Genomic DNA, 115343 nt, shown 5'->3' on the forward strand with positions numbered 1-115343 from the left:
GCTCGAGCGCGTTCAGCCGCTGCTCGGCCTGGCGCAACCGGCGCTGCGCGTCGTTCATCCGCTGCTCGGCCTCGGCGCGGGCCTGCTCGGACTGGTTCAGCGCGGCGACCAGGCGGCCGAGGTGGGCGTCGACCTGGCCACGGTCGTATCCACGCAGGACAACCGTGAAGTCGTGCTGAGAATTGGCGGTCTCGAAGAACGCGAGATTTTGGTCCTGCTGCTGGGGCATTGCGCCATCCTTGCGAACCCCCCTGAGGCATGCAAGGGGGAGGGGCCCTAAGAAATAGCCCCCTAAGATCAGCTTCGTCCACCGGTCGAGGGTGTCCGCCCGCCGTTCGGCCGGGCGGGGTCCGGCCGCGCGTGCAGCCCCTCACCTGCTGTGTCACGGTTTGACCGTGGATCATCCCATCGTTGCGGCCGACGATGTGGACGATCCTGCCAGGCCAGGCGGGTGCGGCGGGGACGTTTCACTCGGTCGGCGTACAAATCAGGCAGGTTGCACCAATTCCACCAGCACGCCGCCGGCGTCCTTGGGGTGCACGAAGTTGATCAGCGAGCCGCCGGTGCCCCGCCGGGGGTTGTCGTAGAGCAACCGCAGGCCGCGCGCTCGCAGAGCCTCGCTGCTCGCCCGCACGTCGCGCACGGTGTACGCCAGCTGCTGGAGCCCGGGGCCGCCGCGATCGAGGAACTTGGCGATCGCCGAGTCGGGCCGGGCGGGCGCCAGCAGTTGCAGGCGTGGCGCGGCCGGATCGTCGCCGACGGCCAGCATCGCCTCGCGTACGCCCTGTTCCTCGTTGGTCTCCTGATGGACGCAGCGCAGACCGAACGTCTCGGCGTAGAAGGCCACAGCCTCGTCCAAGTCGGGCACGGCCACGCCGACGTGGTCGATGCGCAACAATCCGACGAGGGGAAGATCCGTCATACCGGATAGTGTGTCACCCTAACCATCGTTCAGTCGGCGGAGGATCAGTGGGCACCTCGGTAATCGTCAGCGGCGCTCGTACACCCATGGGTCGTCTTCTCGGCAACCTCAAGAACGTGCCGGCCACCGTGCTCGGCGGCCACGCCATCGCGGGCGCGCTGGAGCGGGGCGGCGTGCGGCCCGACCAGGTGCAGTACGTGATCATGGGCCAGGTGCTGCAGGCCGGCGCCGGGCAGATCGCGGCGCGGCAGGCGGCCGTGGCGGCGGGCATCCCGATGACCACCCCGGCCGTGACCGTCAACAAGGTGTGCCTCTCCGGGCTCGACGCGATCGCGCTGGCCGACCAGCTGATCCGGGCCGGCGAGTTCGACATCGTGGTGGCCGGCGGCATGGAGTCGATGACCGGCGCGCCCCACCTGCTGATGAACCACCGCCAGGGCAGCAAGTACGGCGACGTGCTGGTCCGCGACCACATGGCGGTCGACGGGCTGATGGACCCCTGGGACGGCGTCTCGATGGGCGAGTCGACCGAGCGCAGCGGCTCCGAGCTGGGCATCACCCGGGCCGAGCAGGACGCGTTCGCCGCCCTCAGCCACCAGCGCGCGGCCGCGGCGCAACGCGAGGGCCGGCTGGGCGAAGAGATCGTGCCGATCAAGGTCGGGCTGCGCGAGACCGACAAGGTCGTCGACACCGATGAGGGCGTACGCCCGGACGCCACCGCCGAGACCCTGGGCCAGCTCCGGCCCGCCTTCACCAAGGACGGCACGATCACGGCCGGCAGCGCGTCCCCGATCTCCGACGGCGCCGCCGCGGTCGTGGTGATGAGCCGGGCCAAGGCCGAGGAGTTGGGCCTGACCTGGCTGGCCGAGATCGAGGCGCACGGCAACGTGGCCGGGCCCGACTCGTCACTGCAGTCCCAGCCGGCCAACGCCATCCGGCACGCCCTGGGCAAGGCCGGGCTGACCGTGGCCGACCTCGACCTGATCGAGATGAACGAGGCGTTCGCCCAGGTCGTCCTCCAGTCGATGCGCGAGCTCAAGGTCGACGAGGACCGGGTCAACGTGAACGGCGGCGCGATCGCGCTGGGCCACCCGATCGGCATGTCCGGGGCCCGGCTGGTCCTCACGCTGGCCTACGAGCTGCGGCGACGCGGCGGCGGCCGGGGCGCGGCGGCCCTGTGCGGTGGCGGCGGCCAGGGCGACGCGCTGATAATTTCCGTTCCGTGAGCCTTTCTCTACCGGAACTGGTCGCGCGAGCCCGCGACGGCGACGCTCGGTCCGTCGCCCGCCTGATCAGTCTCGTCGAGAACGGTTCGCCTCAGTTGCCGGCCGTCGCGGCGGCCTTCGCCGCTGACACGGGGAAGGCTCAGGTCGTCGGGCTCACCGGCTCGCCCGGGGTGGGCAAGTCGACGACCACGAACGAGCTGGTCCGGTCCTTGCGGGCCGCGGGCAAGCGGGTCGCGGTGCTGGCCGTCGACCCGGCCAGCCCGTTCTCCGGCGGCGCGATCCTCGGCGACCGGATCCGCATGCAGGAACACACGTCCGACCCCGGCGTCTACATCCGCTCGATGTCGACCCGCGGCCAGCTCGGCGGCCTCGCCGCGGCCACGCCCCAGGCGGTGCGGGTGCTGGAGGGCGCCGGCTGCGAGGTGATCCTGGTCGAGACGGTCGGCGTGGGCCAGGCCGAGGTCGAGATCGCCCAGCTCGCCGACACCACGCTGGTGCTGCTGGCGCCCGGGATGGGCGACGCGATCCAGGCGGTCAAGGCCGGCATCCTGGAGATCGCCGACGTCTTCGTGATCAACAAGGCCGACCGGCCGGGCGCCGACAACACCTACCGCGACATCCAGGGGATGCTGGCTCTCGGCGAGCGGGCCGCGGGCGACTGGCGGCCCCAGGTGGTGCGCGCGGTGGCGATCAAGCGCGACGGCATCGACGACGTGGTGGCCGCGATCGACAAGCACCGCCAGTGGCTCACCGACTCGGGCACGCTCGGCGAGCGGCGGGAGCGGCGGGCCGCCGTCGAGGTCGAGGCGATCGCGCTGGGCACGCTGCGTGCGCGGATGGGCTCACTTCGGGTGGGTACGCCGCTGAGCGCGCTGGCGGCCCGGGTGGCGGCGGGCTCCCTCGATCCGTACGCGGCCGCCGAGGAACTACTGAAAGCGCTCTAACGTCTCCTGGATCATCGTCCGGTCCCAGGTCAGCGTGCCGTCGGCCAGATCGTCGATCAGCCCGCGCAGCCAGCCGATCTCCGCCCGCAACATCGCCGCGCGGTATTCGTCCTCGATCAGGAAGAGCCGCGGCAGCCCCGGCGGCGCCTGCTCCTCGATCGTGGCCAGCTTCGCCGCCTGGGCCGCGGCCCGGGCGGCCAGGAGCTCGCGGACCTTCTCCGGCCCGAGGATGGCCAGGAGGGCCAGCGCGACCGGGAACTCCGGGAACTCCCGGGCCGGCGCCGGCAGCCGGCCGGCCACCCAGCGGTGCAGCTCGTCCCGCCCGGCGGTGGTGATCTCGTAGGTGGTGCGTTCCGGCCGCCCGCCATCCCGCGCGGTGCCCGCCGGCCGGGCCAGGCCGTCCCGGACCAGCCGGTCGAGCGCCTGGTAGACGCTGTTGCGCTGGGCCACGTTGACCAGCTGGTCCTGCCCGCGCTCCTTGATCATCTGCTGCATCCGGTAGGGGTGCATCGACTCCTCGAGCAGCAGCGCCAGCAGCACGATCGCCAGGGGCGAGTGCCTTATCGCTCGATCAGCCATGCGACAGAGCCTAGGGGTTGATTCAGGGTTGTCTGCCATAGTCATGGCGTGCATAGTTAACCCATGACTAAAGCGATTGTTGCCGGCGCCGGCTACGCGGGGACCGCCACCGCCCTGGCGCTGCACCGCCTCGGCTGGGAAGTCGAGATCCACGAGGCCCGGGCCGAGGGCGCGGCCGAGCTCGGAGCGTTTGTCACGGTCGCCGTCAACGGCATCGCGGCCCTGCGTACGCTCGGTATCGACCCATCCGTGGCCCTGGCCGGCGGTTTTCCCACCCCGACCTGTGTGCTCTGGAACGGGGCCGGTCGCCGGCTGGCCCAGGCGCCGCTCGGCGGACCGACCGCCGACGGGCTGGTCACCACCACGATCCGGCGGGCCGACCTCTACCTCACGCTGCGCCGGGCGGCGCTCGACGCGGGCGTCCCGATCCACTACTCGAGCCGGGTGACCGAGGTGGCGCACGACGCCGACCTGCTCGTCGGGGCGGACGGCATCAACTCCCAGGTACGCCGCAACCTCGATCCCGCCCAGCCGCACTATCTCGGCCTGCTCAACGCCGGTGGCTTCACCGAGGGGCCGGTCGGCGCGGACTTCGACCCCACGCCCGGCCTGGTGCACATGACCTTCGGGCGGCGGTGCTTCTTCGGCTGGAGCGTGGCGCCGGACGGGTCGGTGTGGTGGTTCGCCAACCCCGGTTCGCGTACGCCTCACCATGGCTCTTTCCCCGGCTGGCGGGAGCATCTGATCGACCTGCTCTCGGCCGATTCCGGTCCCGCCGCGGCGATCGTCCGGGCCACGCCGGAGGCGCTCGGGCCGTGGAACACGTACGACCTGCCGAAGGTGCGGACCTGGCGCTCGGACAACGTCGTGCTGGTCGGCGACGCCGCACACGCCGCGTCACCGTCGTCGGGGCAGGGCGCGTCGATGGCCTTCGAGGACGCGGTGGTGCTGGGGCAGGCGCTGGCGTCCTCGCCTTCCGTGCCGGCCGGGCTGGCGTGCTACGAGGAGATCCGGCGGCCCCGGGTGCAGAAGGTCGTTCAAGCAGGCCGGCGCAACGGCAGCGGCAAGGCGGCGGGGCCGGTGGGCGCGGCCATCCGCGACGCGATGATGCCGGCGATGATGCGGATGCTCTACCGCAAGGGCAACCCGCAAGCCTGGATCCTCGATCACCGAGTGTGACCGTCCCACATGGCGGAACCGGTTCCGCACCTTAGGGGAAGCTTAAGTCGGTCGATACCTCATTGACCGTTCGGGCGGGGCGAGGGAACTGTTAACCAACCTTTCGGTTCCCCTTTTCCCCGCTCGAAAGGACCCCCTCGTGTCCCCTCACAGACTCCTCGCCGGCGCCCTGCTCAGCGTCGTCGTGGCCGGCCTCGGTGTGGTGGCCGGCACCACCGGGGCGCTCGCCGCCTCCTCCGGAACCCTGGTCAGCACGGCCAACAACAAGTGCCTCGACGTCACCGGCGGCTCCACCGCCAACGGCAACCAGCCCCAGATGTGGGACTGCGTCAGTGGGAGCGCCAACCAGACCTGGACCTTCGCCGACAACGGATCCGTGCAGGCCCGGGGCAAGTGCCTGGACGTCGCGAACAACTCGACCGTGAACGGCGCCGTCGTACACCTCTGGGACTGTTTCGACACCGTCGCCACCCAGAAGTGGACGCTGACCGCGAGCCACGACCTGGTCAACGTCGCCGCGAACAAGTGCCTCGACATCAAGGACAACAACCTCGCCAACGGAGCCAAGGTGCAGCTGTGGGACTGCGGCGGCGGCGCCAACCAGAAGTGGACCTTCGCCGGCGCCGGCACCCCGCCGCCGACCGACCCCACCGCCCCGGACCTCGGGCCCAACGTCACCATCTTCGACCCGTCGATGTCCTCGTCGACCATCCAGAACAAGCTCACCCAGGTCTTCAACCAGCAGGTGGAGAACCAGTTCGGCACCCAGCGGTACGCGCTGCTGTTCAAGCCGGGCAGCTACAACGTCGACGCCAACGTCGGCTTCTTCACCCAGGTCGCCGGCCTCGGCCACACCCCCGACCAGACCAACATCAACGGCCATGTGCACGTCGAGGCCGACTGGTGGCACGACGGCTCGCAGAACGCCACCCAGAACTTCTGGCGCTCGGCCGAGGGCCTGGCCGTGACCCCCGCCGACGGGCAGGACCGCTGGGCCGTCTCGCAGGCCGCGCCGTACCGCCGGATGCACCTGCGGGGCCGGCTGGCGCTGTCCGACGGCGGCTGGTCGTCCGGTGGCTTCATGGCCGACACCAAGGTGGACGGTCAGATCGACAACGGCTCGCAGCAGCAGTTCATCTTCCGCAACTCGTCGATGGCGGGCTACGTGAACAAGAACTGGAACGCGGTCTTCGTCGGTGACCAGGGCGCCCCCGGCAACACCTTCCCCGACCCCAAGTACACCAACGTGGCCCAGTCGCCGGTCATCGCCGAGAAGCCGTACCTCTACATCGACAGCGCCGGGGCGTACCAGGTCTTCGTGCCCTCGCTCCGCACCAACGCGGTCGGCACCAGCTGGGCGAACGGCAACCCGGCGGGCTCCTCGCTGCCGATCTCGTCGTTCGCCATCGTCAAGCCCGGCGACACCGCGGCGACGATCAACGCGGCCCTCGCGGCCGGCCAGAACCTGCTCGTCACGCCCGGCGTCTACCACCTCAACCAGACGCTCAACGTGACCCGCCCCAACACCGTCATCCTCGGCCTCGGCCTGGCCACCTTCATGCCCGACAACGGCGTCGACGCCATGCACATCGCCGACGTCGACGGGGTCCGGCTGGCCGGGGTGCTGTTCGACGCCAACACCACCAACTCGAACATCCTGCTCCAGGTCGGCCCGCCCGGCTCCACTCTTTCGCACGCCACCAACCCGACCGTTCTCTCGGACGTGTTCATCCGGGTCGGCGGCGCGGTGGCCGGCAAGGCCACGATCAGCATGCAGATCAACAGCAACAACGTGATCGGCGACCACGCCTGGATCTGGCGGGCCGACCACGGCATCAACAACAACGTGGTCGGCTGGAACGTCAACCCCGGCCGCAACGGCCTGATCGTCAACGGCAACGACGTGACCTTCTACGGCCTGTTCGTCGAGCACTTCCAGCAGTACCAGACCATCTGGAACGGTGACCGCGGCCGCACGTACTTCTACCAGAACGAGATGCCGTACGACCCGCCGAACCAGGCCGCCTACATGAACGGCAGCGCGCAGGGCTGGGCGGCGTACAAGGTCGCCGACTCGGTCACCACCCACGAGGCGTGGGGCCTGGGCAGCTACTGCTTCTTCAACGTCAACTCGTCGGTCGTCAACGCCCGGGCCTTCGAGACCCCGGCCAAGCCCGGCATCCGCTTCCGCAACATGATCACGGTGTCCCTGGGTGGCACCGGCACGATCTCCCACGTGATCAACAACCTGGGCGCCGCGGCCCGGGCCGGTCACACCGAGGAGCCCCTGGTCTCCGGCCCCTGATCCGCCCCGGCCCGGTCGCCTCGTGCGACCGGGCCGGTTGCATGTCCCCGGTTCAGGGGGTACTGATGCTCCGGTGAAGAGGATCGCGCTCGCGCTGTTAGCCGGTGGACTGGCGCTCACCGCGTGTTCGTCACCGTCATCCTCGTCATCTTCCTCAGTTGTGCCTTCCGCCGGGACCTCGCTGGCCGAAACCACCGTTCGCGCTCCTGCGGGCACCGATGCCGCGCCGTTCGACCAGGCCCGCCGGCTCCAGGCCCCGCCCGGCTGGACGGTGACCGTCTGGGCGCGGGTCGAGGGCGCGCGCCTGCTGGCCTGGACCCCCGACCGGCGGCTGCTCGTCTCACGACCCAAACTCGGCGACGTGGTCGCCCTGGCACCCGGGAACGGCGACGCCGCACCAACCGCCAGCACCCTGGTCACCGGCCTGAACCAGCCCCACGGCCTGGCCTTCCACGGCGACACGCTCTACCTGGCCGAGAGCGACCAGGTCGACGCCTACACCTACGCGGCCGGAAAGGTGTCCGGCCGCCGCGTCGTCATCGACGGCCTGCCCGACGCCAAGAGCCCCGAACTCGGCGGCCAGTACGCGCACGCGCTGAAGAGCGTCACCGTCGGCCAGGACGGCGCGCTCTACGTCTCGGTCGGCTCGACCGGCAACATCTCGGCCGAGGACCGCGACGCCACCCCCGAACGCGCCACCATCCTCCGGGCCCCCGCCGGCGGGGGCCGGCCCACCGTGTTCGCCCGGGGCGTCCGCAACGGCACCGGCCTGGCCGTCGACCCCGACGGCGCGGTGTGGACCGCGGTCAACAACCGGGACAACATCGGCTACCCGCACCAGGGCGACAATCAGGGCAAGGTCATCCCCGCGTACGTCAACGACCACCCGCTCGAGCCCCTGGCCCGGCTCCAGCAGGGACGTGATCTCGGCTGGCCGTACTGCAACCCCGACCCCGACGTGAAGCCGGGCCAGGAGAACTCGCCGCTCAGCTACACGGCCCGACCCTTTGTGCGGGACATTCAGACCAATGCGGATGGCGCCAAACTCGACTGTGCGACGTTGCCTCCGGTCGAGCAGGGCATGGGGGCGCATTCGGCTCCGCTGGGTCTGAGTTTCGCGGTGTCGCCCGGGCTGGGCGGCGCGTACGGGGCTGGCGCGCTGGTTGGCGTACACGGCTCGTGGAACCGCAACCCGCCTCGCCCGCCTGAGGTCTCGTTCTTCGCCTGGCGTGATGGAACGCTGGGGCCTCAGCAGACGTTGCTGACCGGGTTTCAGGTGGCGGACGGGTCGCGCTGGGGGCGGCCGGTGATGGCTGTGCAGGGGCCTGACCGGGCTCTTTACGTGAGCGACGACCTGGCCGGCGCTGTTTATCGCGTCACCGCGCCGTAAGGCTTCCGGTCGCGCCGGGCCGTGGCCCTGCTGCCGGCGCTGCTGACCGCGGCGTTGCCTCAGGTCGCCACCCATCACCTGACCGAGGAACGTCTCCAGCGCACCATCTTCTCGGCCGCCCGCGCGTCCTCGGTGGAGGGCCCGGCCGTCGTCGCCGTGCGGGACGCGCTGCGCCACGCCGCGCTGGCGGCCGCCGCCGACCGTGACGACGTCGAGGTCATCCCGCGTTCCTGAGGAGGAAGGTCACCCAGCCGACGTACGGGCGCCACCCGCCGGCGATCGACTCGAGGCGGGCCAGCGGCGGCTCGGGGCCGAGGTCGTAGAGGTCGCCCATGATGTGGTGCAGCTGGGGCGTCTCGCGGGGGAACAGGTCGACGGTGCCGGCGCCGCGGATCAGGGTCAGTTCGGCCGAGAACGGGCCGATGCCGGGGAGTTTCTTGAGATGCGCGAGCGCCTCGTCGACGGTCATCGAGCGGAGCAGGTCCACGTCGAGGTCGCCGGCCGCGGCCGCCTCGCCCAGGGCGCGCAGGTTCTCCACCTTGCGGATCGTCATGCCCGGCATCGGCTCGAGCGTGGCCAGCCGCTCGGGCGTCGGGAACGAGAAGGACACGTGGTCGCCGAAGTCGACCCGGTCGCCCAGGTCCTCGGCCAGGCGGCGGCGCAGGGTCGCGCCCTGGCTGCGCGAGATGCGGTGGGTCAGCAGGGCCCAGGCCGCCGCTTCGTACGCGCTGCCGAACAGCACCGGCCGCAGCCCGGGGAACTGGCGCTGCAGGTCGCCGACCACCTCGTCGCGTTCGCCGACGGCGCCGAAGCCGCGGCCGTCCACGTCCAGTGACAGGATCCGGCTCACCTGGCCGGCGATGTCGGCCGGTGCGAGACCGCCCGGGTTGGACACCACGTGCCCGGTCAGGTCGTCGCCGATCCACACGCCGACCGTCGACCACGTACCGTCGGCGGGGAACACCAGCTCCACCCGGGGCGCGCCGTCGAAGGCCGGGAACGACTCCTGGAAGCGCGCGGCCTCGGCCAGCGAGAACGGCCCCTGCGCCGACAGCTGAAAGTTCATCCCCGCATCAAATCACCTAGGGTCTGTCCTGCCGATCAACCGGGGCCCCGCCTCGCTCTCGGCTGATCGGCAGGACAGAACCTAACCGATCGTTCAGTTCCTGCCCTTAGGATGTGGCTCATGGACGCAGCGGACATCGTCGCCGGTCGGGAGCGCTGGCAGCGGCGCTACGACGCGGCTCGGAAACGGGACGCCGACTTCACCACGCTTTCCGGTCTGAATGTCGACCCGGTGTACGGCCCGCGTGGTGATCACCCGGGCTTCGACCGGATCGGCTGGCCGGGCGAGTTCCCGTACACCCGGGGCCTCTATCCCACCGGCTATCGCGGCCGGACCTGGACCATCCGCCAGTTCGCGGGCTTCGGCAACGCGCGCCAGACCAACGAGCGCTACAAGATGATCCTGGCCGCGGGCGGCGGCGGGCTGAGCGTGGCCTTCGACATGCCGACGCTGATGGGCCGCGACTCCGACGAGCCGCAGTCGCTGGGCGAGGTCGGGCACTGCGGCGTGGCGATCGACTCGGCCGCCGACATGGACGTCCTCTTCGACGGCATCAAGCTGGAGGACGTCACCACGAGCATGACGATCTCGGGGCCGGCCGTCCCGGTCTTCGTGATGTACCTGGTGGCCGCCGAGCGGCAGGGCGCCACGCTGCGGAACCTCGACGGCACCCTGCAGACCGACATCTTCAAGGAGTACATCGCGCAGAAGGAGTGGCTGTTCCCGCCCGAGCCACACCTGCGCCTGATCGGCGACCTGATGGAATACTGCGCGGCCGAGATCCCGCGCTACAAGCCGCTGTCGGTGAGCGGCTACCACATCCGCGAGGCCGGCTCGACCGCCGCGCAAGAGCTCGCCTACACCCTCGCCGACGGTTTCGGGTACGTCGAACTGGGCCTCAGCCGCGGGCTGGACGTCAACACGTTCGCGCCCGGCCTGTCGTTCTTCTTCGACGCGCACATCGACTTCTTCGAGGAGATCGCCAAGTTCCGGGCGGCCCGGCGGATCTGGGCCCGCCACCTGCGTGACGACTACGGCGCGACCAGCGAGAAGGCGCTGTGGCTGAAGTTCCACACCCAGACGGCGGGGGTCAGCCTCACCGCCCAGCAGCCGGTCAACAACGTGGTGCGCACCGCGGTCGAGGCGCTGGCCGCGATCCTCGGCGGCACCAACTCGCTGCACACCAACGCGCTCGACGAGACGCTCGCACTGCCCACCGACGAGTCGGCCGAGATCGCGCTGCGTACCCAACAGGTGCTTTTGGAGGAGACCGGCGTGGTCAACGTCGCCGACCCCCTCGGCGGCAGCTGGTACCTCGAGGAGCTGACCGACCGGATCGAGGCCGAGGCGGAGGAGATCTTCACCCGCATCCGCGAGCTGGGCGACGACGGCAGCATGACCGCGGGCATCCTGCGCGGCATCGAGGACGGCTGGTTCACCGCCAACATCGCCGAGGCGGCGTTCGTCTACCAGCAGGCCCTGGAGAAGGGTGACAAGCGGATCGTCGGGGTCAACGCCCACACCAGCACCGTCGCGAGCGAGCTGGAGATCCTGCGGGTCTCACACGAGGTCGAGGTGGTGCAACGGCGCGAGCTGGCCGATCGCAAGAACAACCGCGATGGGGTACGCCTCCGTCAGGCGCTCGATCGCCTGGTCGAGGCCAGCCGTTCCGACGAGAACATGATCCCGCCGATGCTGGAGGCGGCCCGGGCCGAAGCCACCCTCGGCGAGATCTGCGGCGCCCTCAAGGACGAATGGGGCATCTATCGCGAGCCCGCCCGCTTCTGACCGCCCAGAGGTGTTGCCTATAGGTGCGCAGAGCTGCTCTGCGCACCTATGGGCACCACCGGCCGGGGTCGCCGATGTGACGTCGGATATCACCTGCCCGGCGGCGCGGCCGACAAACTGCTCTGCGTGCGAGACTAGGGAACCATGAGCGACCCACGGAGCACTCCGTCGATCTTCACCCGCGGCGCGGTCGATCTCAGCGCGCTGCGCCCCGCTCCGGCCCGCCCGGCCCCGTCCGGTCCGCCCGCCGCCGCCCCGCCGGCGGCCGACGGCGCACCCCAGGCCCCGCCCGCCGCGATCGGCGCCGCCGTCATCGAGGTGACCGAGGCCAACTTCCAGACCGAGGTGCTCGAGCGTTCCCTAAGTACCCCGGTGCTGCTCGACTTCTGGGCCGACTGGTGCGAGCCGTGCAAGCAGCTGTCGCCGGTGCTCGAGAAGCTGGCGGCCGAGGGCGGCGGTGCCTGGGTGCTCGGCAAGGTCGACGTCGACGCCAACCCGCGGCTGGCCCAGGCGCTGCGTGTGCAGGGCATCCCGATGGTGGTGGCGGTGGTCGGCGGCCAGCTCGTCGAGGGCTTCACCGGGGTGCTGCCCGAGGCCCAGGTCCGGCAGTACGTCGACGCGGTCCTCAAGGCCGGTGGCGTGGCCGTGACCCCGGCCGAAGACCCGCGTCTCGACGCCGCCGACGACGCGCTGATGACCGGCGACCTCGATGAGGCCGAGGCGGCGTACAAGAAAATCCTGGCCGAGACCCCGCAAGATCACGCCGCCGAGTCCGGCCTGGCCCAGGTCGAGCTGTACCGCCGGATCCAGGGCGTGGACGCCGCCACGGCGATGGCCAAGGCCGAGGCCGACCCCGACGGCCTCGCGGCGCAACAGCTGGCCGCCGACATCGAGGTGCTCAGCGGGCAGGCGCCGGAGGCCTACCAGCGCCTGGTCGCCCTGGTCAAGCGCACCAGCGGCGACGAGCGCGACGAGGTCCGCAAACATCTGCTGTCGCTGTTCACGGTGGCCGGACCGGACGACCCGGCGGTGTCCGAGGCTCGCCGCGCCCTGGCCCGCGCCCTGTTCTGAAGAAGAATGGCCTAGGAAGGGGAGGGCCCCGCATGCGCCGTATCGCCATCCTCGACGCACCGTCCAATCTCGGTCTGCGCCCGCCGACCGTGACGTCGGTGCCGGGGTGCGCCAAGGCGCCCGGGGCCCTGCGTGACCACGGCCTGCTCGATCGGCTGCACGCCCGGGACGCCGGCTGCCTCACGCCGCCGCGCTACGACCCGGGCGACTGGCGCCCTGGTGACGGGGTGTGCCACGCCGAGCAGATCAATGCATACTCCCGCCGCCTGGCCGACCGGATCGCCGACATCCTCGATGCCGGCGAGTTCCCGGTGGTCCTCGGGGGCGACTGCTCGATCGTGATCGGTTCCGGTCTGGCCATGCACCGGCTCGGCGCCGAGATCGGCGGGCGCATCGGCCTGGTCTTCGTCGACGGCCACTCCGACTTCCGTCACCCCGGCAACGCGTCCTACGTGGGCGCGGCCGCCGGCGAAGACCTGGCCCTGGTCACCGGCCGCGGCCAGCCCGACCTGGCGGCCATCGAGGGCCGGCGCCCCTACTACCGCGACATCGACGTGGTGGTCATGGGCATCCGCGCCCAGGACGAGTACCGCCTCGACCTCCAGGCCGCCGGCATCGTCACCCGCCCGGTCCCCGCCCTGCGGGCCGAGGGCGCCGCCCGCAGCGCCCAGTGGGCCCGCGACCAGCTGGTCGACTGCGCCGGCTACTGGGTCCACGTGGACATGGACGTCCTCGACCCGGCCGTGATGCCCGCGGTCGACGCGCCGTCACCCGGTGGCATCGCCTTTCCCGAGCTCGAGCTGCTGCTGGCCGGCCTGGTCGACACGCCCGACTGCCTCGGCGTGGAGATCACCGTCTTCGACCCCGACTACGACCACGACGGCTCGTACGCCGCGGAGATCGTCTCGACCCTCGTCGCCGGCTTGTCGCCCCTGCGGACGGCCCCGGCCCGCCCCGACCTCGACGCCGCCCGCCAAGACCTGGCCGAGCCTCCCGCAACCGACCCGGTGACCGAGTCCGCCGCCTGGGCCGCCGAACGCTCCGCCACCAACCCGGCCACCACCGTGGCGCCCGCCAACCTCACCACGGACCTGGTGGTCGCCGACGTCGCCACCGGCCCGGCTACGACGAACGTGGTCGCCGACCCGGTCGCGACAGACGTAGACCGCGACCCGGTCCCGTCCAGCCTGCCCAACGACGCCGTCGCGGCGGACGTGATCGACGACCCGGTGACGACCGACCTGGCCGACGACCCGGTGACGGCGGACGTGGTGGCCGACCCGGTGACGACCGACCTGGCCGACGACCCGGTGACGGCGGACGTGGTGGCCGACCCGGTGACGACCGACCTGGTCGACGACTCGGTGTCGACCGATCTGGCCGACGACTCGAGTGTGGCCGACCTCGTCGACGGGTCGGCTGTGTCCGACGTCGCCGATCGGACCGCTTCCGTGGAGCCCTCGACCGACCCCGGCCAGGGGGAGAACGACGAGGACGACGCCGACCAGGACGACGCCGACCAGGACCTCGGAGACGAGGATCCGCTCGAGACTTCGGAGGAGCCGACGCCGGTCGAGTCCACCGACGAGGCCGAACCGACCGACGAGGCCGAGCTGAGTGAGCCTGCGGCCGAGGCCGAACCCATCGAGGCTGGCGCGGACTCCGAGCTGATCGAGGCGGCCGACGAGGCCGTCCCTGCGGGGCCTGCCACGGCGGCCGAGCTCGCAGACCTGGCCGACCAGTGGGGCGACGAGGTCAAGGCCGAGACAACCGACAACACCGTCAAAACCGACTCACCGAACGAGCCGATCAAGACCGAGACGGACGACACCGTCGCGGCTGATACGGACGACACCCTCGCAGCTGAGCCGGAAGACATTATCGAGGCTGAGGCCGGTGCCGCCGAGCCGGACACAGACCCCGCAGCCGAGGACGAGCCCCGCGCCGAGGACGAGTCGCAGGAGGACGAGCCTGAGCTGGAGCCCGCCGCCAAGCTCAACGGCAGGGGCCGGGGCGACGCCGCGCCGGGCCGGCCGATCGTGCCGCGCCCGTTGGGGTCCGCGCCGCTGCTCGACTCCGAGCCGTTGCCGGCCACCCGCCCCGGGATGCTGCGTCCGCGGCCGCCGGAGGACAGCGGCTTCAGCCTGCCCGTCCAGCGCCCGGCCTTCGATCTCGGCTCCGGGGAACCGGCCGACATCGCCTAGCGCCGCCGCGGTGCCTATGTGCGCTCAGAGCAGCTCTGAGCGCATATAGGCAACAGGGAGCGAGCGGTCAGGCGTTCAGGGCGGTCAGGCGTTCAGGGCGGTCAGGCGTTCAGTGCGGTCAGGAAGCGGGACGCGACCGGCACGGCGGCCTCGGCGCCGGCGCCGCCCTTCTGGACCATCACCGCGAACGCGATGTCGCCCTGCCAGCCGACGAACCAGGAGTGCGTGTCGGTCGAGCCGGCCGCGAACTCGGCCGAGCCCGTCTTGCCGTACACCGGCTTGCCCTTGATGCTCTTCAGCGCCTTGCCGGTGCCGGACGTCACCACCTCGCGCATCATCGCCCGCAGCGGGTCGACGGCGGCCTTGTCGAGCGCGGAACCCTCGGCCGCGGGCTTGGGCGGAGCGGGGTCGAGCACCAGCTTGGGCTGCACGAACTTGCCGCGCGCGACCGACGCCGTGGCGCCGGCCATGGCGAGCGGGCTGACCGCGGTCTGACCCTGGCCGAAGCTGGCCTGGGCGAGCTCGGCCGGACTGTCGGCGGGGGACGGCTTGCCGCTGGACGCGGGCACGCCCAGGTCCCATTCGGCGCCCAGGCCGAGGGAGGCCGCCGCGGTCTTGAGACCGTCCGCGCCGAGTTTGGGCGCGAGGTTCACGAACGCGGTGTTGCACGACTTGGCGAAGTCGGTGTGGAACGGGACCTTGCCCAGCGCCATGTCGTTCGCGTTCTTGAACGTCTTGCCGCCGACCGCGATGCTCTTCGGGCAGTCGGCGGTGGCGTCGGGGGTGACCGCCTTCTTCTGGAGCAGGCCGAGCGCCGAGACCATCTTGAACGTCGAGCCGGGCGGCACCTTGCCGGTGAGCGCCACGTTGTCACTGCCGCCGTCGGGGCCGTTGCTGACCGCGAGGACCGCCGAGTCGCTGATGCGTACGGCGACCAGGGCGCTGGGCTGCTTCTCGGCCGCGGTGGCCTGGTCGGCGGCGGTCTGGGTGCGTACGTCGATGGTGGTCTTGACCGGCGTGCCGGGCACCGGTTTCGTGCTGTAGACCTGGGCCGGGTCTTCGCCGCCGCGCCGGATCACCACGGACAGGCCGGCGGTGCCGCGCAGCTTCACGTCGTACCTCTGCTGGAGCCCGCCGTGTCCCACCTTCTCACCCTGGGTGAGGGTGTTCTGACTGCGGTCGATGTCCTCGGCGGTGGCCAGGTCGACGGTGCCGAGCAGGGCGCGGGCGAACATGCGGCTCGGCGCCAGCTCGCGCTGCTCCTCGGGGAACGTGGTGCCGGGCAGCGAGCGTACCTGGGACCTGATCTTGAGGTAGTCCTCGCGCCGGACCGTGATGATGTCGACGCGGCTGTTCTCCGGCGCCTTCTTGATGCGGGCGGGGAGGTCCTTGAGGGTCAGCGTGACGTTGATCTTCTTCAGGGCCGCGGTGAGCCCGGCGGTCAGCGCGCGCACGTCGGTGACCTTGACCGGGTCGAGGGCGATGGTGACCACCGGCCGCGGTGTCACGATCGGCTTGCCGGCCCCGTCGAGGATGGTGGCCCGCTCGGCGGCGACCCGGCGCAACGCGAGCTTGTCCCCGCCGACCAGGTCTTTCTGCACGATCGAGGGCTCCCAGATGACCCGCCAGCCGTCGCTGTTGCGCTTGGTCAACCGGACCGTGCTCGGGTACGACCAGAGCACGCCCCCGGGGAGCGTCCAGTCGATCTTGATCGCGCTGGTCGCGATCTCGCCGGTCTCCTTGGTGTCGCCCGACCGGCTGACCACCAACGAGTTGACCGGCAGCTCACCGGCCAGCCCGGTGAGCTCGGTGGTGACGTCGGCCGCCTTCATCGGCGCCCCGGCCGCCGTGACAAAGCCCACCTTTGACATGTCGCCCGATCTCCAGCCGGCCAGGAAGTCGTCGAGCGTGTCGCCCGGGCCGTCGGATCCGCAGGCAGCGGCGCCGCCACCGAGCATCACGAGGCCGATGAGGGCCGCGAGGCCACGCCGCATCGTTTTTCCTTCCGAGGGGTACAAGACGTCGAGAAACTTAGCGAACGGTAATCACATCTCGGCCGCAAGACTGTCCTGCGGTGGGTGATCTGTATCAAATTCCTTCCCGGATCGGCACTTTCGCGACCTTGGCGTGACCGACGCCCCGGACTCCGGTCGGAGCCACGTCGTAGGCTGTGCGGGACGTGTTTAGCCCACAGAGCCGTGGGCTGAGGGGAGTGCCAGGCATGGCCGTCGCCGACGAGGCAGCAACCGATTCCGACCCTGAGATCGACTTCGTACCGGGTCCCGGGCTGGCTGTGACGGGCCGGCTCGGCACATCCGAGGACAGCGAGCTCGAGGAACCGTTGCCGAATGCCGAGCGGCTGGTGGCCGAGGCGGTGGCGCTGTCCGGCGCCGACCACGTGTCGGCGTCCCTGGTCGATCGCTTCTGGCGGTTCGCGCCCGACGAGGAACTGGTCGGGTTCACCGCCGACGAGATGCATGCCGCCGCGCTGCAACACCGCGAACTGGCCGCCTCCCGGCTGCCCGGCGAGCTGAAGCTCGACATCAGCCCGCCCGGCCGCGAGGAGCCGCGGACGGTGGTGTCGATCGTCACCGACGACATGCCGTTCCTGGTCGACTCGGTCATCGCGCTGCTCACCGCCCACCAGCTCGAGGTGCACCTGCTGGTTCACCCGCTGATCGTGGTGCGCCGCGAGCCGCTGGGCGCGTTGTCCCAGGTGGAGGCCGAGGTCGAGCCCGACGACGCGATCGACGGCGACCTGGTCGAGAGCTGGATCCGGATCGAGATCGACCCGGTGCGGGACCCGGCCGCCCGCGAGCAGCTGCACAACGAGGTGCGGCGGGTGCTCACCGACGTCCGGGACGCGGTCGAAGACTGGCCGAAGATGCGCCAGCGGGCCCTGGTGATCGCCGACGAGCTGGCCGCCGCGCGTGGTTCCGAGCACAAGCTGCCGGTGCCCGACAAGGACGTCACCGACTCGGTCGAGCTGCTCAAGTGGCTGGCCGCCGACCACTTCACGTTCCTCGGCTACCGCGAATACGTCCTGCGCGACGACGTCCTGCACACCGTCGAGGGCAGCGGCCTGGGCATTCTGCGCGGCCCGGGCACGCCGCGGGCGTTGTCGTCGATGACCCCCGAGGCCTATCAGCGCGCGCTCGAGCGCCGCCTGCTGGTGATCACCAAGGCGAACTCGCGGGCCACCGTGCACCGGTCGTCCTACCTCGACTACATCGGCGTCAAGGTCTTCGACGAGAACGGTGTGGTGGTCGGCGAGCGTCGCTTCCTCGGCCTGTTCTCCAGCTCGGCCTACCGCACCAGCGTCCGTGAGCTGCCGGTGGTCCGCCGCAAGGTGGGCGAGGTCCTCGACCGCTCCGGCCTGTCCCCGCGCGGGCACAGCGGGAAAGACCTGCTCCAGATCCTCGAGACCTACCCGCGCGACGAGCTCTTCCAGATCAAGACCGACGATTTGTACGAGGCGGTGATCGGCGTCCTGCGGATGGCCGGCCGCCGCCAGCTGCGGCTGTTCCTGCGCCGGGACGGCTACGGCCGGTTCATCTCGTGCCTGGTCTACCTGCCCCGCGACCGGTTCACCACCCAGAACCGGCTCTGCATGCAAGAGATCCTGCTGCGCGAGCTGAACGGCATCGGGGTCGACTACACCACCCGGGTGACCGAGCGGATGCTCGCCCGGGTGCATTTTGTCGTCCGCACCGACCCGGCCGACCCGCCCGGCCAGGTCGACCCGAACGCGCTGGCCGAGCTGCTGGCCGACGCCACCCGCATCTGGGACGACGACTTCTCCCTGGTGCTTGAGCGCAAGCTCGGCGAGGAGCCGGCCAAAGACCTGTTCGCGCGGTACGCGACAGCGTTCCCGGACAGCTACAAGGACGGTCACACGCCGTACGAGGCGGTGCAGGACCTGGCCAAGCTGGAGCTGCTCGAGGAGCCCGGCCAGCTCGAGATGCACCTCTACCGCAAGCGGCGGCTGGGCACGACCGGCGAGCCCGAGCCCGACGACCACGACGTGCGGTTCAAGGTCTATCGGTACGGCGAGCCGATGATGCTGTCGGCCGTGCTGCCGGTGCTGCACTCGCTCGGCGTCGAGGTGGTCGACGAGCGGCCGTACGAGGTGCGCCGGCCCGACGGCACGGTGTACCTGTACGACTTCGGGCTGCAGCCGCCGACCGAACACCGTGACCTCTCCGAGGTGCGTCCCCAGGTCGAGAACGCGTTCGCCGCCACCTGGCGTGGCGAGGCCGAGGTGGACGGGTTCAACGAGCTGGTGCTGCGCTGCGGTCTGACCTGGCGGCAGGCGGTCGTGCTCCGGGCGTACGCGAAATATCAGCGGCAGACCGGAACCCTCTTCTCCCAGCGTTACGTCGAGTCGACCTTCGTGGCCTATCCCGAGATCGCGCGCCTGCTGGTGCGGCTTTTCGAGACCCGGTTCTCGCCGCAGCTGGTGGTCGGCGAGCAGGAACGAACCCGGCTCTCCGGCGAGCTGGCCGAGCAGGTCACCGAGCTGCTCGACGGGGTCGAGAGCCTCGATCAAGATCGCATCCTGCGGTCGTACCTGACGATGATCCAGGCGACCCTGCGCACCAGCTTTTTCCAGCGCGGCCCCGATCAGCGACCCAAGTCCTACATCGCGTTCAAGCTCGATCCCCAGGCGATCCCGGGCCTGCCACAGCCCCGCCCGAAGTACGAGATCTTCGTCTACTCGCCTCGGTTCGAGGGCGTCCACCTGCGGTTCGGTGCGGTGGCCCGGGGCGGCCTGCGCTGGTCCGACCGCCGGGAAGACTTCCGCACCGAGATCCTCGGCCTGGTCAAGGCCCAGATGGTCAAGAACGCGGTGATCGTGCCGGTCGGCGCCAAGGGCGGCTTCGTGCTGAAGCAGAAGCCGGGCGATCGAGACGAGGCGGTGGCCTGCTACCGCCGGTTCATCACCGCCCTGCTCGACGTCACCGACAACATCCAGTCCGGCAAGATCGTGCCGCCGCGTGAGGTGGTCCGGCACGACGCCGACGACCCCTACCTGGTCGTGGCGGCCGACAAGGGCACGGCCACGTTCTCCGACATCGCCAACGAGATCTCGGTCGGCAAGGACTTCTGGATGGGCGACGCGTTCGCCTCCGGCGGCTCGGCCGGCTACGACCACAAGAAGATGGGCATCACCGCCCGCGGCGCGTGGGAGTCGGTCAAGAAACACTTCCGCGACATGGGTACGGACACGCAGACGCAAGACTTCACCGTGGTCGGCGTGGGCGACATGTCCGGTGACGTGTTCGGCAACGGGATGCTGCTGTCCGAACACATCCGGCTGGTGGCCGCCTTCGACCACCGGCACATCTTCCTCGACCCCGACCCGGACGCCGCCACCTCGTTCGCCGAGCGGCAGCGGCTGTTCGACCTGCCCCGGTCGAGCTGGTCCGACTACGACACCTCGACGGTCAGCGAGGGCGGTGGGGTCTATCCGCGTGCGGCCAAGTCGATCCCGATCTCGCCGCAGGTGCGGGCCGCGCTCGACCTGGGCGAGGTGACCGCGATGAGCCCGGCCGAGCTGATGCGCGCGATCCTGCTGGCCCCGGTCGACCTGCTGTGGAACGGCGGCATCGGCACGTACGTGAAGGCGGCCGCCGAGACGCACGCCGACGTCGGCGACAAGGCCAACGACCCGATCCGGGTCAACGGCCGCGACCTGCGGGCCCGGGTGGTCGGTGAGGGCGGCAACCTGGGCCTCACCCAGCGGGGCCGGATCGAGTTCGCCCGTAACGGCGGCCGGATCTTCACCGATTTCATCGACAACACGGCCGGGGTCGACTGCTCCGACCACGAGGTGAACATCAAGATCCTGCTCGGCGGCGCGGTCGCCGACGGCGAGATGACCCTGCCCGAGCGCGACGAGCTGCTGGCCACGATGACCGACGAGGTCGCCGCGCTGGTCCTGCGGGACAACTACGAGCAGGCGATGGCGCTCAGCAACGCCACCTCGCAGGCCCACTCGCTGCTGCCGGTGCACCGGCGGATGCTCACCGACATGGAACGCTCCGGTCACCTCAACCGCGAGCTGGAGGCGCTGCCCACCGACGACGAGCTCGCCGTACGGCACGAGGCGGGCGACGGCCTCACCGCACCGGAGTTCGCCGTGCTCCTGGCGTACGTGAAGATCGGTCTTGAACGTGAGGTTCTGGCCGACAGCCTGGTCGACGAGCCGTGGACGAACCAGGTCCTGGCCCACTACTTCCCGACGCCGCTGCGGGAGCGGTTCGCCGGCCGCATGGCCGGACACCGGCTGCGCCGCGAGATCATCGCGACCGTCCTGGTCAACGAGGTGGTCAACCGCGGCGGGACGTCGTTCGTGTTCCGCGCGATGGAAGAGAGCGGGGCGTCCGCGGCCGACGTGGTCCGCGCCTACATGGTGGTCCGCGAGGTGTACGGCCTGAACGACATTTGGCACGCGACCGAGCAGCTCGACCACCAGGTGCCGACGACGGCCCAGGTCAAGGTCTATCTGGAGTCGCGGCGGCTGCTCGACCGCGCCACCCGCTGGCTGGTCAGCAACCGGCGCTCGCCGATCGACGTGTCGGGCGAGATCGAGCGGCTCGGCCCGGGCGTCGGTGTCCTGCTCGGGGCGCTGTCCGACGTGCTGGTCGGCAACGAGCGCGAGTCGCTGGACAACCACGTCGCCCGCATCACCGGCCTGGGCGTCCCGGCCGATCTCGCCGAGCGGGTCGCGCACGTGGTCTACGGCTTCGGGTTCTTCGACATCCTGGAGACGGCGAAGGGCACCGAGCGTGACCTGATCGAGGTGGCGAAGGTGTACTTCGTGATCTCCGAGCGGTTCCAGATCGACGCGCTGCTGTCGCACATCTCCAAGCTGCCGCGCAACGACCGCTGGCAGACGCTGGCCCGAATGGCGCTGCGCTACGACCTGTACGCCGCGCTGGCCGGGCTGACCGCCGAGGTGTTGCAGTCGACATCGGGCGAGGCGACGCCGGAAGATCGGGTCTCCGAGTGGGAACACGAGAACGCGGCCTCGATCGCCCGGGCCGGCAACGCGATGGGCAACGTCGAGGACACGCCGGCCGACCTGGCGGCGCTGTCCGTGCTGCTGCGCCAGATCCGCACCTTGGTCAAGACCTCGGCGGCGCGGTGAGCTTGTAGGTAGGTACGGGTACCCCCTTGGGGTATGGTGGGTCGCATGGAGCGGCTCATCGAGCTCAACGTGGGTGGGATGACGTGCGCGGCGTGCGCCAATCGCATCGAGAAGAAGCTCAACCGGCTGGACGGGGTCACCGCGACGGTGAACTACGCCACCGAGAAGGCGCGGGCGCGCGTCCCGGAGTCCATCTCGGAAGACGACCTGATCGCGGTGGTGGAGAAGACCGGATATACCGCCTTCATCGACTCTCCGGCTGCCCCGCCGGCCGCGGCTGACCCGCTGCGTACCCGGCTGATCCTGTCGGTCCTGCTCAGCGTGCCGGTGATCGTGCTGGCCATGGTCCCGGCCTGGCAGTTCGACTACTGGCAGTGGCTGTCGCTGACCCTCGCCGCGCCGGTCGTCGCGTACGGTGGCTGGCCCTTCCACCGGGCCATGGCGGTGAACCTGCGGCACGGCGCGGCGACCATGGACACGCTGGTGTCGCTCGGGACGCTGGCCGCCTTCGGCTGGTCGGTGTGGGCGCTGTTCGTCGGCGACGCCGGGATGCCCGGGATGACCCACCCGTTCTCGCTGACCGCCCGCGGCGGCGACGCCATCTACCTGGAGGCGGCCGCCGGCGTGACCACGTTCCTGCTGGCCGGCCGCTACCTGGAGGCGCGGGCGAAGCGGCGGGCGGGCGACGCGCTGCGGTCGCTGCTGTCCCTCGGCGCCAAGACGGTGACGGTGGTGCGCGCCTCGGTGTCCACCGAGATCCCGATCGACCAGCTGTTGGTCGGTGACACGTTCGTGGTGCGGCCGGGCGAGAAGGTCGCCACCGACGGCGTGGTCGTGGACGGCGCCTCCGCCCTCGACCTCAGCCTGATCACCGGCGAGTCGGTGCCGGTCGAGGTGCGCGCCGGCGACCCGGTGATCGGCGCCACCGTGAACGCCGGCGGGCGCCTCCTGGTGCGGGCGACCCGGGTCGGGGCGGACACCCAGCTGGCCCAGATGGCCCGCCTGGTCGAGGCGGCCCAGGACGGCAAGGCGGCCGTGCAGCGCCTGGCCGACCGGATCGCGGCGGTATTCGTGCCGGTGGTGCTGGCGCTGGCGGCCGGGACGCTCGGCTACTGGCTGGGCACGGGCGGGGGCGTCACCGGCGCCTTCACCGCGGCGGTGGCCGTACTGATCATCGCCTGCCCTTGTGCTCTCGGCCTGGCCACGCCGACGGCCCTGCTCGTGGGGACGGGCCGCGGCGCCCAGCTGGGCATCCTGATCCGCGGCGTGACGGCCCTCGAGTCGACCCGCCACGTCGACACGATCCTGCTCGACAAGACCGGCACGGTCACGACCGGCGTGATGTCGGTGGTCGAGGTACTGCCCGCGGCTGTTCCGCCAGCGCTTCCGGCGGCACTTTCCCCAGGGCTTCCGGGGGCACTTCCCGCGGCGCTTCCGGCGGCGCTTCCCGCGGCGCTTCCGGCGGCGCTTCCCGCGGCCGACGTGCCCTCGCCGGCGGCGGCGCTTTCGGCGGCGGACCTGCTTCGGCTGGCCGGGGCGGTCGAGGCGGCGTCGGAGCATCCGCTCGGCCGGGCGATTGCCGCCGCCGCGGAGGCCGAGGGTCCGCTCCCGCCGGTGAAAGACTTCCAGGCGACGGCCGGGGTAGGAGTCCGCGGCACGGTCGAAGGCCGGACCGTCGAGGTCCGCCGAGCCGCCTCCGCCGGACGCGACGGCACGGACGAGCCGCCGGCGCGCGTGGCGACCTGGGTCGACGTGGTGGTGGACGGCCGCGTCGAGGGTCGGATCGCGCTCGCCGACGCGGTGCGGCCGACCAGCGCCGCCGCCATCCGCGGTCTGCGCGACCTCGGACTGGACCCGATCCTGCTGACCGGCGACGCCGAGCCGGTGGCGAAGGCGGTCGCCGCCGAGGTAGGCATCGAGCGGGTGATCGCCGGAGTCATGCCGGCGGGCAAGGTCGGGGCGGTCAGCGAACTGCAGGCGCGGGGCCGCTCGGTGGCCATGGTCGGCGACGGCGTGAACGACGCGGCCGCCCTGGCCCAGGCCGACCTGGGCCTGGCCATGGGTGCCGGCACCGACGTGGCGATCGAGGCGTCCGACCTGACCCTGGTCCGAGGCGACCTGACCGCGGCGGTCGACGCGGTCCGCCTCTCCCGCCGCACCCTGAACACCATCCGAGGCAACCTCTTCTGGGCCTTCGCCTACAACGTGGCCGCCATCCCGCTGGCCGCCGCCGGGCTGCTCAACCCCATGATCGCCGGCGCCGCGATGGCCCTGAGCTCGATCTTCGTGGTCCTCAACAGCCTCCGGCTACGAACGTTCAAAGCCGCCTGACCCCTGCGGCGCCGCCGCGCCCGAGGCGGTTCCGCGGCATCCGGAGTAGTGCCCCCATCCAAGGGTCCGCGGACGGCTGGCGAGTGCGCCAGGCTGGGTGACCGAGCATCCCCAACAAAGCCTCAAAAAGGAAAAATGAGGTCGCCGCGCCGCCACCTCCCCCACCCCGGCACTGGGTGGGCCGGAAAGGTAGCGCGGACTTGTGACGGGACCGAGAACTATCCACAGGGCCGGGGAAGAAAAGCGACGAGCCGGGCACTCAGCGATCGCTCCCGAGATCGACCGTGTGCCCGGCTCGCCCTGTTGTCACAGCCCGATTCGAACTGGTCCCGAAGTTCGAATCCGGCTGCGACGTCCCCAGATCCACCTGCCGACATGACGCTACGTGGCGGTAACTACGCGGCGGAAGATCCATCTGCGCAAACCATCCGTTCGGCCAGGCCGAATCCCCCAAGAGGGTAGCTCTCAGTAATTGCAGAGCGATGACCGAGAGTGATCAGTCGCGACGGAGGGAATCGATCAGGGTCAGGATCTGGCGCAGGGCCGGGCGCAGGACGCGCAGGCGGGACAGGGCCACCAGGCGGTCGATCAGGGGCACCGCGCCGTCGATCAGGCGGCGGGTGCGGCGCTGGCCGGGGGACTGGTCGTAGACCCAGAACAGCACCACGCCCATCCACCCCAGCCAGAGCAGCTCGGGCAGCTCCCGCCGCAGCTCGGGGTCGAGCTTGGCCGACGAACCCTCGACCACGTCACGGAACACGTCGATCGCCGCCTCCCGGGCCGGCGACGACTCCCGTGAGAACGGGCTCAGCGGGGACGTGGGCTCGGCCGCCGTCTTGAAGAACGTGGCGGCGAACGAGTGGTACGGCGCGTTCACGTCGATGCCGGCGTGCATCGTCGCGCGCAGCCGGGCGGCGAAATCGCGCTCCGACGACAGGACCGGCGCCACGGCCGCCCGGATCGACGACTGGCTGCGGTCGTAGAACCCCTGGATCAGGTGTTCCTTGGAGTCGAAGTAGTAGTACGCGTTGCCGACCGCGACGCCGGCCTCCTTGGCGATGGCACGCATCGTCGTCTCGGCGTACCCACGCTCGCGGAACAGCCTGAGCGCCGTCTCCAGGATCAGTTGCCGAGTCTGCTCGCCCCGCGCACGACTCCGGCGGGGCGGTGCGTCATCGGCAGGTGTCGTCACACACGTCACCGTAGTCCGCCCCACGAGTCTGGCGTCGGACGGCGCTCGCCGCCCGGATGAACTTGCGCGCCGCGGGCAGCAGCGCCGGCGTGCCCAGCCGCTCGGCCATCCCGCGGTAGTCGGCCAGCGTCCACAGGCAGGCCAGCCACGCGCCGTCATCGGCGTACACCTCACCCTGGTCGCTGATCACGGTCAGATCGCGCAGGGTCGCGGTGTGGTCCAGGCCGGGAAAGCGGGCCCGGGCCTCGGCGGAGCCGGCGGCGACAAACGCGAGGGGTACGAGCTGAGCACGGCTCTCGAGCCACCGATGGGCGGTACGGCAGATCGGGCAGCCCTCGTCGTACAGCACCGTGAAGAAACCGATCCGGCCGGCCCCGTGACCGGCCGGATCGGGCGACACCGTCATGCGGGGGCCGGGGGAGGGACGGCGGGGTGGCTCGGCCAGGTTCCGCCGGCGGCCGGATTCGGCGGCTGCTGCGGGTGACCGGGGAGGCGGCCGATCGGCGGCAGGGGCGGCTGCTGCTGTTGCTGGCGCAGGCGGCCCCGGCGGTAGCGGTTGAGGAAGAAGACGTTGAAGAAGTGCAGGACGCCCAGGACGAGCAGCACCAGGCCGATCTTCCAGCTCAGGGTCTCGAGTGCCTTGGCGGCGTTGGGGATGGTCGAGGTGGAGGTCATCGCCACGGCCACGTAACCCAGGTTGAGCAGGTAGAAGCCCATCACCAGGAGCTGATTCACCGCCCGGGCCAGTTTGCTGTCCTGGAAGACGTCTTCCAGGAAGACCATGCCGTTTCTGGACAGCGTGGTGGCTACCCAGACGGTCAGGCCGACGCTGATCGCCAGGTAGGCGAGGTACATCCAGACCTTGTGGTCCATGCTCTTCTTCTCCCTTGAACGTGTTCAACTACATCCTGGACCCATTGTTGAACGTGTTCAAGTGTGGGGGTGGTCACGAACCCGCGGTGGGCACGCTTCGGTGGGTTAGCGCAGGCCCAGAGCCTCGGCTGCGGCCTGGCTGTTGGCCTGGGAGGCGCCGTGGGTGGTGATGAAAGCTGAGGCGCCCTGCGGGCGCCAGGGGGAAGGCCAGCCCATTTCGACCACGGCTACGCGGTGCGTTTTGATCAGGGTCTCGATCAGGGATCTGGCCTCGGGGCTCTGGTGGATTCGGCGGCCGGCGACTATCACCGGGCGATCCTCGGGAGCCCAGGAAGGGTCGATCTCTGAAGGGGGCGCAACGAAGAGCAGCCGGTGATGGGCCAGGGGGGCCAGGCCCCAGGGGACGTTGCCCTCGGCTATGGAATGCGGGGCGTCCAGTTGGATCACGGTGGCGTTGGCCAGGCGTGTCGTGTCGCCCTCGATGTGGATGGCTTGGCGGGCCGCTTCCAGGCCGATGGTGGGGTTGTGCGGTGCGGGGAGTGGCGGGCGGTTGGCCCAGTTGGCCAGGGCTGCTGTGCGGGTGGCGGCGTCTTCCAGGCGGGCTGTTGGCAAGGTGCCGTCAGCTACTGCCTGAGCTATCTCTTCCAGGACGTGGTCGATCAGCTCGGGCGAGACGCGGGCGCCCAGGCACAGAAGGTCGGCGCCGGCCGTGAGGGCTCTTACCGCTGCGGCGCCTACGCTGCCGGCGGCCAGGACGGCGGCGGCCATCTCCAAGGCGTCGGTGATGATCGCGCCTTGGAAGGCCAGTTCCTGGCGGAGCAGGGTTTGGAGGATTGCCGGACTGAACGTGGCGGGGGCGTCGCCGGTCAGCGAAGGGATGCGGATGTGGGCGGTCATGACGGCCTGGGTTCCGGCCTCGATGGCTGCGCGGAAGGGCGGCAGGTCTCTCGTGGCCAGGGTCGCGCGGTCAGCGGCGATTGTCGGCAGTGAGGTGTGCGAGTCGGCTGTGGTGGAGCCGTGGCCGGGGAAGTGTTTGGCGCACGCGGCTACGCCGGTGGATTGGAGACCCCTGACCGCGGCGGCGGTGTGGCGGGCTGTCAGGTGGGGGTCGGCGCTGAAGGCTCGGGTGCCGATCGCGGGGTTGTGGGTGGTGGTGTTGACGTCGGCGGTAGGGGCGAGGTTGAGGTTGACGCCGACGGTGGTCAGATCGGTGCCTACTGATTGGTAGATGTCGTGGGTCAGCCGGGTGTCGTCGATTGCGCCTAGGGCGGTGTTCCCGGGATATGGACTGCCGGTCGCGGCGGCGAGGCGGGTCACGTCGCCGGCTTCCTCGTCTATCGCTACCAGGACATCGGGTCGTACGGACCGCAATTCCGCGGTGAGACTGGACAACTGAACCGGTTTGGTTATGTTACTCGCGAACAGCGTTTGCCCCGCCAGGCCATCGCTGAGGAGCCGCAGTGACCATCCGGGCGCGGCCGGGCCGGGAAAAGCGGCCAGCAGCGTCCGAAGGGCGAGACGACGGAGCCCGGAGTCGATCGACATGCTGTCCCCTTCCGCGAACAGACCGGGGAATCCCCGGTTCACGCGATTGCTCGATGCCCATTCGCATCCTCGCTGCATATCCTCGCCTGGGTGACCGGCCGCGGCTCCGGATGGTCATCCGTTCAATATGATAGGAAAGAAACCTAAATGGCAGGGGATACCATTATGGCCGCTACGCGTCTCCCGGGTACGCCCCGGTTGTTGCGGGCACTCAACGACCGCGCGGCGCTGGAGCTGCTGCTGACCCGCGGGCCGCTGACCAGGGCCCAGCTCGGTGAGATGACCGGCCTCAGCAAGGTCACCGCGTCCCAGTTGGTGGAACGGCTGGAGGAGCGCGGGCTGGTCCGGCGGGTGGGTGAGCAGGCCGGTGGCCGCGGCCCGAACGCGCAGCTGTACGCGGTCACGCCGGGCAGCGCCCACGTGATCGGCGTCGAGGTCGGTCCCGACCAGGTGATCGCGGCCTGCGCCGACATCACCGGCTCGATCAGCGGCCGGGTCGAACAGTCCACCAAGGACACCGACGACCCGGTCGGCGTGGTGCACAGCGCGGTGGTGCAGGCGGCCGGGCGGGCCGGCGCCGACATGTCGTCGGTACGCCGGGTCGTGCTGGGCACGCCGGGTCTGGTCGACCCGCGTTCCGGCGAGATCTCGTTCGCGTACGACCTGCCGCGCTGGCACCGCGGCCTGCTCGACGACCTCCGTCGCGACCTCAGCACCACGGTCGTGTTCGGCAACGACGTGAACATGGCCGCGGTGGCCGAGGCGACCGCCGGCGGCGCGGCCGAGGGCGTACGCGACTTCGTGCTCATCTGGGCCGGCCGCGGCGTCGGTCTGGCCACCATGATCAACGGCAAGCTGCACCAGGGCGCGACCGGCGCCGCGGGCGAGATCGGCTGGCTGCCGGTGCCCGGCGCCGAGGTCCCGCGCAACGTGGCCCGGCGCGGCGTGCGGGGCGCGTTCCAGGCGCTGGTCGGGGCGGACGCGGCCAAGGCGATCGGCAAGCAGCACGGCTTCCGTGGCGCCGAAGGGGCCGACGTGGTGCGGGCGGCGGTGGCCGCGGGCGAGGCCGGCGAGCCGGTGCTCGACGAGCTGGCCGGTCGGCTGGCGCTCGGCGTGGCGTCCATCTGTGTGGTCCTGGACCCGCCGCTGGTCGTGCTGGCCGGCGAGATCGGCCAGGCCGGCGGGATCGAGCTGGCGAGCCGGGTCGAGCGCGAAGTGGCGGCGATCACGCTGGTCGCCCCGAAGGTGGTGCCCGGTCAGGTGGCCGTCGAGCCGGTCCTGCACGGCGCGCTGCGGACGGCGCTCGACGCCGTACGGGATGAGGTCTTCGGGTCGACGACGGGGTGACCACCGCGGCCGTGATTGGATGGTGCCGTGCCTGAGGCTGCTGTCGCGATCCCGCCCCACGAAGACACCGTGATCGCGTTCGAGAACGTGAGCGTGGTCCGCGGCGGAAACCACCTGCTGCGCAACCTGAGCTGGCAGGTCGAGCTGGACGAGCGGTGGGTGGTCCTCGGCCCGAACGGGGCGGGCAAGACCACCCTGCTCAACCTGGCGGTCGGCCGCATGCACCCGACCCGCGGCGCCGCCTACGTGCTGGGCGAGCGCCTCGGTCGCACGGACATCAACGAGCTGCGGACCCGGATCGGCCTGACCACCGGTCAGTTCGCCGAGCGCATCCCGGCCGACGAGCAGGTGCTCGACGTGGTCGTCACCGCCGCCTGGTCGGTGGTCGGTCGCTGGAACGAGGAGTACGACCCGCAGGACGTGGCCCGGGCCCGGGCGCTGCTCGGCCAGCTGGGCATGGGCGGGCTGCTCGACCGTACGTTCGGCACCCTGTCCGAGGGGGAGCGCAAGCGGACCCAGATCGCCCGCGCCCTGATGACCGACCCCGAGATGATGCTGCTCGACGAGCCCACCGCGGGTCTCGACCTGGGCGGGCGGGAAGACCTGCTGGGCCGGCTGACCGAGCTGGCCGAAGATCCCGACGCGCCGGCCATGGTGCTGGTCACGCACCACGTCGAAGAGATTCCGCCGGGCTTCACCCATGCGCTGCTGCTGCGCGAGGGCGCGGTCGTGGCGGCCGGCCTGCTCGGCGAGACGATCACCGCCGACAACCTGTCCAAGACCTTCGGGCTGCCACTCGTGGTGGAGCGGCGCGGCGCCCGGTATACGGCCCGGGCGGCGTGATGAGACCCCGGGTCGCGGTGGTCGGCAGCGCCAACATGGACCTTGTCGGTCTGGCGCAGCGCCTGCCCGGCCCGGGTGAGACGGTCCTCGGCGACGACTTCGTGATGACGCCCGGCGGCAAGGGCGCCAACCAGGCGATCGCGGCGGCCCGGGCCGGCGGCGACTGCACGTTCCTGGGCGCGATCGGCTCCGACTCGTTCGGCGTCACGATCAACGCCCGGCTCGCCGCGGCCGGGGTCGATGTCACCGCCGTACGCACCAGCTACGGCTCGTCCGGCGTCGCGGTGATCATGGTGGACCGGGCCGGGGAGAACTCGATCCTGGTCAGCCCGGGCGCCAACCGCACGTTCGTGAACCTCTCCGACGCCGAGAAGTCGCTGATCGCCGGGGCCGACGTGCTGGTCTGCCAGCAGGAGATCCCGGTGGCGACGGTGACCGAGGCGGCCCGCGCGGCCCAGGCCGGCGGCACCCGGGTGCTGCTCAACGCGGCGCCCGCCCGTGAGCTGCCGCCTGACCTGCTCGCCGCGGTCGACCTGCTCGTGGTCAACGAGGTCGAGGCCCGGGCGATCAGCGGCGCGGCCGAACCCGACGTGGCCACGCTGCTTCGGGTGGTGCCCCGGGTGGTGCTCACCATGGGCGGGGCGGGCGCCTGGTACGCCGACCGGGACGGCACGTCGGTCAAGGTGCCGTCGTTCCGGGTCGAGGTGGTCGACACCACAGCGGCCGGTGACGCGTTCTGCGGGGCGCTCTCGGTGGCCTGGGGTGAGGAACGCGACCTGGTCGACGCGGTGCGCTGGGCCTCGGCGGCGGGTGCCGCGTGCGTACGGAAGGTGGGGGCCTATCCCTCACTGCCCAGCCGGGCGGACATCGACGAGATCTACCACGGCTGAGCCGCCGGGCGTGTCGAAGCGGACCGGCTTCGCGCCCACCAGCACGGCCAGGTGCCGCTCCAGGTTCGCCAGCTCGGTCGCGCCGATCTGCCGGGCCCATCGGTCGCGCAGGCCGTTGAAGATCTCCTCACCGGTACGCATCACCGCGAAGCCGAGCTCGGTCACCTGAAGCCTCTTGCGGCGGGCGTCGGCCGGATCCGGCTCGACCGACACGTACCCGCGCTCCTGCAGCACCGCGATCGTCTTCGCCGCCGACTGCTTGGTGACCGACAGGCGGCGGCCCAGCTCCGAGGCGTTGTCGGCGCCCGCGACGATGGCCCGCATGGCGAAGTCATGGACGGGACGCACGTCGTCATAGCCCCGCGAAGCCAGCTCGGTGACCGCGTCGTCCACGAGCGAGCGGAAGCCGCCGAGCAGGAGCAGCGCGAGATCGGCGCCGGAGCGGGAGGACATGGGAAGAGGCTACGACAGGTGGACGAAAGACAGTCAGGGTGTCTATTATTTAGACAGCCGGGTTGTCGATCCGGCCGGACGAAAGAAGCGATCATGACCCTGAACCACGTCTCCGCCGGCGCCGACGGATCCCCGGTCCTGCTGGTCCACGGGTTCCCCGAGACCTCACGGGCGTTCCGGAAGCTGATGCCGCTGCTCGCCGCCGAACACCGGGTCTTCGCCGTCGACCTGCGCGGGTTCGGCGACTCCGAGGTCGCGCCGGACGACTTCGACAGCGCGATGGCGGCCCAGGATCTGCACGAGCTGATCGAGCACCTGGGCGTCGGCCCGGTGCACGTCACCGGCCAGGACATCAGCGGCGGGACGGTGTTCCGGCTGGCCACCGACCACCCCGGGGACGTGCTCAGCCTGACCGCCATCGAGACCGGGCTGGCCGGGTTCGGGGCCGAGATGCTGGCCGACGTCGCCCACGGCGGGGCGTGGCACATCGGCGTGCTCGCCGCGCCGGGCATCCCCGAGATGCTGCTCGCCGGTCGCGAGCGGGAGTTCATCGCGGAGTACCTGTTCCCGTCGCTGACCGCGGCGCCGATCGCCGGCGAGGACCTCGACGAGTTCGTGCGCGCCTACTCGCGGCCCGGCGGCTGGCGCGGCGCGGCCGGGCTCTACCGGTCGTTGCTGCGGGAGGGTGACGAGCTGAAAGACCGCCGGGTGAGCGTGCCGGTGCTCGCGGTCGGCGCGGGCGCCGGGTCGTTCACGGCCGACACCATGGCCCGGGCCGCCGCGACCGAGATCAGCTCGGTGCGGATCGGGGGCGGGCACTACGCCGCGATGGAGGCGCCCGAGGAACTGGCGACGGCGCTGCTGGAGTTCTTCAGGCGCTGCGAGCGGAGTTGACGAAGCGGTGGACCTCGGAGCGGAGCACCTCGGCCAGCTGGGACAGGCCCGCCGTGCCCGATTCGTGGCCGCCGTCCACCGCGGTGGCGATGCCGTTCACCAGGTTGCCCATCTCACGGATGCTGCCGGTCACCGTCTCCAGCACGCCGACCGCGTCGGCCGCGGCCTGCTGCACGGTGTTGACCTGGCCCATGATCTCCTCGCTGGAGCTGGACGTCTCGTTGGCCAGCGTCTTCACCTCGCCGGCGACCACGCTGAAGCCGCGGCCCGCCTCGCCGGCCCGGGCCGCCTCGATGGTGGCGTTCAGGGCGAGCAGCCGGGTCTGCGAGGCGACCTGGTTGATCAGGTCGACCGCGTGCCGGATCTGGTCGGAGGCGTTGCGCAGCGATGCCTTGCGGCACACCTCGGCGATCAGCTTGAGCGCGTGGCCGGCGTCGGCGTCGGAGGCGGCCGAAGAGCTCGCGGGCCGCGCTGATCGCCGCCGGTTCGGGCTTGCGCCGGTTCGAGTGGTAGCCGACCACCTTGCCGTGCGCGTCGAAGGACGGCGTGACATGCGCCAGGACCCAGTAGTGGGCGCCGTCGGAGGCGAGATTCACGACGTACGCGAACAGCTCCTTGCGCTCCTTGAGCGTGTCCCACAGCAGCTTGAAGACGGCCCGGGGCATGTCCGGGTGCCGGATGCCCGTGGGACGTACCTGGGTCGCTCTCATGGTTCCCTGATCGTCCCTGGCCGCGACGTTTCCGGGCGGCGGTTTGGCGGAAAAGCTCAGCGCCGGATCGGGCCGCTGTCCAGGGCGCGTTGCAGGGCCCGATAGATCTGACCGAAGCGCTGCCGGTTGTCGGTTCGCAGCAGCAGCACGTCGGCCCCGCGGACCCGGCCCCAGATCTCCAGGTTGCGGCTGCCCCGGTCGTAGGAGCGGTCGATGCGTTCCAGCAGCACGTCGGCCAGTGGCAGGGCCAGCAGGCCGGCCAGGATGCCCCCGCCCACCAGGGCCACCGTCACGCTGGTCGACGCGCCGATGAGCAGCGCGATCAGAATGCCGAGGACGCCCACCAGGATCGGGATCAGGATGGCCAGCCCGATCGCGCCCCGGCCGGCCACCACGCCCCAGGACCGGCGCCCGCGGCGGTGCCAGACGGCGGCGAAATCGGCCAGCGCGAACTGGCGGCCGGACATCCGCACGCCGGCCGAGGTGACCACAACCTCGGCGTCCTTGTAGTACGTGATCATCAGACCCTCGGCGGGACGGCGAAGTGGTAGGCCAAGCCGGTATCCAGGCCGCAGATGGCGTCCTGGACTACCACTCTACGTAGGCTGGGCGTGACTTCATCGATGAGGAGACGCTTGTGGGCGAGTTCGTGAACCTGGAGACGGCGGACGGGATCGGCACGATCCGGCTGGACCGGCCGCCGATGAACCCGCTGAACACGCAGGTCCAGGAAGAGTTGCGGGTCGCCGCGCAGCAGGCCGCCACCGACCCGGAGGTCCGCGCGGTGATCGTCTGGGGTGGCGAGAAGGTGTTCGCGGCCGGCGCCGACATCAACGAGTTCACCACCCGGACCTTCCAGGACATGACGGTACGGGCGTCCGCGCTGACCGGCGCCTTCACCACGGTCGCCGAGATCGCCAAGCCGACCGTCGCCGCGATCACCGGCTACGCCCTCGGCGGCGGCTGCGAACTGGCCCTGGCCTGTGACTGGCGGGTGGTGGCCGAGGACGCCAAGCTGGGCCAGCCCGAGATCCGGCTCGGCATCATCCCCGGCGCCGGCGGCACCCAGCGGCTGGCCCGGCTGATCGGACCGGCCCGGGCCAAGGACCTGATCTTCTCGGGCCGGATGGTGGACGCCGAGGAGGCGCTGCGGATCGGGCTGGCCGACCGGGTGGCGCCGGCCGCCGACGTCTACGCGACGGCGGTCGCCCTGCTCAAGCCGTACGTGACCGGCCCGGCCCTGGCCCTGCGCGCCGCCAAGCTGGCCATCGACGGCGGCCTGGACCGCGATCTCGCCTCCGGGCTGGCCTGGGAGAGCCAGTTGTTCGCCGGCCTGTTCGCCACCGAGGACCGCGTCGAGGGCACCAATGCCTTCGTGGAGAAGAGAAAACCCAAGTTCCAGGGGCGGTAGCTACTCGCATCCGTCGATAGTTTGGCTTAGTGTTCGGCCCGTGACGGAACCGGTCCCGAGCGCGACGTCGCCGCGACGCACGGTGCGCGTGGCCGTCGCCCTCGTGGCCGGGCAGGCGGCCCTGTGCGCGGTGATCGGGTTCGTCACGTTCGGGCCCGGGCCCGGTTCCACGTCCGCCGGTCAGGCCGGCGCCGAGGCGCGCGCCCCGGTGGTGATGCCGACCGCGAACATCGGGCTGCCCGCCGCGCCGCTGCCGCCCGTACCCGGGAAGTCGACCGCACCGCCGCCGAAGCCGCAGGTGAAGCCCAGCCGGATCGGCCACGCGAAGGCGGAGCCGAGCCCGAAACGCACGACCAGGCGGGCCGCCGCCCCGCCGAAGCCGATCAGCGCGCCGACCACCACGAAGCCGGCCGCCTCGAAGCCCCCGGACATCGGCGTCGCGCCGACCGCCACGCCGGGGAACGAGTTCCAGCTCCCGGTGAAGAAGGGCGACGAGTGCGAGACCGAGGGCGACCGGGGCCGCACTCTGGGCGGCGACGCGGTGCGCTGCGCGAAGGGCGAGGACGGCGCCCTGAGCTGGCAGACCGCCTGATCACACCGAACCCCCTAGAATCGCCTTCATGTCCATCGACCAGGGTCGGCCCCGCCATGCCCTCGGCGTGGACTTCGGCACGTCCAACACGGTCGCGGTGGCGCAATGGCCGGACGGCCGCGCCCGCCCGCTCCTGATCGACGGCTCCCCGCTGCTGCCCTCGGCCGTCTACGCCGAGACCGACGGCCCGCTCTCGGTCGGCCGTGACGCCGTCTACAGCGCCCGGATCGACCCGTCGCGCTTCGAGCCCAACCCGAAACGCCGCATCGACGAAGACCGGGTGCTGCTCGGCGACCGTGAGGTACGCACCGTCGAGATGTTCGCCGCGGTGCTCTCCCGGGTGGCCGAGGAGTGGCGGAACGCGGCCGGTCCGGTGCCGCCCTCGGTCACGCTGACCTGCCCCGCGTCGTGGGGCGCGACCCGGCGCACGCTGCTGGCCGAGGCGGCCACGATGGCCGGGCTGAACGACGCGCGGCTGGTCGCCGAGCCGGTGGCGGCGGCCACCTACTTCGCCGGCGTGCTCGGGCGGGACGTGCCGATCGGGTCGGTCGTGGTGGTGCACGACTTCGGGGCGGGAACGTTCGACGCCAGCGTCGTCGCGCGTACCGCCGAGGGTTTCGAGGTGCTGGCCGTGGACGGGCGGGACGACGTCGGTGGCCTGGACATCGACGCCGCCCTGATCGACCACCTGGCCGCCGGGGACGACGGCTGGCGACCGCTGCTGATGCCCGAGACGCTGGCCGAGCGGCGGGCCCAGCGGCAGCTCTGGGACGACGTGCGGATCGCCAAGGAACGGCTGTCCCGGGCCCAGTCCGCCGACCTGGTGGTGCCGCTGCTCAACCACGAGGTGCACATCACCCGGGACGAGCTCGAGAAGCTGGCCCGGCCGCTGATCGACCAGACCGTGCGGGTCACCAAGGAGCTGCTCGACTGGGCCCAGCTGGCCGAGGGGCGGCTGGCCGGGGTGTTCCTGGTCGGCGGCGCGAGCCGGATCCCGCTGGTGGCCACGCTGCTGCACCGGGCCATCGGGGTGGCTCCGGTGGCGATCGAGCAGCCCGAGATGGTGGTGGCCGAGGGCAGCCTGCTCGCCGACGAGGCGCTGCTGGCCGGCGAGCCGGCGGCGCCGGGGCCGACCGAGGAGATGCCCAGGTACGGCGTGCGGCCGTCGCCGTCGCCCGGGCCCCCGCCCCCGCCCCCGGACGTGGTGCCGGACACCTTCGACTACAGCCAGTACGACTTCGGCCCGTCCGGCGGCGAGTCGAACCGCGAGCTGAGGCCGGCGGTCGACCCGTGGGCCGACGCGGCGCCGATGCCGTGGATCCCCGACCCGGCCGCGACCGTGGTCAAGGAGCCGTTCGGGCTGATCACTCCGACCTCGTCGCCGCCGTCGGTCCCGCCCGCCACCCGGCCGGTCCCGCCGGTCTCCCGGCCGTCCTCGCCGGCGCCGATGCCGACGAAGCCCTTCTCCGATTCGCGGCCGCCGCGCACGGTGGCCCGCCCGCCGGTGAGTCAGCGGCCGCCGGTGAGTCAGCGGCCGCCGGCGCCGCGGCCGCCGGTCCGGAAGAAGCGGGGCCTGCGGAAGTTCGTCCGGTTCCTCCAGGTCCTGCTGAGCATCGCCGTGCTGATCACCGCACCGGTGCTGGCGATGGCGCTGGCCTACGGCTACGGCAACGGCGATCCGTTCATCGACGACGTCGAACAGGTCTTCTACGACATCGCGCGATTGATCCGCGGCGGATAAGGTGAATGAGATTCACGACTGACGTTTCTTGAGGGGTGCTGCATGGCGGATTCGATCGAGGGCCACGGCGGCGAGCTGGCGCTGGCCATGCTGCGGGCGTACGGGGTCACGGAGATGTTCACGCTCTCCGGCGGCCACGTCTTCCCGCTGTACGACGCCGCCCACAAGGCCGGCTTCCCGATCTTCGACGTGCGCCACGAGCAGTCCGCGGTGTTCGCCGCCGAGGCGGTGGCCAAGCTCCAGCGCCGGCCCGGCCTGGCCGTGCTCACCGCCGGCCCCGGCGTCACGAACGGCATCTCCGGCCTGACGAGCGCCTTCTTCAACGCGTCCCCGGTGCTGGTGATGGGCGGGCGGGCGCCCGCCTTCCGCTGGGGCTCGGGCAGCCTCCAGGAGATCGACCACCTGCCGCTGGTCACGCCGGTCACCAAGTACGCCGCCACGGCCGCCGACACCGCCTCGATCCCGGGCGAGGTGTCCGCCGCCCTGACCGCCGCCCTCACACCGCACCGCGGGCCGGCCTTCCTCGACGTACCCCTCGAAGTGCTCTTCTCCTCGGACGACGCGGCGGCCCCGGTGGCCAACGCGATCGCCCCGCTCGAGGCCGACCCCGACGACGTGGCCAAGGCGGCCGCGCTGATCGCCGGGGCCGAGCGTCCGGTGATCATCGCCGGCTCCGACGTCTGGGCCGGCGGCGCGGTCGACGCCCTGCGCGCGGCGGCCGAGGCCCTGGGGGTGCCGGTCTTCACCAACGGCATGGGCCGCGGCGCGCTGCCGCCCGGCCACCCGCTGGCCTTCGCCAAGGCCCGGCGCCCGGCCCTGAGCGAGGCCGACGTGGTGGTCGTGATCGGCACGCCGCTCGACTTCCGGCTCGGCTTCGGCGAGTTCGACGCCCAGGTCGTCCACATCGTGGATGCCCCGTCGCAGCGCGCGTCGCACGTGTCGACCGCCGTCTCCCCGGCCGGTGACCTGGTTCAGATCCTCACGGCCCTGGCTCAGAAAAACGCCGACCACGCCGAGTGGATCGCCGGTCTGCGGACGGCCGAGGACGCCGGCAAGGCCCGGGACGCCGAGGCGATGGCGGCCGAGACCGACCCGATCAAGCCCGCCCGCATCTACGGCGAGCTGCGCAAGGTGCTGGCCGAGGACGCGGTGACCATCGGCGACGGTGGCGACTTCGTCTCGTACGCCGGCCGCTACCTCGAGCCCGCCCGCCCCGGCACCTGGCTCGACCCGGGCCCGTACGGCTGCCTCGGCACCGGCATGGGCTACGCGATGGGGGCGCGGGTCACCTACCCCGACCGGCAGGTCTGCGTGCTGATGGGCGACGGCGCGGCCGGCTTCTCCCTGATGGACGTCGAGTCGCTGGTCCGCCAGCAGCTCCCGGTGGTGATCGTGGTCGGCAACAACGGCATCTGGGGCCTCGAGAAACACCCCATGCAGGCGATGTACGGCTACGACGTGGCCGCCGACCTGCAGCCGGGCCTGCGCTACGACGACGTCGTCTGGGCCCTGGGCGGCGCCGGCGAGACCGTCGAGAAGCCGGGCGAGATCGGCGCCGCGCTCGACCGCGCGTTCGCGGCACATGTTCCGTACCTGGTCAACGTGCTGACCGACCCGGCCGACGCCTACCCCCGGTCGTCCAACCTGGCCTGAGCCCTACGCCTTGGGGGCGTCGTCGCCGTTCGCGTTGCGGTGACCGTCGGGCTCGCGTTCCTCGTCGCGAGGGCGTTCCGGCTCGGGCTCGTGCAGGTCGCGTTCCCACTGGGAGAGCAGCTCGCGATCGCGCCGGGCCTGCTCGGAGTTCATCGAGCGCAGGAACTCGGGGTCGTCGTCGGGGGAGGCCGGCCGCGGCCGGTACGGGTTCACGCCGTGCGCGGCGACCGGCCGGCCCCACAGGTAGTAGGCCATCGGCCCGATCAGGGGCACGAACAGGACCACCAGGACCCACAGCGCGCGGGGCAGGTTACGAACGCGGTCGGCCGCGAGGCAGCTGATCAGCGCGAGCACCAGCAGCACGAGCTGCGCGGCCGCGAGAAAGACGAACAACCGGACCATGACGCAATGATGACGCGCCAACCTGGGAACGGCATGGGTCAGAGGGTGACAACCAGTCCACCGATGACCGCGAGCCCCACCGTCAGCAGCGCGCAGGCCACCACGGTCCGGCGGCCCGGTTGTGGTGGGTGCCGGATCAGACCCCTTTTGCGGCGGTACGCGAGAGCGATCAGCCCCGCGCAACCGGCCATCGCCGCGCTCGCCGCCAGCAGCTGCCACGGCCCGGGGTCGGCGAAGGCGGGCCGCAGCGCCAGCAGGGCCGCGACGGTGCCGGTCATCGCCGTCCGCCGCCAGGCCAGCCGGGTGCGGGCGGCCGAGGCCCCGACGTCGTCCAGCATCAGAAGCCGCGCATCAGCACGGTGATCACCAGGATCGCGGCGCCGAACGCGACGACGATGGCCAGGATCGCCGGGAACCGCGTACGCGGCAGATCCTGCTTGAGCCGCATGGCCCGTTCGGTGCGGGCCCAGTGGTCGACCGCGCGCAACGCGACCAGGCCGCCGAGCACCAGCAGCAGCACCGCGATGGCCTCGCGCAGGTGGGCGATGGCCAGCGGCGGCAGGAACTGCGCGCAGGCCAGGCCGCCGGCGATCAGCGCCAGGCCGGTCCGGATCCAGGCCAGGAAGGTGCGTTCGTTGGCCAGCGAGAAGCGGTAGTCGGGCGGCTCGCCCACCCCTTCCGCCCGGTCGGGGTCGAACCACTGTCGCAGGTCGCCGATCACCGGCTGATTATCGACCCCCGAGGTGAACCAGGCCCGCCCCGGGCGTTGCCGGGACGTGGTAGAGGATGGGTCGAGAGTTTTTTCACTCCCGGTCCCCGTCCCGCACATGCTACTGGCGGGTAACCTTCGAGTGGCTGATGCCTGCCCCCACATTCGCTTGTGGGGCGGGACCTCGCGAGGCGAATGTGGGACTGGGCATTTACTACAGGAGGGTTGTCGAAGCGCGATGAACATCGTCGTACTGGTCAAGCAGGTGCCCGACTCCGGCGCCGAACGTTCGCTGAGCGCCACCGACAACACGGTCGAGCGCGGCTCCGGGAACGTCATCAACGAGATGGACGAGTACGCCATCGAGGAGGCGCTGAAGATCAAGGAGGCGCACGGTGGCGAGGTGACCATCCTGACCATGGGTCCGGACACCGCCACCGAGTCGATCCGCAAAGCGCTGTCCATGGGCCCGGACAAGGCGGTGCACGTCCAGGACGACGCGCTGCACGGCTCCTGCGCGGTCGCCACCTCCAAGGTCCTCGCCGCCGCCCTCGGCACGCTCTCGGCCGACCTGATCATCTGTGGCGCCGAGTCGACCGACGGCCGCGTCCAGGTCATGCCCCACATGCTGGCCGAGCGCCTCGGCCTGGCCGCGCTGACCGGCGCCCGCAAGCTCACCGTGGACGGCGACACCCTGACCGCCGAGCGGCAGACCGACGAGGGCTACGAGGTCGTCTCGGCCGCCACGCCGGCCATCGTCAGCGTCTGGGACACCATCAACGAGCCGCGGTACCCGTCCTTCAAGGGCATCATGGCCGCGAAGAAGAAGCCGGTGCAGACGCTGTCGCTGAGCGACCTGGGCGTCGCGGCCGACGAGGTCGGCTTCGCCGGGGCGACCTCCGAGGTGGTCTCGGCGGCCAAGCGCCCGCCGCGGTCCTCCGGAACCACGATCACCGACGAGGGTACGGGCGGCCGGCAGCTGGTCGAGTACCTCGCGTCCGAGAAGTTTGTCTGAGAGAGGCTGTCGTAATGGCTGAAGTACTGGTCGTCGTCGAGGCCTCGCAGGCCGCCGGCGTCAAGAAGGTCACGCTCGAGATGCTCACCATCGCCCGAACCCTGGGCGAGGTGTCGGCCGTCGTGTTCGGCGGAGCCGGCGCGGCTTCGTCCTTCGCCGAGAAGCTCGGTGAGTACGGGGCGGCCAAGGTCTACGCCGCCGAGGGCGACGACATCGACGGCTACCTGGTCGCGCCCAAGGCCACCGTGCTGGCCGACCTGGTGAAGCGGGTCTCGCCGGCCGCGGTGCTGCTCGGCTCGACCCAGGAGGGCAAGGAGATCGCCGCCCGGCTTGCCGTCAAGCTGGACAACGGGCTGCTCACCGACGCGGTCGAGCTGGCCGCGGACGGCACCGCGACCCAGGTGGTGTTCGCCGGCTCGACGATCGTGCAGGCCAAGGTGAAGCGGGGTCTCCCGATTGTCACCATCCGGCCCAACTCGGTCACCCCGGCGCCCCAGCCCGCCCCGGCCACGGTCGAGCAGCTCACCGTCGAGGTTGGCGAGAAGGACAAGCTGACCAAGGTGGTCGAGCGGGTCGCCGAGCAGAAGGGCTCCCGCCCCGACCTCTCCGAGGCGTCCATCGTGGTCTCCGGCGGCCGCGGCGTCGGCAACGCCGACAACTTCAAGCTCGTCGAAGAGATGGCCGACCTGCTCGGCGCCGCGGTCGGCGCCTCCCGCGCGGCCGTCGACTCCGGCTACTACCCACACCAGTTCCAGGTCGGCCAGACCGGCAAAACGGTGTCCCCGCAGCTCTACGTGGCGCTGGGCATCTCCGGCGCGATCCAGCACCGGGCCGGCATGCAGACCTCGAAGACGATCGTCGCGGTCAACAAGGACCCCGAGGCGCCGATCTTCGAGCTGGCCGACTTCGGCGTGGTCGGCGACCTCTTCAAGGTGGTCCCGCAGGCCGACGAAGAGATCCGCAAGCGCAAGTAGAACCACGTTCGCAGGACGGCCCGGCGGAATTCCGCCGGGCCGTCCGTGTCCGCAGTGGTAGCTCTGAGCGGTATCCGGGCCCCGGATACCGCTCAGAGCTACCACCGCGTCAGCGGCTCTTCCAGGCGGTGGCGCGGCGGGAGCGTTCGACGGCGCCGGGGAGGGCGGCGAGCAGGGCGTCGACGTCGTCGCGGGTGGAGGTGTGGCCGAGGGTGAAGCGGAGGGACGAACGGGCGCGGTCGTCGTCGGCGCCCATGGCCAGCAGGACGTGGGAGGGCTGGGCGACGCCGGCCGAGCAGGCCGAGCCGGTCGAGCAGGCGATGCCCTGGGCGTCGAGCAGCAGCAGGAGGGCGTCGCCCTCGCAGCCGGGGAACGAGAAGTGGGCGTTGCCGGCCAGGCGGTCGGCCGGGTCGCCGTTGTAGATGGCGTCGGGCAAGGCCTCGACGATGCGGGTGACCAGATCGTCGCGGAGGGCGCCGACGCGGGCGGCGTACTCGGCCTGGCCCTTCACCGCGGTCTCCACCGCCACCGCGAAGGCGGCCACGCCGGCCGTGTCGAGGGTGCCGGAACGCACGTCGCGTTCCTGGCCACCGCCGTGCAGGATCGGGGTGCAGGCGACATCACGGCCCAGCAACAGGGCGCCGACCCCGACCGGGCCGCCCAGCTTGTGGCCGGTCAGGGTGAGGGCGGCCGCGCCGCTGGCCGCGAAGTCGACCGGGATCTGGCCGACCGCCTGCACCGCGTCGGTGTGGAACGGGACGCCGGCCCGCGCCGCGACCGCGGCCAGCTCGGCGATCGGCTGGATGGTGCCGACCTCGTTGTTGGCCCACTGGACGCTGATCACGGCGATGTCGTCGTGCTCGTCGACCAGCGCGGCCAGCGCCGCCGGGTCGACCCGGCCGGCCGCGTCGACCGGCAGCCAGGTCGGGTCGGCGTCCTCGTGGGCGCCCAGCCAGTCGACCGCGTCCATCACCGCGTGGTGCTCGACCGCGGAGGCGACCACCCGGCCCAGGCCGGGGTCGGCGTCGCGGCGGGCCCAGAACAGGCCCTTGGTCGCCAGGTTGTCGCTCTCGGTCCCGCCGCTGGTGAAGACCACCTCGGAGGGGCGGGCGCCGAGCACCGCGGCGATCCGCTCGCGGGACTCCTCGACCAGCCGGCGGGCGCCCCGGCCGGCGGCGTGCAGGGACGACGCATTACCGACCTGCCGGGCCGCTGCGACATACGCGTCGAGCGCCTCGGGAAGCATCGGTGTGGTCGCCGCGTGATCCAGGTAGGCCATCAACAAGACAGCTTATGCCTACGCCTCGCGACGACGCCCGCACGCTTTCACCGGGGCCAGGTCCCGGGCTCGAGCGGCTTGCCGCCGAAGGTCAGCCCCTCGACGATGCCGATCGCGTCCGGCTGGGCCGCGCCCACCACCGACACCGAGTATCCCGCCAGGTCGGGGACCATGAGCAGGTCCTGGGACAGCCGGCGGAGGCCTGGATCGCCGGGCTGCCGCGGCGGGCTGGGTTTCGCCACCGACGCCCAGTACGCCGGCCCACCGGCGACTGTGATGTTCGGCTCCTCCCGCCGGGCGGGCATGCCCGCGTCGGCGACCACCACGAGGTCCTTCCCGTCCTTGCGCCAGATCACCTTGGAGCGGACCGTCCGTGGCGGGTTCCCGGTGAACGAGAAGTTGCAGCTGACGTACTCGTAGCCGGCCGGGATGTAGGACGCGCGGAACGCGACCCGGCACTCCCGCGTGCCGTCCGGGATCACCGCCTCGGCCGCGGCGATCGGGGCGCCGATGTCGGTGCCGGCTGACAGCACGAGGCCGTACCGGCCGTCCTTCAGCCGCCAGCGGAGCAGGTAGCCGCCGCTCTCGGCCGGATCGGTCCAGCGTCGCAGGGTGGCCGGGCGCCCGCCGACGGTGGCCGGCTGATCGCTCGTGCCCGGGACCGGGGTGACGTACTTCGAGCGGCCGATCTCATCGCCGGCCAGCGCCTTCTCCAGGGCGGCCTGATTGTCGGAGAGGTAGACGCTGAGGGTCGTCTCGGCCCGACTCAGGCTCATCGAGAGCAGCTCCACGCCCTGGCCGGTGTACACGTAGTCGACCTCGGCCCCGGCCGCCTTCTCGTCGATGTCGAAGTGCACGTCGCCTCCGAGCGGGCCGGCCGCCTGGTGTGGCGGCGCGGCCGGCGGCCGGAGCAGCGGGACCGCCAGCAGCGCGCCCAGCACCATCACCGCGGTTCCGGCGGCGGCGGCGATCCGGCGGTTGCGGCGGATCCGGCCGGCCCGGAGCACCGCCCGCCCGGTCAGGTCGCCCGGAACCGGCACCTCCCCGGCGTCGGCGTGCAACGTGTCGCGGAGCTTGTTCTCGATGTCGGTCACGGTCGGTCCCTCCCGTCGGCGATGGGGTAGCGGTCGCGCAGCGTCTGGAGGCCGCGCATGGCGTGCGTGCGTACGGTCACCTCGCGGCAGCCCAGGATCGCCGCGATCGTGCCGTCGTCGAGATCCTCGTAGTAGCGCAGGACCAGCACGGTCCGTTGCTTCGGAGGCAGCCGGGCGATCAGGCGCCGCATGTGGTCCCGTTCCACCACCGCGCCGGCCGTGTCCTGCGGCCCGGCCCGGTCCGGCCGGATGTCGGTCGGCACCTCGTGGCTGCTGCGCCGGCGCCACCACGCGCGCGAGGCGTTGAGCAGCACGCGGCGCACGTACACGTCGGGTTGGTCGGTCCGGCGGATCCGGTCCCACTTCAGATAGGCCTTGGCCAGCGCTTCCTGCACCAGGTCCTCGGCGCGGTGCCGGTCCCCGGTGAGCAGCGTGGCGAACCGGAGCAGCGCGGCGCCCCGAGCCGCCGCGTACTCCTCGAAGGTGGCCGGAGGGGCTTCCTCGGCCGTCATCGCCTGCGTCACGTCTCTCCGAGGCGGTGAGTGGTCCGTTCCGTTGACACGGTTACGCTTGTCATCATGCGGGTTCTTGCGGCGATGTCGGGCGGGGTGGACTCCGCGGTCGCGGCCGCGCGCGCGGCCGATGCGGGCCACGATGTCACGGGCGTCCATCTGGCGTTGTCCCGTAACCCACAGACCTACCGCACCGGCGCCCGCGGCTGCTGCACGCTGGAAGACTCCCGCGACGCGCGCCGGGCCGCCGACGTGATCGGCATCCCGTTCTACGTGTGGGACATGGCCGAGCAGTTCCACGACAGCGTGGTCGACGACTTCGTGGCGGAATACGCGGCCGGGCGTACCCCCAATCCCTGCCTGCGCTGCAACGAGAAGATCAAGTTCGAGGCGGTGCTCGACCGGGCCGTCGCGCTGGGCTTCGACGCGGTGGTGACCGGCCACCACGCGCGGCTGGGCGCCGACGGCCGGCTGCGGCGCAGCGTCGACCAGGCCAAGGACCAGTCGTACGTGCTGGCCGTGCTGACCGGCGAGCAGTTGTCGCGGTCGGTCTTCCCGCTCGGCGACTCGACCAAGGAGCAGGTGCGCGCCGAGGCGGCCGAGCGCGGGCTGGCCGTGGCCGGGAAACCGGATTCGCACGACATCTGTTTCATCGCGGACGGCGACACCCGGGGCTTCCTGCGCGACCGGCTGGGCGAGGCGCCGGGCGACATCGTCGACGCGGCCACCGGGGCGACGCTCGGGCAGCACCAGGGCGCTTACGCGTACACCATCGGTCAGCGCAAGGGTCTCGACCTGCGCGTGCCGGCGGCGGACGGGCAGCCGCGCTACGTGTTGTCGATCACCCCGGTCACCAACACCGTGACGGTCGGGCCGCGGTCGGCGCTGGAGGTCTCGCGGGTCATGGCGACCAGGCCGATCTGGCACGGCGCCGCGTCCTCGCCGGTCGAATGTGACATCCAGATGCGTGCGCACGGCGAGGTCGTGCCGGGCGTCGTGACGATCGAGGACACCATGCTGACCGCCGAACTGCGCACTCCCGCCCGCGGCATCGCCCCGGGCCAGGCCCTGGTGGCCTACCGGAAGGACCCGGCGGGCGACATCGTCCTCGGGTCGGCCACCATCGAGTCGGCCGACGCCGGTGCCTGACCGGCCGGAGTTCCCGTGGCCGGTCGGCGCCGCCACCGGGATCGGCTCGCTGCCCGGCACCGACATCGCCGAGGCCCAGCGCCTGATCTTCGGTGAGCTGCCCGACCTGCCCCACCTGGCCGAGTTGCCGGCGCGCGGGCCGGGCGCGGACATGATCGGCCGGAGCGCGGGCCTGCTCGCCGATCTGCCGGTGCAGGTCTACGTCGGGCGCTGGCAGGTGGCTCCCCGTCCCGGGCGCGACCTTCGCACCACCGCCGACCTGCGGGAACGCGACCTCGACCAGTTGACCGAGCAGGGCGCGGGGTACGCCGGGACGGTCAAGCTCCAGGCGGCCGGCCCGTGGACCCTGGCCGCGAGCGTCGACCTGCCGATCGGCGGGCGGCTGCTGCGCGACCCGGGCGCGGTGCGCGATCTCGGCGCGTCGCTCGCCGAGGGCCTGCGCCGGCATGTCGACGAGGTGCGCAAGCGGCTGCCCCGGGCGCGGGTGCTGTTGCAGCTGGACGAGCCGTCGCTGACCGCGGTGCTGGCCGGGCAGGTGCCGACCGAGAGCGGGCTGAGCGCCTACCGGGCGGTCGATCCCGCCGACGCGGCCACCGCGCTGCGCGGCGTGATCGAGGCCGTGGGTGTGCCCGTGGTGGTGCACTCGTGCGGGCCGGACGTTCCTCTTCAGGTGGTGCGCGACTCCGGTGCGGCGGCCGTCAGCCTCGATCTGTCGCTGCTGAAAGATCTCGACCCGCTGGGCGAGGCTCTGGAGGTCGGGCTGGGTCTGTTCGCCGGGGCCTTCGGGCTGAGCGACGCCCCGCCGACCGGCAAGCAGGTCGCCGATCGGGTGGCCAGGCTGTGGAAGCGGCTCGGCTTCCCGGCGGCCACGCTGCCGGCCCAGGTGGTGGTCACCCCGGCCTGCGGCCTGGCCGGAGCGTCCCCCGATTTTGTCCGCGCCGCCCTGAAAGCCTGTCGTGAGGCCGGCCGCCGTCTGGTCGAGGCGTAGCTCCCCGAAACTGTCAGGGGTGGGTACTAAATTGGCCTCCAAGCACGAAACACGGAGGTCAGGGTGCCCAACGAGATCGCGGAACCGTCGGCCGAGGTGAGCACGGCCCACGCCGAGCTGGCCGAGGAGTTGCTCGGTCATCAGTACCGCTATTACGTGCTTGACTCGCCGACCATCGCCGACGCCGAGTTCGACCGGAAGCTGAAAGAGCTCGAGGCGATCGAGCAGAAATACCCCTCGTTGCGTACGCCCGAGTCGCCGACGCAACGGGTCGGCGGCACGTTCTCCACGCTCTTCACCCCGGTCGAGCACGCCGAGCGGATGATGTCGCTGGACAACGTCTTCGACATCGACGAGCTCCAGGCGTGGTCCGACCGCACGGTTCGTGACGCGGGCGGCCCGGTGCCGTTCATCTGCGAGCTCAAGGTCGACGGGCTGGCCATCAACCTGACCTACGAGAAGGGCAAGCTGGTCCGCGGGGCGACCCGCGGCGACGGGCGCACCGGGGAAGACGTGACCTCCAACGTCCGCACGATCCGCGAGATCCCCGAGCGGCTGACCGACGACGACCCGCCCGAGCTGCTCGAGGTGCGCGGCGAGATCTACTTCCCGGCGTCCGCCTTCGCCGACCTCAACGCACTCCTGGTCGAGCAGGGCAAGGCGCCGTTCGCCAACCCGCGCAACGCGGCGGCGGGCAGCCTCCGCCAGAAAGACCCGCGGGTCACCGCCTCCCGCGGGCTGCGCATGGTGGTGCACGGCATCGGCGCGCGTAAGGGCTTCACCCCCGATTCCCAGTCCCATGCGTACGAAGCACTGAAGTCGTGGGGGCTGCCGACCAGCGAGCGGTGGAAGCTGGTCGACGGCATGCCCGGGGTCCGCGACTACATCGACTACTACCGCGAACACCGGCACGACGTCGAACACGAGATCGACGGCGTGGTGATCAAGGTCGACCCGGTCTCGATCCAGGGCCGGCTCGGCTCGACCAGCCGGGCGCCGCGCTGGGCGATCGCCTTCAAGTACCCGCCCGAAGAGGTCACCACCAAGCTGCTCGACATCCAGGTCAACGTCGGACGCACCGGCCGGGTCACCCCGTTCGCGGTGCTCGAGCCGGTGAAGGTGGCCGGTTCCACGGTCGGCCTGGCCACGCTGCACAACGCGCGCGAGGTCGAGCGCAAGGGCGTCTGGATCGGCGACACCGTGGTGCTGCGCAAGGCCGGTGACGTGATCCCCGAGGTGCTCGGGCCGGTCATCGACCTGCGGCCCGACGACGCGCGCCAGTTCGTGATGCCGACCGAGTGCCCGGCCTGCGGCACGACGCTCGCTCCGGCCAAGGAGAGCGACATCGACATCCGCTGCCCCAACAGCCGGTCCTGCCCGGCCCAGTTGCGCGAGCGGGTGTTCCACCTGGCCGGCCGGGGCGCGTTCGACATCGAGGTGCTCGGCTACAAGGCGGCCCAGGCGCTGCTCGACGAGCACATCATCACCGACGAGGGCGACCTGTTCGCGCTGACCGCCGACGACCTGATGCGCTCGCCGTTCTTCGTCAACAAGGACGGCAGCCTGGGCAGCAACGCGACGAAGCTGCTGGAGAACCTCGAGGAGGTCAAGGGCCGGCCGCTGTGGCGGGTGCTGGTCGCGCTGTCCATCCGACACGTCGGCCCGACCGCGGCGCAGGCCCTGGCCCGGGAATTCGGGTCGATGGAAGCGATCGAGGCGGCCGTCTCGTCCGACGAGGGCGCCGAGAAGCTGTCCGAGGTCGACGGCGTGGGCCCGACGATCGGGGTCAGCCTGCGCGAGTGGTTCACCGTCGACTGGCACCGCGACATCGTCCGCAAGTGGCGCGAGGCCGGCGTGCGGATGCGCGACGAGCAGAGCGACGACGGCCCGAAACCGTTGGCCGGCCTGACCCTCGTGGTGACCGGCACGCTGGCGTCCTTCTCGCGCGACGCCGCCACCGAGGCGGTCACCTCACGCGGCGGCAAGGTGAGTGGCTCGGTGTCGAAGAAGACGTCCTTCGTGGTGGTCGGCGACAACCCCGGCAGCAAGTACGACAAGGCGCTCCAGCTGAAGGTGCCGGTGCTCGACGACGACGCCTTCGCGGTGCTGCTGTCCGAGGGGCCGGAGGCGGCCCGGGCGGTCGCCGAGATCGCCACGGACGAGTGATTCTCCGGCCGTAGCGCGTTCGGCGGCCCTTCTCGATTTGATATCTGGCGAGTCTGTTTCGCGTAGATATGTCGGCCCACGCCTATCGTGAGGAGCATCGGCCGGTCGACGCCACCGTGGAGGTCGCATGGAGACCGCACAGCTACGCCGCGCGGTGCCCGCCGCCCTGGTGACGGGTACGACTTCACGGCGTCGGCGGCGGCCCTCCTCCCGGGCGGTGCTCTACGTTCTGGTGGCCGGCGCCGAGTTCCTGCTGTGGGCGGTCTCCGGGCCGGCCGGGCTGCCCTCCGCGTACTGGGTGATGGCCGTGCTCGCGGTCGCCGTGAACGTGCGGCCCTACCTGGTCGCCGATCGCCGCTCCAGCTCGATCATCCTGCCGTCCATCTGCTTCACCTTCGCGATCACCCTGGCCTGGGGCATCGTCCCGGCGCTGGCCGCCGAGATCGCCGCGGTCACCGTCGCGGCGAGCCGGATGCGCCGCCCGCTCCGGCGGACCGTCCACCTGATCGTCCAGCACGGCGTCGCCCTGGCCGCGGTGGCCGTCGTCGCGAGGGTCACCGGCCTGCACCCCGGCGGCGACCCCGGCTGGGACGACGCGCTGGTCACGGTCGGCGCGGCGGCCGCCTGGATGGCTGCCCGGCTCGGGCTGGCCGCGTTCGTCGCCCGCTGGCGGTCCGCGCCCGGCCCGCGCCGCGTCCGGCACGTCGAGCTGTTCGCCACGGCGGCGCTGCTGCTGCTCGGGCCGGTGGTGCTGGCGGCCGCCACGGGCGGGCCGGCTCTCGTACCCCTGGTGCTTCTGGCCCTGCTCGCCGTCCATCGCATGGTGCGGTCGACCGGCGAGTCCGAGCGGGCCGGCCGGGTCGACGCGCTGACCGGCCTGCCGAACCGCCGCGCCCTGCAGGCGTCGGTCGTGGAGCGTGGGCTCGGGCGCGGCCTGCACCGCCCCGAACGCCAGCTCGCGTTGCTGCTGCTGGACATCGACCGCTTCCGTACGGTCAACGACGCCCTCGGCCACGCCCTCGGCGACCGCCTCCTGATCGAGGTGGCCCGCCGCCTCGCCGCCGCCGTCCCGCCCCACGACCTGGTCGTCCGCCTCGGCGGGGACGAGTTCGCGGTGCTGGCCACCCGGGTCGACGGTCCGGCCGCGGCCTGCCGCATCGCCGGGCACCTCGGCGAGGCGCTGGGCCGGCCGTTCCTGCTGGGCGGCACCACGGTCGACGTCAGCGCGTCGATCGGCATCGCCGTGCAGAACGAACGCGGATCCGACGGCGCGGCGCTGCTCCGGCAGGCCGAGGCCGCCATGTACGACGCCAAGCAGCGGGGCGACCAGGTCGCGGTCTACGGGCCGGACGCCGCCCACTGCTCGCCGGACCGGCTGACCCTGCTCGCCGACCTGCGGCGGGCGTTGCTGGAGGACCGCGGGTCGGACGGGATCACGCTCTTCTACCAGCCGCAGATCGCCATCGCCACCGGCGAGGTGGTCGGGGTCGAAGCGTTGCTGCGGTGGCGGCATCCGACACGCGGGCTGGTCGGGCCGGAAGAGCTGTTGCGGGTGGCCGAACAGACGCCGGTCATGCGGATGCTCACCGCCCGGGTGCTGCGGGAAGTCATCGCCCAGCTCGGGGTGTGGCGTGCGGCCGGGCGGGACATCCGCGCCTCGGTCAACGTCAGCGTGCGCGACCTGCACGCCGGTGACATCGCCGATCAGATCTCGGCGCTGCTGGCCGCGGCCGGGGTGCCGGCCGGGATGTTGCAGCTGGAGATCACCGAGAGCGCGTTGATGGCCGATCCCCACCGGGTGGTCGAGACGATCACCCGGCTCGACCGCATGGGGGTGGCGATCAGCCTGGACGACTTCGGGACCGGGTACTCGTCGCTGCAACATCTGCGGAGGTTGCCGCTGTCCGAGGTGAAGATCGACCGGTCGTTCGTGCTCGGCATGGTCGGCGATCACAGCGACGCCGCGATCGTGCGGTCGGTGATCGGGCTGGCCGCGGCGCTGGGGCTGCGGGTGGTGGCCGAGGGGGTCGAGGACGAGCGGACCTGGCGGGCGCTGGCCGAGGTGGGGTGTCACGCGGCGCAGGGCTGGTTCCACGCCCGGCCGATGCCGGTCGAGGAACTCGGGGTGTGGTGGGCACGATATCGACCGATCCACCCGGCCTGTTGATAGGTTCCTCCGTCGTGGACGAGGCGGACGATGTACGGCGAATGGTGCTCCGGCTGGCGGAGGCGCTCGCGGCGCTGGGTGTCGACGATGTCGCTCGCGGCGAGGACGACCATCTCGCCGCCGTGGACGAGCTCGGCGGGCCCGACGCCTACCGGGCCTGGCTGGCGTCCGCCCTGCTCGGGGCGGCTCAGGCCGAGGCCATGGTGGCCGACCGGCTACCGCTCAGCCGCGACTCGCGGTACGCGGTGTGGCAGCGGCAGCTCGAGGCCGCCGGGGCGGGGGACGGCGCCCGGCGGGACGAGCTGATCCGGTGGCAGGTGCGGCGGGCCTGTGCTCAGCTGCCGGGCATCGCCCAGGAGAGCCGGGCCGACCCGATCCCGCTGGCCGCGGCTCAGGCCGCGGAAGGCTTGCAGACGCTGCTCGGGGTCGGGGCGGTCACCCGCGGCGCGGTCGAGAGCGGCGACGTGCGGCGGCTGGCGGCGCAGACCGCCCGGCTGCGGGAGGCCCGCAACGCCCTCCAGGCCGCCGTCGACAACACCGACGTCCTGCTCGAGCTGCTGGGATCGGTTGATCTTTAGAAGAGTGACCCAGCACGCACGTGGAGCGGAGCGACCCTCGGCGGGAGCGACGGTCTGTACCACCCACCCGGCTACGACATCAAGATTGTGAACTGCCCCGGAGGGAGACGCTCCGGCGGCGCGAAATAGACTTCGCGGGACGGACGAACGGCGACGGAGGACTCACATGGCTGCCATCTCGCGCGATGAGGTCGCGCATCTCGCGCGCCTGTCGCGGCTTGCGGTGACGGAGGAGGAGCTCGACCGGTTCGCGGGTCAGCTCGACGTCATCCTGCAGTCGGTGGCGCGCGTGGGTGAGGTGGCCGCCGACGACATCCCGCCGACGTCACACAGCGTGCCGCTGACGAACGTGTACCGCGACGATGTCGTGCAGCCCAGCCTCACCCAGGCCGAGGTGCTGTCCGGCGCGCCCGATCAGGCCGAGGGCCGCTTCCGGGTGCCCCGGATCCTGGACGAGGAGGTCTGACCGCCGTGAGTGATCTCACCCGGATGACCGCGACCGAGCTCGCGGGCCTGATCAAGGGCGGGGACGTCTCCGCCGTCGAGGTGGCGACCGCCCACCTCGACCGGATCGAAGCGGTCGACCCGCAGGTGCACGCGTTCCTGCACGTCGACCGCGAAGGCGCGCTGGCCGCCGCCGCCGAGGTCGACCGCGGCGACAAGTCGGCGCCGCTGGCCGGTGTGCCGGTCGCCGTCAAGGACGTGATGGCCACCAAGGGCGTGCCGACCACCGCCGCCTCCAAGATCCTGGAGGGGTGGCGGCCGCCCTACGACGCCACCATCGTCGAGCGGCTGCGCACGGCCGGCACGGTGATGCTCGGCAAGACGAACATGGACGAGTTCGCGATGGGCTCTTCCACCGAATACTCCGCGTACGGGGCCACGAACAACCCGTGGGACCTCGGGCGCATCCCCGGCGGCTCGGGTGGTGGCAGCGCGGCGTCGCTGGCCGCGTACGAGGCGCCGCTCGCCATCGGCACCGACACCGGCGGCTCGATCCGCCAGCCCGGCGCGGTCACCGGCACCGTCGGCGCCAAGCCCACCTACGGCGGCACCTCCCGCTACGGGCTGATCGCCTTCTCGTCCTCGCTGGACACCCCCGGCCCCTGCGCCCGCAACGTGGCCGACGCCGCCCTGCTCCACTCGGTGATCGCCGGCCACGACCCGCGCGACTCGACCTCCATCCCGCAGCCCGTCCCCGACGTGATCGGCGCGGCCCGGCGCGGCGCCGAGGGTGACCTGACCGGCGTCAAGCTGGGCGTGGTCAAGGAGTTCGCCGGCGAAGGCGCCGAGCCCGGCGTGCTGACCTCCTTCCGCGAGTCTCTCGACGCCCTGGTCAAGCTGGGTGCCGAGGTCGTCGAGGTGTCCTGCCCCCACTTCGAGTACGCGCTGCCGGCCTACTACCTGATCGCCCCCAGCGAGTGCTCGTCCAACCTGGCCCGCTTCGACGGCGTCCGCTACGGCCTCCGCGTCGGCGACGACGGCAACCGCTCACTCGAAGAGGTCATGTCACTGACCCGCGAGGCCGGCTTCGGCCCCGAGGTCAAGCGGCGCATCATCCTCGGCGCGTACGCCCTGTCCAGCGGCTACTACGACGCCTACTACGGCCAGGCCCAGAAGGTCCGCACCCTGATCACCCGCGACTTCGAGTCCGCCTTCGAGCGCGTCGACGTCCTGGTCTCGCCAACCACCCCCTTCGTGGCCTTCCCGTTCGGCTCGCGCACGTCCGACCCGTACCAGATGTACCTGGCCGACCTCTTCACCATCCCGACCAACCTCTACGGCGGCCCCGCGATCTCCGTGCCGTGCGGCCTGTCCGAAGGCCTGCCGGTCGGCTTCCAGGTGATGGCGCCGACCATGGCCGACGACCGCATGTACCGCGTGGCCGCCGCCCTCGAATCGGCCGTCGGCACACTGACGCCGCCGGCTCTTTAAGACCCTCAGGGGTACGCGCACAGCGAAGCCGGCGTGGCAGACACGCCGGCTTCGTGCTTGGTCAATGCCGTTGCCCCCGAGCCGGGTTGTCCCGCATGGTCGACGGCCCGACGACCGCGCCATCAACTTCGGCTGCCGCTGATTGCTCCACACCCGTGCCGGACGCCGTGGTGTTCTGTCGCCCGGCCGACGACCATCCCAGCGCCGCCCTCGCACATCCTCCGCGAGGGCGGTGACTGACGACGGCCGGGCCGCTGGGCAGTGGGGATGATTGGCTTGCCCCCGGGCCCCGGCCCTCAGCGGCACTGCGAATAGCGCTGCGCCCCACCATTGGAAGCCGTCGCAGTGCCCCGGGTTTGATCGGAACCGCTCCCGATCGCCGTGGAGCAACGGGGAGTCGAAGCCTGGGCGCCCGCCTGGCTCCCTCCCTCCCTCCCTCCCTCCGGTGAAGGTGCTGACCCGACCGCGAGGCAGGTCTGCGGAGTGGGCGGCCTGACGGCCGGAACGGCAGGTCTCACCGGCAGCCCGGTGTCCTCGTGTGTTGATTTTCGGCTCTGACTGGCGGTGGCAATCCACAGCATCTGTCTCCTGTGGACAGCTACGGAAGTTCGTCAGTCGAGCGAGCTACATTCCTTCCCACCCAGCGGGGGTGGGGGAGGTGGCGGGGCGGCGGTGCGCGGTGCGGCGGTGCGGGGCGGTGCGCGGTGCGGGGCGGCGGTGCGTTGAGGGCGGGTGGCGCGGTGCGGCGCGGGCGGCCGTGGGGGCGTGGCAGCGGTGCGGGGTGGCGGCGGTGCGGGGTGGCGGTGCAGTGTGGCGGTGCAGTGCGGGGTGGGGAGGCGGCGGTGCCGGTGGGTGGGGTCGAGACGGCGCTTAACCGTGGGCGGTGCATCGCTCTACGCCGCCGCGTCGCCGGTGTCACTTTGGCGGGCGCGAGCGGCACGGCGCTGCTCCGCAGGGTCGAGAACATGACCGCCCTCGAGCTCTGCGTGATCTGACTCTTCCCTGACGGCCAGCCGGCTCCCCTCCGCACGTTGACCCGCCCCGCGAATGCCTCCAAACGTCGGCGGCGCAGGCGTCGGCTCTACCAGATCCTCTACTGTGGAGGGTTGGCGATCGCCGACGATCCTTGGGGCCGTGCGGCGATGTTCCGCTCGATGGTCGACCGAGCGGATTCGGCCACAGCGGAGTGGGTCGACAATGCCTTGGCCCGAGCCGCGAAGGCGAGAATGGCGCCGCCGGGCACTGTCATTCCGTCCCTACTTGCCCGCCGTCTTGCTGCTGACCGACGATGGTTGTTCTGCGAGGCCGCCGCGTCGCTGCATCGGCCTGTGGCCAATGGGAACAGGGTCGAGGGGAAGTGGGCCGGGCGATGACGGTCGAGCGGGAGTGGGCCGGGCGATGACGGTCTAGCGGGAGTGGGCCGAGCGATAGGGCCGAGCGGGAGCGGGCAAAGCGATAGGGCCGAGCGACGAGGCCGAGCGGAAAATGGTCGAGCGCAAGGGGCCCGAGCGCAAGAGGGCCCGAACGCAAGAGGGCCCGAACGCAAGAGGGCCGGGGGAAGCCGGCCGAGCGGAGGCGGCCGAACGGGAGCGGGCCCAACGCAAGATGGCTGAGCGCAAGAGGATGGTGTCGCTGCTGCGATCGACGGTCTGGCGCGGAATCCGGGGCTCCCGCCGGCGTTGATCCGGCGGATGATCGCCGCGCGGGCCACCGCCAAAGTGGCGGAGCGACCCGGCCTGACCGAGGACATGATCGCGGCGATCATCGAGGCTGGTAAACATCGGTTTCTGCACACGTTGGCGCTCAACACGAGCGTGCCGCAATCCGTGGCCGTGCGGCTGTCGATGTCTTCCGACGAGATTGTTCGGGCTGCCCTCGCGGCGCGTTCGGGGCGTCCGCGCGAGGTGTATGCCGCGCTGGTCGAGGACCCGTTCCGATACGCCCGCGAGTGGCTCGCCCAGAACGACGATATTCCCGCCGATCTGCGCGCCCGCCTGACCGATGATCCGGACACCGAGGTGCGCGCCCTGCTCGGGCGGTGGTGGGTGGGAGCCCCCGACGAGGTCAGGCGGAAGCTGCTCACCGACCCGGTCGATCGCGTGCGAGTACGCGTGTAACACCTACTACGCGCGGCTGCCGAATCCCGTGCCGCCCGCCGATCTGGTGCCGGCGCTGGTGGCCGACCCGGTGACGCGCGCCGGGATGATCCGGCATCTGCCCGCTGGATCTTTCCTGGGTGACCGCGGATTCGGCTCTCCCTACCCCTGCTTCCGTGCCTCGGCCGCGCGCAGCACCACCTTGCCGCCCGACGTGCAGCGACGCCTCCTGGACGACGAGCGCAATGTGGTCCGGACGGCGATGTTCCGCAGGTTGGGCGACCGGATGGACCCGGCCACGGCGGAGCACATCGATCGGGCCTTCGGGCCGAATTGGAAGGTCCGGTGGCGCCCGGCCGACGATTACACGTTCCCGGTCGAGTTCCTGCGCCGCTTCGCGACCGACGACGATCCGCGGAGGCGGTGCCTGGCGCCGTGCGACCCGGATCTGCCGTCCGAGTCGTGCGCGCTGCCGACGATGATGCCGCCGTCCGTGGGGCGGTCGCGTCCCACCCGAATCTGCCCGGCTCGCCCTGCTGACCGACGGCTCGGTGGTTGTCTCGGACGAGGTCGCCGCCTCACCGCCTCACCGCATCTGCCCGTTGCCGGGATGGTGCGGTTAGTCTCGAAGCTCACGTAGGTCTCCGGCGATGGGGGCCGGCCTGCGGCGCGTGTCCCGCCGCAGGCCCGGCATGAGCAGGTCCCCGGCGAGGTCACGGGTCGGTTGAACGACCCGGTGATCCGCCCCTCCGGTCGGTGGAGGGGACACGCCATGCGTTATGTCGAGTTGTTGCGTCTTCCGGGGGCGGCGGCGTTCTTCGCGGCGGCGAGCATCGGCCGGGTGGGTATCGCGTCGAGTGGTCTCGCGGTCGTGCTGGCGGTGCGGTACGGCACCGGCTCCTATGCGACGGCGGGGCTGGTGGCCGGCTGCTTCGCGGCGGCCGAAGCGGTGGCCGGGCCACAGACGGCGCGGCTGATCGATCGGCACGGACAGACGCGGGTGCTTCCGGCCCTGTTGCTGGCGCATGCGACCGCGGTGGCGTTTCTGGTGGCGCCCGGAGGTCCACGATGGATGGCCGGGTTGCTGCTCGGCGCCACGGTTCCGCAGCTGGGGGCGCTGTCGGGCGCGCGGTGGGTGGCGTTGCTCGAACCGCCGGACCGGGCGGTGGCGTTCGCCCTGGAGTCACAGGCCAACGCGGTGGCGTTTCTGGTCGGGCCGGTCATGGTCAGCGCCGTCGCGGCGGCCGGGCGGCCCGTTCTGTGCCCGGTGCTGGCCGGCGGGCTGATCGTGGCCGGGGGACTGTGGCTGGCCGCCCAGCGGAAGACCGCGCCGGCGGGGATGCGCGGGGGGCCGGGACGCTCGGCGTTGCTGAGCCGGGCTTTCCTGGCGATGGCCGGAGTCAACGCGGCCCTCGGGGTGTTCTTCGGGGCGGTTCCGGTGGCGGTCACCGCGTTCACCGCCGAGCGGCACATCGAATACGCGGCAGCTGCGCTGTTCGCCGTGTCCAGCGGGGCCGGCCTGCTGGGTGGATGGCTGTACGGACGATGGCCGCGCGGCCGCCTCGCGACGGCGGCCGTTGCCCTGTGTGCCGGATCTGTCCCGCTGGTCCTGGCCGGCGGCCCGCTGCTGCTGGCGGCCGGGCTGGTGCTGACCGGCGCGGTGATCCCGGTGATTCTGGTGCTCGGCAACGTGCTCGTCGTCCGGATCGTCGACCGGGCGGCGCTGACCCAGGCCTACACGTGGCTCAACACAGCCGCCGCGACCGGGTCGGCGGCGGCCGTCTCCGCCGCCGGCTGGGCCATCGACCGCGGCGGTTCCCATGACGGCCTTCTGATCGCCGCCGGCGCCACCGTCGTGGTGGCCCTGATCGTGGGTTTTGGAGGGTGACCCAGCACGCACGTGGAGCGGAGCGACCCTCGGCGGGAGCGACGGTCTGCACCACCCACCCGGCTACGACCTCAAGCCTTTGATCTTCCGATTTCAGGCCGGCGTGGTCTTCGAGTCGAGCCACTTGTTGATGAGCGGCCCATACTCCTTGCCGGCTTTCTTGTTCACGAAGGCGATGAACGACGCGCGGTCCTGGTGGGTGTTCCGCTGGGTCTGGACCCAGTCGCGGGCCAGGGCGAAGAACGCCTTGTCGCCCAGCTTGTCGTGCAGTTCCTTGAGCATGGCGGCGGGGCAGAGGTAGACGTTGCTCTCGGCGAAGTACGCCGGGTTCGGTCGGCCGGGCGGGCCGGCCTTCTTGCGCAGCTTGGCGTCGTTCTGGCGGAGGTAGCGTTCCAGGTCGGCGTCGCTGAAGCCGTCGCGTTCCTGCTGCCAGAGATATTCCACGTACGTCGTCCAGCCCTCGTTGAGCCACAGGTCGGTCCACGTCCGGGTGGTGACCGAGTCGCCGAACCAGTGGTGCGCGTACTCGTGGACCAGCACGCTCTCGTAGTTGCCGGCCTGCTCCTTGTTCCACTTGCCGGTGACCTTGCCGCCCAGCGTGATCATCTGCTGGGTCTCCATGCCGGAGATCGAGTCGACGGTCACCACGCCGGCGGTCGGGAACGGGTAGGGGCCGAACTTCTTCTCCAGCCAGGTGATCGCGGCCGGGGACTTCTTGAGCACGGTGAGCAGGTTGTCGTCGACTTTGGGCCGGGTCCAGTAGGTGAGCGGCAGACCGTGCGGGCCGGTGGCGGTGGTCTTCTTGAACTTGCCCACGGCCAATGTCACCAGGTAGGTCGCGACCGGATCCTTGCTCGAGTAACGGAAGCCGGCCGACGGCGTGCCGCTCGCCACCGCGGACCAGCCCTTCGGCACGGTCACCGCGATGTCGTAGAGCGCCTCGTCGGACGGGTGCTCGTTGGCCGGGTACCAGGTCAGGGCGCCCCACGGCTCCTGCATGGCCCACAGCGAGCCGTCCTTGGTGACATGCAGGCCCAGGCCCTCGTCGGCGTCGCCGCGGCGGGACGGCATCGGCACGGTCTTCGGCGTCCCGTGGTAGTCGACGACGAGCGTGACCGGCCGGTCGGCGGTCACCGCCACCGGGACGGTCAGCTTCTCCTTGGCCACGGCGCCGGTCGCCGGGACGCCGTCGACGGTCACCTTGTCGACGGTCAGGGCGGTGAAGTCGAGCGACAGGCCGGCCGCGTCCTTGGTGGGGCGGATGCGCAGGGTCGCCGTGCCGGTCAGCGTCTTCGACGCCGGGGCCCAGTCGAGCTTCAGGTCGTAGTGCAGCACGTCCAGGCCGGGGTTGCCCCGCCGCGGGTAGAGCTTGTCGGCCACCGGCGCCGACTTCCCACCGGCCCAGGCGGCGTAGTCGACCGCCGGCGCCGCGGACGCCGAGGCCACGGGCGCGGGTGGGGCGGGGGCCGCCGGTGCGGAGGTGCAGCCCGCGACGAGAAGCGGGACGGCGAGGACGAGGAGGGCGCGGCGCATGGCGGAGACCGTACCCAAATGATCTTGACCCATGGGGGCAGGCCGAACAAAGCGCCTACTACGCTTGTCCCATGACCGTCACGACCCTGCCGTCCTACGACGATGCGATCAGCCGATACGAGCCCGTGATCGGCCTCGAGACGCATGTCGAGCTCGGGACCAGGACGAAGATGTTCTGCGGCTGTCCGACCGAGTTCGGCGCCGAGCCGAACACCCAGGTGTGCCCGGTCTGCCTGGCCCTGCCGGGGTCGCTGCCGGTGGCCAACCGGGCCGGCATCGAGGCGACCATCCGCATCGGCCTGGCGCTCAACTGTGACATCGCCGCCTGGTGCCGCATGGCCCGGAAGAACTACTTCTACCCGGACATGCCCAAGAACTTCCAGATCTCGCAGTACGACGAGCCGCTGTGCACCGACGGCTACGTGGACGTCGAGATCGACGGCGAGACCGTGCGGATCGGCATCGAGCGGGTCCACCTCGAGGAAGACACCGGCAAGACGCTGCACGTCGGCGGGGCCACCGGCCGCATCCACGGCGCCACCGAGTCGCTGGTCGACTACAACCGCGCCGGCATCCCGCTGGTCGAGATCGTCACCAAGCCGGTGCCGGGCATCGGCGCGCGGGCGCCCGAGGTGGCCCGGGCCTACGTCACCGAGCTGCGCGACATCATCCGCTCGCTCGGCGTCTCCGACGTCCGCATGGAGCAGGGCTCGCTCCGCTGCGACGTGAACACCTCGCTCAACCGGCCGGGCGCCGAGTGGGGCACCCGCACCGAGACCAAGAACGTGAACTCGCTGCGGTCGGTCGAGCGCGCGGTCCGCTCCGAGATCATCCGCCAGGCCGGCCTGCTCGACGCCGGCGGCCGGATCATCCAGGAGACGCGCCACTTCCAGGAGGACACCGGCGACACGCGCACCGGTCGTTCCAAGGAGGAGGCGACCGACTACCGCTACTTCCCCGAGCCCGACCTGGTGCCGATCGCGCCCGACCCGGCCTGGGTCGCGGAGCTCAAGGCGGCCCTGCCGGAACGGCCCAGCGTGAAGCGGGCCCGGCTGCGCGAGGTGTGGGGCATCAGCGAGGTCGACATGCAGTCGGTGGCCAACGCCGGCGCGGTCGAGCTGATCGAAGAGACGATCGCGGCCGGCTCGTCGCCCGCCGGCGCGCGCAAGTGGTGGATGGGTGAGCTGGCCCGCCGGGCCAACGAGACCGGCCTCGAGCTGGCCGCGCTCGGCGTGACGCCGGCCCAGGTCGCCCAGCTCCAGGCCCTGGTCGACGAGGGCAAGCTCAACGACAAGCTGGCGCGGGCGGTGCTCGAGGGCGTCGTGGCCGGCGAGGGCGACCCGGCCGCGGTGATGGCCGCGCGGGGGCTCGGGGTGGTGTCCGACACCGGCGCGCTCCAGGCCGCGGTCGACGAGGCCATCGCGGCCAACCCCGACGTCGCCGCCAAGGTTCGTGACGGCAAGATCGCCGCGGCCGGTGCGCTGGTCGGCGCGGTCATGAAGACCACGCGGGGCCAGGCCGACGCCAAGACCGTTCGCGAGCTGATCTTGGCGCGGCTCGGGCAGTAGATCTGGGGGTACGCCCACGGAGAGCCGGCGTGGCCCACACGCCGGCTCCGCGATGGGTCACCGCCGGTGCCCCACCGCCGGGTTGTCCCGCGGGGTTTCCGGTCCGCTCCCGATGGGGAAAATGGTGGGCCGTGGTCGACTACCCGCAGATGCTGCACACCGTCCTCGACGCCCTGAACGCGCGCGAGCTGGCCGATTTCTATCGCCACCTGCTCAACCTCAAGTACCGCCCCGGCGATGAGCCGGCCGGCGCCGAGGACGACCCCGACTGGCTGGTGCTGGTCGACGACGCCGGCGTCCGCAAGCTGGCCTTCCAGCGGGTCGACGAGCTGACGCCGACAACCTGGCCGCGCCCCGACGTGCCGATGCAGCTGCACGTCGACTTCACCGTGCCGAGCTTCGAGGAGCTGCAACGCCAGCGGGCCCGGGCCGAGTCGCTGGGCGCCACGATCCTGCTCGACCGCACCGACAACCAGGACGAGCCGCTGTACGTCTTCGCCGACCCGGCCGGCCACCCGTTCTGCATCTTCGTGGCGTAGCCGCCCGACATTCCCGGTGCGCATCGTCACCCTCGTCGCGTTCCTGGTGCTGCTGCTCGCCGCCCTGGCCGCATTGAGCATCGCGGGCTTCTACGCCGAGGACGGCCCGTCCGGTGACTACAGCTCGCCCGGCAGCTCCGACGGCAGCGGCGGCCACGATGGATCGGGGCGGAAGTCGCACCATGTGCCGTCGAAAGGGAACTCGCCCGCCTCGGCCAGCGCGATGATCTCGTGGCCGGCCGCGCGGACCCGACGCTCGTCCGGAACCCAGTAGGCGTCGGGCTCGGCGAGACGGGCGGTGAAGACCTCCTCGTCCTTCCAGCGCCAGGCGCGGTCGGGCCCGATCACCACATCGAGGTCCCAGTCGGCGGTGTCGAGGACGTCACCGTTCACCGCCGCGGGCGCCTCGATGTTGCCGTACCAGGCGATGAACGAACCGTCCGGCTCGAACAGCCAGCGGACCGAATAGTCGCGCCCGGCCGGGTGCCACGTCAGCGTCCCGCGCCGCGAGGTGATCGGAACCGGCACCCGCCGCGCCGACGACCACTCCGGCAACGGCGTCTGCGCCAGCCCCCGCCCGTCGGGCATGTTGAACAGCCAGCCCACGGTCCCCGCGGGCGACCAGAGCAGCACCCCGTCATCGTCGCGCCGCACCGGATGGAACGGAAACAGTCCACCGAGCTGATGCCGCTGCCAGTGCCGCACGTAGACCACCACGCCGCCATTCTGCCCGCCGCGACCGACGTCGCCGCTCCGGCGCGGCGAGGCGAGTCAGCGGGGCGGTGACCACCCGGGACAACCCGGCGGTGGGGCAGCGGGGGTGACCCACCGCTCAGCCCGCGGGTGGGCCACGTCGGCTCTTCGTTGTGCGTACCTTCGAATGTTCTTGATCTAGGGGCCTGATCGGGGGGTTATGGGGGTGACGCCGCTGCTGACGCTCGGGTTGGTGGTGGGCTCGGGCTCCTGGCCGATGACCTTGCGCTCCAGGGTGACCTCGGACTTGCCGGTGCCGCCGAGCTGGATGTCGTCGTAGGCCTTGAGCTGGTGCTGCTCGTCGAAGTAGAGGACGGACATCTGGATCGGGGTCGGCTCCTCCTTCTCCAGACCGCGCAGTCCGGCGCCGCCGGTGGAACCCTCGACCATCAGGCGGGTCTCCATGATCTCCTGCGGAGCCGACTGCGGGACCGGGGCGGAGGCCGAGGTCAGCGGCAGGACGGGAGGCTTGGGCAGGATGCTCACCCGGCGCTGGTGCAGGTGACCGGAGAGCACCAGCGGCACCGTGCCGGACAGCGGCGGCGCCATCGCCGGGTCGTGGACCAGGGCCAGGTCGACGCCGCCGGGCTGCGCCTCGATCGTGCCGGCCAGTTGCTCGCCCGCCCGGACCAGCGGTGACGAGGACGGGCCGTCGGCGTTGCCCACCACCGGCTCGGGCTGGTTGCCCTTGTCGGGGGTGAACTCGGGGTCGCCGATGCCGGCGACGGTCAGGCCCTCGATCGTGGTCGTCGTGTTGTCGAGGACGCGGGCGTTCGGCTGGCGGCGGACCGCGCCCTCGATGGCGATCGAGTCGTGGTTGCCGCGCACGTAGATGTACGGCGCGCCGATGGTGCCGATCTCCGAGACGTAGGTCTCCTCGGTGCTCGATCCCCAGTCGACGATGTCCCCGGTGTCGACCACCGCGTCGATGTCGAACTGCTTCACCACGGTGCGGATGATGTCCCACGAGGCCGGGTTCAGATGCAGGTCGGAGACGTGCAGGATGCGGGTGGAGTTCGCGGCCGGCTCGTACACCGGCAGGCTGGACACCGTCGCGTAGATCCGGCTCACGTTGCTGACCAGCTGGGAGAGCTGGTCGGCGTACCGGCCGTAGTTGTCGGCGATCCGGCGCGCGTCACCGACCACCGCCGGCGCGTTGACCAGCAGGCCCTCGTAGCGCGGCTCGCTGATCGAGTCGGGCCGCAGGGTGCCCGCGGCCAGGCCCATGCTGCCCGCGGTGATCGCCAGTGCCAGCGTCCCGGACCAGGCCATCCGGCGGGAGCTGCGGAACACCAGCGCCGCCAGCAGCAGCGAGGTGACCACCGACGCGCCGAGTGCCCGCAGCGCGAGCTTGACGACGCCCTGGGTGACGTCGTCGACCGCGCTCTGGCCGGCCGCGCTGATCGCCGTCGGGTCGTCGATCAGCGCCGCGGTGCGCTCCTGGTCGAGCGAGCCCAGGTTGACCTTCAGATGGATCGGCCCGGAGTGGCTGTCCAGGTGGAGCGACCCGAGCGGCGGGATGTCGACCTCGGTGCCGCCGGAGAACGACGGGCTGACCGACATCTCGGCGCGGAACGGGCCGACGGCCACCTCGGAATGGGCCAGCAGGAGCGTGCCGACGACCGTGCCGGCCACGCTGACCAGGGCGATCGTGGCACCGAGGCGTAGTCGTCCGGCCCAGCGGCCGGTCAGCGCGGGCCGCACGTATCTCGTCAGGAAGGAGCGCATCATCGTCAGATCGAGGCCGGCCTAGCTCCGGCCGGCGCCGCCGTCGGAGAAGACGAGCCGCAGGATGCGGTCGTCGCCGGCCTTGGGTTCACCGCCGGGCTCCTGGTTGGAGGTGGCGACCCAGAGCGAGCCGTCGGGGCCGGCGGCCAGCCCGCGGAGCCGGCCGTACTCGCCCTTGAGCAGTTCCCGCGGCTGCCCGATCAGGGTGCCGTTGCCGGTGGTGCTGACCAGCCACATCCGCCGGCCGAGCAGGCAGGCGGTGGCGATCGTGCGCTCCAGCACGGCCACGCCGGCGCAGGACGAGTCCTTGACCGGCCAACTGGCCAGCGGGTTGGTGAACGTGGCGTCGGGCGAGTCGCCGTCGGCCGCGGGCCAGCCGTAGTTCTTGCCCTTGGTGATCAGGTTGAGCTCACCGGTGGTGGCCTGGCCGGCGTCCGTCGCGTACATCCGCTTGCTGCTGTCCCAGGCCAGGCCGAGCACGTTGCGGTGGCCGGATGACCAGACCAGCGAGGTCTTCACCGGGTTGCCGGGCGCCGGCTTGCCCGCCGTGGTCATCCGGAGGATCTTGCCGCCGGTGCTCTTCGGGTTCTGCGCCAGCGTGCCGGCCTCGGTGGCGTCGGCCGTGCCGACGTAGAGGTAGCCGTCGGGGCCGAAGGCGATCTGGCCGCCGTTGTCGGTGTCGGAGCGGGGCAGGCCGGTGAGCACCGGGGCGGGCCGGCCGCCGATCTTGAGCTTGGCGACCCGGTTGTCGGTGGCGGTCGTGTAGTAGACGTACACCGTCTTGTCCTGGGCGTACTTCGGGGAGACGGCGACGCCGAGCAGGCCGCCGTCGCCGGCGCTGACCGGCTCGGTCAGCCGCTGCAGCTCGGTCACCTTGAGCCCGTCGGCGTCCGACTGCGGGCCGACCTGGAGGATGCGGTGGGTATCACGCTCGGTGACGAGGGCGCCGCCGTCCGGCAGGAACGCCATGCCCCAGGGCACGTCCAGGCCCTTGGCCAGCTCGGCGATCGCCACCTCTTGCTCGTCGTCGCCGCCGGGCGCGGCCGAACCGGCCGGTGCGGACAGCGTGGGCAGGTTGGGCGGTGCGCCCCCGACATCGGGATCGGGCGGCCCGAACGCGCACGCCGACGTGACGGCCATGGTGGCGGCGAGCACGACGGAGACGCTGCGGACGCGGGGCGACATGGGGTCCAGCGTAACCGCGCGCCGGAGCGGTCACCGCCGGTGACCCGTAGGGTTGGGCCCGTGAAGGTGTGGATCGCACATGAGAAGGGGCGCGGCCTGCTCGGCGACGTGCCACCCGGCGTGGTCGTCGAGGTGTGCGCGGACGCCCGGTCGCTGCCGTCCGACCCGGCCGACGTCGAGTTCTGGGTGCCGCCGTTCCTGGCCGGGGCCGACGTGGCCGCGCTGCTGGCCAAGCTCGGCGGGCTGCGGGTGATCCAGCTGCTGTCGGCCGGCGCCGACGTGTGGATCGGCCGGACCCCGCCCGGGGTGACCCTGTGCGACGGGCGTGGCGTGCACGACCGGCCGATGGCCGAGTGGGTGGTGGGCGCGGCGGTCGGGATGATGCGTGAGTTCCCCTCGTTCGCCCGTGCGCAGGAGCGTGGTGAATGGGCGTACGCCGCCCATGCGCCGACCCGGGAGCTGACCGGGGCCCGGGTGCTGATCGTCGGCGCGGGCTCGATCGGCGCCGAGATCGAACGGCACCTGGCCCCGTTCGACGTGACGGTCACCCGGGTGGCCCGCACGGCCCGGCCGGAACAGGACGTGCACGGCGTCGAAGAACTTCCCCGGCTGCTGCCGGACGCCGACGTGGTGGTGCTGATCGTGCCGCTCACCGAGCAGACCCGCGGCCTGGTCGACGCCGCCTTCCTGGCCGCCATGCCGGACGGCGCGCTGCTGGTCAACGGCGCCCGCGGGCCGGTGGTGGACACCGCCGCGCTGCTCACCGAGGTGGCCTCCGGCCGCATCTCGGCCGCCCTGGACGTGACCGACCCCGAACCGCTGCCGCCCGGCCATCCGCTGTGGCGGCTACCGAACGTGTTCATCACGCCGCATGTCGGCGGCTCGGTGCGCGGCATGCTGCCCCGGGGGTACGCCCTGGCCGGCGATCAGTTGCGGCGTCACCTGGCGGGCCAGGAGCTGATCAATCAGGTGACTGGGGGTTACTGACTTCCTGGCCGGCCGCCTTGAGGATCGCGGGCAGGTTGGCCGTCGTCACGCCGGTCAACGGCAACACCGAACCGTGGATCAGCACGGCGGACACCCGGCCGCGCCCGTCCGGGACCAGCTCGTCCACCTCGTCCCAGCTCACCGTGGTCGAGCCGAGCAGCGCGCGCACCCGGACCCGGTCGGGCCAGACGTCGGTGCCCGCCCGCAGCGCCCACACCAGCACGGCCAGCGGGATCAGGATGACCGGAGCCAGGGCCCACCGCGCGCCCGCGATCGGCAGCGTGCCGACCAGCGCGACCACGGCGGCGACCAGCAGGGCGCCGGACTTCCGGACGCGCACCACAGGCTTGCTGCTCACGGACGTCATCCTCGCACCTGGCCGTTTCGGTCAGGATTTGCCCCCGACGGGGTAAGACCGACGTCTCACGTTTGACCGTCGCCCGTCCATACCCGACGATCCGTTCATGCCAGGGGTGATGACCGACCCGTAACCTGATCGGGGGATCCGCGTTAGCCGATGCGGGCCCCTTCGACCGTGTGGAGAACCACCGACGTGCCATCGACCCGCTTCTACGCCGTGCCGGGCGCCGCCGCGCTCGTGCTGCTGGCGGGCGTCGCTGGACTGGTGCCGCCGCTGCCCGCGCTGGCCGTCGGCGTCGGCGTCCCCGCACTGTGGGCGTTCGGCGTGCTGGGCTGGTCGGCCTTCGTCATCCACCGCGCCTCCGGCGGCGTGTTCGCCGAATGCCGGGGCGCCGGGTTCGTCGCGCTGGGCGCGGTCTGCGCCGGGCTCACCGCGGCCACGCCGCTGGTGGTCAGCGGCCGGCAGACGCTGATCATCACGATCGGTCAGGGCCTGAGCGCGCTGTTCTTCATCCTGGGCGCGATGCTGCTGCCCGGGGCGTCGGCCTCCCTGGCCGTGCGGTTGCGGCGGGCGTTCGACGGGGTCGGGCTGGGCATCAGCCTCGCCTTCGCGGCCTGGCTGATCACCCCGATGAACGACTCGACGCCGACCGAACTGGGATCGACCCTGTGCTCGGCGGCCGGCGTGGCGATCGTGGCCGTGTCGGTGGTGCGGGCGAAGCCGTACCGCCGGGCGATCCTGATCTGCGGCAGCGGGGCGGTCGTGGCCCAGATCGGCATGTGCGTCATCGCCAACCTGCTCAGCTTCGGACACCTCGGGCCGCTGGTGCCGCTGTTCGCCCTGCCGGTGGTGGCCGGGCTCGCGCTGACCGCGTACGGCGGCACCCGGCGCAGCCCCACCCCGCTGGAGTACGCCGAGTCCCGCGAACCCGACCAGTACCTGACCGGCTACCCGCTGCTGGCCGTGCCCGCCGCGATCGGTGTCGTGGCCGCGGTCATCCACCTGGTCACGGTCGGCGAGTTCGACCGGGTGGCGATCGGGCTCGGTCTCACCATGGTCGGCATCCTCAGCCTCCGCGAGCTGCTCGTGGTCCGCGACATCCGGCGGTACGCGGGCCGGCTCAAGACCAAGGAAGCGCACTTCCGCTCGCTGGTCGCCGGGGCCACCGACCTGACCCTGGTGCTCAACGCCGACCTGGTGGTGACCTGGCAGTCGCCGGCCGCGGCCCGGCTGTTCGGGCTGGCCGAGGACGAGGTCGTCGGCCGCAACTTCCGGCAGCTCATCCACCCCGACGACGTGGCCGAGGCCCACCAGGTGATCAGCTCGGTGCTCGAGGGCGAACACGAGGACGGCCCGCCCGCCCTGATCACCGCGCGCCTCAAGGACGGCCAGCAGGTCTGGCGGGACACCGAGTCCACCGTGTCCGACCAGCGGTCGGTGCCCGAGGTCGCGGCGCTGGTCGTGCACGTGCGAGACGTCGGCGAGCGACGCCGGCTGGAACGCAAGCTGCACCGGATGTCGTACACCGACCAGCTCACCGGCCTGGCCAACCGCCGCGCGCTGATGCGTGACCTGCTGGAGTACCGCCGCCGCCCGGGACAACAGGGCACGCTGCTGGTGATCGACCTGCACGGGCTGGCCGAGATCAACGACTCCAAGGGCCGGGCGACCGGCGACGCGGTGCTGATCGAGGTCGGCCGCCGGATCCGCGGCCTGCTCGGCGACGAGGACATGGCCGCGCGGCTCGGTGGCGACGAGTTCGCGGTGCTGACCGCGGACGGCGCGGTGCTCGCGTACGCCCTGGCCACCCGCATCGTGACCCTGCTGATGGAGCCCTACCAGCTGCCCGGCGTGATCGTCGAGCTGCACACCAGCGTCGGCCTGGCCGAGCTGGCCGGCGGCAAGGACTCCGACGAGGTGATGCGCCACGCCGACCTGGCCCGCAGCCGTGCCCGCCAGCTCGGCCGCGACCGGGTCGAGTGGTACGACACCGACGTCGAGATCCAGCTGCACCGGCGGATGGATCTGGAACAGCAACTGCTCGACGCGGCCGACAACGGCGAGCTCGACCTCGTCTACCAGCCCGTGGTGAGCCTGAAGGACCGGCAGCCGGTCGGCGTCGAGGCGCTGCTGCGCTGGCGGCACCCCAAGCTGGGCACGATCATGCCGGCCGAGCTGCTGCCGATCGCCCGCGCCGTGGGCATCGCCGCCGACCTCGACGAATGGGTCCTCGACACCGCCTGCCACCAGCTCGTCAACTGGGCCGGCGGGGACAGCGACTTCTGGCTGTCGGTCAACGTCTCGCCCAAGGAACTGCTGACCGGCTTCACCTCGCGGGTCGAGAAGATCCTCCTCCGCCATCAGCTGCCGCCGGAGAGGCTGGTGGTCGAGGTGGCCGAGACGTGGATCGCCGAGGACGTGCCGGCGATCGTGGCGGCTCTGGCCGGGCTTCGCCGGCTTGGCGTACGCGCGGCGCTGGACGACTTCGGCGCCGGCCAGGCCTCCCTGTCCCACCTCCGGCGCCTCCCGGTCGACGTGCTGAAACTCGACCGGGTCCTGGTCAACACGCCGACCGAGGCGAACAGCGCGGCCGTCCTGGGCGTCGTGGTCAGCCTGGGCAAGCGCCTCGGGCTGGAGATCGTCGCCAAGGGGCTGGAGACCGACGACGAGATCACCCGGGCCCGCGAGGCCGGCTGCCTCTACGGCCAGGGGTTCGCGCTGGCCCGTCCCGCGCCGGCCGAGCGCATCGAGGCGTACCTCGACACGCACCGGGCCGCTCAGCCCTGAGTCTTGTCTATCCGGCTGGGGGTGCGGTGCTGCCGCGTGGGGTCAGTCGCGCCTGGGCCGCTTCGACGTGGTGCACCTCCTGGCCGGAGATGGCGTCGAGGAGCTGCCGGGCGGCCCGGGCGCCATAGGTGGCGATGTCCCGGCTCAGCGCGGTCAGCGCCGGATGCACCAGGCGGCACAGCGGCGAGTCGTCCCAGGCCACGATCGACAGGTCGGCCGGCACGCGCAGGCCCATCTCCTGGGCCACGGCCAGGCCCGCCACCGCCATCACGTCGTTGTCGTAGATCACCGCGGTCGGCCGCTCGGGCTCCATCAGCAGCGAGCGGGTGGCCCGCCCGCCCTCCTCACCGGTGTAGTCGGCCGGCACCGTCACCGCCGACTCGAAGCCCAGCGACCGGCAGATGTCGTCGAACGCCCGGCCCCGCGCCCGCGTGTGCATCAGTTCCGGCATGCCGCTGACCCGGGCGATCCGCCGATGTCCGAGCGCCGCCAGATAGCGCACCGCCTCGGCCACCGCCCCCGCGTCGTCCGACCACACCTGGCTGATCGACCCGGTGTCGCCCGGCCCGCCGATCACCACCGCGGGCAACTGCAATTCCTGGAGTACGGGGATCCGCGGATCGTCGTCGCGCAGGTCGCTGACGAAGACCCCGTCGACCCGCCGCTCGCCCCACCAGCGGCGGTAGACCTCGACCTCTTGCTCCGGGGAATCGACCAGCTGGAGCGTCAACGCGTACGACCGGGACGCCAGCTCGGCCTCGAACCCGCTGATCAGCCCCATGAAGAACGGCTCGACACTGAGAATCCGGGCGGGCCGGCTGAGCGTCAGCCCGACCGCGGCCGCCCGCGCCCCCGACAGGGCCCGAGCCGCGCTGTTCGGATTGAAGCCGATCTCCCGGGCGATCGCGATGATCCGCTCCCGGGTCGCCGCGGAGACCCCAGGCTGACCGTTGAGCGCATAAGACACCGCGCCCTTGGACACGCCCGCGCGCTCAGCGATGTCCGCAATAGTCGGCCGCTTCACTCACCCTCCCCGACGCACTCACGCTACCCGGCTGCACAAGTTACCCGACAGCCAGTGATCACTTGACCGGTTAAGCAACCGCCGACACCCTAACTCGCACCGAGGCGATCCTGGCTTAATCGTGACACGCCTCCACTATTGACACTCGCCGGGTCGCCCCATACGGTCACTCCTACTTACGCGGTTCAGTAAGTCACCCCGATTCGCTGTCGGGGCAGAGATCCGCCGCCGGGCGTCCCAATGCCTGTGGGGGCACGGGCGAGCTGGGGGGCGCGCCCGGGGCGCCGGCGGCGGGTCACAACCATTCCCAGCGGCGCGCTTTCCCGCACCCCGACACCGTCCCGGCCTACCAGGCCAGTCCGTAGTTTTCAGACCAAAAAACAACGGTAAGAACTGAGGGTTGATCAAGCTCTGTCCTGGCCCTTAGCGCGCCGTCCGTTTGGTGACGGTCGATGCTCAGGTGATGGGTTCGTGGCGACTCAGGATTTGTTCTCGGCCGATGAACTCGCGCGGCTCGGGGTTTCCCGGAGATCAACCGGGCGGAGTTGATCCGGTACTTCACGTTGACCGGGGCGGACGAGGCGTTCGTGCGTCATTCCGTACTGGTCGCAACGTGCTGGGCGTGGCGGTCCAGCTGTGCACACTGATGTGGCTCGGGTTCGTACCCGATGAGGTGGCAACGGCGCCGGACGCCGTGGTGGGCCGGTTGTCGCAACGGCTCGGGATTGCGATGGGTGAGCTGTTCGACCAGACGATCAGCGGCCGGGGAGCGGCGGCGAAGCAGAAGGTCGCCGAGGCTTTGGCCGAGCGGGCCAAGGGTGGGAGAACCGGCAGGCGTTGCTGGACGAGATCCTGACCATCGTGCTCGACACCGGGATCGGTGACGAGCAGATCGGTGCCGTGTTGCGTACCGGCATTGGCATGGACCGGATGCGCGCGGCGTGGGCGGAACGCCGTGAGCGGCTGCCGCGTGATCACGGCCAGTTGAGCATGCTGGACGCGTCGATGTCGTACCTGCGGCAGTTCGCCCCGGCGGTGCTCGCGGCGGTCCAGTTCGCTGGCGGGCCGAGTACCGAGCAGTTGCTGCAGGCGGTGAGCATGCTGACCGGGCTGTACGCGACCGGCACCCGCAAGGTCCCGGCGGGTGCCCGCGGAGGCCGATGCGTTGCGTGCTGAGCTGGCCGGGATGCTGCCGCGGGCGCGGTGTGCCGTACGACGTGCTGGCTTGGACCGCGGAGTGGTACTTCCCGCCTGAGACCCGGGAGGCGGCGAACGCCGCGGTGGTCAACTACCACCACCGACTCCCGCTCACGAGGGCGTTCGGCTCCGGCACTCTGTCGGCGTCGGACGGGCAGCGGTTCCCGGTCAAGGGCAAGTCCATCACCGCGCGGCACCTGTCGCGGTACTTCGCCCGCGGGCAGGGCGTCTCCACGTACACCCACGTCTCGGACCAGCACTCCACGTTCGACACGAAGGTCATGGTCGCGACGGCGCCGGAGTCGCACTACGTCCTCGATGGGTTGTTGGGCAACGAGACGGACCTTCCCGTGTTCGAGCGACGAGAACGTGCACTTCTACGGCACCCACTCCGTCGACATCGACGGGGAGCTGGCCCAGCTCCACACCGACGGCTACCGGCCGCTGCGGCTGAGCGATCCCACGGTGATCAGCTGACGCGGCAGGTACGCGTTGCGGGGAGGCGGGGGCAGGTCACGCCGGTCGCGGCGGGTGCAGTGCAGCGAGGGTGAGTTCGACGAGCCGGTCGCGGGCGGGGCGGGTGAGCGGCCCGGCGGCGGCGGCGCCGAGGGCATGCTGGCAGAACGCGGCGAGTTCACCGGCGGGAACGTCGCCGCGGACCGTGCCCGCATCGACGGCGGCCTGCACGACGCCAGTGAGCAGCTTGTGCAGGTGGTGCCGGGCCTGGCGGAGGTGCTCGGCGCGGTGCAGCGGGACGGCGAGGTCCGGGCCGTGCCCGGCCGTGCCGGGTTGGTGCCGGCCGCCGGACAGCTCCGCGAGGGTGGTCAGGACCAGCCGGAGCCGCTCGGCCGGTGCGGTATCGATTGCCGCGGCATGGGTGAGTTGGGTCAGATGTTGCTCGACCAGCCGCTCGTGCCAGGCCACGACGATGGCCTCGACGTCCGGGAAGTACTTGTAGAGCGTCGCCCGGCCGATCCCGGCGTGCGCCGCGATCTGCGACATCGTGACCGCGGCCAGGCCCTGCTCGGTGACCAGCGCGGCCGCGGCGTCGAGGATCGCGGCGTGCACCGTACGGCGGTGCTCGTCGATCGTCGTGCTCCACAGCCTCGGCACTCCGCCCACGATACACAACGCCCTGGCTATAGACATCGTGTCTTGTAACAAGACATTGTGTATTGCAAAAGTGGGTGAGCGTTGTTCCGATGTGAAGGAGGCCGTGGTGCCACGGTGGGTGAAGGGTTTCGTCATCGCAGGGCTGGTGCTGGTCGCGCTGGTGGCGGTGATGCTGCTGGCCGGGCACGGGCCGGGGCGGCACGGGCATCACGCGCTGCCGACGCCGGCTGCCGACGCGGTGAGGTCGAGGTGATCGGCCCTGCGGCGCGTCGGTTCGCGTTGGTGCTGCACGTGGGGGCGTCGGTGGGATGGCTCGGCGCGGTCGCCGTGTCGTTGGCGGTGGGCGTGCTCGGGCTGGCTGCCTCCGACGTGCAAGTGGTCCGAGGCGCGTACCTGCTGTTGGAGCCGTTGGGCTGGTGGACACTGATCCCGTTCAGCGTCGCGAGCCTGGCCACCGGACTGGTGCAGTCGCTCGGCACGCACTGGGGGCTGCTGCGGCACTACTGGGTGCTGATCAAGCTGGGGATGAACGTGTTCGCCACCGGCATCCTGCTGCTGTACACGCAGACCCTTGCGGTGCTCGCCGACACCGCCCGCGACCCGGCCGCCGGGGCGGCCCAGCTGCGTAACCCGTCACCGGTGGTCCATGCCGCCGGCGCGATCGTGCTGCTGCTCGTCGCGCTGGTGCTGTCGATCTACAAACCACGCGGTACCACCGCGTGGGCGACCGGAGCGCGGACGCCTGCCGGCACCGCGGCCTAGCCGGGCGGCGCCGTGGCCTCCGACACCCTTCCCTTATATACCCTAGGGGGGTATGTTCGGTGGCGAGAAGGAGGCCGTCATGGACCACGCACACCACCATCCGACCACCGCGTCATCGACCACCTGGGCCGCCGCCGCGCAGGCGACGCTGCACTGCCTCACCGGCTGCGCGATCGGCGAGGTGCTCGGCATGGTCATCGGTACCGCGCTGGGGCTGCACAACGCCGCCACGGTCGTGCTGTCGATCGCCCTGGCGTTCGTCTTCGGCTACGGCCTGACCATGCGCGGTGTGCTGCGCGCCGGCGTCAGTTTCCGCATCGCGCTGACGGTCGCCCTGGCCGCCGATACCGTGTCGATCGCGGTGATGGAACTGCTGGACAACGCGGTCATCGTCGCGGTGCCCGGTGCGATGAACGCGGGACTGACCAGCGTGTTGTTCTGGGCGTCGCTGGCGGGTTCACTGGTCGTGGCGTTCCTGCTGACCACCCCGGTGAACCGGTGGATGATCAGCCGGGGCAAGGGCCACGCCGTGGTGCACCAGTACCACCACGCCCACTGACCGGCACCTGGTACGCGGCGGCGGCCGCACCCCGAGCGGGGGTGCGGCCGCCGCGTCGCGTTCCTACACCTTCTTCAGCAAGTCCTGCATCTGGGTGATCTCCGCCTGCTGATCGGTGACGATCTTGTCGGCCAGGGCCTTGGCGTCCGGGCTGCTGCCCTGCGTGGACTCCTGCTTGGCCATCGTGACCGCGCCCTGATGGTGGGCGATCATCATGGTCAGGAACTGCTTGTCGAACGCGGCGCCCTTGGCATCCATGAGCTTGCTCATGTCGGCGTCCGTCATCGCGCCCGGCATCGGGCCGTGGCTCATGCTGCCCATGTCCATGCCGCCACTCATGCTCGGCATGGGAGCCGGCTTGTCCCACGCGGTCAGCCACCCGGTCATGGTGTCGATCTCAGGCTGCTGCGCCTGTTTGATCTTCGTAGCGAGGGCCTTGACGTCGGTGCTGGCGGCGCGGGTGTCGGCCAGCGACGCCATCTCGATGGCCTGCCGGTGGTGCTCGATCATCATCTGGGCGAACATCACGTCGGCGTCGTTGAACACCGTGTCCGCGCTGGCCGACGCGGCCGGTTCGGTGGTGGCCATACCCGACCCGTGATCCATCCCGGAGCTGGACGAGTCGGTGCCGCCGCAGGCCGACAACACCAGGGCGGCGGACACCGCCGCGCCGCCAATCAGGGCGCAGCGCAGCGCAGAAAAACGTATCAACACAACAAAGAAGCCTTTCGGTATCGGTGAACGTGCGCGGGCAAACCTCGGCGCCACACCCCAGCCCCGGAACGGAGCCGGCCGTGCGCGCCACGCGGTTCTAGATGCGCAGCACCGACACCGCGGCGAGCGTCAGACCGGCACGGCGCGGAGGCGGGCCGCGCGGTACCCGAAGCCGAGATCCGGACGAGCGGACACGCGCGCCGCCGGCGCGCGAGCGGGCCAGCAGCAGCACGGCCAACAGCACCAGCATCGCCAGGCCGGACAGCACCGCCAGGCAGACGCCCCAGCCGCCCATACCGCCGTGACCGCCGGCAGAACCGGCCGCATGCGGGCAACCAGGGCAGTCGTCGACCGCGCCGGCCGCCGCCGCGGCCAGAGCCGTATCGCCCATCATCACGGCCGGTGCCACCGTCAGCGTGGCCGGGCCGTGACTGGCGTGCTCGTGCATGCGCATCCCGGCGTGGCCGAGAGTGTGCATCGCCGCCAGGCCGAACAACGTGCACGCCAGCAGCACCCACCGGGCCACCCGCCCGGCGACAACCGTCGGCTCGCCTGTCACGGCAACCACGGTACCGGCCCCACCGGGCAAGCCGACTGCCCCAGGACGGCGACACCGCGCCCGTTCCACTTCCAAGGAAGTGGAACACCGAGGGCAACGGTCATCGACCCTCGACCGACTTGAATAATCGCCTGATCGGGCTAACATCGCTTCATGGCGATGAATCAGGATGGGTGCGTGACCGCGGCGGCCGCGGCCGGGATGACGCCGGCAGTCGCGCTGTTCCGCTCGCTGGCCGACGAGACCAGGCTGCGGATCGTAGCCCGTCTCGCCGCCGGTGAGGCCCGGGTGGTCGACCTGACCGGCGAGCTGGGGCTGGCACAGTCCACCGTCTCCAAGCACCTGGCCTGCCTGCGTGACTGTGGCCTGGTCGACTACCGCACCGAAGGCCGCCAGTCGTTCTACGCGCTGACCCGCCCGGAACTGATGGACCTGCTCGCTGCGGCCGAGGGCGTGCTCACCGCGACCGGCGCCGCTGTCGCCCTGTGCCCGGCCTACGGCACCGACACCACCGCGGTGACCCGGTGAGCGCCCCGACCCGCACAGCGCCGACCCCAGCACGGCGGGCCCAGCTCAACCGGCGCAGCCTGCACCTCGCCTACACGACCGCCGGCTACAACATGCTCGAAGGCGTCATCGCCGTGACCGCCGGCGCGGCCGCGTCGTCGGTCGCACTGCTCGGCTTCGGCCTGGACTCCTTCGTCGAAGTGTCTAGCGCACTGGTCGTGATCTGGCAGTTCCGCTCTCGGGTACCCGAGAACCGCGAGCGGCTGGCGCTGCGGCTGATCGCCGTGTCGTTCTTCGCCCTGGCCGCCTGGGTCACCGTCGACGCCGCGCGCTCACTGCTCAGCGCTGAGCGGGCCGAGACGTCACCGGTCGGCATCGGCATCGCCGCTGCCTCCGTCGTGGTCATGCCACTGCTGATCTGGGTCAAGCGGCGCACCGGCCGCGAACTCGGGTCGGCCACCGTGGTCGCCGACTCCATGCAGACCATGCTGTGCACCTACCTCTCGGTGATCGTGCTGGCCGGGCTGCTCCTCAACGCCACCCTCGGCTGGTGGTGGGCAGACCCGATCGCCGCGCTGATCATCGCCGCCGTCGCCGTCCGCGAAGGCATCGAGGCATGGCGCGGCGAACAATGCGACGACTGCGCCCCGCCTGCCACCGATGGCGAAGCCGACGGATGCGGATGCGCGCCCGGCTGCACCGACACCTGCTGCACCACAACGAGCTGACCCACCTGGCCACCAACGGCCGCAGCGCCGAGCTGACGGCCACACTCCCCGCCACCAGCATGACCCGCATCCCACAGGCCGGAATCACAGGAAACTGCGAACTGCCCCCGCGGCAACCCGCCATCTCGAAGCAGCCACCCCAGGCGCGTAGCCAGAAAAAGCCGGACCCGGGCCGCCAAGAGCGACAACCCGGGTCCGGACCAGAGACGACGACGACTTACTCAGGAACCTTGCGGTAGGCCCCGTCGCTGGCGCTGGTCGCCATCGACGCGTAGGCGCGCAGGGCCGCCGACACCGGCCGCTGCCGGTCGACCGGCGAGAACGGCCGCGGCCGCGACTCCTGTGCCGTCCGCCGCGCCGCCAGGTCTTCGTCGGAGACGTTCAGGGTGATGTTGCGGCCGGGGATGTCGATGGTGATCTCGTCGCCGGTTTCGACCAGGGCGATCAGCCCGCCGGACGCCGCCTCGGGGGAGACGTGGCCGATCGACAGGCCGGACGTGCCGCCGGAGAAGCGGCCGTCGGTGATCAACGCGCAGGCCTTGCCGAGGCCGCGGCCCTTCAGGAACGAGGTGGGGTAGAGCATTTCCTGCATGCCGGGGCCGCCGCGCGGGCCCTCGTAGCGGATGACCACCACGTCGCCCTCGACGACCTGCTTGCCGAGGATGCCGGCGACGGCGTCGTCCTGGCTTTCGTAGACGCGGGCGGGGCCGGTGAACTTCCACAGTTCCTCGGCGACGCCGGCGGTCTTCACCACGCAGCCCTCGGGGGCCAGGTTGCCGAAGAGGATGGCCAGGCCGCCGTCGGCGGTGTAGGCGTGGTCGACCGAGCGGATGCAGCCCTCGACCGCGTCGGTGTCGAGGGTGGCCCAGCGGTTCTCGGTGGAGAAGGGCTGGGTGGTGCGGACGCCGCCGGGGGCCGCGTGGAAGAGCTCGAGCGCCTCGTCGGAGGCGTGGCCGCTGCGGATGTCCCACGCGTCGAGCCAGGACGAGAGGTCGGGGGAGTGCACGGAGCGCACATTGGTGCGTAGTGCCCCGCCGCGGTTCAGTTCGCCGAGCAGCGCGGGGATGCCGCCGGCCCGGTGCACATCCTCCATGTGGTACTTCGGGCTGTTCGGCGCGACCTTGGACAAACACGGCACGCGGCGGGAGATCTCGTCGATGTCCGACACCTGGAAGTCGAGTTCGGCCTCGCGGGCGGCGGCCAGCAGGTGGAGCACCGTGTTGGTGGAGCCGCCCATGGCCACGTCGAGGGCGACCGCGTTCTCGAACGCCTCGCGGGAGGCGATGGCCCGGGGCAGCACCGACTCGTCGTCGTTCTCGTAGTACTGCTTGGCGATGTCGACGATCAGCGCGCCGGCCTTCTCGAACAGCGCCTTGCGGGCGGCATGCGTGGCCAGCGTCGACCCGTTGCCGGGCAGGGCCAGGCCGATCGCCTCGGTGAGGCAGTTCATCGAGTTGGCGGTGAACATGCCGGAGCAGGAACCGCAGGTCGGGCAGGCCGAGCGCTCGATGGTGTCGAGCTGGGCGTCGGTCACGTTCTCGTTGGCGCTGGCGCTCATCGCGTCGACCAGGTCGAGTTTCTCGTGCACGACGCCCTCGATGGCCACCGTCTTGCCGGCCTCCATCGGGCCGCCGGAGACGAAGACCGTGGGGATGTTGAGCCGCAGGGCCGCGATCAGCATGCCGGGGGTGATCTTGTCGCAGTTCGAGATGCAGACCAGGGCGTCGGCGCAATGCGCGTTGACCATGTATTCCACCGCGTCGGCGATCAGCTCACGGCTGGGCAGCGAATAGAGCATGCCGCCGTGGCCCATCGCGATGCCGTCGTCGACGGCGATGGTGTTGAACTCGCGCCCGACCCCGCCCGCCTCGGCGATCGAGTCGGCGACCAGGCCGCCGAGGTCCTTGAGGTGGACATGCCCCGGTACGAACTGGGTGAAGCTGTTGGCAATGGCCACGATCGGCTTGCCGAAATCGTCGTCGGTCATGCCGGTGGCGCGCCACAGGGCGCGCGCGCCGGCCATCGTCCGACCGTGGGTCGAGGTCCGGGAGCGCAGTTCAGGCATTCCTACAGTCTGCCACCGGCGGCCCGGGGACGGAGCTGTGGTCCACAGCACGGGACGCCGTTCGCAAAAACGTCACACTCCCCAAACGGTCGAAGATCCGGCACAGTGTTCCCGTGCACTCACCGTCCGGCGTGGAGCTGGCCGGGCTGGCGGGCCTGTTGGTCGCGGTCCCGGCCGTCGCCCTGCTGGCACGGTCCGGGCGCAAGCACACCGGCGGGGCCCGGCGCGCCCACCAGGTGCTGGCCGCCGGCGGGACGATCGTCTCGGCGGCCGCGCTGGCCGGCCTGCTGACCGCGATCAGCTCCCCGCACGACCAGGCGCAGGGCAACCGGGTGGCGCTCGCCTCCGCGATCGCCGTCGCGATGGCCCTCGGCACGATCACCCTGCTGGCCGGCACCCTGCTGCTGCCGGGCTCGGCCCAGCGCCGGGGCACCCTGCTGCGCAACCTGGCCGACGCCGGCATCGCCGCGGCCGCGCTGTGGTTCGTCGGCTGGGTCCTGCTGGCCCACCCGACGAACCTGCTCGGCGCGCACACCCCGACCGCCTGCCTGGCGCTGCTGCTGCCGGCGGCGGTGGCCGCGCTGGCCGTCGGGCTGACCGCGGTCCTGGCGTTGCACGCGTACCGGCCCCGGGTGGGCACGGTGCGCGTCTCGATCGGGGTCAGCCTGGTGGCGGTGGCCGCGCTCCTGCTGTCCAGCGGCATCTGCGGCCACTCGACCGTCCCGATGCTGACCGGCGCCCTGCTGCTCCCGGCCGGCCTGGTCGTCGTGGCCCGGGCGGTGCTCCTGGTCAACCGCCCGGTGCACGTGGTCGGCGACGTGACCCAGCGCGGCACCGCGTTCGCCTTCGTGCCGGTCGTGGCCACCGTGGCGGCCTGCTTCTACCACGTGGCCCGGGGCGGCTCGATCGATCTGGCCGGCCTCACCTCGGCCAGCGTGATGATCCTGCTGCTGGTCACCCGGCAATACCTCGCGCTCACCGACGTCCGGCGCTGGACGCTGCGGCTCAGCGAGAGCGAGGAGCACTACCGCGAGCTGGCGCACACCGACCCGCTGACCGGGCTGGCCAACCGCCGGGGCCTGGTCCGGGCGCTGCGCGAGCCCCACCCGGACGGTCGCGTCAAGTTCCTGGTCGGCATCGACCTGGACGGCTTCAAGAACGTCAACGACATGCGCGGCCACGACGTCGGCGACGCGGTGCTGGTCGAGGTGGGCGAGCGGCTGCGGCGCAACCTGCTGGCCGGGGACGTGCCGGCGCGGCTGGGCGGCGACGAGTTCGCGGTGCTCATGCACGCCACCCCGGACGAGGCCATGCTCGCGGCCAAGCGGCTGCTCGCGGTGCTCGGCGAGCCGTACGAGGTGGACGGCGGCTCGGTCTTCCTGTCGGCGAGCGTGGGCGTGGCGGGACACCCGGCGCCGGACGACACCAATGAGCTGATGCGCGACGCCGACCTGGCGCTGCGCTACGCCAAGCAGCGGGGCAAGAACCGGGTCGAGCGGTACGAGGTCCGGTACGACGAGCTGCTCCGCCGCCGCAGCACCCTGGAGAACGAGCTGCGCCACGCCATCGACCGGGACCAGCTCCGGCTGGTCTTCCAGCCGGTGGTGGCGCTGCCGTCGATGCGCCCGGTGGGCGCCGAGGCCCTGCTGCGCTGGCACCACCCGACGCTCGGCAACGTCCGCCCGGACGAGTTCATCCCGGTGGCCGAGGAGTCCGGCCTGATCAACCGGATCGGCCTCTGGGTGCTGCGGCAGGCCTGCCGGCAGCTGTCCGAGTGGCTGGCCAAGGGGCATGACGTCTGGGTCTCGGTCAACCTGTCGCCCAAGGAGCTGCACGCGGCCGACTACCCGGGCCGGGTGGCCGACGCGCTGAGCGAGCTGAACGTGCCGGCCCAGCGGCTGGTGCTCGAGGTGACCGAGCACGCGGTCGCCACCGACCTGGACGAGCTGGTCCGGCGGCTGGGCGAGCTGCGGGCCACCGGCGTGCGGATCGCGCTGGACGACTTCGGCGCCGGCTATTCGTCGCTGGGCCAGCTGCGCACCCTGCCGGTGGACATCCTGAAGATCGACCAGCGGCTGGTGAACGAGCCCGAGTCGCGCACCGGGACGGCCGCGCCGCTGGTCGACGTGGTGGTGCGGCTCGGGCACCGGCTCGGCCTGGAGGTGCTCGCCGAGGGCATCCAGACGCCGGCCCAGCGGGTGCTGGTCGAGGAGGCCGGCTGCCGGCTGGGTCAGGGCTCGCTGTTCGGCTGGGGCGTGCCGGCCGAACACCTCGAGGCCCAACTGCTCAATCTGCGTACGCCGATAGCGCCGAAACCGGCCCCCGCACCCCGCCCCGCGCCACCGCCGGGCGCCACCGCACGCAGCCAGGTGATCATGCTCGGGCCGGGAATGCGGCAGCTCAGAGCCCTTCTCCCGGCCGATCAGGACGCCCCTCCCCAGGAGGGTGATCAGAATGTGGGATCAGTTGACTCATCGCGTGAGATGGGGCAGGGTTAGCCACATGTGCCGGTCCATCCGAGTACTTAGTTGAGCGCGCTGACTCGCCAGTTGAGGTAGTCAGTGCGCTAGGTCCCGTGCAGTTCCTGCACAGGGCCTTTTTTGTTGCTCGGAACTAGATCACCTACGTCGAATCGAAGGCCTGTGCGATGACGAGACCACCCACTCCCGAGACCATGGCCCACCGACCCAGCCCCGCGACCGTGGCCGCCGCCGCGGCGAGTCACAGCGGGGTAGCGACCGGCCCGGTTGCGACCACCGGCGCCGGCTCGCTCGTCCGGTCGCTGGAGGCCCTCGGCGTCGAGGTGGCCTTCGGCATCCCGGGCGGCACGATCCTTCCCGCGTACGACCCGCTCTTCGACTCGAAGGTCCGGCACATCCTGGTCCGGCACGAGCAGGGCGCGGGGCACGCGGCCACCGGGTACGCGCAGGCCACCGGCCGGGTCGGCGTCTGCATCGCCACCTCCGGCCCGGGCGCGACCAACCTGGTGACGCCGATCGCCGACGCGTACATGGACTCGGTCCCGATCGTCGCGATCACCGGCCAGGTCTCCCGCCCGGCGATCGGCACGGACGCCTTCCAGGAGGCCGACATCCAGGGCATCACCCTGCCGATCACCAAGCACAACTTCCTGATCCAGTCGCCGGACGAGATCCCGCGGATCATCGCCGAGGCGTTCCACCTGGCGGCCACCGGCCGGCCCGGCCCGGTCCTGGTCGACATCCCCAAGGACGTGCAGCAGGCGCCGACCACGTTCTCCTGGCCGCCCACGCTCGACCTGCCCGGTTACCGGCCGACGCTGCACCCGCACGGCAAGCAGATCCGCGAGGCGGCCCGGCTGATCGCCGGGGCCAAGCGGCCGGTGTTGTACGTCGGCGGCGGCGTGATCAAGGCCGGCGCCACCGAGGGGCTGCGCAAGCTGGCCGAGCTGACCGGCATGCCGGTGGTGACCACGCTGATGGCGCTGGGCTCGTTCCCCGACTCGCACCCGCAACACCTGGGCATGCCCGGCATGCACGGCACGGTTCCGGCGGTGTACGCCCTGCAGAAGTCCGACCTGCTGGTCGTGCTGGGCGCCCGCTTCGACGACCGGGTGACCGGCAAGCTCGACTCGTTCGCGCCGGACGCCAAGGTGGTGCACGCCGACATCGACCCGGCCGAGATCGGCAAGAACCGGCACGCCGACGTCCCGATCGTGGGCGACGCCCGGCACGTGATCGACGAGCTGATCGCCGCGGTCACCGGCAGCGCCGGCGGCTCGGGCTCCTACCCGACCTGGTGGAAGACGCTGCACGACCTGCAGGAGCGCTACCCCCTGGGGTACGAGGAGCCGACCGACGGCACGCTCTCCCCGCAGTACGTGATCGACCGGATCGGCAAGCTGGTCGGCCCGGACGCGATCTACACCTCGGGCGTCGGGCAGCACCAGATGTGGGCGTCGCAGTTCATCTCGTTCGAGAAGCCGGGCACCTGGCTCAACTCCGGCGGCGCCGGAACCATGGGCTACGCCGTGCCCGCGGCGATGGGCGCCAAGGTCGGCCGGCCCGACACCGAGGTCTGGGCGATCGACGGCGACGGCTGCTTCCAGATGACCAACCAGGAGCTCGCCACCTGCGCGCTGGAGGGCATCCCGGTCAAGGTCGCCATCATCAACAACGGCAACCTGGGCATGGTCCGGCAGTGGCAGACCCTGTTCTACGAGGGCCGCTACTCCAACACCGAGCTGGGCACCCACAAGCACCGCATCCCCGACTTCGTGAAGCTGGCCGAGGCGCTGGGCTGCATCGGGCTGCGCTGCGAGTCCAAGGACGACGTGGACAAGACCATCAAGGCGGCGATGGAGATCAACGACGCCCCGGTGGTCATCGACTTCACGGTCGGCAAGGACGCGATGGTGTGGCCGATGGTTGCCGCCGGCACCAGCAACGACGAGATCATGTTCGCCCGGGACGTGCGCCCGGCGTTCGAGGAGGACGACCTCTGATGACCAAGCACACGCTGTCGGTGCTCGTCGAGAACAAACCTGGTGTGCTGGCCCGGGTCAGCGGCCTGTTCTCGCGGCGCAGCTTCAACATCGACTCCCTGGCGGTCGGCGAGACGGAGAACCCGGACGTCAGCCGCATCACGATCGTGGTCAACGCCGACTCCTCACCGCTGGAGCAGGTGACCAAGCAGCTCAACAAGCTGGTGAACGTCCTGAAGATCGTGGAGCTGGACCCGCATCAGTCGGTCCAGCGTGAGCTCCTGCTGGTCAAGGTGCGCGCCGATCGCGTGCAACGGGCCCAGGTGCTGGAGACCGTCGAGCTCTTCCGCGCGAAAGTGATCGACGTCGCTCCGGACACCCTCACGATCGAGGCCACCGGGAACCCCGACAAGCTTGACGCGTTGCTGCGCGACCTCGAGCCGTACGGCATCAAGGAGATGGTCCAGTCCGGCCTGGTCGCGATCGGCCGAGGCTCCCGCTCCATCACCACCGGCCCGGCGCTTCGCGCCGCCTAGTCCAGAAGGAAAAGCATGACCGCGGAAGTTTTCTACGACGACGACGCCGACCTGTCGATCATCCAGGGCCGCAAGGTCGCGGTGATCGGGTACGGCAGCCAGGGCCACGCGCACTCGCTGTCGCTGCGCGACTCGGGTGTCGACGTCGTGGTCGGCCTCAAGGAGGGCTCGAAGAGCCGGGCCAAGGCCGAGGAGCAGGGCCTGACCGTGAAGACGCCGGCCGAGGCGTCGGCGTGGGCCGACGTGATCATGGTGCTCGCGCCGGACACCGCGCAGCGCAAGATCTACGCCGAGTCGATCGCGCCGAACCTGTCGGCCGGCAAGGCGCTGTTCTTCGGGCACGGCCTGAACATCCGGTTCGAGCTGATCAAGCCCCCGGCCGACGTGACCGTGGCCATGGTCGCCCCCAAGGGCCCGGGTCACCTGGTGCGCCGGCAGTACGTGGACGGCAAGGGCGTCCCGTGCCTGGTCGCGGTCGAGCAGGACCCGACCGGTGAGGGCCTCGCGCTCGCGCTGTCGTACGCCAAGGCGATCGGCGGCGCCCGGGCCGGCGTGATCCGTACCACCTTCAAGGAGGAGACGGAGACCGACCTGTTCGGCGAGCAGGCGGTGCTCTGCGGTGGCACGACCGCGCTGGTGCAGACCGGTTTCGAGGTGCTGACCGAGGCCGGTTACGCCCCGGAGATCGCGTACTTCGAGTGCCTGCACGAGCTCAAGCTGATCGTCGACCTGATGTACGAGGGCGGCATCTCCCGGATGCGCTACAGCATCTCGGACACCGCCGAGTTCGGTGACTACGTCAGCGGCCCGCGGGTGATCAACGCCGGCGTCAAGCAGGAGATGAAGAAGATCCTCGCCGAGATCCAGTCCGGTGAGTTCACCAAGGCGCTGATCGCCGACGACGAGGCCGGTGGCACGCGTCTGCAGCAGTTCCGCAAGGAAGGCGCCGAGCACCCGATCGAGGTGACCGGGAAGAAGCTCCGCGACATGATGTCGTGGGTCGACCGTCCGATCAGCGAAACCGCCTGAACCCAGTCGCGACAAAGCGCCCGGCCGACGGTCTGAGAACCGGTTCGACCGGGCGCTTTGCGTCACCGGACGATTACCTGAAACGTGGGCGTTACGTCCTGCTTACCTGTTCAGCGCTGTTGCCAAATTGTGGACTGAACAGGCGCTTCGGAGTGGGTTTCGTCGGTTAGCCTCGCCAACATGCGACTGGCTGATTCTTTCCGGAGTGAGCGCTTCGGCGCGGTCCGGATTCATGAGCTGCAACGGGTGATCGAGCTCGACTCGGGCGCCCTGGCCGATGCCGGTCGGCCTGGCATCTCGGCGGGTTCTCGCGTCGTCGGACCGGATGCTCTCCGGGCCGTCGAGACCCAATTGGTGATCGTCGTGCCCTGCATGAACGAGACTCGGAGCGTCATCGAGGGGGTGCTCTCCGGGATCCCGCACGACTGCCTGATCGTGCTCGTCTCGAACAGCGATCGCGGCCCGGTCGACCGCTACGAGATCGAGGCGCAGACGGTCGAGCAGTTCTGCCGGCTGGCCGGCCGGTCGGCGATCACCGTGCATCAGCGCGATCCGGGCGTGGCCGCCGCGTTCAAGGCGGCCGGCATGGACGAGCTGATCGACGACACCGGTCTGGTCCGGGCCGGCAAGGGCGAGGCGATGCTGGTCGGCATGGCCCTGGCGGCGATGAGCGGACGCAAGTACATCGGCTATGTCGACGCCGACAACTACGTGCCCGGCTCGGTCCATGAGTACTGCAAGGCGTACGCGGCGGGCCTGCACCTGGCCGGCTCGCCGTACTCGATGGTCCGCATCTCGTGGCACTCGAAGCCCAAGCTGCGCGACGGCCGGCTCTTCTTCAACCGCCGCGGCCGTAGCTCGGAGGTCACCAACGAGTGGCTCAACCGGTTCCTGGCCGAGTTCTCCAACTTCGGCACCGAGGTGATCGCCACCGGCAACGCGGGCGAACACGCGATGAGCCTCGAGCTGGGCCTCAAGCTGCGGCTGGCCGGTGGTTTCGCGGTCGAGCCGAACGAGTACGTCGACCTGTTCGAGCAGTTCGGCGGCCTTCTCGAGAGCGCACACCCCGAGGTGATGGCCAGTTCCGTCCCGGTGGTGCAGATCGAGACGCGCAACCCGCACTTCCACGACAACAAGGGCGAGGAACACGTCCAGGTCATGCGGATGCAGGCGTTGAACGTGCTCTACCACTCGCAGATCACCCCGCCCGCGGTGCGTCAGGCCATTCTCGACTTCATGGTGGCCCAGGGCGCGCTCGAGGTCGGGCAGGAGCCGCCGCGCGAGCGCACCTATCCGCCGGTCGACACGCTCGCGCTCGACCTGCTCTACGACGCGCTGGACGCCGAGGCGCAGTCGTTCCGGCAGCTGGACGGGCTGGCGTCGGCCGGGTTCCCGGCGTCGCCGCCGATCCTGCGGGAACGCATCCCGGTCTGAATCCAAGGTTGCCACGACGTTTCTGACATGTGACGGCGGTCACTCCGATTCATCGATGTGACCGTCGTCATGCGTACCATCCGGCAATGGTGGCGATTACGGATGGAGACGCGTTGACTACTCCGGTCGTACTGATCGCCGAGGAGCTGGCCCCGGCCGCCCTCGACGTGCTGGCCCAAGGCTTCGATGTACGTCACGTGGAGGGCACCGACCGGCCGGCCCTGCTGGCCGCGCTGGCCGAGGCGGACGCGGTGATCGTCCGCAGCGCCACTCAGATCGACGCCGAGGCGCTCGCCGCCGCGCCTGGTCTCAAGGTCGTGGCCCGGGCCGGGGTCGGGCTCGACAATGTGGACGTCCCGGCGGCCACCGCCCACGGGGTCATGGTGGTGAACGCGCCCACCTCGAACATCGTCTCGGCCGCCGAACAGGCGGTCGCGCTGCTGCTGTCGGTCGCCCGGCACACCGCGAGCGCCAGCGCCGCGCTCAAGGCCGGCGAGTGGAAGCGGGCCAAGTACACCGGCGTCGAGGTGCAGGGCAAGACCGTCGGCGTGGTCGGGCTGGGCCGGATCGGGGTGCTGTTCGCGCAGCGGATGGCCGCCTTCGGCACCCGGCTGATCGCCTACGACCCGTACGTGCAGCCGGCCCGCGCGGCCCAGCTCGGCGTCCGGCTGGTCGGGCTGGACGAGCTGCTCCGGGAGAGCGATTTCATCTCGGTTCACCTGCCACGGACGCCCGAGACGGTCGGCCTGATCGGCGAGCGGGAGCTGGCCACGGTGAAGCCGGGCGTACGCATCATCAACGCCGCCCGGGGCGGCCTGATCGACGAGCAGGCGCTGGCCGACGCGCTGGCCGAGGGCCGGGTGGCGGGCGCCGGCGTGGACGTGTACCAGAAGGAGCCGACCACCTCGTCGCCGCTGTTCGCGTTCGACAACGTGGTGGCCACGCCCCACCTGGGCGCGTCCACCGTGGAGGCGCAGGACAAGGCCGGGCTGTCGGTGGCGCGCAGCGTGGCCCTGGCGCTGCAGGGCGAGTTCGTGCCGGACGCGGTGAACGTGCGCGCGGCCGGCGTGGTCGACGAGGACGTGCGGCCGCTGCTGGCGCTGGCCGAGAAGCTGGGCCGGGTGTTCACCGCGGTCGCCGGTGGGGTCGCGGCCGGCGTCACGGTCGAGGTACGCGGCGAGATCACCTCGCACGACGTGTCGGTGCTCCGGCTGGCCGCCGCCAAGGGCATCTTCGCCTCGGTGGTGGAGGAGCGTGTCACCTACGTCAACGCGCTCCAACTGGCCGCCGACCGGGGGGTCGAGGTCGAGCTGACCACCGCGGAAGAGGCGATCGAGCACGACAACGAGGTCAGCGTCCACGGCGCGCTGCCGGACGGCCGACGGGTCGGCGTGACCGGCACGGTGACCATGGCGGGCAGCCGGGAGATCCGCCGGATCACGGCGGTGGACGGCTTCGATGTCGAGCTCGGCGCCGACGGGGTCCTGCTGTTCTTCCGGTACGCCGACCGCCCGGGCGTGGTCGGCGCGATCGGGACGTTGCTGGGCGAGCACGGCGTCAACATCGCGGCGATGCAGGTGGCCCGGCGCTCGGCAGGCGGCGAGGCGCTGATGACGCTGACCGTCGACTCCTCCATGGACGCCGAGATCCTCTCCGCCGCGGCGGCCGCGATCGGCGCGTCCCACGCCAGCGCCGTCGACCTCAGAGGCGAATAGAGCAGCGGTGCCTATATGCGCTCAGAGCAGCTCTGAGCGCAGATAGGCATCAGCGGGTCTTCACGGGCGGGGGATAGACCGTGCCGTCCTGGAGGTCGAGCAGGTCGAGGTTCAGTTCGCCGGCCAGTTTCTCGATGCGCTCCAGCACCGCGTCGGCGCAGTTCTCGTCCAGCCGCATCTTGATGTGGTCGGCCGCGGCGTGCAGCGGCGCGCTCGCCCACGGGCTGCCGGACGTCTGAGACTGCGGTCCCCGATCGGGATATTCCGAGGTCAGGGCGTCATAGAAGGCGACGACGCGCGGGTCGGCGGGGCGCTGCGGATGATCACCGCGCGCGCATCGGGCGTTGGCCGCCCGCACCGCGTCCGGCATATCCGTCTTGTCCATGGCCCACACCACGAGGTCGAAACTCACCGGCGCATGGTGCCATACCGTCTGCCGCATCCGTTGATCCTTGCGCCGACACGCGGTGGATGCGTCTTGCGCGTTATTAGTCCGCATAGCTAGCGTTGGTACCGCCGTACCACGGTGCCGGGCGCGTCTTCGGGTGACGTTCTCGCTGCTTTCGTGCGGCTAGCACCCCCGGCGGGCGCGAGCCACGCGTTTTCGTCGTCACAACCCCCGCGATCGATTGCCGCGATCGACGGGGGTTGTGTTCTTGGCGCACGGGTTGCCACCTGAACGTCCATTCAGTGGGACCATGCGACCGGAGACCGGGACACCCCGCTAGTCTTCACGACGTCGGAGCGGACTTGTAGGGAGCAGACGTGAGCGTGGCGCGGATCGCGGTGGTGGCCGGGGACGGCATCGGAACCGAGGTGACCGCGCAGGCCCGCAAGGTGGTCGACGCCGTGATTCCCGGCGTCGAGTGGTCCGACTACGACCTGGGCGCCCGTTTCTACAACCGCACCGGCGAGGTCCTCCCGCAGACGGTCGAAGACGAGCTCTCCGGCCACGACGCCATCCTGCTCGGCGCGATCGGCGACCCCAGCGTCCCGCCCGGCGTCCTCGAGCGCGGTCTGCTGCTCAAGCTGCGGTTCGACTTCGACCAGTACGTGAACCTGCGCCCCAGCAAGCTCTGGCCGGGCACCACCAGCCCGCTGGCCGGGGTCAAGCCGGGCGAGATCGACATGGTCGTGGTGCGCGAGGGCACCGAGGGCCTCTACGTCGGCGCCGGCGGCGTGCTCCACAAGGACACCCCGGCCGAGATCGCCACCGAGGAGAGCCTGAACACCCGGCACGGCGTCGAGCGGGTCGTCCGCGACGCCTTCTCGCGGGCCCAGCGCCGCGAGCGCCGCCACCTCACGCTCGTCCACAAGACGAACGTGCTGACCAAGGCGGGCAGCCTGTGGTCACGCACCTTCCAGTCGGTCGCCCAGGAATTCCCTGAGGTGACCACGGAATACCAGCACATCGACGCCGCCTCCATGTTCATGGTGAGCAACCCGCAGCGTTACGACGTGGTGGTGACCGACAACCTCTTCGGTGACATCCTCACCGACATCGCCGCCGCGGTGACCGGCGGCATCGGCATGGCGGCCAGCGGCTCCGTGAACCCGGAGCGGGCCTACCCGTCCACCTTCGAGCCGGTGCACGGCTCCGCGCCGGACATCGCCGGCCAGGGCATCGCCGACCCGGCGGCCGCCATCCTCTCCGCGGCCCTGCTGCTCGAGCACCTCGGGCACGACGACGCCGCGCGCCGAGTAACCGGGGCGGTCGCGGCCGAGGTCGCGTCCCGCACGCCGGGCGCGCCGACGCGTACCGCCGAGGTGGGTGACCGGGTCGCTACCGCGGCCTGAGCCCGTCCCCTTTCCCCTTCGCACTACTTCTTGCCGCGGACGATCTGTTTTAACGACCGTTCGGGTATCTTCGTGCACACAAAATCTTCCTAGAAAGCAGGTCACGTGCCATGAGTGGTGGTGACAGCAACCTCGATTTCGATGTCCGCCGAAACAGCGCGCCGGTGAGCGACCCGGAGCGGGCGGCGTTACTGGCCAATCCGGGTTTCGGCCGGATCTTCACGGACCACATGGTCACCATCCGCTATGCCGAGGGCAAGGGCTGGTACGAGCCGCGGGTCGAGGCGCGCGCGCCGATCCCGATGGACCCGGCCACCGCGGTGCTGCACTACGCCCAGGAGATCTTCGAGGGCCTGAAGGCGTACAAGCTGGCCGACGGCGGGGTGGCGCTGTTCCGGCCGGATGCCAACGCCGCCCGGTTCGTCGACTCGGCCAAGCGGATGGCGATGCCGGCGCTGCCCGAGGCGATCTTCCTGGAGTCGTTGCGGCAGATCGTCTCGATCGACCGGCAGTGGATCCCGCAGGACCCCGAGGGCAGCCTCTACCTGCGTCCGTTCGCCTTCGCCACCGAGGCGTTCCTCGGCGTGCGGCCGGCGACCGAATACCTCCACCTGGTGATCGCCTCGCCGGTGGGCGCGTACTTCTCCGGCGGGGTCAAGCCGGTGACGGTGTGGGTCACGCCCGACTACACCCGGGCCGCGCCCGGCGGCACCGGCGCGGCCAAGTGCGGCGGCAACTACGCGGCCGGGCTGGCGGCTCAGGCCGAGGCGGCCGAGCACGGCTGCGAGCAGGTGGTCTACCTCGACGCGGTGGAACAGAAGTACGTCGACGAGCTGGGCGGCATGAACGTCGTGCTCGTGCTGGACGACGGCACCCTGGTCACCCCGCCGCTGACCGGGACGATCCTGCCCGGCATCACCCGCGACTCGATCCTGAAGCTGGCCCAGCGGGCCGGCCGGGCGGTCGAGGAGCGGCCGATCAGCATGGACGAGTGGCGCGACGGCGCCCGGTCGGGCCGGGTCCGCGAGGCATTCGCCTGTGGCACCGCCGCGGTGATCACCCCGCTGGGCATGGTGCGGTCGGCCGACGGCGAGTTCACCGTGGCCGACGGCGGGGCGGGCGAAGTCACCATGGGCCTGCGCCAGGAGCTCGTCGACATCCAGCGCGGCCGGGCCGAGGACACCTTCGGCTGGGTCCAGCGCGTCTTCTAGCCGGCCGGTTCGAGCAGGTGGCCGCGCATCGTGGCCACCTGCTCGCCGGTCAGGCCGATCTCTTTGGCATAGGCCTCGACCGAGCCGTGCCGGTCGCGCAGGCCGTTCAGGAAGAGCGTCATCGCCCGCTCGGGTGAGTCGAACATGTGCTCGTTGCCCTCGACCGCCTCCGGGTTGACCTTGAGCAGGTACTCGGTCAGGCTCCGCATCGAGGCGGTGGTCAGCGCGTAGTCCGCGGCGATGTCGTCGTCGGCGACGCCCAGCAGGGCGAGGGCCAGCGCCAGGGTGACGCCGGTGCGGTCCTTGCCGGCCATGCAGTGCACGACGACCGGGGCCGCGTCCGGGTCGGCGATGGCGCTCAACGCCTCGCGCAGCGCCTCGGTGCCGTCCTCGATGAAGTTCAGGTAGCGGTCGGCCAGCCAGCGCTCGTGATCGGTGCCATCGGGGTGGGGCACCTCGTCCCAGTCGACGTGCCGCAGCGGCAGATGGCGGTAGACCAGGCCCTCGTAGTCCCGGATCCGCCCGATCTTCTCCACCTCGAACTCGCGCCGCAGGTCGATCACCGTGCGCACGCCCAGGGCCGCGTAGGTCTCCCAGTCGGGCCCGTCGATCAGCCGGTGCAGCGCGTCCGCCCGGAACAGCCGCCGCCAGCGCACGGTCCGCCCGTCCAGCCCGGCATAACCGCCGACGTCACGGAAGTTGTAGGTCGAGGTGAAGGACACATTCCGGGGGTACGGGAGGTCAGCCACGGGTTCGAACCTAGTCCCGAAAGGTGGAACTTTGCTTCCCCTGGGCGGGAACGGTGGCACACTTCATCGCGTGACCCACCTCGTGCTCATTATTGGCACCCAGCGCGCCGGCTGACTTCTCTCGCCGACGCGCAGACCTCCCGCATCCGCGGGGGGTCTTTTTGTTGGGCCACCAAATTCCTCGAAAGGAACCACGCCATGGACTACCAGGTCTTCGACACGACGCTCCGCGATGGCGGGCAACGCGAGGGCATCAGCTACTCGGTCGTCGACAAGCTCGCGGTCGCGAAGCTGCTGGACGAGTTCGGCGTCGGGTTCATCGAGGGTGGCTGGCCGGGCGCGATGCCCAAGGACACCGAGTTCTTCGAGCGGGCCAAGACCGAGCTCGACCTCAAGCACGCGGTGCTGGTGGCGTTCGGCGCGACCCGCAAGGCCGGCGTCGACGTCGCCGCCGACAAGCAGGTCAAGGCCCTGCTGGACGCCGAGACGCCGGTCGTCTGCGTGGTCGCCAAGTCGGACATCCGGCACGTCGAGCGGGCCCTGCGCACCACCGGCGAGGAGAACCTGGCGATGGTCCAGGACACCGTGCGGCACCTGGTCGCCAACGGCCGCCGCGCGTTCGTCGACTGCGAGCACTTCTTCGACGGCTTCCGGCACGATCCGGCGTACACCGCCTCGGTGGTCCGTGCCGCGATCGACGCCGGCGCCGAGCGGGTCATCATGTGCGACACCAACGGCGGCATGCTCCCGTCGATGATCACCAAGGCCATCAACGAGGTCGTCGAGCGCACCGGCGTCTCGCCGGAGCAACTCGGCATCCACTGCCAGAACGACACCTCGTGCGCGGTGGCCAACACGATCGCCGCGGTCGAGGCCGGGGTCAAGCACTTCCAGTGCACCGCCAACGGATACGGGGAGCGCCCCGGCAACGCCGACCTCTTCGCCGTCGTGGCGAATCTGCAACTCAAGCTCGGGCTGACCGTCCTACCGGACGGGTGCCTGGAGAAGGCGACGCGGGTCTCCTCCGCGCTCGCCGAGATCGCCAACATCGCCCCCGACACCCACCAGGCCTACGTCGGGGCCGCGGCATTCGCTCACAAGGCGGGGCTGCACGCGAGCGCGATCAAAGTGGATCCGCTGCTCTACAACCACGTCGACCCGTCGGTGGTGGGCAACGACATGCGGATCCTGGTGACGGAGATGGCCGGCCGGGCCAGCATCGAGCTCAAGAGCCGTGAGCTCGGTCTGGACCTGGCCGGCCACCCGGACACCCTGTCGGCCGTGACCACCAAGGTCAAGGACCTGGAGGCCGGCGGATGGTCGTTCGAGGCCGCCGACGCGAGCTTCGAGCTGCTGGTCCGCGAGGCGCTACCCGGCGAGGGCTTCAGCCGGCCGTTCTCGCTGGAGTCGTACCGGGTGCAGACCGAACACCGGGAGGACGGCACGGTGGTCTCCGAGGCCACCGTCAAGGTCAAGGTGCGCGGCGAGCGGATGATCACCACCGCCGAGGGGAACGGCCCGGTCAACGCCCTGGACGAGGCCCTGCGCAAGGCGCTCACCGGGCACTACGAGGAACTCAAGTCGTTCGAGCTGGCCGACTACAAGGTGCGCATCCTGGAGGGTTCGCACGGATCCGCCGCGATCACCCGGGTGCTGGTCGAGACCACCGACGGGCAGCGTGACTGGACCACGGTCGGCGTGCACGAGAACGTCGTCGAGGCGTCGTGGCACGCGCTGGTCGACGCGCTCACCTTCGGCCTGGCGCAGCGCTCGACGCCTCAGGCGGCGGGCACGGTCAGCGAGGCGTAGACCGAACGGTGGTCGGTCCGGGGTACGCCGTGCACCCGCACGTCGCGTACCCCGATCCGTTTGTCCACCAGCACGTGGTCGATGGTCACCGGCGGCAGCGGCGCCCCGCCGTACGGCCCCCAGGTGCCGACCAGCCCCTCGCCCGTGGCGGCGGCCGCGTCCCGGTAGTCGCCCCGGGCGATCAGCTCGCGCAGCGTGTGGTGGTCGAGGGTGGCGTTGAAGTCGCCGAGCAGAACGCGCGGCGGGCCGTCCGGGTCGCTCTTCGGCTGGGCGGCCAGGTCGGCGCTCCACGAGCCGAGCGCCTCGACCGAGGACGGGGCGAGCGGATGGGCCGACTCGACCACGATCGGACCGGCGCCGGACGGTGTGATCGTGGCGTACGCCTGCATGAAGCCGCCGCCGTTGCGCCGCGCCCCGGGTGACGTGATCGGGAAGCGCGAGTAGACCGCCGAGCCGGAGGCGCCCCACTGCGCCGCCACCGACGAATACGGCAGCAGCGTCTTCAGGCCGGCCGCCTCGAGCCGGGCCTGGATGCCGGGGGTGAACTCCTGCATGGCCAGCACCGCCACGTCCTGCTCACGGACCAGTGCGACCAGCGCGTCGGCGTCGGCCCCGCCCAGCTCGACGTTGCTGCTCATGATGTGCAGCACGACCCCGGTGGCCGGGCCGGTGTCGCGATCGGCCATCACCCGGGGCAGGATCGAGACGGCCAGCAGCGCGGCCGCCACCACGGCGACGGCCGCGCCCAGCCAGCGACGGGTGAGCAGCGCGATCAGGGCCGGGATCAACGACCAGGCCGCCGCGTACGGCGTGAAGGCGAACAACTGGACCAGCGCGCCGCTCTCCCAGCCGCCGAACCGCAGCACCGCCCAGACCGCGATCGGCAGCAGGACCAGCCACACCAGCACGGTCACGCCGACCCGCTTGCCGTGCCGGCCGGCGGTCGCGGGCGGCCGCGAGCTGGTGATCGTCATGCCGCCGACGGTATCCGGCGACCGCTACGACCTGGTAACTCTCCTCAGCTTTGTGAAGATCACGTGTAGGGGTTGAAGTTCTGCGCGGCCATCAGGAACCACGACGTGGCCCCGACATGCTGCCGCTGGAAGTAGCCGAAGGCGAAGCCGGTGTCGAACGCGCTGCTGGCCGCCACGATGCCCGACTTGTCGGGAAGGGCGGTGCCGGCCCAGTTGCCCTCGGAGAGCTTGCCGTCCTGCGGATCCGTGGTCCGGCCGACGGTCTGCCCGGCGCCCACCTTGCGCTGCGCCACCACGGTCTCGGCGAGCAGCCGCTTGGCGGTGCCACGGTCGCCGGTGCCCTTGCGGGTGAGCAGGGCCAGCGCCGTGTGCCCGTTGCCCTCGAGCCAGACCGCGCTGCGGTGGTTGGGCAGGTCGCTGCCGGGGACCGGGCCGGTGAGGGCCTTGGCCTGCGACGAGAACGTGACGCCGGAGATCCGTACCCCGGCCGGCAGTTGGGTCTGACCGCCGCCGTCGGTGTTCCACAGGTTGCCGGTGACCCAGTCCAGCGTGGCGTCGTAACGCTTGTCGCCCATCCCGAGCACGGCCCAGGTCTGCACGTCCTCCGGGATGTTGCCGGTGTTGATGATGTTGGGGTCCTCGCCCGGGTTGCCGCCCAGCGTGCCGGTCCAGAGGAAGCGCTCGGCCGGGTTCCACATGTTCCGGACGAAGCCCGCCGCCACGGTCGCGCGATGGATCCAGCGGCGGTCCCGGGTCAGCTTGGCCAGCAGCGTGAACAGCGCGTGCGCGTCGATGTTGTGCTCGGTCGAGCACCAGGCCTGCGGGGTGACGCCGTCGGCCTGGACGCCACCGTGGAAGCCGCCGTTGACGTACCCGGACTCCCGCTCGGTGATCCACAAGCCCAGCGCGACCGCGCCGTCGAGGTACTTCTTGATCCGCGTGTCCACGTAGAGCTGGGCCAGGGCCAGCCCGGTCCAGGCCATGTCGCCGACCGACGAGCCACCGAAGCCGTACGGCCACAGGAACGCCGCCTTGCCGTCCTCCCGCTTGAGGCCCGGGAAGTAGGCGCCGCCGCCGTAGAACTGCATCGGCCCGGCCGCGTACGCCTGCCGCACCCGCCCGTCGGTGAACGCCTCGTCGTTGGCCTGGGCCCAGAGGAACGCGTCGCCGATCAGCCGTGCCCGCCGCACGTTGGCCACGCTCGGGTTGGCCAGGTAGGCGAGCGTGGCCAGGGCGTTGTCGTAGACGAAGGCCGCGGTCATCAGCCCGCTCTCGTTGTTGTACGACTGGAGCAGCCGCGGCTCGGCGCCCTTGGCGTAGGCGTCCTGCACCACGTCGAGGTAGCGGTAGGCGCGGGCCACCGGGCCGGACAACGAGGGGTCGACCAGGTGCCGGGGCCGGTCCGAGCTGGCCGAGGCGGGATCGGCGGGCAACGCGCCGGCGGCCACCGTGGCGGCGGCGGCCGCGGCCGGCAGCGCCAGCAGGCGTCGCCGGGAGACCGGTACGGACGTGACCGAGAAGGTCGCTGGCATATGGGGGTCACCAACCTGTGTGAGAGCGCTCTCTGGGGGCGGCACATATTGAAACCCCTCTGTCACGGATTGGCAATGCCCGCAGCTCAGCCCGCGTCAGGGTGAAACGTAACAGCGCTTCTCGACCAGGCGGATAGGGTTGCCGAACCTGGCGTTCGTGCAGGGCGCCGAGCCGGTCACCTCGCGGTAGCGGTAGGCGCCGTTGATCCCGTACGCGACGGTTCTGGTGCCGGTCACCACGCAGACACCGCCCAGGGTCGCGCACTGCGAGTAGCCCTGGGGGCCGCCGGCCGGGGCGACCGAACACGACTTCACCGTCCCGAAGAGCGGATCGCCGCCGAACCCCGCAATGGTGCACGGCTGCACCGATCCGGCCCGGACGGACCGGTAGACGTACCCGCCGGGGGCGCCGTAGGCGATCATGCCGGTACGCGCGACGGAACAGACGCCGTGCTCGCCGGCGCAGACCGTCCAGCCCGCAGGCAGGGCGGTCGTCGGGAGCGGCGTACGCGCGCTGATCGTGGTCTCGAACTTGGTGGTCCGGCCGGCCTCCGGGCGGAACGTGACTCCGGAGTCGCTGCTGTAGGCCTCGCCGCCGCCGGGATAGGGCGCGGCGTCGTTGTGCACCAAGCCGTAGCAGCCGGTCGTCGTGGCCGACCGGACCACGATGCCGTAGCGGACGCCGGCGGTCACCGCGAGGTCCGGCCGGATCGTCACCGCCCGCGGCGACCAGCCCACCGAGTGCGGCGGCACGACCGTACGGAACAGCGGCGACCCGGTCGGCCGGAACGACTCGTCGGCGGTCACGATCTGCATCTCCAGGCCGGCGTCGGGCGAGCCGTTCTGGAAGGTGGTGTACGTCGCCGAGGTCAGCGTGCCGCTGCGGGACGGCACAAAGGTCTGCACCCGGGCGATGTTCCGGCCGATGTCGCACCACGGGCGATACCCGGCCAGGCCGCCCGACTGGTCCTGGTCGGGTGAGGTTTGCGCGGCGCCGGTCGAGCGGGTCGGCAGATCGAGCGTGATCGTCGCCGGGCAGGTGATCGGCCGGATCGCCCCGGCGGCGTCGAACGACAGCGGCGCCCAGAAATAGTTGGCCAGCGCCTCGTTCGGGGCGCCGTTGTTCCACAGGTCACTGCCATAGAGGTACGCCGTACCGGACGCGGTCGGGATCGGCGCCACGAACGCCGGCTGGCCGCCGCAGGAGGTGGTCGTCAGGTTGGTGCCGGCCGACCACGGGCCCAGGGGCGAGGCGGCGCTCTTGTAGGACGTGCCGGTGGTGGCGTAGCCGCGGTTGGGATCCGAGTAGGTCAGGTAGTACGTCCCGCCGCGGCGGAACAGAGCCGGCGCCTCGGTCGCCGGCTGGCCGAGGCGGGTGTGGGCGCCGGTGCCGGTCAGATAGCCGCCGTCGAGCCGCTCGACGACGATGTCGCCGCCGCTGCGCCAGTCGGTGTACGCGACGTAGGCGGCGCCGTCGTCGTCCACGAACACGGTGTGGTCGCCGTTGTTCAAACCGGCCGGGGGAGCGTCGCTGTTGACCGCCAGCGTCGGCTCGGCGGTCTCCACGAACGGCCCGGTCGGCGCCGTCGCGGTGAAGACCCGGAACCCGACCCGGTTGTCGTACACGTTGATCCACAACACGTACCGCTGGGTGGCGGCGTTGTAGACGACGTGCGGGCGGTAGCAGCCGTAGGTCGTTCCGTTGCACCGCGTCTGCCAGGTGCTTGACGTCGGGTCGAACAGGTAGCCGCGATCGGTCCAGCGCACGAGATCGGGGGACGAGTAGACCTTGAAGCCGCAGAACGGGGAGCCGTCGGCGTTCCACTGGTAGCCGCAGTCGTACGCGGTGCCGTACAGGTAGTAGACACCGCCGAAGAGCGCGATCTGCCCGTCGTGCGCGTCCACCGCGTTGCCCTGCGTGTCGAACCGCACCACCTGATTCCCGGCGCTGTCGAAGTTCGTCACGGTCGTGGCGTGCGCGGCCCGGGCGGGCGCCGGAACGGCCCCGACGGCGGCGGCGAGCATCAGCAGAACAACCAGAATCCGGCGCATCAGGACCCCCACTTGAAACGTTACACAGTGGACGTCTCTCACCTTAGATCGAAAATCGCCAATGCGATAGCGGGAGGGTGCCCGATGAGCACCCTCCCGCCACTGATCAGACCGCCGCGTCGGTGACCTCGCCGAGGCCGGTGGCCACGAGGTCCTCGCGGATGACGGCGCCGTCGCCCTCGACCACCAGGGTCAGGCCGGCCGGGTGCAGGTGGGCCGCGGCCGCCGCGGAGACCTCTTCGAGGGTCGTCTCCAGGTACTGCCGACGCAGTGTCGCGTGGTAGTCGTCCGGCAGGTCGTGGATCACCAGGGTGGCCAGGGCGCCCAGGATCGAGCCGGGCGTCTGCATCTCCACCGAGAGCTGGCCGGCCCGCCACGCGCGGGACACCGCCAGCTCGTCCGCGGTCACGCCCTCGTCCTTGGTCCGGGTGATCTCGCCGACCGTGTCCACCAACGCGGGGGCGGTCACCGCGGTCTGCACCGCCGAGGACACCCCGAACCGACCGAACCGGCGGGTCATCGCGAAGTCGCCGCGGATGCCGTACGAGTAGCCCTTGACCTCGCGGATCAGGTGGTTGAGCCGGGACGTGAAGGCGCCGCCGAGCACGGTCGCGGCCAGCGTGATCGGCACGTAGTCGGGGTGGGCGCGGTGCGGCGCCCGGTGGCCCAGGCGCAGCGTCGACTGCACCGAGCCGGGGCGGTCGACCAGGATGATCTTGCGTTCGGCGGCGATCGGCACCTCCAGCGGGGACGACGCCGGCTCGGCCTCGCCCGAGGTGCCGGCGAACGCCGTCTCGCCCAGGGCCTTCAGGTCGAGCTGGTCGAGGTCGCCGGCCACCAGCAGGACGCCGGGACGACGCAGCCGCGCGGCGTGGTAGGCCAGCACGTCGTCCACGGTCACCGCGGCCACCGAGGCCGGGTCGCCGTGCGGTGGGCGGCCGTACCGCTCGGCGGCGCCGAACAGCTCGGCGCGCAGGGCGGCGTCGGCGCGCGGACCGGGCTGGGCCCAGTCCATGCGCAACGCGGTCACCTCGTCGTCGCGGACCCGGGACACGTCGGCCGGGTCGAGCCGCGGCGTGCGCACCGCCTCGGCGAGCAGCGCGACCGCGCCGGGCAGCAGGGCCGCCGGCACGGAGACGCCGGCCCGGAACGAGTCCCAGTCGACGGCGGTGGACAACTCGGCGCCCAGCCGCTCCAGGGCCAGCGCGAAGCCGGCCGAGTCACGCTGGGCGGTGCCCTCCTCCAGGCACTTGGCCAGGATGGTGGCGGTGCCCTCGCGACCGGCGGTCTCGTGAACGGCGCCGCCGTCGAGCAGCAGGGCCGCGTACGCGAGGCGCTGGCCGGGCAGATGCGCGGCGACCACCAGGCCGCCGGCGACGGGGGTGCGGACCACGTCCGGGAACGAGTACGGGCGGGCGGCGCCCGGATCGGGTCGGGTGGCGACGAGAGTCACGACTGGTCTCCTGGCAGGTAGGTGAGGGTGACCCGGGACGAGGGGTGCAGCGTGGGCAGGACGTCGTTGATGTCGTCGCTGGTCACGTTCTGCCAGCCGGGCAGCCGGTAGGCCGCCGCGCCCGCGTCGCCGAACTGGGTCGCGTACCGGCCCAGGGTGTCGGCACGACCGCCGACTGTGGACATCTGCCGCCACCACGAGGTGGTCAGCAGCGCCTTGGCCCGCTCCAGCTCGTCCTCGGTGACCGGCTCGGCGGCGAGACCGTCGAGCACCTCGGTCATGCCCTCCTCGAGGGTCGTCGCGTCCACGCCGTCCTTGGCGGTCGCCGTGATGATCAGCGGGGCCGGCGCGTGGGCCAGGTCGACGCCGTACGCGCCGACGTAGTCCGGCTGGGCGATCCGCTTGCCGTCGGCCAGCCGCTGGTAGAGCCGGCTGCCCCGGCCGCTGCCGAGGACGGTGGCGAGCACCGTGATCGCGTCGTACGAGCCGGTGCCGAACGGGTGCGTGCGGTGGGACAGGTAGATCCGCGGAGCCGGGACGTCGGCGGTCACCGTCTCGCGGGCCGGCTCGGCGGCCGGGCCGGTCAGGTGACCGTGTGGCGCCGGCGGGATGTCGCTCACCGGTTCCAGCGCGCCGAAGTACTTCCTGGCGTACGCGAACACCTCGTCCGGTGAGGCGTCGCCGGCCACCGTCAGCACCGCGTTGTTGGGCGCGTAGTAGCTCTGGTGGAACGCCTGGAACGTCTCCAGCGAGGCCGCGTTCAGATCTTCCATCGACCCGATGGTCGAGTGGTGGTACGGGTGGCCGGGCGGGTAGAGCAACGGCAGCAGGCGCAACCAGGCGTCGCCGTACGGCACGTTCTCGTACCGCTGACGCCTCTCGTTCTTCACCACCTCGCGCTGGTTGTCCAGCGTCTCCTGGGTGAGGGCCGGCACCAGGCCGCCCATCCGATCGGCCTCCAGCCACAGGGCCAGCTCGAGGTGCTCGGACGGCATCGTCTCGAAGTAGTTGGTCCGGTCGGGGTTGGTGGTCGCGTTCAGCGAGCCGCCGTTGCCCTGCACCGAGCGCATGTGCTCGTTCTTGGGCACATGCACCGACCCCTCGAACATCAGGTGCTCGAAGAGGTGGGCGAAACCGGTCTGTCCCGCGGGCTCGTGCCGTGAGCCGACGTCGTACCAGATGTTGACGCACACCACCGGATTGCTGCGGTCCTCACTGACCACGACCCGCAGGCCGTTGTCGAGGCGGGTGGATGCGATAGGCCACGGATAGCCGGTCTCCGCCGGCTTGGATTGCGACGTCACCGGACCAGTATTCCCTGGGTGGCGCCGGGCCGTCCTTCGTCCGCCTTTCGGTTGGCCTTCGTCGCGTTTTCGGTGCTCTTTGGTGTCCTGGTGATCCAGGCGGGCGCTCGGCGTGCACATCCCCCAAGGCCCGGGCGCCCGCCGCCACTTTCCGGCTCAACCGAGGGGATTACCCAGATGGACTCCACCGCCGATTTCCGGCTCCTCGAACAGACCCTGTTCGAGGTCAAGAAGGTGATCGTCGGGCAGGACCGGCTGGTCGAGCGGCTCATGACAGCGCTGCTCGCGGGCGGCCACTGCCTGCTGGAAGGCGTGCCCGGCGTGGCCAAGACGCTGGCCGCGGAAACCCTGGCGGTGGCCGTGGGCGGCTCCTTCCACCGCATCCAGTTCACCCCCGACCTGGTGCCCTCGGACATCCTGGGCACCCGGATCTACCGGGCCTCCAAGGAGTCGTTCGACGTGGAGCTCGGCCCGGTGATGGCCAACCTGGTCCTGGCTGACGAGATCAACCGGGCGCCGGCCAAGGTGCAGTCGGCGCTGCTCGAGGTGATGGCCGAGGGTCACGTGTCGATCGGCGGCCGGACGCACCCGACGCCGCGGCCGTTCCTGGTGCTGGCCACCCAGAACCCGATCGAGAGCGAGGGCGTCTACCAGCTGCCCGAGGCGCAGCGGGACCGGTTCCTGATGCGGGTCGTGGTGGACTACCCGACCGACCAGGACGAGCTGGGCATCCTCTACCGGATGGGCCAGGGCCGCCCGGTGGCGCATCCGGTCCTCGACCCCGACCGGCTGCTCGGCCTCCAGGCGCGGGCGCAGGCGGTCTTCGTGCACCACGCGCTGGCCGAATACGTGGTGCGGCTCGTCCTCGCCACCCGCGACCCGGCCCGCTTCGGCCTGTCCGAGATCAAGGACCAGCTGGCGTACGGAGCCAGCCCGCGAGCGACCCTCGGCCTGGTCGCCGGCGGCCGCGCGCTGGCCCTGCTCCGCGGCCGGGACTACGTGCTGCCCAACGACATCCAGGACATCGCGGTCGACGTGCTGGCACATCGGCTGGTGCTGTCCTTCGACGCGGTCGCCGACGGGATCGCGGCCGAGTCGCTGGTCCGCCGGATCCTCGAGGTCGTCCCGCTGCCGACCATCGCGCCGCAGCAGGAGCAGCACGGCCCGGGCCTGGGGGTGGCGGCGTGAACGAGGGCGCCTCGCTCAACGATCTCGCCCCCGAGCGCCGGCTGCGCCGCCTCGAACTCGCGGTCACCCGGCGCCTCGACGGGCTGCTGCACGGCCGGCACCTCGGCCTGCTGCCCGGCCTGGGCAGCGAACCGGCCGCCAGCCGGGAGTACCGGCCCGGCGAGGACGAGGTGCGCCGGATGGACTGGGCGGTCACCGCGCGCACCACGGTCCCGCACGTCCGCACGGTCGAGGCCGATCGCGAACTGGCCACCTGGGTGCTGGTCGACGCCTCGCCCAGCATGGACTTCGGCACCGCGGCCCTGGAGAAGCGCGAGCTGGCGACCGCGTCGGTCGCCGCGGTCGGCTTCCTCACCTCGGGACTCGGCAACCGGCTGGGTGCGCACGTGCTCGGCCCGTTCGGGGTACGGCGCTATCCGGCGCGTACCGGGCGTACCCATCTGCTCGGGATCTTGCGGACTCTGCTGGCCATTCCGCGCGGGGCGCCGGAGCTCGACCCCACCGGGCTGGCCGACGCGGTCGAGGGGCTGCATCGCGCGGTCCGCCGCCGGGGGCTGGTCGTGGTGGTCAGCGACTTCCTCGACGGGCTCGACCAGGACGGCCTGGGCGACGCGGCGCCGCGGTGGGAGCGGCCCCTGCGCCGGCTCACCGCCCGCCACCAGGTGCTCGCCGTGCAGGTCACCGATCCGCGGGAACGCGAACTGCCGGACGTCGGCATCCTCACCCTGGTCGACCCGGAGACCGGCCGGCGGCGCGAGGTGTCGACCGCCGGGCGCCGGCTGCGTGAGCGGTACGCCGCCGCGGCCCGGCAGCAGCAGGACACGATCACCGCCGCGATCCGCCGGGCCGGCGCCACCCACCTTCCCCTTCGGACGGACGGCGACTGGGTCGCCGACATCGTCCGCCACGTCCACGCCCAACGCCGGCTGACCCGTGCGGCCCGCCGGCCCGCCGTCTCGGGAGGATCGGCATGACCTGGGAGTCGCCGCAGCGTCTGTGGCTGCTGGCCGCGGTCGCCGCGCTCGCCGTCGCGTACCTCGTGATGCAGCGCCGGCGCAGCCGCTACGCCGTCCGCTTCACCAACCTCAAGTTGCTCGACCGGGTCGCCCCGAAGCGGCCCGCCTGGCGCCGGCACGTCCCGGCCGGCCTCTTCCTGGCCATGCTCGGCCTGCTCGTGGTCGGCTTCGCCCGGCCCACCGCGGAGGTCCAGGTGCCCCGCGAACGGGCCACCGTGCTGGTCGCGGTGGACGTGTCCCGGTCGATGCTGGCCGACGACGTGGCGCCCGACCGCCTCTCCGCCGCGAAGGCCGCGGCCAACGAGTTCGTGACCAACCTGCCGTCGGAATTCAATGTCGGGCTGGTCGGATTCGCCGGCAGCGCCTCGGTGTTCGTGCCGCCGGTGACCGATCGCGCGGCGGTGACCGCGGGGATCGACCGGCTGTCGGAGGGCGCGGCGGGACGCGCGGGTACGGCCATCGGCGACGCGATCGCGACGTCGCTGGACCAGATCCGGACCATGGACGCCTCGGCCTCCGAGGACACGCCACCGGCCCGGGTGGTGGTGCTCTCGGACGGCGCCAACACCTCCGGTCAGGACCCGGACCAGGCCGCGCAGCTCGCGAGTGAGCTGGGCGTACCGGTCGACGCGATCTCCTTCGGGACGCCGGCCGGAACCATCCAGGGCTCGCAGCCGGTGCCGGTCGACGGCGAGACGTTGCAGGCCGTGGCCCAGGCCACCGGTGGTCAGTACTTCGAGGCGGCCAGCGCCGACGAGTTGCGGGCCGCGTACGCGGACATCGAATCCTCGGTCGGCTACGAGACCGAGCGGCAGGACGTGTCCGCGCGCTTCATCGGGATCGGGCTGGCACTGGCCGTGCTCGCCGCGATCGCCTCCATGTTCTGGTTCGCACGAATTCCCTGAGGGGCATCTCATGTCAGGTCTGGGTGGAGAACCACGCGGTCCCCAGTTCGTCTCACCGATTCTGTCCTCGCCACACTCGGCGTCGTCGCCGCTCCACGCGGCCCCCACGCGCCGCTGGCCGTTGATCGCGGCGGCCGGTGTCGTGGTGATCGCGGTCGCCGCGAGCTCCGGCGGCGTCGCCGGCTTCTACGCCGGGGAGGCCGCCACCGGGCCGGCGGACTCACCGGCCGCCGAAGCCGCGGCGCCGCCGGCTCCGGGCGTACCCGCCGATCTTGTCGCGGCCGCGGCCCGAGCCCTCCCCGGCGTGGTCTCCGTGCAGATCCGCACCTCCGCCGGAGGCGGCTCGGGATCCGGCTTCGTCCTCGACGGCAACGGCCACATCGTCACCAACAACCACGTCGTCGCGGCGGCCGGGCGCAACGGCACGGTCACCGTGGTCGGCTCGGACGGGCGCCGGCTCACCGCCGAGGTGATCGGCACCGACCCGAACAGCGACATCGCGGTGCTCCGGGTCGAGCCGACGGCCGCGATGCGGGCGCTCGACCTGGCCGCGTCCGGCAGCACCCGGGTCGGCGAACCGGTGCTCGCCGTCGGCTCGCCGCTCGGCCTGTCCGGCTCGGTCACCGCCGGGATCGTCAGCGCGCTCGACCGTGAGGTACGCCTCGGCGGCAACGCCCGGCGGACCGCGGTGCAGACCGACGCCGCCATCAACCCCGGCAATTCGGGCGGGCCGCTGGTCAACGTCCGCGGCGAGGTGGTCGGGGTGAACACGGCCATCGCGACGCTGGAGGGCGGCGGGAACATCGGCATCGGGTTCGCCGTGCCCATCGACGAGGCCCGTGAAGTGGCGGCTTCCCTGATCGGGCGGGGATAGTCGATAGATGAGGTTGCTGGTGGTGGAGGACGAGGAAGACCTGGCCGAGGGCCTGCGCGTCGGGCTCTCCCGGGCCGGCTACGCGGTGGATGTCGCGCTGGACGCGGCCGAGTCGTACGAGTTGCTGACCGTCAACGCGTACGACCTGATGCTGCTCGACATCAACCTGCCCGACGGCGACGGCTTCGCGTTGTGCCGCGCGCTGCGCACCGGCGTGCTGGGTACGCCCGGCGAAGGCGACCTGCGGGTGCTGATGCTCACCGCCCGGGGCCGGATCGACGACCGGGTCCGCGGCCTCGACGAGGGCGCCGACGACTACCTGGTCAAGCCGTTCGCCCTGGCCGAGTTGCTGGCCCGGATCCGGGCGCTGCTGCGGCGCGACACCAACGGCGCCTCCGCCGTCCTCACCGTCGGACCGCTGCGCCTGGACGCGGCCCGGCACCTCGCCACCCTCGGCGAGAAGTCGCTGTCGCCGACCCCCAAGGAGTTCGGCGTCCTGGAATACCTGATGACCCGCCCCGGCCACGTGGTCTCCAGCGAGGAGTTGCTGGAGCACGTCTGGGACGCCAACGCCGACCCGTTCACCCAGACCGTCCGGGTGACCGTCGGCACGTTGCGGCGCAAGCTCGGCGAGGGCTGGATCGAGACCGTCGTCGGGCGCGGATACCGGTTGCGCGAGGCCACCTGATGTTCCGGTCCATCAGGTTCCGGCTCACCGTCCTCTACTCGACGCTGCTCTTCGCCCTGGCCGGGGCCGCGCTGGCGATCACCTACTTCGCCGTGGCGCAGACCACCTCGCCCCAGCCGATCACCGAACGGCAGGCCAAGGTGTACGGCCAGGGCGGCCGGATCATCGACAAGATCACCGTGGCCGAGGTCAGCGAGATCGAGGCCGCGGTGAACTACAACACGCTGGAGAACCTGCGGAACTACTCGCTGATCGCGCTGGGCGGCCTGTTCGTGGCCAGCCTGGGCATCGGCTGGGTGCTGTCCGGGCGGGCGCTGCGGCCGGTCGGCGCGATCTCCCGGGCGGCCCGTGAGATCCAGGCCACCGACCTGTCCCGCCGCATCCGGCTGACCGGCCCGCGCGACGAACTGCGCGACCTGGCCGACACCATCGACTCGATGCTCGACCGCCTGGACGACGCGTTCCAGGCGCAGCGCCAGCTGATCGACGACGCGTCGCACGAGCTGCGCAGCCCGCTGGCGATCATCCGCACCAACCTGGACGCTTCCCTGGTCGAGGAATCCACACCCGCCGACCGCGACCGGGCCGTGGCGGTGATCGACCGCGCGACCACCCGGATGTCCCGCCTCGTCGAAGACCTGCTGGCCACCGCGAGGCGCGAGGCCCACTCCGAGTCCGACACCGACGTCGACCTGTCGGTGGTGGCGCGCGAGGCCGGCGAGGAGTCGGGCGCCGACCCGTGGCGGTTGCGTTATGACCTGGCGTCGTCGCTGCACCTGATCGGCGACCCGGATGCTTTGCGCCGGGCCGCGGGCAACCTGCTGTCCAACGCGATCCGGCTGGCGCCCGGGCACAGCGTCGTGACGATCGCCACCGGGCAGGTGGAGTCGTGGCTGTGGCTGGCCGTCATCGACCAGGGGCCGGGGATCGCCGAGAAGGACCTGCACCGGGTCTTCGACCGTTTCTGGCGAGGGTCGTCGTCCTCGCCCGCTTCGACTCCGTCGTCTTCCGGGCCTTCGTCGGCTGAGCTGAATCAGCCGGTTGTCCTGAGTGCTGACAAGCCGCGTGCCCGGGAACGCCGGACCGGGCTCGGACTGGCCATCGTCCGCCAGATCGTCGAGTCGCACGGCGGCCAGGTGATGGCCTATTCGACGCTGGGGACCGGCAGCACCTTCGTGATCTGGCTCCCGGAAGCCGACCGCACCAGCAACGACTCGCCGCCGGCCACCAGCCCATGGCCCCGGGCCGCCGACGGCTGAGGCGCTGTCTCCGGGCTGTTCGCGCCGCATCGAAAAATCGGGTTTGCGCGCGCCGCCACCTCCCCCACCCCTTCCACTGGGTGGGCGGTGAATGTAGCGCGCGGGTCCGACGTTTTCGGGTCGTTGTCCACAGGCCGGTGGGGGACGATCTTGGTGGCGGGACCCGGGTTCAGGTGCGATGCTGGGGCGCGTGCCTGATGACGTCCGTGTGAGTGATCGCTTGACGATCCCGGCTGCGGAGTTGTCGTGGCGGTTCTCACGGTCCAGCGGCCCCGGCGGGCAGGGCGTCAACACGACCGATTCGCGGGTCGAGCTGTCGTGGGATCTCGGCGGGTCCGAGATGCTGCCGCCGGCCGTCAAGGAGCGCGCCGCGGAACAGCTGGGGAACCGGCTCGTTCACGGGGTGCTGACGGTCACCGCGTCGGAGCATCGGTCGCAGCTTCGCAATCGGGAGGCCGCCGCGGCCCGGCTGGCGGGTCTGGTCGCCGGGGCGATCGCGCCGCCGCCTCGGGCCCGGCGGGCCACCCGGCCGTCCCGCGGGTCGGTGGAACGCCGGATCGCCGAGAAGAAGCGGCGGGGCCAGACCAAGCGCAACCGGCGCGCCGACCCCGACTGATCCAGACCCTCTAAAGGTTGTTGTGTGGCGCGACCGCCAGGCGGTTGGCCTTGGCGGCGGCGGGGCCCAGCAACTCGTCGCAGACGCGGATCAGGCGGGCGCGCAGGCCGGCCGCGCGCCGGGCGAACTCGCGCTGGCGGGCGATGTATTCGGCCTTGCCCTCGGGGGTCTCGATCTTGACGGGGGGATGGCCGTAGCTGGTCAGGTCGTAGGGGGACGCCTGCATGTCGAGCAGGCGGATGTCGGCGGCCAGGGCGAAACAGTCGAGCGCGAGGGCGCCGGGGACGGCGGGGCCGAGCTTCGACGCCCACTTGTGGCAGTCCATCGCGGCGTGCAGGCAACCGGGCTGGTCGAGGTCGATCTGGGTGGCCCGGGTCGGCTGAAGGCGGTTCAGGCCGACCGCCTCGGGGGTGAAGAAGCGGAACGCGTCGAAGTGGGTGCAGCGGATCGGGTGGCGCTCGACGACCTCGTCGGTGGCGGCCTGGCCGAGGCGCAGCGGCAGCGGGTGGCGCAGTTCGGGCTGGCGGTAGACCATCGCCCATTCGTGCAGGCCGAAGCAGCCGGTGAAGACGGGGCGGGACGCGGTCGCGGTCAGCAGGCCGTGGATGTAGCGGACGCTCTCGCCGCGGGCCAGCATGAACGCCTTCGTGTCCAAGGTCACCACACCGTCGGTGTACGTGCGGTACCACTTCCAGCCGGCGTGCGGCGGGTCGGCGCCGGGGCCGGGGGACAGGCCGCTGCCGACGCCGGGGTGCCAGCGGCGCAGCTGGGCCGGGCGGGTGCCGTAGTAGTCGTACAGGAAATCCTCGATCGCGTGCTTCTCGCCGCGGGCCTTGCGGGCGCGATGGCCGGCCGTCATCTGGTCGGCGCGCTCGGCGTGTGCCTGGGCAAGGGGCACCCACGTCTGCGGCGGCAGCGTGGTGGTGAGCACCCAGCCAGCGTAGCCACCGGAGGCGCGTAGGTTGAGGAGGCGTACAGGCTTTCGAGGGATGGGGTAATCGGTGCGTTTTGCTCGCTTTGTGCATGCCGGCGGGGTCTCGTTCGGGGTGGTCGAAGGATCCGACACGGGCCTCACCGTCGCCGAGATCGGCAGCCTGCCGTTCGAGGAGGTGCGCTTCACGGGCCAACGCTGGGCCCTGCCCGACGTCCGGCTGCTCGCGCCGATCTTCTCCAGCAAGGTGATCGGCGTCGGCCGCAACTACGCCGATCACGCCAAGGAACTCGGCAACGAGGTGCCCAAGGAGCCGCTGATCTTCATCAAGCCGTCCACCACGGTGATCGGCCCGAACGACGCGATCCGGCTGCCCGGGGTGTCCAAGCAGGTCGAGCACGAGGCCGAGCTGGCCGTGGTGATCGGCGCGACCGGCGCCCGCCGGGTCGACCGGACCGGCGCCGAGAAGGCGATCTTCGGCTACACCGTCGGCAACGACGTGACGGCTCGTGACCTGCAGCGGTCCGACCCACAGTGGACCCGGGCCAAGGGTTTCGACTCGTTCTGCCCGCTCGGCCCGTGGATCGTGACCGGCCTCGACGTCAGCGACCTGGAGGTGCGCTGCGAGGTGGGCCGCAACCCGGACGCGATGGAGGTACGCCAGCTCGGGCGGACCAAGGACATGATCTTCGACGTGCCGACGCTGGTGTCCTACGTCTCCCACGTGATGACGCTGCTGCCCGGCGACGTGATCCTCACCGGCACGCCGGCCGGGGTCAGCACCATCGAGGCCGGCGACACCGTGTCGTGCACGATCCAGGGCATCGGCTCGATCAACAACCCGGTGGTCACGCTGGACTGATCCCGTCGAGGATCAAGGTCAGGCCATACGTGTACGCGGCATCCGCCTGCTCGTCCGGGCCGTCGGTGAACCGGCCGGCGTTCCACAGGGCGGTCATGGTCGGATGCCGCTCCACGTCGAACCAGTCCTCCCACAGCTGGGCCCGGTGGAGCCACCACTCGTCGGTGGACTCGCCGCTGGCCCGGCGCAGCAGCTCGTTCTCGGCCACGCCGCGAGCCGCGCCGGTGACGAACATCTGGATCGTGACCGCGGCGGTGTTCCGCGTCTCGTCCAGGAATGGCAGGCAGGACAGCACGTACTCACGCTCGGCCAGCATGCCCGGCCCGATCGGCGGCCGGATCTGGGAGACCTGGGCCAGCCAGGGATGTGCGGCGTACATCGCTCGGGTCAGCTCAGCGTAGAGCAGCACCTGGTCGCGCCAGTGGACCGGCCGTGGATCGTCCGGGCCGGGCAGGTCGCGGCTCAGCAGGACCTCGTCGATCATCAGGTCGACCAGGTCGTCGTGGGACGGGACGTAGCTGTAGAGGGTCATCGTGCCGACGTTCAGGTCGGTGGCCAGCCGCGCCATCGACGTCGCCTCGAGCCCGTCCCCGTCGGCCCGTTTGACCGCGGCTTTCACGACCGCGTCCACGGTGAGCTTCGGCGGCCGGCCGGTGCGTGCCGGGCTGGTACGCCGCCAGAGCAGCGGCAGGATCCGATCGGGGTCGCTTCTTCCGCTGAACTCGGGCATAGTTTCCGTATGGTATACGAAAACGCCAGGATCCTGGTCACCGGGGCCACCGGCAACGTCGGGCGGCTCGTCGTCGACGCCCTGCTGGCCCGCGGCGCGCGTGATGTGCGTGCCCTGACGGTGAACCCCGCCCGCGCCGCGCTGCCGTCCGGCGTCGAGGTGGTCACGGGCTATCTGGGGCGGCCCGCGTCGTTGCCCGCGGCGCTGGACGGCGTCGACCGGCTCTACCTGGCGCCGCTGCCCGCCACGGCCGCCGAGGTGTGCTCGATGGCGGCCGCCGCCGGGGTGTCCCACATCGTCGACCTGGCGGGCGAGAAGGGTGGGCCCTGGCAGGTCGTCGAGGATGCCGTGGAGGCCTGCGGCGTGCCCTGGACCCATCTCGAGCCCGGCGAGTTCATGACCAACACCGGTGTGTGGGCGGCGCAGATCACCGCGGGCGACGAGGTACGCGACACCTGCGGCGATGTGGTCAACGCCCCGATCGCCCTGGAGGACATCGCCGAGATCGCCGCCAAGGTTCTGCTGGAGGACGGGCACGCCGGCCGGTCGTACTACCTGACCGGCCCCGAGGCGGTCAGCCGGCGCGAGAAGGTGACCGCCCTCGGTGCCGCCCTCGGGCGCGAGCTGACCTTCGTGGATCTGCCCCGCGACGCCGGCGTCGAGCAGCTGTCCCTGGTCATGGGCGAGCACGCGGAGTGGTACGTGAACGGGCTGGAATCCCTCGCCGAGTATCCGCAGGCGGTCGACCCGGCGGCCGCGGAACTGCTGGGCCGCCCGGGGATGACGCTCGCGGAATGGGCCCGTCGTCACGCCGATCTGTTCCGACCTGCGGAAATCGCCGGACGGTAACCCGATTTGGCGGGCACCATGGGCTCGGGTAGAGTTCTGTCCCGGCACGGTAAGCCGTGCTGATGGGGTATGGGGTAATTGGCAGCCCGACTGGTTCTGGTCCAGTTAGTCTAGGTTCGAGTCCTGGTACCCCAGCGCAAGACGTTCCCGCGAGGGGCGCCGGTGCTGGATCTGATAGGTTCTACACCGTCGTTCGGAGCGTGAACGGCAGTCCTGGCCCCGTCGTCTAGCGGCCTAGGACGCCGCCCTCTCAAGGCGGTAGCGAGGGTTCGAATCCCTTCGGGGCTACACAGTGGTTCGGTCCGCGGTCACGATGACCGCGGGCCGTTTTGCTTTGCTGGGCCGGACCGGGCCGGGCCGGCCGGTGCGACAGTGGGTCCCATGAGTCGGATCGATGTGCGGCGGGTGGACTTCGGCTACTTCGTGCGGCCGGGTTCGGAGACGGCCGACGGCGCCGCCCGCGTGGAGCCCGTGCTGGGCTATCTGATCGCCCATCCGGACGGGCTGCTGCTGGTCGACAGCGGCATGGGCACCCACCCGTGGGTCGAGGGCCACTACCGCCCGGCCCGCGTCGAGCTGCCGTCCGCGCTGGCCCGCGCCGGCGTGACCCTCGACGACATCGGCTACGTCACCAACTGCCATTTGCACTTCGACCACTGCGGCGGCAACCCGCTCCTGCCCGGCCGTCCGGTCTTCACCCAGCGGGCCGAGCTCGACCTGGCCCGCAACGTCGAGGACCACACCCTGCCCGAACTGGTGGATCCACCCGGCCTGACCCACGTCGAACTCGACGGCGAGACCGAGATCCGGCCCGGCGTGCACATCATCCCGACCCCGGGCCACACGGCCGGCCACCAGTCGGTCGTGGTGCGCCAGGACGACGGTTCGGTGATCGTGGCCGGCCAGAGCCACGACAACGCTTCGCTGTTCACCTACGACGCTCTGGGCGCCCGTGTGGGCGAAGGCTCGCCTCCGCCGTGGATCGCCCGGCTGCTCGACTTCGATCCGAGGCGCATCGTCTTCGCCCACGACAACGCCGAGTGGACGCCGTGACCGATGACCTGGCGACGACCTTGCGGATCGACGGTGACGCCGCGCATTTCGTGGTCACCACGGCCGACCCGGTCGGCCGGGAACGGCTTCTCCACATGGGCTGGCAGGCGATCGGCGACGGCGTCTTCGACCGGGTCCTGTCGGCCCGCGGGGATGTCGCTCGCATCCACGCCACCTTCGGCCGCCACCTCCGCCAGATGGTGCGGCAGAGCGCGCGCCTCGAACCCGTCCGGTGGGAGATCGCCCTCGAGGAATTCCTCGGCCGGGTCGACGGCACGGGACTTCACTGGTGGCTCTACGGCAGCGGCGCTCTTGCCGTCCGGGGGATCACGGTCGAGCCCGGCGATCTCGACTTCGCCGTCGACGACGCGCAGCACGCCGGGCGGATCTTCGAGGACCTGCTCGTCGAACCGGTCACCGGGCCGCTGGACTGGGTCGCCCGGTGGATCGGCCGGGCCTTTCACGGCGCGCTCTTCGAGTGGTCGGCCGAGGCGGTCGCGGAACCGCCGAACGAGTTCGGGGACTGGGCGGCGCGACGGCTGGAGGTCGTCGAGTGGCGTGGGCGCCGGATCGCGGTGCCACGGCTCGAGGTTCAGCTCGAGGTGGCCCGACGACGTGGGCTGACCGGGACGGTGGCGGCGATCGAAGGGGCGATGCGTCAGGGGCCCGGCGGCGCGGGCTGACCGGGACGGGTGGGGGCGATCGAAGGGGCGATGCGTCAGGGGCCCGGCGGCGCGGGCTGACCGGGACGGGTGGGGGCGATCGAAGGGGCGATGCGTCAGAGGCCGCTCAGTCGTTGACCCGCACGGACCACGGCCATCGCGTGGCGTTCGCCGGGGCGGCGGCCCAGCCGTTCGATCGGACCGCTTATCGAGATGGAGGCGATGACCCGGCCCGTCCGGTCGCGGATCGGGGCGGAAACGCTGGCCACACCGGCCTCCCGCTCGGCGACGCTCTGCGCCCAGCCGCGGCGGCGGACCTCGGCCAGCGTCCGGCCGGTGAACTTGCACCGGGGCAGCAACGGCATCACGGCCTCGGGTGGCTCCCAGGCCAGCAGGATCTGGGCGGCCGAGCCGGCGGTCATCGGCAGCACCGAGCCGACCGGAACGGTGTCGCGCAGGCCGCTCGCCCGCTCGGCCGCGGCGACGCAGATGCGTTCGTCGGCACGGCGCAGGTAGAGCTGTGCACTCTCCCCGGTCGCGTCCCGCAATGCGGACAACAGCGGCTCGGCGGCGGTCAGCAGAACGTCGGGCGCGGCGTTCGCGAGCTCACCGAGACGGGGCCCGGGACGCCACCGGCCCTGGGTGTCGCGGACCAGCATCCGGTGGATCTCCAACGCCTGGGCCAGGCGATGTGCTGTTGCCCGGGGCAATTTCGTCCGGTCGACGAGTTCGGCCAGGCTGGCGCCGTCGACGCAGGCGGCGAGGATGACCACCGCCTTGTCGAGAACGCCGACACCGCTCATACTGTGTCCCACAAGCCGAAACATACCTCCCAGAATTTAGGATGTCCAGATGGTGGGAGTCACGCCAACACCTAAGCCGAGGACCCTGGCCGAGAAGGTCTGGGACGACCATGTCGTACGGTCCGCCGCGGGTGAGCCTGATCTGCTCTTCATCGACCTGCACCTGCTCCACGAGGTGACCAGCCCGCAGGCCTTCGACGGGCTGCGACAGGCGGAGCGGACGGTCCGGCGGGTCGACCTCACCCTGGCCACCGAGGACCACAACACTCCGACCGGCTACGACGACCCGGCCTTCAACACCCGCCGCGGCGACCTGCTGACGATCACCGACACCGTCTCCCGCACGCAGATCGAGACCCTCCGCAAGAACTGCGCCGAGTTCGGTGTGCAGATCCGCTCGCTCGGCAACACCGAGCAGGGCATCGTGCACGTGATCGGGCCGCAGCTGGGGCTCACCCAGCCGGGCATGACGATCGTGTGCGGCGACTCGCACACCGCGACCCACGGCGCGTTCGGCGCGCTCGCCTTCGGCATCGGCACCAGCGAGGTCGAGCACGTGCTGGCCACCCAGACGCTGCCGCAGTCGAAGCCGAAGACGATGGCCGTCACGGTCACCGGTGAGCTGCGGCCGGGGGTCACCGCCAAGGATCTGATCCTGGCGCTGATCACCCAGGTCGGCACCGGCGGTGGCAACGGGCACATCGTGGAGTACCGCGGCGAGGCCATCCGCAAGCTCTCCATGGAGGGCCGGATGACCATCTGCAACATGTCGATCGAGTGGGGCGCCAAGGCCGGCATGATCGCGCCCGACGAGACCACGTTCGCCTACCTCGAGGGCAAGCACCACGCGCCGCGGGGCGCCGAGTGGGACGCCGCGGTCGAGTACTGGACCTCGCTGGCCACCGACGAGGACGCCGAGTACGACACCGAGGTGATCCTGGACGCGTCGGCGATCAGCCCGTTCGTCACCTGGGGCACGAACCCGGGACAGGGCGCGGCCCTCGACGGCGCGGTGCCCGACCCGGAGGACTTCGTCGACGAGGTCGAGCGCAACGCGGCCCGGCGGGCGCTGGAATACATGGCCCTGGAGCCCGGCACGAACCTCAAGGACGTCCCGGTGGACGTGGTCTTCGTCGGCTCCTGCACCAACGGCCGGCTGGAAGACCTGCGGGCCGCGGCCGAGGTGCTGCGCGGGCATCAGGTGCACCAGGACGTACGCATGATGATCGTGCCCGGGTCCTACCAGGTGCGCGAGGCGGCCGAGGCCGAGGGACTGGACAAGGTCTTCACCGAGGCCGGTGCCGAGTGGCGGTTCGCGGGCTGTTCCATGTGTCTGGGCATGAACCCGGACACGCTCAGCCCCGGCGAGCGGGCCGCCTCCACCTCCAACCGCAACTTCGAGGGCCGGCAGGGCAAGGGCGGGCGTACCCATCTGGTCTCGCCCCAGGTCGCCGCCGCCACCGCCGTGACCGGCAGACTCGCCGCCCCCGCCGACCTGGAGAGCTGATCGAGATGGACAAGTTCACGACCCACGACGGCACCGTGATGCCGCTGCGCCGCTCTGATGTGGACACCGACCAGATCATCCCGGCGGTCTACCTCAAGCGGGTGACCCGGACCGGGTTCGAGGACGGGCTGTTCCGGGCCTGGCGCGACGACCCGTCGTTCGTCCTGAACAACGAGGCCTACGCCGGCGCCACGATCCTGGTGGCCGGGCCCAACTTCGGCACCGGCTCGTCCCGGCAGCACGCCGTCTGGGCGTTGCGCGACTGGGGCTTCAAGGTCGTCATCGCCCCGCGCTTCGGCGACATCTTCCGCGGCAACGCCCTCAAGGAGGGTCTGCTGCCGGTGCAGCTGGAGCTGAAAGCTGTGGAAGCCCTGTGGGAGATGGCCGCGAGCGAGCCGCGGAAGCAGATCAAGGTCGACCTGGGCGCCCGCGAGGTGCGCGTGGACGATGCCGTCTGGACCTTCCCGATCGACGATTTCAGCCGCTGGCGGCTGATGGAGGGCCTCGACGACATCGGACTGACCCTGCGACACGAGGAAGCCATTACCTCGTACGAGAAAACTCGCCCTGCTTTCAAACCGGTCACCGTCTAGGCCGAAAACCCTAGTCAGAACCCACTTTTCGCCCCTGCCGGGCTCTCCGGCGGGGGCGATTTCCTTGTGACACAACGATTTTTTTTATGCAGATGTTTGTGTCTGCTGGTCAGAGGGCATACGGTGCGGCCAGAATGGCTCGCATTGGGCCGATGATGCTTGTTCACGACTGTGGAGGCCAAGTGCACCACGAAACCTGGCGAGCGCCGAGGTGTGTTGTGAGCAGACATCAGTTCTCACGATCGGGAGGAAAACCGTGAACAAGGCCGAGCTCATCGAGGCGCTCGCCGCCCGACTGGGGGACCGGAAAACAGCGACAGCAGCGCTGGATGCGGTCATCAGTGAGGTGGAGAACGCCGTCACCAAGGGCGACCGGGTGGCCATCACCGGCTTCGGTGTCTTCGAGAAGCGTGCGCGTAACGCGCGTACCGCACGCAATCCGCGCACCGGCGAACCGGTGAAAGTGAAGAAGACATCCGTGCCTGCCTTCAAGCCCGGCACCGCTTTCCGGGAGATGGTCGCCAGCGGCAAGGTCGCCAAGGCGGCCGTGGCGAAGAAGACGACCGCGGCGGCGAAGTCCACCGCGGCGGCGAAGTCGACCGCCACCAAGGCGGCGCCGGCCAAGACGGCGGCGGCGGCGACCAAGGCCACCGCGGCCAAGAAGACGGCCACGAAGGCCACCGCGACCAAGACGGCCGCGGCGAAGAAGACGACGGCCACGGCGGCGCGGAAGACCGCCGCCACGAAGGCCGCCCCGACCAAGGCAGCCGCGGCCAAGACGGCCGCGGCCAAGAAGACGACGGCCTCGGCGCCGGCCAAGAAGACGG

At 71.3% G+C, this 115343-nt stretch carries 99 protein-coding genes, 2 tRNA genes and 4 pseudogenes (2 of these 105 cut by a window edge); 66 read left to right on the top strand and 39 right to left on the bottom strand.

Annotated elements, in window-relative coordinates:
* Positions 1–229, bottom strand: the 5' end (the start) of a protein-coding gene (locus AB0O15_RS06700) for a DivIVA domain-containing protein (protein WP_364314946.1). It extends 1094 nt beyond the left edge of the window; 229 of the gene's 1323 nt are visible here — the first part of the coding sequence; its start codon is at positions 227–229; its stop codon lies off the left edge, out of view.
* A gap of 258 nt (positions 230–487) precedes the next feature.
* Positions 488–922 carry a methylmalonyl-CoA epimerase gene (gene mce / locus AB0O15_RS06705; RefSeq protein WP_364314949.1) on the bottom strand — a complete coding sequence of 145 codons (435 nt, stop codon included), beginning with the start codon at positions 920–922 and terminating at the stop codon, positions 488–490.
* A gap of 47 nt (positions 923–969) precedes the next feature.
* Here mce and AB0O15_RS06710 point away from each other — a divergent pair, with 47 nt between their 5' ends.
* Both AB0O15_RS06710 and meaB read left to right on the top strand, forming a co-directional pair.
* The gene (locus tag AB0O15_RS06710; protein WP_364314952.1) at positions 970–2148 is read left to right on the top strand and encodes an acetyl-CoA C-acetyltransferase; all 1179 of its coding nucleotides are present in this window, start codon (positions 970–972) and stop codon (positions 2146–2148) included.
* On the top strand, positions 2145–3092 hold the full coding sequence (gene meaB / locus AB0O15_RS06715) for a methylmalonyl Co-A mutase-associated GTPase MeaB (protein WP_364314954.1): 948 nt from the start codon (positions 2145–2147) through the stop codon (positions 3090–3092). The genes AB0O15_RS06710 and meaB overlap by 4 nt, the downstream gene beginning before the upstream one ends.
* On the opposite strand, the gene AB0O15_RS06720 is transcribed toward meaB, so the two are convergent.
* The gene (locus tag AB0O15_RS06720) at positions 3075–3671 is read right to left on the bottom strand and encodes a PadR family transcriptional regulator (RefSeq protein WP_364314957.1); all 597 of its coding nucleotides are present in this window, start codon (positions 3669–3671) and stop codon (positions 3075–3077) included. The two genes, meaB and AB0O15_RS06720, sit on opposite strands and share 18 nt — an antisense overlap.
* A 63-nt stretch (positions 3672–3734) precedes the next feature.
* Between AB0O15_RS06720 and AB0O15_RS06725 the strand changes: the two genes are divergently transcribed.
* The 4 genes from AB0O15_RS06725 (at position 3735) to AB0O15_RS06740 (ending at position 8779) form a co-directional block, all read left to right on the top strand.
* Positions 3735–4850 (top strand): NAD(P)/FAD-dependent oxidoreductase, encoded by a 1116-nt coding sequence (locus AB0O15_RS06725; RefSeq protein WP_364314960.1) that lies wholly within the window; start codon positions 3735–3737, stop codon positions 4848–4850.
* A gap of 139 nt (positions 4851–4989) precedes the next feature.
* Complete coding sequence (locus AB0O15_RS06730; RefSeq protein ID WP_364314962.1) at positions 4990–7155, top strand: RICIN domain-containing protein; 2166 nt, start codon at positions 4990–4992, stop codon at positions 7153–7155.
* 160 nt (positions 7156–7315) lie between these two features.
* Positions 7316–8545, top strand: a complete 1230-nt coding sequence (locus AB0O15_RS06735) for a gluconolaconase (protein ID WP_364314965.1) — start codon at positions 7316–7318, stop codon at positions 8543–8545.
* A 21-nt stretch (positions 8546–8566) separates the two neighbouring features.
* Entirely contained in the window at positions 8567–8779 is a 213-nt protein-coding gene (locus AB0O15_RS06740) for a hypothetical protein (protein WP_364314968.1), read from the top strand.
* On the opposite strand, the gene AB0O15_RS06745 is transcribed toward AB0O15_RS06740, so the two are convergent.
* On the bottom strand, positions 8763–9611 hold the full coding sequence (locus tag AB0O15_RS06745; protein ID WP_364314971.1) for a hypothetical protein: 849 nt from the start codon (positions 9609–9611) through the stop codon (positions 8763–8765). The two genes, AB0O15_RS06740 and AB0O15_RS06745, sit on opposite strands and share 17 nt — an antisense overlap.
* Positions 9612–9731: 120 nt before the next feature.
* Between AB0O15_RS06745 and AB0O15_RS06750 the strand changes: the two genes are divergently transcribed.
* The 3 genes and pseudogenes from AB0O15_RS06750 to AB0O15_RS06760 form a co-directional block, all read left to right on the top strand.
* A complete protein-coding gene (locus tag AB0O15_RS06750) occupies positions 9732–11399 on the top strand; it encodes a methylmalonyl-CoA mutase family protein (protein ID WP_364314974.1) in 1668 nt (555 codons plus the stop codon).
* 144 nt (positions 11400–11543) lie between these two features.
* Complete coding sequence (locus AB0O15_RS06755; RefSeq protein ID WP_364314977.1) at positions 11544–12470, top strand: tetratricopeptide repeat protein; 927 nt, start codon at positions 11544–11546, stop codon at positions 12468–12470.
* 32 nt (positions 12471–12502) lie between these two features.
* Positions 12503–13396: pseudogene (locus AB0O15_RS06760) on the top strand (arginase family protein); the annotation flags it as partial.
* 1379 nt (positions 13397–14775) lie between these two features.
* Here AB0O15_RS06760 and AB0O15_RS06765 read toward each other — a convergent pair.
* On the bottom strand, positions 14776–16668 hold the full coding sequence (locus tag AB0O15_RS06765) for a penicillin-binding transpeptidase domain-containing protein (protein WP_364314980.1): 1893 nt from the start codon (positions 16666–16668) through the stop codon (positions 14776–14778).
* A 227-nt stretch (positions 16669–16895) separates the two neighbouring features.
* Between AB0O15_RS06765 and AB0O15_RS06770 the strand changes: the two genes are divergently transcribed.
* Together AB0O15_RS06770 and AB0O15_RS06775 are read left to right on the top strand one after the other, a co-directional pair.
* Positions 16896–21827, top strand: a complete 4932-nt coding sequence (locus AB0O15_RS06770; RefSeq protein WP_364314983.1) for an NAD-glutamate dehydrogenase — start codon at positions 16896–16898, stop codon at positions 21825–21827.
* A gap of 45 nt (positions 21828–21872) precedes the next feature.
* On the top strand, positions 21873–24158 hold the full coding sequence (locus tag AB0O15_RS06775) for a heavy metal translocating P-type ATPase (RefSeq protein WP_364314986.1): 2286 nt from the start codon (positions 21873–21875) through the stop codon (positions 24156–24158).
* Positions 24159–24654: 496 nt separating this feature from the next.
* Here AB0O15_RS06775 and AB0O15_RS06780 read toward each other — a convergent pair whose 3' ends face one another.
* From AB0O15_RS06780 to AB0O15_RS06795, 4 genes are all read right to left on the bottom strand, one after another.
* Positions 24655–25350 carry a TetR family transcriptional regulator gene (locus tag AB0O15_RS06780; protein WP_364314988.1) on the bottom strand — a complete coding sequence of 232 codons (696 nt, stop codon included), beginning with the start codon at positions 25348–25350 and terminating at the stop codon, positions 24655–24657.
* Positions 25331–25756, bottom strand: coding sequence for a DCC1-like thiol-disulfide oxidoreductase family protein (locus AB0O15_RS06785; RefSeq protein WP_364314991.1), 426 nt, complete (start codon positions 25754–25756; stop codon positions 25331–25333). Before AB0O15_RS06785 ends, AB0O15_RS06780 begins: the two co-directional genes overlap by 20 nt.
* On the bottom strand, positions 25753–26223 hold the full coding sequence (locus AB0O15_RS06790; RefSeq protein ID WP_364314994.1) for a hypothetical protein: 471 nt from the start codon (positions 26221–26223) through the stop codon (positions 25753–25755). The genes AB0O15_RS06785 and AB0O15_RS06790 overlap by 4 nt, the downstream gene beginning before the upstream one ends.
* A 105-nt stretch (positions 26224–26328) precedes the next feature.
* On the bottom strand, positions 26329–27768 hold the full coding sequence (locus tag AB0O15_RS06795) for a glycoside hydrolase family 3 N-terminal domain-containing protein (protein WP_364314997.1): 1440 nt from the start codon (positions 27766–27768) through the stop codon (positions 26329–26331).
* Between the two features lie 165 nt (positions 27769–27933).
* Here AB0O15_RS06795 and AB0O15_RS06800 point away from each other — a divergent pair, with 165 nt between their 5' ends.
* From AB0O15_RS06800 to AB0O15_RS06810, 3 genes are read left to right on the top strand one after another with little or no spacing between them, the layout of a single operon-like run.
* On the top strand, positions 27934–29115 hold the full coding sequence (locus AB0O15_RS06800; protein WP_364314998.1) for an ROK family transcriptional regulator: 1182 nt from the start codon (positions 27934–27936) through the stop codon (positions 29113–29115).
* Positions 29116–29142: 27 nt separating this feature from the next.
* A complete protein-coding gene (locus AB0O15_RS06805; RefSeq protein WP_364315001.1) occupies positions 29143–29958 on the top strand; it encodes an ABC transporter ATP-binding protein in 816 nt (271 codons plus the stop codon).
* A complete protein-coding gene (locus tag AB0O15_RS06810; RefSeq protein WP_364315004.1) occupies positions 29955–30848 on the top strand; it encodes a ribokinase in 894 nt (297 codons plus the stop codon). Before AB0O15_RS06805 ends, AB0O15_RS06810 begins: the two co-directional genes overlap by 4 nt.
* Here AB0O15_RS06810 and AB0O15_RS06815 read toward each other — a convergent pair.
* Positions 30804–31301, bottom strand: a complete 498-nt coding sequence (locus AB0O15_RS06815; RefSeq protein ID WP_364315007.1) for a MarR family winged helix-turn-helix transcriptional regulator — start codon at positions 31299–31301, stop codon at positions 30804–30806. The genes AB0O15_RS06810 and AB0O15_RS06815 overlap by 45 nt on opposite strands.
* A 93-nt stretch (positions 31302–31394) precedes the next feature.
* On the opposite strand from AB0O15_RS06815, the gene AB0O15_RS06820 reads away from it, so the two are divergent.
* On the top strand, positions 31395–32195 hold the full coding sequence (locus tag AB0O15_RS06820; protein WP_364315010.1) for an alpha/beta hydrolase: 801 nt from the start codon (positions 31395–31397) through the stop codon (positions 32193–32195).
* Here AB0O15_RS06820 and AB0O15_RS06825 read toward each other — a convergent pair.
* The 3 genes and pseudogenes from AB0O15_RS06825 to AB0O15_RS06835 all read right to left on the bottom strand — a co-directional run bounded on the left by AB0O15_RS06825 (position 32173) and on the right by AB0O15_RS06835 (position 33426).
* Positions 32173–32598: a methyl-accepting chemotaxis protein gene (locus AB0O15_RS06825; protein WP_364315013.1), complete on the bottom strand. Its 426-nt coding sequence runs from the start codon at positions 32596–32598 to the stop codon at positions 32173–32175. The genes AB0O15_RS06820 and AB0O15_RS06825 overlap by 23 nt on opposite strands.
* Positions 32599–32761: 163 nt before the next feature.
* Positions 32762–32905, bottom strand: a pseudogene (locus AB0O15_RS06830) (hypothetical protein); the annotation flags it as partial.
* A gap of 56 nt (positions 32906–32961) precedes the next feature.
* Positions 32962–33426, bottom strand: a complete 465-nt coding sequence (locus AB0O15_RS06835) for a DUF6232 family protein (protein WP_364315016.1) — start codon at positions 33424–33426, stop codon at positions 32962–32964.
* 116 nt (positions 33427–33542) lie between these two features.
* On the opposite strand from AB0O15_RS06835, the gene AB0O15_RS06840 reads away from it, so the two are divergent.
* The 4 genes from AB0O15_RS06840 to AB0O15_RS06855 are packed head-to-tail and all read left to right on the top strand — an operon-like array spanning position 33543 to position 38302.
* Complete coding sequence (locus AB0O15_RS06840) at positions 33543–34316, top strand: enoyl-CoA hydratase-related protein (protein ID WP_364315017.1); 774 nt, start codon at positions 33543–33545, stop codon at positions 34314–34316.
* A 40-nt stretch (positions 34317–34356) separates the two neighbouring features.
* The gene (locus tag AB0O15_RS06845) at positions 34357–34908 is read left to right on the top strand and encodes a hypothetical protein (RefSeq protein WP_364315020.1); all 552 of its coding nucleotides are present in this window, start codon (positions 34357–34359) and stop codon (positions 34906–34908) included.
* 28 nt (positions 34909–34936) lie between these two features.
* Entirely contained in the window at positions 34937–36649 is a 1713-nt protein-coding gene (locus AB0O15_RS06850; protein ID WP_364315023.1) for an Hsp70 family protein, read from the top strand.
* Positions 36650–36691: 42 nt separating this feature from the next.
* Positions 36692–38302 carry an acetolactate synthase gene (locus AB0O15_RS06855; RefSeq protein WP_364315026.1) on the top strand — a complete coding sequence of 537 codons (1611 nt, stop codon included), beginning with the start codon at positions 36692–36694 and terminating at the stop codon, positions 38300–38302.
* A 3-nt stretch (positions 38303–38305) separates the two neighbouring features.
* Here AB0O15_RS06855 and AB0O15_RS06860 read toward each other — a convergent pair whose 3' ends face one another.
* The 3 genes from AB0O15_RS06860 to AB0O15_RS06870 are packed head-to-tail and all read right to left on the bottom strand — an operon-like array spanning position 38306 to position 39425.
* On the bottom strand, positions 38306–38704 hold the full coding sequence (locus AB0O15_RS06860) for a PLD nuclease N-terminal domain-containing protein (RefSeq protein WP_364315029.1): 399 nt from the start codon (positions 38702–38704) through the stop codon (positions 38306–38308).
* 38 nt (positions 38705–38742) lie between these two features.
* Positions 38743–39042, bottom strand: a complete 300-nt coding sequence (locus AB0O15_RS06865; RefSeq protein WP_364315032.1) for a DUF202 domain-containing protein — start codon at positions 39040–39042, stop codon at positions 38743–38745.
* Positions 39042–39425: a DUF202 domain-containing protein gene (locus AB0O15_RS06870; protein ID WP_364315034.1), complete on the bottom strand. Its 384-nt coding sequence runs from the start codon at positions 39423–39425 to the stop codon at positions 39042–39044. The genes AB0O15_RS06865 and AB0O15_RS06870 overlap by 1 nt, the downstream gene beginning before the upstream one ends.
* Positions 39426–39651: 226 nt before the next feature.
* On the opposite strand from AB0O15_RS06870, the gene AB0O15_RS06875 reads away from it, so the two are divergent.
* Complete coding sequence (locus AB0O15_RS06875; RefSeq protein ID WP_364315037.1) at positions 39652–40428, top strand: electron transfer flavoprotein subunit beta/FixA family protein; 777 nt, start codon at positions 39652–39654, stop codon at positions 40426–40428.
* A gap of 14 nt (positions 40429–40442) precedes the next feature.
* The gene (locus tag AB0O15_RS06880) at positions 40443–41402 is read left to right on the top strand and encodes an electron transfer flavoprotein subunit alpha/FixB family protein (protein ID WP_364315040.1); all 960 of its coding nucleotides are present in this window, start codon (positions 40443–40445) and stop codon (positions 41400–41402) included.
* Positions 41403–41511: 109 nt separating this feature from the next.
* On the opposite strand, the gene AB0O15_RS06885 is transcribed toward AB0O15_RS06880, so the two are convergent.
* From AB0O15_RS06885 to AB0O15_RS06895, 3 genes are read right to left on the bottom strand one after another with little or no spacing between them, the layout of a single operon-like run.
* Positions 41512–42681, bottom strand: a complete 1170-nt coding sequence (locus AB0O15_RS06885; RefSeq protein WP_364315041.1) for a cysteine desulfurase family protein — start codon at positions 42679–42681, stop codon at positions 41512–41514.
* 47 nt (positions 42682–42728) lie between these two features.
* Positions 42729–43775 (bottom strand): hypothetical protein, encoded by a 1047-nt coding sequence (locus tag AB0O15_RS06890; RefSeq protein WP_364315043.1) that lies wholly within the window; start codon positions 43773–43775, stop codon positions 42729–42731.
* Positions 43772–44287 (bottom strand): SigE family RNA polymerase sigma factor, encoded by a 516-nt coding sequence (locus AB0O15_RS06895; protein ID WP_364317105.1) that lies wholly within the window; start codon positions 44285–44287, stop codon positions 43772–43774. Before AB0O15_RS06895 ends, AB0O15_RS06890 begins: the two co-directional genes overlap by 4 nt.
* A gap of 66 nt (positions 44288–44353) precedes the next feature.
* Between AB0O15_RS06895 and mnmA the strand changes: the two genes are divergently transcribed.
* The 10 genes from mnmA to AB0O15_RS06945 all read left to right on the top strand — a co-directional run bounded on the left by mnmA (position 44354) and on the right by AB0O15_RS06945 (position 57254).
* Positions 44354–45436 carry a tRNA 2-thiouridine(34) synthase MnmA gene (mnmA, locus tag AB0O15_RS06900; RefSeq protein ID WP_364315046.1) on the top strand — a complete coding sequence of 361 codons (1083 nt, stop codon included), beginning with the start codon at positions 44354–44356 and terminating at the stop codon, positions 45434–45436.
* On the top strand, positions 45429–46424 hold the full coding sequence (locus AB0O15_RS06905) for a methionine synthase (RefSeq protein ID WP_364315049.1): 996 nt from the start codon (positions 45429–45431) through the stop codon (positions 46422–46424). The genes mnmA and AB0O15_RS06905 overlap by 8 nt, the downstream gene beginning before the upstream one ends.
* Positions 46425–46487: 63 nt before the next feature.
* Positions 46488–48590 carry an NAD-dependent DNA ligase LigA gene (gene ligA / locus AB0O15_RS06910; RefSeq protein WP_364315052.1) on the top strand — a complete coding sequence of 701 codons (2103 nt, stop codon included), beginning with the start codon at positions 46488–46490 and terminating at the stop codon, positions 48588–48590.
* Between the two features lie 127 nt (positions 48591–48717).
* Positions 48718–50757, top strand: coding sequence for a bifunctional diguanylate cyclase/phosphodiesterase (locus AB0O15_RS06915; protein WP_364315055.1), 2040 nt, complete (start codon positions 48718–48720; stop codon positions 50755–50757).
* Positions 50758–50771: 14 nt separating this feature from the next.
* Entirely contained in the window at positions 50772–51335 is a 564-nt protein-coding gene (locus tag AB0O15_RS06920; RefSeq protein ID WP_364315057.1) for a DUF6245 family protein, read from the top strand.
* 166 nt (positions 51336–51501) lie between these two features.
* Entirely contained in the window at positions 51502–51801 is a 300-nt protein-coding gene (gatC, locus tag AB0O15_RS06925) for an Asp-tRNA(Asn)/Glu-tRNA(Gln) amidotransferase subunit GatC (RefSeq protein WP_364315059.1), read from the top strand.
* 5 nt (positions 51802–51806) lie between these two features.
* Positions 51807–53270, top strand: coding sequence for an Asp-tRNA(Asn)/Glu-tRNA(Gln) amidotransferase subunit GatA (gene gatA / locus AB0O15_RS06930; protein ID WP_364315061.1), 1464 nt, complete (start codon positions 51807–51809; stop codon positions 53268–53270).
* 1691 nt (positions 53271–54961) lie between these two features.
* Positions 54962–55387, top strand: a complete 426-nt coding sequence (locus AB0O15_RS06935; RefSeq protein WP_364315063.1) for a hypothetical protein — start codon at positions 54962–54964, stop codon at positions 55385–55387.
* Between the two features lie 58 nt (positions 55388–55445).
* Positions 55446–56006, top strand: a complete 561-nt coding sequence (locus AB0O15_RS06940; RefSeq protein WP_364315065.1) for a hypothetical protein — start codon at positions 55446–55448, stop codon at positions 56004–56006.
* A 132-nt stretch (positions 56007–56138) separates the two neighbouring features.
* On the top strand, positions 56139–57254 hold the full coding sequence (locus AB0O15_RS06945) for an MFS transporter (RefSeq protein ID WP_364315068.1): 1116 nt from the start codon (positions 56139–56141) through the stop codon (positions 57252–57254).
* Between the two features lie 93 nt (positions 57255–57347).
* Here the strand turns inward: AB0O15_RS06945 and AB0O15_RS06950 are convergent, their stop codons facing one another.
* Positions 57348–58787 (bottom strand): M1 family metallopeptidase, encoded by a 1440-nt coding sequence (locus AB0O15_RS06950; RefSeq protein WP_364315069.1) that lies wholly within the window; start codon positions 58785–58787, stop codon positions 57348–57350.
* 71 nt (positions 58788–58858) lie between these two features.
* Here AB0O15_RS06950 and gatB point away from each other — a divergent pair, with 71 nt between their 5' ends.
* Entirely contained in the window at positions 58859–60355 is a 1497-nt protein-coding gene (gene gatB, locus AB0O15_RS06955) for an Asp-tRNA(Asn)/Glu-tRNA(Gln) amidotransferase subunit GatB (RefSeq protein ID WP_364315072.1), read from the top strand.
* A gap of 131 nt (positions 60356–60486) precedes the next feature.
* Positions 60487–60894 (top strand): VOC family protein, encoded by a 408-nt coding sequence (locus AB0O15_RS06960; protein WP_364315075.1) that lies wholly within the window; start codon positions 60487–60489, stop codon positions 60892–60894.
* Positions 60895–61011: 117 nt separating this feature from the next.
* On the opposite strand, the gene AB0O15_RS06965 is transcribed toward AB0O15_RS06960, so the two are convergent.
* The 3 genes from AB0O15_RS06965 to AB0O15_RS06975 all read right to left on the bottom strand — a co-directional run bounded on the left by AB0O15_RS06965 (position 61012) and on the right by AB0O15_RS06975 (position 64560).
* Positions 61012–61611, bottom strand: a complete 600-nt coding sequence (locus AB0O15_RS06965) for a DUF402 domain-containing protein (RefSeq protein ID WP_364315077.1) — start codon at positions 61609–61611, stop codon at positions 61012–61014.
* Between the two features lie 174 nt (positions 61612–61785).
* The gene (locus AB0O15_RS06970; RefSeq protein ID WP_364315080.1) at positions 61786–63378 is read right to left on the bottom strand and encodes a metallophosphoesterase; all 1593 of its coding nucleotides are present in this window, start codon (positions 63376–63378) and stop codon (positions 61786–61788) included.
* 18 nt (positions 63379–63396) lie between these two features.
* Positions 63397–64560 (bottom strand): PQQ-dependent sugar dehydrogenase, encoded by a 1164-nt coding sequence (locus tag AB0O15_RS06975; RefSeq protein WP_364315082.1) that lies wholly within the window; start codon positions 64558–64560, stop codon positions 63397–63399.
* Positions 64561–64620: 60 nt separating this feature from the next.
* Here AB0O15_RS06975 and AB0O15_RS06980 point away from each other — a divergent pair, with 60 nt between their 5' ends.
* Entirely contained in the window at positions 64621–65547 is a 927-nt protein-coding gene (locus AB0O15_RS06980) for a 2-hydroxyacid dehydrogenase (RefSeq protein ID WP_364315085.1), read from the top strand.
* Here AB0O15_RS06980 and AB0O15_RS06985 read toward each other — a convergent pair.
* The gene (locus AB0O15_RS06985) at positions 65522–65914 is read right to left on the bottom strand and encodes a PH domain-containing protein (RefSeq protein ID WP_364315088.1); all 393 of its coding nucleotides are present in this window, start codon (positions 65912–65914) and stop codon (positions 65522–65524) included. The genes AB0O15_RS06980 and AB0O15_RS06985 overlap by 26 nt on opposite strands.
* A gap of 186 nt (positions 65915–66100) precedes the next feature.
* Here AB0O15_RS06985 and AB0O15_RS06990 point away from each other — a divergent pair, with 186 nt between their 5' ends.
* The gene (locus tag AB0O15_RS06990; RefSeq protein WP_364315091.1) at positions 66101–68695 is read left to right on the top strand and encodes an EAL domain-containing protein; all 2595 of its coding nucleotides are present in this window, start codon (positions 66101–66103) and stop codon (positions 68693–68695) included.
* A 7-nt stretch (positions 68696–68702) separates the two neighbouring features.
* Here AB0O15_RS06990 and AB0O15_RS06995 read toward each other — a convergent pair whose 3' ends face one another.
* Positions 68703–69719: a LacI family DNA-binding transcriptional regulator gene (locus tag AB0O15_RS06995; protein WP_364315094.1), complete on the bottom strand. Its 1017-nt coding sequence runs from the start codon at positions 69717–69719 to the stop codon at positions 68703–68705.
* A 471-nt stretch (positions 69720–70190) separates the two neighbouring features.
* On the opposite strand from AB0O15_RS06995, the pseudogene AB0O15_RS07000 reads away from it, so the two are divergent.
* A pseudogene (locus AB0O15_RS07000) lies at positions 70191–71275 on the top strand (Tn3 family transposase); the annotation flags it as partial.
* Between the two features lie 154 nt (positions 71276–71429).
* On the opposite strand, the gene AB0O15_RS07005 reads toward AB0O15_RS07000, so the two are convergent.
* Positions 71430–72029, bottom strand: a complete 600-nt coding sequence (locus AB0O15_RS07005) for a TetR/AcrR family transcriptional regulator (RefSeq protein WP_364315096.1) — start codon at positions 72027–72029, stop codon at positions 71430–71432.
* 106 nt (positions 72030–72135) lie between these two features.
* Between AB0O15_RS07005 and AB0O15_RS07010 the strand changes: the two genes are divergently transcribed.
* From AB0O15_RS07010 to AB0O15_RS07020, 3 genes are all read left to right on the top strand, one after another.
* A complete protein-coding gene (locus tag AB0O15_RS07010) occupies positions 72136–72282 on the top strand; it encodes a hypothetical protein (protein WP_364315098.1) in 147 nt (48 codons plus the stop codon).
* A 38-nt stretch (positions 72283–72320) separates the two neighbouring features.
* Complete coding sequence (locus tag AB0O15_RS07015) at positions 72321–72791, top strand: DUF2269 domain-containing protein (RefSeq protein ID WP_364315101.1); 471 nt, start codon at positions 72321–72323, stop codon at positions 72789–72791.
* A 79-nt stretch (positions 72792–72870) separates the two neighbouring features.
* The gene (locus tag AB0O15_RS07020) at positions 72871–73350 is read left to right on the top strand and encodes a DUF4396 domain-containing protein (protein ID WP_364315103.1); all 480 of its coding nucleotides are present in this window, start codon (positions 72871–72873) and stop codon (positions 73348–73350) included.
* Positions 73351–73413: 63 nt separating this feature from the next.
* Here the strand turns inward: AB0O15_RS07020 and AB0O15_RS07025 are convergent, their stop codons facing one another.
* A complete protein-coding gene (locus AB0O15_RS07025; RefSeq protein ID WP_364315106.1) occupies positions 73414–74118 on the bottom strand; it encodes a DUF305 domain-containing protein in 705 nt (234 codons plus the stop codon).
* A 43-nt stretch (positions 74119–74161) separates the two neighbouring features.
* Positions 74162–74623, bottom strand: coding sequence for a hypothetical protein (locus AB0O15_RS07030; RefSeq protein ID WP_364315109.1), 462 nt, complete (start codon positions 74621–74623; stop codon positions 74162–74164).
* Between the two features lie 153 nt (positions 74624–74776).
* On the opposite strand from AB0O15_RS07030, the gene AB0O15_RS07035 reads away from it, so the two are divergent.
* Positions 74777–75151, top strand: a complete 375-nt coding sequence (locus tag AB0O15_RS07035; RefSeq protein ID WP_364315112.1) for a metalloregulator ArsR/SmtB family transcription factor — start codon at positions 74777–74779, stop codon at positions 75149–75151.
* The gene (locus AB0O15_RS07040) at positions 75148–75858 is read left to right on the top strand and encodes a cation transporter (RefSeq protein ID WP_364315115.1); all 711 of its coding nucleotides are present in this window, start codon (positions 75148–75150) and stop codon (positions 75856–75858) included. Before AB0O15_RS07035 ends, AB0O15_RS07040 begins: the two co-directional genes overlap by 4 nt.
* A gap of 217 nt (positions 75859–76075) precedes the next feature.
* On the opposite strand, the gene ilvD is transcribed toward AB0O15_RS07040, so the two are convergent.
* A complete protein-coding gene (ilvD, locus tag AB0O15_RS07045) occupies positions 76076–77923 on the bottom strand; it encodes a dihydroxy-acid dehydratase (RefSeq protein WP_364315118.1) in 1848 nt (615 codons plus the stop codon).
* A 113-nt stretch (positions 77924–78036) separates the two neighbouring features.
* Here ilvD and AB0O15_RS07050 point away from each other — a divergent pair, with 113 nt between their 5' ends.
* The 6 genes from AB0O15_RS07050 (at position 78037) to serA (ending at position 87099) form a co-directional block, all read left to right on the top strand.
* Positions 78037–80421, top strand: a complete 2385-nt coding sequence (locus AB0O15_RS07050) for a bifunctional diguanylate cyclase/phosphodiesterase (RefSeq protein WP_364315121.1) — start codon at positions 78037–78039, stop codon at positions 80419–80421.
* A gap of 149 nt (positions 80422–80570) precedes the next feature.
* Positions 80571–82406, top strand: coding sequence for an acetolactate synthase large subunit (locus AB0O15_RS07055; RefSeq protein ID WP_364315124.1), 1836 nt, complete (start codon positions 80571–80573; stop codon positions 82404–82406).
* Positions 82406–82921 carry an acetolactate synthase small subunit gene (gene ilvN / locus AB0O15_RS07060; RefSeq protein ID WP_364315126.1) on the top strand — a complete coding sequence of 172 codons (516 nt, stop codon included), beginning with the start codon at positions 82406–82408 and terminating at the stop codon, positions 82919–82921. Before AB0O15_RS07055 ends, ilvN begins: the two co-directional genes overlap by 1 nt.
* A gap of 15 nt (positions 82922–82936) precedes the next feature.
* The gene (gene ilvC, locus AB0O15_RS07065; RefSeq protein ID WP_364315128.1) at positions 82937–83950 is read left to right on the top strand and encodes a ketol-acid reductoisomerase; all 1014 of its coding nucleotides are present in this window, start codon (positions 82937–82939) and stop codon (positions 83948–83950) included.
* A gap of 180 nt (positions 83951–84130) precedes the next feature.
* On the top strand, positions 84131–85384 hold the full coding sequence (gene mpgS, locus AB0O15_RS07070) for a mannosyl-3-phosphoglycerate synthase (RefSeq protein WP_364315131.1): 1254 nt from the start codon (positions 84131–84133) through the stop codon (positions 85382–85384).
* Between the two features lie 113 nt (positions 85385–85497).
* Entirely contained in the window at positions 85498–87099 is a 1602-nt protein-coding gene (serA, locus tag AB0O15_RS07075) for a phosphoglycerate dehydrogenase (protein ID WP_364315134.1), read from the top strand.
* A gap of 49 nt (positions 87100–87148) precedes the next feature.
* Here serA and AB0O15_RS07080 read toward each other — a convergent pair whose 3' ends face one another.
* The gene (locus tag AB0O15_RS07080; protein ID WP_364315137.1) at positions 87149–87511 is read right to left on the bottom strand and encodes a hypothetical protein; all 363 of its coding nucleotides are present in this window, start codon (positions 87509–87511) and stop codon (positions 87149–87151) included.
* 353 nt (positions 87512–87864) lie between these two features.
* Here AB0O15_RS07080 and AB0O15_RS07085 point away from each other — a divergent pair, with 353 nt between their 5' ends.
* Positions 87865–88896, top strand: a complete 1032-nt coding sequence (locus AB0O15_RS07085; RefSeq protein WP_364315139.1) for a 3-isopropylmalate dehydrogenase — start codon at positions 87865–87867, stop codon at positions 88894–88896.
* A 110-nt stretch (positions 88897–89006) separates the two neighbouring features.
* The gene (locus tag AB0O15_RS07090; RefSeq protein ID WP_364315142.1) at positions 89007–90107 is read left to right on the top strand and encodes a branched-chain amino acid aminotransferase; all 1101 of its coding nucleotides are present in this window, start codon (positions 89007–89009) and stop codon (positions 90105–90107) included.
* Here AB0O15_RS07090 and AB0O15_RS07095 read toward each other — a convergent pair.
* A complete protein-coding gene (locus AB0O15_RS07095) occupies positions 90104–90856 on the bottom strand; it encodes a tyrosine-protein phosphatase (RefSeq protein WP_364315145.1) in 753 nt (250 codons plus the stop codon). The genes AB0O15_RS07090 and AB0O15_RS07095 overlap by 4 nt on opposite strands.
* A gap of 198 nt (positions 90857–91054) precedes the next feature.
* Between AB0O15_RS07095 and cimA the strand changes: the two genes are divergently transcribed.
* On the top strand, positions 91055–92665 hold the full coding sequence (gene cimA / locus AB0O15_RS07100; RefSeq protein WP_364315147.1) for a citramalate synthase: 1611 nt from the start codon (positions 91055–91057) through the stop codon (positions 92663–92665).
* Here the strand turns inward: cimA and AB0O15_RS07105 are convergent.
* The 5 genes from AB0O15_RS07105 to AB0O15_RS07125 all read right to left on the bottom strand — a co-directional run bounded on the left by AB0O15_RS07105 (position 92635) and on the right by AB0O15_RS07125 (position 99980).
* Positions 92635–93639 (bottom strand): endonuclease/exonuclease/phosphatase family protein, encoded by a 1005-nt coding sequence (locus tag AB0O15_RS07105; protein WP_364315149.1) that lies wholly within the window; start codon positions 93637–93639, stop codon positions 92635–92637. The genes cimA and AB0O15_RS07105 overlap by 31 nt on opposite strands.
* A 59-nt stretch (positions 93640–93698) precedes the next feature.
* Positions 93699–95171, bottom strand: a complete 1473-nt coding sequence (locus tag AB0O15_RS07110; RefSeq protein ID WP_364315152.1) for a hypothetical protein — start codon at positions 95169–95171, stop codon at positions 93699–93701.
* 96 nt (positions 95172–95267) lie between these two features.
* Positions 95268–97223, bottom strand: coding sequence for a family 43 glycosylhydrolase (locus tag AB0O15_RS07115; RefSeq protein WP_364315155.1), 1956 nt, complete (start codon positions 97221–97223; stop codon positions 95268–95270).
* 106 nt (positions 97224–97329) lie between these two features.
* The gene (locus tag AB0O15_RS07120; protein WP_364315158.1) at positions 97330–98676 is read right to left on the bottom strand and encodes a pitrilysin family protein; all 1347 of its coding nucleotides are present in this window, start codon (positions 98674–98676) and stop codon (positions 97330–97332) included.
* The gene (locus AB0O15_RS07125) at positions 98673–99980 is read right to left on the bottom strand and encodes a pitrilysin family protein (RefSeq protein WP_364315161.1); all 1308 of its coding nucleotides are present in this window, start codon (positions 99978–99980) and stop codon (positions 98673–98675) included. Before AB0O15_RS07125 ends, AB0O15_RS07120 begins: the two co-directional genes overlap by 4 nt.
* 210 nt (positions 99981–100190) lie before the next feature.
* Here AB0O15_RS07125 and AB0O15_RS07130 point away from each other — a divergent pair.
* The 7 genes and pseudogenes from AB0O15_RS07130 to arfB all read left to right on the top strand — a co-directional run.
* Positions 100191–101168: pseudogene (locus AB0O15_RS07130) on the top strand (MoxR family ATPase); the annotation flags it as partial.
* Positions 101165–102142 (top strand): DUF58 domain-containing protein, encoded by a 978-nt coding sequence (locus AB0O15_RS07135; protein ID WP_364315164.1) that lies wholly within the window; start codon positions 101165–101167, stop codon positions 102140–102142. The pseudogene AB0O15_RS07130 and the gene AB0O15_RS07135, both read left to right, overlap by 4 nt.
* The gene (locus AB0O15_RS07140) at positions 102139–103089 is read left to right on the top strand and encodes a VWA domain-containing protein (RefSeq protein WP_364315167.1); all 951 of its coding nucleotides are present in this window, start codon (positions 102139–102141) and stop codon (positions 103087–103089) included. Before AB0O15_RS07135 ends, AB0O15_RS07140 begins: the two co-directional genes overlap by 4 nt.
* A 10-nt stretch (positions 103090–103099) precedes the next feature.
* Complete coding sequence (locus AB0O15_RS07145) at positions 103100–103963, top strand: trypsin-like peptidase domain-containing protein (RefSeq protein WP_364315169.1); 864 nt, start codon at positions 103100–103102, stop codon at positions 103961–103963.
* Between the two features lie 7 nt (positions 103964–103970).
* On the top strand, positions 103971–104651 hold the full coding sequence (locus AB0O15_RS07150; RefSeq protein WP_364315172.1) for a response regulator transcription factor: 681 nt from the start codon (positions 103971–103973) through the stop codon (positions 104649–104651).
* Positions 104651–105910, top strand: a complete 1260-nt coding sequence (locus tag AB0O15_RS07155; protein ID WP_364315175.1) for a HAMP domain-containing sensor histidine kinase — start codon at positions 104651–104653, stop codon at positions 105908–105910. The genes AB0O15_RS07150 and AB0O15_RS07155 overlap by 1 nt, the downstream gene beginning before the upstream one ends.
* 190 nt (positions 105911–106100) lie before the next feature.
* Positions 106101–106526, top strand: coding sequence for an alternative ribosome rescue aminoacyl-tRNA hydrolase ArfB (gene arfB, locus AB0O15_RS07160; protein ID WP_364315177.1), 426 nt, complete (start codon positions 106101–106103; stop codon positions 106524–106526).
* 10 nt (positions 106527–106536) lie between these two features.
* Here the strand turns inward: arfB and AB0O15_RS07165 are convergent, their stop codons facing one another.
* On the bottom strand, positions 106537–107457 hold the full coding sequence (locus AB0O15_RS07165) for a 3-methyladenine DNA glycosylase (RefSeq protein ID WP_364315180.1): 921 nt from the start codon (positions 107455–107457) through the stop codon (positions 106537–106539).
* Positions 107458–107527: 70 nt separating this feature from the next.
* On the opposite strand from AB0O15_RS07165, the gene AB0O15_RS07170 reads away from it, so the two are divergent.
* The gene (locus AB0O15_RS07170) at positions 107528–108319 is read left to right on the top strand and encodes a fumarylacetoacetate hydrolase family protein (RefSeq protein WP_364315183.1); all 792 of its coding nucleotides are present in this window, start codon (positions 107528–107530) and stop codon (positions 108317–108319) included.
* Here AB0O15_RS07170 and AB0O15_RS07175 read toward each other — a convergent pair.
* Positions 108306–109049 (bottom strand): TetR/AcrR family transcriptional regulator C-terminal domain-containing protein, encoded by a 744-nt coding sequence (locus AB0O15_RS07175; protein WP_364315186.1) that lies wholly within the window; start codon positions 109047–109049, stop codon positions 108306–108308. The genes AB0O15_RS07170 and AB0O15_RS07175 overlap by 14 nt on opposite strands.
* Positions 109050–109058: 9 nt before the next feature.
* Between AB0O15_RS07175 and AB0O15_RS07180 the strand changes: the two genes are divergently transcribed.
* From AB0O15_RS07180 to AB0O15_RS07200, 5 genes are all read left to right on the top strand, one after another.
* The gene (locus tag AB0O15_RS07180) at positions 109059–109898 is read left to right on the top strand and encodes an NAD(P)H-binding protein (protein ID WP_364315189.1); all 840 of its coding nucleotides are present in this window, start codon (positions 109059–109061) and stop codon (positions 109896–109898) included.
* A gap of 63 nt (positions 109899–109961) precedes the next feature.
* A tRNA-Gln gene (locus AB0O15_RS07185) sits at positions 109962–110033 on the top strand.
* A gap of 80 nt (positions 110034–110113) precedes the next feature.
* Positions 110114–110186, top strand: a tRNA-Glu gene (locus AB0O15_RS07190).
* A 93-nt stretch (positions 110187–110279) separates the two neighbouring features.
* A complete protein-coding gene (locus tag AB0O15_RS07195; protein ID WP_364315191.1) occupies positions 110280–110951 on the top strand; it encodes an N-acyl homoserine lactonase family protein in 672 nt (223 codons plus the stop codon).
* Complete coding sequence (locus tag AB0O15_RS07200; RefSeq protein ID WP_364315193.1) at positions 110948–111634, top strand: hypothetical protein; 687 nt, start codon at positions 110948–110950, stop codon at positions 111632–111634. Before AB0O15_RS07195 ends, AB0O15_RS07200 begins: the two co-directional genes overlap by 4 nt.
* 95 nt (positions 111635–111729) lie before the next feature.
* On the opposite strand, the gene AB0O15_RS07205 is transcribed toward AB0O15_RS07200, so the two are convergent.
* Positions 111730–112416, bottom strand: coding sequence for an IclR family transcriptional regulator (locus AB0O15_RS07205; protein ID WP_285682734.1), 687 nt, complete (start codon positions 112414–112416; stop codon positions 111730–111732).
* Positions 112417–112465: 49 nt separating this feature from the next.
* On the opposite strand from AB0O15_RS07205, the gene leuC reads away from it, so the two are divergent.
* The 3 genes from leuC to AB0O15_RS07220 form a co-directional block, all read left to right on the top strand.
* Positions 112466–113923, top strand: a complete 1458-nt coding sequence (gene leuC / locus AB0O15_RS07210) for a 3-isopropylmalate dehydratase large subunit (RefSeq protein WP_364315196.1) — start codon at positions 112466–112468, stop codon at positions 113921–113923.
* Between the two features lie 5 nt (positions 113924–113928).
* Positions 113929–114516: a 3-isopropylmalate dehydratase small subunit gene (gene leuD, locus AB0O15_RS07215; RefSeq protein WP_364315199.1), complete on the top strand. Its 588-nt coding sequence runs from the start codon at positions 113929–113931 to the stop codon at positions 114514–114516.
* Between the two features lie 256 nt (positions 114517–114772).
* Positions 114773–115343: the 5' portion of an HU family DNA-binding protein gene (locus AB0O15_RS07220; RefSeq protein WP_364315201.1), read on the top strand. It continues 266 nt past the right edge of the window; only the first 571 of its 837 coding nucleotides appear in the window; its start codon is at positions 114773–114775; the stop codon falls past the right edge of the window.

Origin of the sequence: Actinoplanes sp. NPDC089786 (genome assembly GCF_040684855.1) — a bacterium.
Lineage (GTDB): Bacteria > Actinomycetota > Actinomycetes > Mycobacteriales > Micromonosporaceae > Actinoplanes.

Bases quoted from the DNA above. Each gene is read 5' to 3' on its own strand.
- AB0O15_RS06720 (WP_364314957.1), bottom strand. From the start codon at position 3,671: ATGGCTGATCGAGCGATAAGGCACTCGCCCCTGGCGATCGTGCTGCTG.
- AB0O15_RS07180 (WP_364315189.1), top strand. From the start codon at position 109,059: ATGGTATACGAAAACGCCAGGATCCTGGTCACCGGGGCCACCGGCAAC.
- AB0O15_RS06865 (WP_364315032.1), bottom strand. From the start codon at position 39,042: ATGCTGGACGACGTCGGGGCCTCGGCCGCCCGCACCCGGCTGGCCTGG.
- AB0O15_RS06835 (WP_364315016.1), bottom strand. From the start codon at position 33,426: ATGATCACGTACTACAAGGACGCCGAGGTTGTGGTCACCTCGGCCGGC.
- AB0O15_RS07110 (WP_364315152.1), bottom strand. From the start codon at position 95,171: ATGCCAGCGACCTTCTCGGTCACGTCCGTACCGGTCTCCCGGCGACGC.
- AB0O15_RS06970 (WP_364315080.1), bottom strand. From the start codon at position 63,378: ATGATGCGCTCCTTCCTGACGAGATACGTGCGGCCCGCGCTGACCGGC.
- cimA (WP_364315147.1), top strand. From the start codon at position 91,055: ATGGACTACCAGGTCTTCGACACGACGCTCCGCGATGGCGGGCAACGC.
- AB0O15_RS06800 (WP_364314998.1), top strand. From the start codon at position 27,934: ATGGCCGCTACGCGTCTCCCGGGTACGCCCCGGTTGTTGCGGGCACTC.
- mpgS (WP_364315131.1), top strand. From the start codon at position 84,131: ATGCGACTGGCTGATTCTTTCCGGAGTGAGCGCTTCGGCGCGGTCCGG.
- AB0O15_RS06975 (WP_364315082.1), bottom strand. From the start codon at position 64,560: ATGTCGCCCCGCGTCCGCAGCGTCTCCGTCGTGCTCGCCGCCACCATG.
- AB0O15_RS06755 (WP_364314977.1), top strand. From the start codon at position 11,544: ATGAGCGACCCACGGAGCACTCCGTCGATCTTCACCCGCGGCGCGGTC.
- ilvC (WP_364315128.1), top strand. From the start codon at position 82,937: ATGACCGCGGAAGTTTTCTACGACGACGACGCCGACCTGTCGATCATC.
- AB0O15_RS06985 (WP_364315088.1), bottom strand. From the start codon at position 65,914: ATGACGTCCGTGAGCAGCAAGCCTGTGGTGCGCGTCCGGAAGTCCGGC.
- AB0O15_RS06850 (WP_364315023.1), top strand. From the start codon at position 34,937: ATGTCCATCGACCAGGGTCGGCCCCGCCATGCCCTCGGCGTGGACTTC.
- AB0O15_RS06785 (WP_364314991.1), bottom strand. From the start codon at position 25,756: ATGACGGTGTCGCCCGATCCGGCCGGTCACGGGGCCGGCCGGATCGGT.
- AB0O15_RS07155 (WP_364315175.1), top strand. From the start codon at position 104,651: ATGTTCCGGTCCATCAGGTTCCGGCTCACCGTCCTCTACTCGACGCTG.
- AB0O15_RS06895 (WP_364317105.1), bottom strand. From the start codon at position 44,287: ATGACGGCCGAGGAAGCCCCTCCGGCCACCTTCGAGGAGTACGCGGCG.
- AB0O15_RS06880 (WP_364315040.1), top strand. From the start codon at position 40,443: ATGGCTGAAGTACTGGTCGTCGTCGAGGCCTCGCAGGCCGCCGGCGTC.
- AB0O15_RS07020 (WP_364315103.1), top strand. From the start codon at position 72,871: ATGGACCACGCACACCACCATCCGACCACCGCGTCATCGACCACCTGG.
- AB0O15_RS07090 (WP_364315142.1), top strand. From the start codon at position 89,007: ATGAGTGGTGGTGACAGCAACCTCGATTTCGATGTCCGCCGAAACAGC.
- AB0O15_RS06950 (WP_364315069.1), bottom strand. From the start codon at position 58,787: ATGCGCCGCGCCCTCCTCGTCCTCGCCGTCCCGCTTCTCGTCGCGGGC.
- AB0O15_RS07145 (WP_364315169.1), top strand. From the start codon at position 103,100: ATGTCAGGTCTGGGTGGAGAACCACGCGGTCCCCAGTTCGTCTCACCG.
- AB0O15_RS06815 (WP_364315007.1), bottom strand. From the start codon at position 31,301: ATGTCCTCCCGCTCCGGCGCCGATCTCGCGCTGCTCCTGCTCGGCGGC.
- AB0O15_RS06945 (WP_364315068.1), top strand. From the start codon at position 56,139: ATGCGTTATGTCGAGTTGTTGCGTCTTCCGGGGGCGGCGGCGTTCTTC.
- AB0O15_RS06875 (WP_364315037.1), top strand. From the start codon at position 39,652: ATGAACATCGTCGTACTGGTCAAGCAGGTGCCCGACTCCGGCGCCGAA.
- AB0O15_RS06790 (WP_364314994.1), bottom strand. From the start codon at position 26,223: ATGGACCACAAGGTCTGGATGTACCTCGCCTACCTGGCGATCAGCGTC.
- mnmA (WP_364315046.1), top strand. From the start codon at position 44,354: ATGCGGGTTCTTGCGGCGATGTCGGGCGGGGTGGACTCCGCGGTCGCG.
- AB0O15_RS06775 (WP_364314986.1), top strand. From the start codon at position 21,873: ATGGAGCGGCTCATCGAGCTCAACGTGGGTGGGATGACGTGCGCGGCG.
- gatC (WP_364315059.1), top strand. From the start codon at position 51,502: ATGGCTGCCATCTCGCGCGATGAGGTCGCGCATCTCGCGCGCCTGTCG.
- AB0O15_RS06725 (WP_364314960.1), top strand. From the start codon at position 3,735: ATGACTAAAGCGATTGTTGCCGGCGCCGGCTACGCGGGGACCGCCACC.
- AB0O15_RS07035 (WP_364315112.1), top strand. From the start codon at position 74,777: ATGGCGATGAATCAGGATGGGTGCGTGACCGCGGCGGCCGCGGCCGGG.
- AB0O15_RS07175 (WP_364315186.1), bottom strand. From the start codon at position 109,049: ATGCCCGAGTTCAGCGGAAGAAGCGACCCCGATCGGATCCTGCCGCTG.
- AB0O15_RS07055 (WP_364315124.1), top strand. From the start codon at position 80,571: ATGACGAGACCACCCACTCCCGAGACCATGGCCCACCGACCCAGCCCC.
- AB0O15_RS06855 (WP_364315026.1), top strand. From the start codon at position 36,692: ATGGCGGATTCGATCGAGGGCCACGGCGGCGAGCTGGCGCTGGCCATG.
- ilvD (WP_364315118.1), bottom strand. From the start codon at position 77,923: ATGCCTGAACTGCGCTCCCGGACCTCGACCCACGGTCGGACGATGGCC.
- AB0O15_RS07140 (WP_364315167.1), top strand. From the start codon at position 102,139: ATGACCTGGGAGTCGCCGCAGCGTCTGTGGCTGCTGGCCGCGGTCGCC.
- AB0O15_RS07195 (WP_364315191.1), top strand. From the start codon at position 110,280: ATGAGTCGGATCGATGTGCGGCGGGTGGACTTCGGCTACTTCGTGCGG.
- AB0O15_RS06745 (WP_364314971.1), bottom strand. From the start codon at position 9,611: ATGAACTTTCAGCTGTCGGCGCAGGGGCCGTTCTCGCTGGCCGAGGCC.
- AB0O15_RS06915 (WP_364315055.1), top strand. From the start codon at position 48,718: ATGGAGACCGCACAGCTACGCCGCGCGGTGCCCGCCGCCCTGGTGACG.
- leuC (WP_364315196.1), top strand. From the start codon at position 112,466: ATGGTGGGAGTCACGCCAACACCTAAGCCGAGGACCCTGGCCGAGAAG.
- gatB (WP_364315072.1), top strand. From the start codon at position 58,859: ATGACCGTCACGACCCTGCCGTCCTACGACGATGCGATCAGCCGATAC.
- AB0O15_RS07105 (WP_364315149.1), bottom strand. From the start codon at position 93,639: ATGACGATCACCAGCTCGCGGCCGCCCGCGACCGCCGGCCGGCACGGC.
- AB0O15_RS07205 (WP_285682734.1), bottom strand. From the start codon at position 112,416: ATGAGCGGTGTCGGCGTTCTCGACAAGGCGGTGGTCATCCTCGCCGCC.
- AB0O15_RS06765 (WP_364314980.1), bottom strand. From the start codon at position 16,668: ATGCGGCGTGGCCTCGCGGCCCTCATCGGCCTCGTGATGCTCGGTGGC.
- AB0O15_RS06795 (WP_364314997.1), bottom strand. From the start codon at position 27,768: ATGTCGATCGACTCCGGGCTCCGTCGTCTCGCCCTTCGGACGCTGCTG.
- AB0O15_RS07150 (WP_364315172.1), top strand. From the start codon at position 103,971: ATGAGGTTGCTGGTGGTGGAGGACGAGGAAGACCTGGCCGAGGGCCTG.
- AB0O15_RS06750 (WP_364314974.1), top strand. From the start codon at position 9,732: ATGGACGCAGCGGACATCGTCGCCGGTCGGGAGCGCTGGCAGCGGCGC.
- AB0O15_RS06820 (WP_364315010.1), top strand. From the start codon at position 31,395: ATGACCCTGAACCACGTCTCCGCCGGCGCCGACGGATCCCCGGTCCTG.
- ilvN (WP_364315126.1), top strand. From the start codon at position 82,406: ATGACCAAGCACACGCTGTCGGTGCTCGTCGAGAACAAACCTGGTGTG.
- AB0O15_RS06885 (WP_364315041.1), bottom strand. From the start codon at position 42,681: ATGGCCTACCTGGATCACGCGGCGACCACACCGATGCTTCCCGAGGCG.
- AB0O15_RS06860 (WP_364315029.1), bottom strand. From the start codon at position 38,704: ATGGTCCGGTTGTTCGTCTTTCTCGCGGCCGCGCAGCTCGTGCTGCTG.
- AB0O15_RS06935 (WP_364315063.1), top strand. From the start codon at position 54,962: ATGATCGCCGCGCGGGCCACCGCCAAAGTGGCGGAGCGACCCGGCCTG.
- leuD (WP_364315199.1), top strand. From the start codon at position 113,929: ATGGACAAGTTCACGACCCACGACGGCACCGTGATGCCGCTGCGCCGC.
- AB0O15_RS07115 (WP_364315155.1), bottom strand. From the start codon at position 97,223: ATGCGCCGGATTCTGGTTGTTCTGCTGATGCTCGCCGCCGCCGTCGGG.
- AB0O15_RS06770 (WP_364314983.1), top strand. From the start codon at position 16,896: ATGGCCGTCGCCGACGAGGCAGCAACCGATTCCGACCCTGAGATCGAC.
- mce (WP_364314949.1), bottom strand. From the start codon at position 922: ATGACGGATCTTCCCCTCGTCGGATTGTTGCGCATCGACCACGTCGGC.